General features: G+C 49.9%; 90 protein-coding genes (2 of these 90 running past the window's edge). 41 read left to right on the top strand and 49 right to left on the bottom strand.

Going from position 1 to position 115,343, the window contains the following annotated elements:
- Both ACTJJJ_RS14110 and ACTJJJ_RS14105 read right to left on the bottom strand, forming a co-directional pair.
- Nucleotides 1-45, bottom strand: partial view of a SusC/RagA family TonB-linked outer membrane protein gene (locus tag ACTJJJ_RS14110; protein ID WP_188934136.1) — the 5' end (the start) only. Its footprint begins 3,312 nt before the window's first position; 45 of the gene's 3,357 nt are visible here — the first part of the coding sequence; its start codon is at nt 43-45; the stop codon falls past the left edge of the window.
- A 284-nt stretch (nt 46-329) separates the two neighbouring features.
- On the bottom strand, nt 330-917 hold the full coding sequence (locus ACTJJJ_RS14105) for a precorrin-2 dehydrogenase/sirohydrochlorin ferrochelatase family protein (RefSeq protein ID WP_440702120.1): 588 nt from the start codon (nt 915-917) through the stop codon (nt 330-332).
- A 108-nt stretch (nt 918-1,025) separates the two neighbouring features.
- Here ACTJJJ_RS14105 and ACTJJJ_RS14100 point away from each other — a divergent pair, with 108 nt between their 5' ends.
- The gene (locus ACTJJJ_RS14100) at nt 1,026-2,972 is read left to right on the top strand and encodes an ABC-F family ATP-binding cassette domain-containing protein (protein ID WP_188934139.1); all 1,947 of its coding nucleotides are present in this window, start codon (nt 1,026-1,028) and stop codon (nt 2,970-2,972) included.
- A gap of 39 nt (nt 2,973-3,011) precedes the next feature.
- Here ACTJJJ_RS14100 and ACTJJJ_RS14095 read toward each other — a convergent pair whose 3' ends face one another.
- The gene (locus ACTJJJ_RS14095; protein WP_440702119.1) at nt 3,012-3,590 is read right to left on the bottom strand and encodes a Uma2 family endonuclease; all 579 of its coding nucleotides are present in this window, start codon (nt 3,588-3,590) and stop codon (nt 3,012-3,014) included.
- 99 nt (nt 3,591-3,689) lie between these two features.
- Here ACTJJJ_RS14095 and ACTJJJ_RS14090 point away from each other — a divergent pair, with 99 nt between their 5' ends.
- Nucleotides 3,690-4,970, top strand: a complete 1,281-nt coding sequence (locus ACTJJJ_RS14090) for a DUF5103 domain-containing protein (protein ID WP_440702118.1) — start codon at nt 3,690-3,692, stop codon at nt 4,968-4,970.
- A 12-nt stretch (nt 4,971-4,982) separates the two neighbouring features.
- Complete coding sequence (locus ACTJJJ_RS14085) at nt 4,983-5,378, top strand: hypothetical protein (RefSeq protein ID WP_188934146.1); 396 nt, start codon at nt 4,983-4,985, stop codon at nt 5,376-5,378.
- A 62-nt stretch (nt 5,379-5,440) separates the two neighbouring features.
- Here ACTJJJ_RS14085 and ychF read toward each other — a convergent pair whose 3' ends face one another.
- Nucleotides 5,441-6,541 carry a redox-regulated ATPase YchF gene (gene ychF / locus ACTJJJ_RS14080; protein WP_188934148.1) on the bottom strand — a complete coding sequence of 367 codons (1,101 nt, stop codon included), beginning with the start codon at nt 6,539-6,541 and terminating at the stop codon, nt 5,441-5,443.
- Between the two features lie 161 nt (nt 6,542-6,702).
- The gene (locus ACTJJJ_RS14075; RefSeq protein WP_188934150.1) at nt 6,703-7,050 is read right to left on the bottom strand and encodes a DUF3276 family protein; all 348 of its coding nucleotides are present in this window, start codon (nt 7,048-7,050) and stop codon (nt 6,703-6,705) included.
- A gap of 269 nt (nt 7,051-7,319) precedes the next feature.
- On the opposite strand from ACTJJJ_RS14075, the gene ACTJJJ_RS14070 reads away from it, so the two are divergent.
- Entirely contained in the window at nt 7,320-7,745 is a 426-nt protein-coding gene (locus ACTJJJ_RS14070) for a septal ring lytic transglycosylase RlpA family protein (protein ID WP_426293037.1), read from the top strand.
- Between the two features lie 7 nt (nt 7,746-7,752).
- Nucleotides 7,753-8,667 carry a DUF58 domain-containing protein gene (locus ACTJJJ_RS14065; protein ID WP_188934154.1) on the top strand — a complete coding sequence of 305 codons (915 nt, stop codon included), beginning with the start codon at nt 7,753-7,755 and terminating at the stop codon, nt 8,665-8,667.
- 26 nt (nt 8,668-8,693) lie between these two features.
- On the opposite strand, the gene radA is transcribed toward ACTJJJ_RS14065, so the two are convergent.
- Nucleotides 8,694-10,067: a DNA repair protein RadA gene (radA, locus tag ACTJJJ_RS14060; RefSeq protein ID WP_188934156.1), complete on the bottom strand. Its 1,374-nt coding sequence runs from the start codon at nt 10,065-10,067 to the stop codon at nt 8,694-8,696.
- Between the two features lie 165 nt (nt 10,068-10,232).
- On the opposite strand from radA, the gene ACTJJJ_RS14055 reads away from it, so the two are divergent.
- Nucleotides 10,233-10,946, top strand: a complete 714-nt coding sequence (locus ACTJJJ_RS14055) for a porin family protein (protein ID WP_188934158.1) — start codon at nt 10,233-10,235, stop codon at nt 10,944-10,946.
- 112 nt (nt 10,947-11,058) lie between these two features.
- Here the strand turns inward: ACTJJJ_RS14055 and ACTJJJ_RS14050 are convergent, their stop codons facing one another.
- The gene (locus ACTJJJ_RS14050) at nt 11,059-11,376 is read right to left on the bottom strand and encodes a LytR/AlgR family response regulator transcription factor (protein ID WP_188934160.1); all 318 of its coding nucleotides are present in this window, start codon (nt 11,374-11,376) and stop codon (nt 11,059-11,061) included.
- A 430-nt stretch (nt 11,377-11,806) separates the two neighbouring features.
- Between ACTJJJ_RS14050 and pheS the strand changes: the two genes are divergently transcribed.
- Nucleotides 11,807-12,847, top strand: coding sequence for a phenylalanine--tRNA ligase subunit alpha (pheS, locus tag ACTJJJ_RS14045; protein ID WP_426293036.1), 1,041 nt, complete (start codon nt 11,807-11,809; stop codon nt 12,845-12,847).
- A 70-nt stretch (nt 12,848-12,917) separates the two neighbouring features.
- Here pheS and ACTJJJ_RS14040 read toward each other — a convergent pair whose 3' ends face one another.
- Together ACTJJJ_RS14040 and ACTJJJ_RS14035 are read right to left on the bottom strand one after the other, a co-directional pair.
- Nucleotides 12,918-13,649 carry an esterase family protein gene (locus tag ACTJJJ_RS14040; protein ID WP_188934164.1) on the bottom strand — a complete coding sequence of 244 codons (732 nt, stop codon included), beginning with the start codon at nt 13,647-13,649 and terminating at the stop codon, nt 12,918-12,920.
- 108 nt (nt 13,650-13,757) lie between these two features.
- Complete coding sequence (locus ACTJJJ_RS14035; RefSeq protein WP_188934166.1) at nt 13,758-15,188, bottom strand: circularly permuted type 2 ATP-grasp protein; 1,431 nt, start codon at nt 15,186-15,188, stop codon at nt 13,758-13,760.
- 326 nt (nt 15,189-15,514) lie between these two features.
- Between ACTJJJ_RS14035 and ACTJJJ_RS14030 the strand changes: the two genes are divergently transcribed.
- The 3 genes from ACTJJJ_RS14030 (at nt 15,515) to ACTJJJ_RS14020 (ending at nt 20,154) form a co-directional block, all read left to right on the top strand.
- Complete coding sequence (locus tag ACTJJJ_RS14030) at nt 15,515-17,062, top strand: DUF5723 family protein (RefSeq protein WP_440702117.1); 1,548 nt, start codon at nt 15,515-15,517, stop codon at nt 17,060-17,062.
- Between the two features lie 62 nt (nt 17,063-17,124).
- Nucleotides 17,125-17,520, top strand: a complete 396-nt coding sequence (msrB, locus tag ACTJJJ_RS14025) for a peptide-methionine (R)-S-oxide reductase MsrB (RefSeq protein WP_188934170.1) — start codon at nt 17,125-17,127, stop codon at nt 17,518-17,520.
- Between the two features lie 81 nt (nt 17,521-17,601).
- The gene (locus tag ACTJJJ_RS14020) at nt 17,602-20,154 is read left to right on the top strand and encodes a penicillin-binding protein 1A (protein ID WP_188934172.1); all 2,553 of its coding nucleotides are present in this window, start codon (nt 17,602-17,604) and stop codon (nt 20,152-20,154) included.
- Nucleotides 20,155-20,312: 158 nt separating this feature from the next.
- Here ACTJJJ_RS14020 and ACTJJJ_RS14015 read toward each other — a convergent pair whose 3' ends face one another.
- Complete coding sequence (locus ACTJJJ_RS14015) at nt 20,313-22,088, bottom strand: ABC transporter ATP-binding protein (RefSeq protein WP_188934174.1); 1,776 nt, start codon at nt 22,086-22,088, stop codon at nt 20,313-20,315.
- 145 nt (nt 22,089-22,233) lie between these two features.
- On the opposite strand from ACTJJJ_RS14015, the gene ACTJJJ_RS14010 reads away from it, so the two are divergent.
- The 17 genes from ACTJJJ_RS14010 (at nt 22,234) to ACTJJJ_RS13930 (ending at nt 38,650) form a co-directional block, all read left to right on the top strand.
- Nucleotides 22,234-22,788: a DUF4126 domain-containing protein gene (locus ACTJJJ_RS14010; protein ID WP_426293035.1), complete on the top strand. Its 555-nt coding sequence runs from the start codon at nt 22,234-22,236 to the stop codon at nt 22,786-22,788.
- A gap of 3 nt (nt 22,789-22,791) precedes the next feature.
- Nucleotides 22,792-23,730, top strand: coding sequence for a helix-turn-helix domain-containing protein (locus tag ACTJJJ_RS14005; RefSeq protein ID WP_440702116.1), 939 nt, complete (start codon nt 22,792-22,794; stop codon nt 23,728-23,730).
- Nucleotides 23,731-23,822: 92 nt separating this feature from the next.
- A complete protein-coding gene (locus ACTJJJ_RS14000) occupies nt 23,823-25,205 on the top strand; it encodes a glycosyl hydrolase (RefSeq protein WP_440702115.1) in 1,383 nt (460 codons plus the stop codon).
- 139 nt (nt 25,206-25,344) lie between these two features.
- Nucleotides 25,345-26,169, top strand: coding sequence for a sugar phosphate isomerase/epimerase family protein (locus ACTJJJ_RS13995; protein ID WP_426293032.1), 825 nt, complete (start codon nt 25,345-25,347; stop codon nt 26,167-26,169).
- A 6-nt stretch (nt 26,170-26,175) separates the two neighbouring features.
- The gene (locus ACTJJJ_RS13990; protein ID WP_188934185.1) at nt 26,176-27,321 is read left to right on the top strand and encodes a Gfo/Idh/MocA family protein; all 1,146 of its coding nucleotides are present in this window, start codon (nt 26,176-26,178) and stop codon (nt 27,319-27,321) included.
- Complete coding sequence (locus tag ACTJJJ_RS13985; protein WP_188934187.1) at nt 27,318-28,088, top strand: 3-ketoacyl-ACP reductase; 771 nt, start codon at nt 27,318-27,320, stop codon at nt 28,086-28,088. The genes ACTJJJ_RS13990 and ACTJJJ_RS13985 overlap by 4 nt, the downstream gene beginning before the upstream one ends.
- A 25-nt stretch (nt 28,089-28,113) precedes the next feature.
- Nucleotides 28,114-29,358 carry an MFS transporter gene (locus tag ACTJJJ_RS13980; RefSeq protein WP_188934189.1) on the top strand — a complete coding sequence of 415 codons (1,245 nt, stop codon included), beginning with the start codon at nt 28,114-28,116 and terminating at the stop codon, nt 29,356-29,358.
- Between the two features lie 288 nt (nt 29,359-29,646).
- Complete coding sequence (locus ACTJJJ_RS13975) at nt 29,647-30,027, top strand: DUF3244 domain-containing protein (RefSeq protein WP_188934191.1); 381 nt, start codon at nt 29,647-29,649, stop codon at nt 30,025-30,027.
- A gap of 210 nt (nt 30,028-30,237) precedes the next feature.
- Nucleotides 30,238-31,350 (top strand): Gfo/Idh/MocA family protein, encoded by a 1,113-nt coding sequence (locus tag ACTJJJ_RS13970; protein ID WP_188934193.1) that lies wholly within the window; start codon nt 30,238-30,240, stop codon nt 31,348-31,350.
- 161 nt (nt 31,351-31,511) lie between these two features.
- Complete coding sequence (locus ACTJJJ_RS13965; protein ID WP_426293028.1) at nt 31,512-31,844, top strand: ArsR/SmtB family transcription factor; 333 nt, start codon at nt 31,512-31,514, stop codon at nt 31,842-31,844.
- The gene (locus ACTJJJ_RS13960; protein ID WP_440702114.1) at nt 31,828-32,328 is read left to right on the top strand and encodes an SRPBCC family protein; all 501 of its coding nucleotides are present in this window, start codon (nt 31,828-31,830) and stop codon (nt 32,326-32,328) included. Before ACTJJJ_RS13965 ends, ACTJJJ_RS13960 begins: the two co-directional genes overlap by 17 nt.
- A gap of 100 nt (nt 32,329-32,428) precedes the next feature.
- Nucleotides 32,429-32,992, top strand: coding sequence for a pyridoxamine 5'-phosphate oxidase family protein (locus ACTJJJ_RS13955; protein ID WP_440702113.1), 564 nt, complete (start codon nt 32,429-32,431; stop codon nt 32,990-32,992).
- A gap of 90 nt (nt 32,993-33,082) precedes the next feature.
- Nucleotides 33,083-34,003, top strand: coding sequence for an SMP-30/gluconolactonase/LRE family protein (locus tag ACTJJJ_RS13950; protein WP_440702112.1), 921 nt, complete (start codon nt 33,083-33,085; stop codon nt 34,001-34,003).
- 168 nt (nt 34,004-34,171) lie between these two features.
- Nucleotides 34,172-36,592, top strand: a complete 2,421-nt coding sequence (locus tag ACTJJJ_RS13945; protein ID WP_426293025.1) for a TonB-dependent receptor — start codon at nt 34,172-34,174, stop codon at nt 36,590-36,592.
- Nucleotides 36,593-36,600: 8 nt separating this feature from the next.
- A complete protein-coding gene (locus ACTJJJ_RS13940) occupies nt 36,601-37,560 on the top strand; it encodes a DUF4249 domain-containing protein (RefSeq protein WP_426293024.1) in 960 nt (319 codons plus the stop codon).
- Between the two features lie 193 nt (nt 37,561-37,753).
- Nucleotides 37,754-38,167: a hypothetical protein gene (locus ACTJJJ_RS13935; RefSeq protein ID WP_188934206.1), complete on the top strand. Its 414-nt coding sequence runs from the start codon at nt 37,754-37,756 to the stop codon at nt 38,165-38,167.
- Nucleotides 38,168-38,248: 81 nt separating this feature from the next.
- On the top strand, nt 38,249-38,650 hold the full coding sequence (locus tag ACTJJJ_RS13930; RefSeq protein ID WP_426293023.1) for a DUF1398 domain-containing protein: 402 nt from the start codon (nt 38,249-38,251) through the stop codon (nt 38,648-38,650).
- On the opposite strand, the gene ACTJJJ_RS13925 is transcribed toward ACTJJJ_RS13930, so the two are convergent.
- The gene (locus ACTJJJ_RS13925; protein ID WP_440702111.1) at nt 38,647-39,666 is read right to left on the bottom strand and encodes a threonine aldolase family protein; all 1,020 of its coding nucleotides are present in this window, start codon (nt 39,664-39,666) and stop codon (nt 38,647-38,649) included. The two genes, ACTJJJ_RS13930 and ACTJJJ_RS13925, sit on opposite strands and share 4 nt — an antisense overlap.
- Nucleotides 39,667-39,783: 117 nt before the next feature.
- Here ACTJJJ_RS13925 and ACTJJJ_RS13920 point away from each other — a divergent pair, with 117 nt between their 5' ends.
- The gene (locus tag ACTJJJ_RS13920; protein ID WP_188934212.1) at nt 39,784-39,966 is read left to right on the top strand and encodes a hypothetical protein; all 183 of its coding nucleotides are present in this window, start codon (nt 39,784-39,786) and stop codon (nt 39,964-39,966) included.
- On the opposite strand, the gene ACTJJJ_RS13915 is transcribed toward ACTJJJ_RS13920, so the two are convergent.
- Both ACTJJJ_RS13915 and ACTJJJ_RS13910 read right to left on the bottom strand, forming a co-directional pair.
- Nucleotides 39,963-41,111, bottom strand: coding sequence for an FAD-dependent oxidoreductase (locus ACTJJJ_RS13915; RefSeq protein WP_188934214.1), 1,149 nt, complete (start codon nt 41,109-41,111; stop codon nt 39,963-39,965). The genes ACTJJJ_RS13920 and ACTJJJ_RS13915 overlap by 4 nt on opposite strands.
- A gap of 147 nt (nt 41,112-41,258) precedes the next feature.
- Entirely contained in the window at nt 41,259-43,574 is a 2,316-nt protein-coding gene (locus ACTJJJ_RS13910; RefSeq protein WP_440702110.1) for a GH92 family glycosyl hydrolase, read from the bottom strand.
- A 110-nt stretch (nt 43,575-43,684) separates the two neighbouring features.
- On the opposite strand from ACTJJJ_RS13910, the gene ACTJJJ_RS13905 reads away from it, so the two are divergent.
- Entirely contained in the window at nt 43,685-44,533 is an 849-nt protein-coding gene (locus ACTJJJ_RS13905; RefSeq protein ID WP_440702109.1) for an MBL fold metallo-hydrolase, read from the top strand.
- Nucleotides 44,530-45,288 carry a patatin-like phospholipase family protein gene (locus ACTJJJ_RS13900; protein WP_440702108.1) on the top strand — a complete coding sequence of 253 codons (759 nt, stop codon included), beginning with the start codon at nt 44,530-44,532 and terminating at the stop codon, nt 45,286-45,288. Before ACTJJJ_RS13905 ends, ACTJJJ_RS13900 begins: the two co-directional genes overlap by 4 nt.
- On the opposite strand, the gene ACTJJJ_RS13895 is transcribed toward ACTJJJ_RS13900, so the two are convergent.
- From ACTJJJ_RS13895 to ACTJJJ_RS13880, 4 genes are all read right to left on the bottom strand, one after another.
- The gene (locus tag ACTJJJ_RS13895; protein WP_440702650.1) at nt 45,277-46,581 is read right to left on the bottom strand and encodes a vanadium-dependent haloperoxidase; all 1,305 of its coding nucleotides are present in this window, start codon (nt 46,579-46,581) and stop codon (nt 45,277-45,279) included. The genes ACTJJJ_RS13900 and ACTJJJ_RS13895 overlap by 12 nt on opposite strands.
- 13 nt (nt 46,582-46,594) lie before the next feature.
- Entirely contained in the window at nt 46,595-49,981 is a 3,387-nt protein-coding gene (locus ACTJJJ_RS13890) for a VCBS repeat-containing protein (RefSeq protein WP_440702107.1), read from the bottom strand.
- Nucleotides 49,982-50,073: 92 nt separating this feature from the next.
- Entirely contained in the window at nt 50,074-51,948 is a 1,875-nt protein-coding gene (locus tag ACTJJJ_RS13885; RefSeq protein ID WP_440702106.1) for a RagB/SusD family nutrient uptake outer membrane protein, read from the bottom strand.
- A 12-nt stretch (nt 51,949-51,960) separates the two neighbouring features.
- Nucleotides 51,961-55,179, bottom strand: a complete 3,219-nt coding sequence (locus tag ACTJJJ_RS13880; protein WP_440702105.1) for a SusC/RagA family TonB-linked outer membrane protein — start codon at nt 55,177-55,179, stop codon at nt 51,961-51,963.
- A 512-nt stretch (nt 55,180-55,691) separates the two neighbouring features.
- Here ACTJJJ_RS13880 and ACTJJJ_RS13875 point away from each other — a divergent pair.
- Nucleotides 55,692-57,050: a vanadium-dependent haloperoxidase gene (locus ACTJJJ_RS13875; RefSeq protein ID WP_440702104.1), complete on the top strand. Its 1,359-nt coding sequence runs from the start codon at nt 55,692-55,694 to the stop codon at nt 57,048-57,050.
- On the opposite strand, the gene nadB is transcribed toward ACTJJJ_RS13875, so the two are convergent.
- From nadB to ACTJJJ_RS13845, 6 genes are all read right to left on the bottom strand, one after another.
- A complete protein-coding gene (gene nadB / locus ACTJJJ_RS13870) occupies nt 57,047-58,627 on the bottom strand; it encodes an L-aspartate oxidase (protein WP_426293015.1) in 1,581 nt (526 codons plus the stop codon). The genes ACTJJJ_RS13875 and nadB overlap by 4 nt on opposite strands.
- A 28-nt stretch (nt 58,628-58,655) precedes the next feature.
- Entirely contained in the window at nt 58,656-59,651 is a 996-nt protein-coding gene (nadA, locus tag ACTJJJ_RS13865; protein WP_426293014.1) for a quinolinate synthase NadA, read from the bottom strand.
- Nucleotides 59,652-59,806: 155 nt separating this feature from the next.
- Nucleotides 59,807-61,228 (bottom strand): inorganic phosphate transporter, encoded by a 1,422-nt coding sequence (locus ACTJJJ_RS13860; protein WP_440702103.1) that lies wholly within the window; start codon nt 61,226-61,228, stop codon nt 59,807-59,809.
- Nucleotides 61,229-61,315: 87 nt separating this feature from the next.
- Complete coding sequence (rlmN, locus tag ACTJJJ_RS13855) at nt 61,316-62,368, bottom strand: 23S rRNA (adenine(2503)-C(2))-methyltransferase RlmN (RefSeq protein ID WP_188934239.1); 1,053 nt, start codon at nt 62,366-62,368, stop codon at nt 61,316-61,318.
- A 104-nt stretch (nt 62,369-62,472) separates the two neighbouring features.
- Nucleotides 62,473-63,006, bottom strand: a complete 534-nt coding sequence (locus ACTJJJ_RS13850) for a CvpA family protein (protein ID WP_188934241.1) — start codon at nt 63,004-63,006, stop codon at nt 62,473-62,475.
- Entirely contained in the window at nt 63,003-63,452 is a 450-nt protein-coding gene (locus tag ACTJJJ_RS13845; RefSeq protein WP_188934243.1) for a GatB/YqeY domain-containing protein, read from the bottom strand. The genes ACTJJJ_RS13850 and ACTJJJ_RS13845 overlap by 4 nt, the downstream gene beginning before the upstream one ends.
- Before the next feature lie 395 nt (nt 63,453-63,847).
- Between ACTJJJ_RS13845 and ACTJJJ_RS13840 the strand changes: the two genes are divergently transcribed.
- Nucleotides 63,848-64,567, top strand: a complete 720-nt coding sequence (locus ACTJJJ_RS13840) for a pyridoxine 5'-phosphate synthase (RefSeq protein WP_188934245.1) — start codon at nt 63,848-63,850, stop codon at nt 64,565-64,567.
- A 71-nt stretch (nt 64,568-64,638) separates the two neighbouring features.
- Here the strand turns inward: ACTJJJ_RS13840 and ACTJJJ_RS13835 are convergent, their stop codons facing one another.
- Nucleotides 64,639-66,090: a Gfo/Idh/MocA family protein gene (locus tag ACTJJJ_RS13835; RefSeq protein WP_440702102.1), complete on the bottom strand. Its 1,452-nt coding sequence runs from the start codon at nt 66,088-66,090 to the stop codon at nt 64,639-64,641.
- A 64-nt stretch (nt 66,091-66,154) separates the two neighbouring features.
- Complete coding sequence (locus ACTJJJ_RS13830) at nt 66,155-66,457, bottom strand: SCP2 sterol-binding domain-containing protein (RefSeq protein ID WP_426293012.1); 303 nt, start codon at nt 66,455-66,457, stop codon at nt 66,155-66,157.
- Nucleotides 66,458-66,612: 155 nt separating this feature from the next.
- Between ACTJJJ_RS13830 and ACTJJJ_RS13825 the strand changes: the two genes are divergently transcribed.
- The 7 genes from ACTJJJ_RS13825 (at nt 66,613) to ACTJJJ_RS13795 (ending at nt 78,263) form a co-directional block, all read left to right on the top strand.
- Complete coding sequence (locus tag ACTJJJ_RS13825; protein ID WP_440702101.1) at nt 66,613-67,095, top strand: hypothetical protein; 483 nt, start codon at nt 66,613-66,615, stop codon at nt 67,093-67,095.
- Nucleotides 67,096-67,233: 138 nt separating this feature from the next.
- A complete protein-coding gene (locus ACTJJJ_RS13820; protein WP_188934251.1) occupies nt 67,234-69,351 on the top strand; it encodes a peptidylprolyl isomerase in 2,118 nt (705 codons plus the stop codon).
- Nucleotides 69,352-69,587: 236 nt separating this feature from the next.
- Complete coding sequence (gene xylA, locus ACTJJJ_RS13815) at nt 69,588-70,916, top strand: xylose isomerase (RefSeq protein ID WP_426293010.1); 1,329 nt, start codon at nt 69,588-69,590, stop codon at nt 70,914-70,916.
- Between the two features lie 121 nt (nt 70,917-71,037).
- Nucleotides 71,038-72,714 (top strand): tetratricopeptide repeat protein, encoded by a 1,677-nt coding sequence (locus tag ACTJJJ_RS13810; RefSeq protein ID WP_440702100.1) that lies wholly within the window; start codon nt 71,038-71,040, stop codon nt 72,712-72,714.
- A gap of 240 nt (nt 72,715-72,954) precedes the next feature.
- The gene (locus tag ACTJJJ_RS13805) at nt 72,955-75,708 is read left to right on the top strand and encodes a TonB-dependent receptor domain-containing protein (RefSeq protein ID WP_440702099.1); all 2,754 of its coding nucleotides are present in this window, start codon (nt 72,955-72,957) and stop codon (nt 75,706-75,708) included.
- A gap of 39 nt (nt 75,709-75,747) precedes the next feature.
- Nucleotides 75,748-77,010, top strand: a complete 1,263-nt coding sequence (locus ACTJJJ_RS13800; RefSeq protein ID WP_440702098.1) for a right-handed parallel beta-helix repeat-containing protein — start codon at nt 75,748-75,750, stop codon at nt 77,008-77,010.
- 161 nt (nt 77,011-77,171) lie between these two features.
- Nucleotides 77,172-78,263: a phytase gene (locus ACTJJJ_RS13795; RefSeq protein ID WP_440702097.1), complete on the top strand. Its 1,092-nt coding sequence runs from the start codon at nt 77,172-77,174 to the stop codon at nt 78,261-78,263.
- A gap of 104 nt (nt 78,264-78,367) precedes the next feature.
- On the opposite strand, the gene ACTJJJ_RS13790 is transcribed toward ACTJJJ_RS13795, so the two are convergent.
- The 16 genes from ACTJJJ_RS13790 to ACTJJJ_RS13715 all read right to left on the bottom strand — a co-directional run bounded on the left by ACTJJJ_RS13790 (nt 78,368) and on the right by ACTJJJ_RS13715 (nt 103,078).
- Nucleotides 78,368-79,867 carry a RagB/SusD family nutrient uptake outer membrane protein gene (locus ACTJJJ_RS13790; RefSeq protein WP_188934261.1) on the bottom strand — a complete coding sequence of 500 codons (1,500 nt, stop codon included), beginning with the start codon at nt 79,865-79,867 and terminating at the stop codon, nt 78,368-78,370.
- A gap of 27 nt (nt 79,868-79,894) precedes the next feature.
- Nucleotides 79,895-83,362, bottom strand: coding sequence for a SusC/RagA family TonB-linked outer membrane protein (locus tag ACTJJJ_RS13785; RefSeq protein ID WP_440702096.1), 3,468 nt, complete (start codon nt 83,360-83,362; stop codon nt 79,895-79,897).
- Between the two features lie 20 nt (nt 83,363-83,382).
- Complete coding sequence (locus ACTJJJ_RS13780) at nt 83,383-84,396, bottom strand: FecR family protein (protein ID WP_188934265.1); 1,014 nt, start codon at nt 84,394-84,396, stop codon at nt 83,383-83,385.
- 97 nt (nt 84,397-84,493) lie between these two features.
- Entirely contained in the window at nt 84,494-85,159 is a 666-nt protein-coding gene (locus tag ACTJJJ_RS13775; RefSeq protein WP_188934267.1) for an RNA polymerase sigma-70 factor, read from the bottom strand.
- Between the two features lie 176 nt (nt 85,160-85,335).
- Nucleotides 85,336-87,048 carry a GMC oxidoreductase gene (locus tag ACTJJJ_RS13770; protein WP_188934269.1) on the bottom strand — a complete coding sequence of 571 codons (1,713 nt, stop codon included), beginning with the start codon at nt 87,046-87,048 and terminating at the stop codon, nt 85,336-85,338.
- Between the two features lie 89 nt (nt 87,049-87,137).
- Nucleotides 87,138-87,659, bottom strand: coding sequence for a gluconate 2-dehydrogenase subunit 3 family protein (locus ACTJJJ_RS13765; RefSeq protein ID WP_440702095.1), 522 nt, complete (start codon nt 87,657-87,659; stop codon nt 87,138-87,140).
- Nucleotides 87,660-87,764: 105 nt separating this feature from the next.
- Complete coding sequence (locus ACTJJJ_RS13760; protein WP_426293001.1) at nt 87,765-89,006, bottom strand: MFS transporter; 1,242 nt, start codon at nt 89,004-89,006, stop codon at nt 87,765-87,767.
- 143 nt (nt 89,007-89,149) lie between these two features.
- Complete coding sequence (locus ACTJJJ_RS13755; RefSeq protein WP_188934273.1) at nt 89,150-89,623, bottom strand: lipocalin family protein; 474 nt, start codon at nt 89,621-89,623, stop codon at nt 89,150-89,152.
- 122 nt (nt 89,624-89,745) lie between these two features.
- A complete protein-coding gene (locus ACTJJJ_RS13750; protein ID WP_440702094.1) occupies nt 89,746-91,389 on the bottom strand; it encodes an FAD-dependent oxidoreductase in 1,644 nt (547 codons plus the stop codon).
- Between the two features lie 62 nt (nt 91,390-91,451).
- Nucleotides 91,452-93,485 carry an FAD-dependent oxidoreductase gene (locus tag ACTJJJ_RS13745; RefSeq protein ID WP_440702093.1) on the bottom strand — a complete coding sequence of 678 codons (2,034 nt, stop codon included), beginning with the start codon at nt 93,483-93,485 and terminating at the stop codon, nt 91,452-91,454.
- A 24-nt stretch (nt 93,486-93,509) separates the two neighbouring features.
- A complete protein-coding gene (locus tag ACTJJJ_RS13740; RefSeq protein WP_440702092.1) occupies nt 93,510-94,946 on the bottom strand; it encodes a RagB/SusD family nutrient uptake outer membrane protein in 1,437 nt (478 codons plus the stop codon).
- Between the two features lie 36 nt (nt 94,947-94,982).
- Nucleotides 94,983-98,318: a TonB-dependent receptor gene (locus tag ACTJJJ_RS13735; protein ID WP_440702091.1), complete on the bottom strand. Its 3,336-nt coding sequence runs from the start codon at nt 98,316-98,318 to the stop codon at nt 94,983-94,985.
- 186 nt (nt 98,319-98,504) lie between these two features.
- Nucleotides 98,505-99,629 (bottom strand): FecR family protein, encoded by a 1,125-nt coding sequence (locus tag ACTJJJ_RS13730; protein WP_440702090.1) that lies wholly within the window; start codon nt 99,627-99,629, stop codon nt 98,505-98,507.
- 116 nt (nt 99,630-99,745) lie between these two features.
- Entirely contained in the window at nt 99,746-100,345 is a 600-nt protein-coding gene (locus tag ACTJJJ_RS13725; protein WP_188934282.1) for an RNA polymerase sigma factor, read from the bottom strand.
- Between the two features lie 103 nt (nt 100,346-100,448).
- Entirely contained in the window at nt 100,449-101,462 is a 1,014-nt protein-coding gene (locus tag ACTJJJ_RS13720; RefSeq protein WP_440702089.1) for a T9SS type A sorting domain-containing protein, read from the bottom strand.
- Between the two features lie 71 nt (nt 101,463-101,533).
- Complete coding sequence (locus ACTJJJ_RS13715) at nt 101,534-103,078, bottom strand: sulfatase family protein (protein WP_440702088.1); 1,545 nt, start codon at nt 103,076-103,078, stop codon at nt 101,534-101,536.
- A gap of 173 nt (nt 103,079-103,251) precedes the next feature.
- On the opposite strand from ACTJJJ_RS13715, the gene ACTJJJ_RS13710 reads away from it, so the two are divergent.
- Together ACTJJJ_RS13710 and ACTJJJ_RS13705 are read left to right on the top strand one after the other, a co-directional pair.
- Nucleotides 103,252-103,704, top strand: coding sequence for a DUF6934 family protein (locus ACTJJJ_RS13710; protein ID WP_440702087.1), 453 nt, complete (start codon nt 103,252-103,254; stop codon nt 103,702-103,704).
- Nucleotides 103,701-103,877, top strand: coding sequence for a hypothetical protein (locus tag ACTJJJ_RS13705; RefSeq protein ID WP_440702086.1), 177 nt, complete (start codon nt 103,701-103,703; stop codon nt 103,875-103,877). The genes ACTJJJ_RS13710 and ACTJJJ_RS13705 overlap by 4 nt, the downstream gene beginning before the upstream one ends.
- Nucleotides 103,878-103,938: 61 nt before the next feature.
- Here ACTJJJ_RS13705 and ACTJJJ_RS13700 read toward each other — a convergent pair whose 3' ends face one another.
- The 8 genes from ACTJJJ_RS13700 to ACTJJJ_RS13665 all read right to left on the bottom strand — a co-directional run.
- Nucleotides 103,939-105,120, bottom strand: coding sequence for a cellulase family glycosylhydrolase (locus ACTJJJ_RS13700; RefSeq protein ID WP_440702085.1), 1,182 nt, complete (start codon nt 105,118-105,120; stop codon nt 103,939-103,941).
- 21 nt (nt 105,121-105,141) lie between these two features.
- Nucleotides 105,142-106,167, bottom strand: a complete 1,026-nt coding sequence (locus ACTJJJ_RS13695) for a family 43 glycosylhydrolase (protein WP_426292992.1) — start codon at nt 106,165-106,167, stop codon at nt 105,142-105,144.
- A 21-nt stretch (nt 106,168-106,188) separates the two neighbouring features.
- The gene (locus ACTJJJ_RS13690; RefSeq protein ID WP_440702084.1) at nt 106,189-108,264 is read right to left on the bottom strand and encodes a hypothetical protein; all 2,076 of its coding nucleotides are present in this window, start codon (nt 108,262-108,264) and stop codon (nt 106,189-106,191) included.
- Nucleotides 108,257-109,129 (bottom strand): sugar phosphate isomerase/epimerase family protein, encoded by an 873-nt coding sequence (locus tag ACTJJJ_RS13685; RefSeq protein WP_440702083.1) that lies wholly within the window; start codon nt 109,127-109,129, stop codon nt 108,257-108,259. Before ACTJJJ_RS13685 ends, ACTJJJ_RS13690 begins: the two co-directional genes overlap by 8 nt.
- Before the next feature lie 59 nt (nt 109,130-109,188).
- The gene (locus ACTJJJ_RS13680; protein WP_440702082.1) at nt 109,189-110,307 is read right to left on the bottom strand and encodes a Gfo/Idh/MocA family protein; all 1,119 of its coding nucleotides are present in this window, start codon (nt 110,305-110,307) and stop codon (nt 109,189-109,191) included.
- A gap of 99 nt (nt 110,308-110,406) precedes the next feature.
- Nucleotides 110,407-111,138: a ThuA domain-containing protein gene (locus ACTJJJ_RS13675; protein WP_440702081.1), complete on the bottom strand. Its 732-nt coding sequence runs from the start codon at nt 111,136-111,138 to the stop codon at nt 110,407-110,409.
- A gap of 73 nt (nt 111,139-111,211) precedes the next feature.
- Nucleotides 111,212-114,760, bottom strand: a complete 3,549-nt coding sequence (locus ACTJJJ_RS13670) for a PVC-type heme-binding CxxCH protein (protein WP_440702080.1) — start codon at nt 114,758-114,760, stop codon at nt 111,212-111,214.
- Between the two features lie 49 nt (nt 114,761-114,809).
- Nucleotides 114,810-115,343, bottom strand: partial view of a DUF3823 domain-containing protein gene (locus ACTJJJ_RS13665; protein ID WP_426292987.1) — the 3' portion only. Its footprint extends 168 nt past the window's final position; only the last 534 of its 702 coding nucleotides appear in the window; its start codon lies off the right edge, out of view; it ends in the stop codon at nt 114,810-114,812.

Genomic DNA, 115,343 nt, shown 5'->3' with positions numbered 1-115,343 from the left:
CGCAATAAGCCGACTCAGGCCACTGATCCGATAGAAAAGATTCATATAAATAAGTATAAGTCTAACCCCAAATAACTGTCCGTCCGCCCAAAGCGGGTTTAAAAATTAATAGATTCAATAATACGTATTATCGCACGAAAAGCGAAAACATTCCACCACTGGCGGTGACAAAATTTAAAGTGATATTGATGTGCAGAATCAAAAGAATATATTCAATACGCACAAATTACCGATACTGTGGAGATGCTCAACGTGATTTCAACAAATTATATTTCTAAAAACACTGCAAAATCGCATTTTATTGTACCGATAACGTGATTTAAGCGGCATTAGGAGGCATCTTTTTTCTTTTCAGTCAAAACCGAAGTAATTCGGTTCAGTTCGTCGACCTTGGAAGCAAAATCACCTTTCAGCATATCGCGCACCGCTTTGAGCTGCTCCATGGCCGTTTCGAGGTTGTCGGGGAGCGCTTCTCCGAGTACTTCTTTCAGTCGTTTGGCGAATGTCGGGGACATGCCGTTCGTGGAAATAGCCACTTTTAAGTTACCCTTTCTGACTACCGACGAGAGGTAAAAGTCGCATATATCCGGCGTATCCGCCACATTCGTGAGTATATGCCTGGCACGGGCTGTCTCCCAGATCCGTTTATTCTCTTGCTTGTCGTTCGTGGCGACGATCACCAGGTCCTTTTCCAGCAGGTCTTCCTCCTCAAACTTTCGTACAATTAGATTTATTCGGGAATTGGTGGATGCAATCTCAGTTATTTCCCCCCGGATTTCAGGCGACACGAGCGTTACGCGTGCAAGCGGGGAGTTGTCGAGAACAGCAGTAATTTTTTCCAAACCTACGTAGCCTCCGCCCACAATGAGCGTGTGCAGGTTTTCGAGTTTCAGGAATATCGGGAAGAGATTGTTCATTGATCAAATTTACATAAATAACCCATTCATAACTAAACCCCGAATGCCTTTATAACTATTCCAACATCACGCTTTTTCTATCTGCTTCTTTCCCCGTACCTTTGCACCATGATCGCGATTACGAACCTCAGCTATTTCCTGGGCGACCGTGCATTATACGACGGCGCCTCACTACATATCAAGCCAAAACAAAAGATTGGACTCATCGGACTGAACGGTACCGGGAAGTCTACCCTATTGCGCATGATAAACGGAGAATTCCAGCCCGACGCTGGCTCGATCTCCAAGGCTGGCGACTGCACAATCGGCTTCCTCAATCAGGATTTGCTTTCATACCAAACCGAGGATTCAATCCTTTCGGTGGCAATGCAAGCATTTGAAAGACAAAATGTTCTCCAAGTGCAAATGGATAAGATCCTGCACGACATGGAACACAATTATACCGATGAACTTGTCGATAAGCTTGCACGTGTGCAGGATGAATTCGAGGCATTGGATGGCTATTCGGTACAATCGAAGGCAGAAGCTATCCTGGAAGGTCTGGGCTTCTCGACCGCCGATCTAAACCTGCCGCTGCGCCAGTTCTCAGGAGGATGGCGGATGCGCGTAATGCTCGCGAAGTTGCTTTTGCAAAAGCCGTCGCTCTTAATGCTCGATGAGCCAACCAACCACCTGGACCTTCCATCGATTCAATGGGTGGAGAAATATACCCAGAGCTACGAAGGGGCGGTGATCGTTGTTTCCCACGACAGACAGTTCCTCGACAATACCATTGATACGACCGTGGAAGTAGCAGGCGGGAAACTGAATTACTACGCGGGTAACTATTCCTATTATCTCGAAGAAAAATCGTTGCGTAACGACATTCAGCGTGGCGCTTACGAAAACCAGCAAGCCAAGATCCGCCAGACTGAGCGCTTTATCGAGCGGTTCAAGGCGAAAGCGACCAAATCACGTCAGGTACAAAGCCGTGTAAAGGCATTGGACCGGATGGACGTCGTCGATCAGGTTATCGATGAGAATGCAAAAGTGCATTTCCGCTTCCAATTTACCACTCAGCCCGGCCGTCACGTATTCCAGCTGGAAGATGCGTCCAAAGCCTACGGTGAAAAAGTGATCCTCGACGCAACCAATGTCAGCATGGAACGCGGCGACAAGATCGCGCTGATCGGCGCTAACGGTCGCGGTAAATCAACAGTGCTCCGGATTGTGGCCGGTACCGAACCTATTGAAGGAAAAAGAAGGCTGGGACACAATGTTTCGTTTACATTCTACGCCCAGCACCAGCTCGAATCCCTCAACGTTGCGCATAATCTGATCGAGGAATTGAAATATGCCAACCCGACCAAGACCGAAACCGAACTCCGGACCGTGTTGGGATGCTTCCTGTTTACGGGTGATGATGTATTCAAGAAGATCAAGGTACTTTCAGGAGGGGAGAAATCGCGAGTTGCATTGGCTAAAGTATTGCTGTCACAGGCGAACTTCCTGCTGCTCGATGAACCTACCAACCACCTGGATATGCAATCGGTGAATATCCTGATCCAGGCGTTGCAGCAATATGAGGGCAGTTATATCGTCGTTTCCCACGACCGTTATTTTGTTGAGAACATCGCTAACAAGATCTGGTATATTGAAGACCATCAGATCAAGGAATATCCGGGTACTTATGAAGAATATGAAATTTGGGTGGAAGAGCGTGGATTGCAGTCGGCTGTAAGCGAAAAAGTACAGGTAAGCAGCGCGCCGCCGCAAAAAGGCCAGCCTGCATCTGCCAATCCAAATAAAAACAATGGCAAACCCCAATCGAACGAAGATGCTCAGAAGCTAAAAAAAGCGAGAAAGCAGATCGAAGAGCTGGAAGACACAATCAATAATCTCGAAGTAAGAAAAGTAGAGACCGAAGGCAAACTAGCCGATCCGAAGATTTACAACGATTCTGTTGCATTAGCTGAACTGAACCGGTTTTATGCCGACATCAAGCAAAAGCTGGAACAGAGCACGGATGATTGGGAGAATTTAATGCTGGAAGTAGAGGAACTTTCGGGGAAATAGAATAATGTGAAAGGGAGTGAAAAGACTCCCTTTCACATTTTACATCAAGCTTATCGTTTGCCCGTAAATGGTCGTCATTTGTAACGCGAGGCCAATATGGCCGATTTTAATAGTCCCACCAATGTCATAGGCAGCCGACGAAACAAACCACACGCCATCATCGCTTTTGCGGTAAACCTGTGCCCCTACCTGCTGGGAATCAACCAGGACATATTCTGTCAAAGATTTCAGACTTTGATATAAGTAAAACTTTTTTCCCTGATCATAACTCCCGGTACTTGGCGATAACACTTCGACAATCACGGAAGGATTGAGTAGCGTATCCAGATGATCGTCAAGAAATTCTGGCTTACCGCAAACTATTAGGAGATCTGGGTAGGTATATAAAGTGTTCTCGGGGATATGGACACGCATGTCGCTGGATAAGCTTTCACAGTTCTTCCCTTTGAGAAAACCACCTATCTCGATGGAAAGGTTCTCCTTAATCCGATTGTGATTAAATCTCGCTCCCGACATCGCAAATATCTCCCCCCGATAGTACTCGCTTTTGTGCTCGGCGGCGCGTTCCAGTTCAAGATATTCTTCTTGCGTGTACATTTTGATCGCTACTGCTGTCATCGTTTCTAATCAAAAATAGTTAATAATCTTCAAATCACCTTTTCCAAACTATATGTACCTTACCGTAAAAAGTATCGTTAGTCATTTAAAAATCCCGAAATGCGTTTAGTCATATCGATAGTCCTTTTTCTCTTTTGCACACACGCTTACGCGCAGCCGCAGGGGCTTCGCCTGGAAGATTTTATTTATCAGGACAAGATCAAAACCGTGCTTTTGTACCCGGCTCTCGACGATCCTGAAACGCCTACCCGCCTGCTTACGCCACCTATCACGCCATTAAATAACCCCGCGCCGCTGGTACTCGAATTCGACGATCTGACCGGCCAGCCCGAGGGTTATCGCGCCAAGATCATCCATTGCAATGCAGATTGGACCAAGTCCAACCTGAACGATATTGAATTCACTTACGAGTTCAATGAATATCCTGTCATTAGATACGATCAGTCGTTCAGCACGAAGGTTCCTTACACGCATTACCGTTTCGAATTGCCCAAATTGAAGCTCCCGGGCAATTATGTAATCTATGTGTTTTCCGACCGGGACAGAAAACTAATGTTCAGCCGGCGGTTTATGCATTATCAACCGCGCGTAAGCATTAGCGCGCAAGCCCGCTTTTCGCAGGGTATCGAACAGCAGTTCTCGGATCAGCAGATCGATTTCTCAGTTGATTACAAAGGTTACCAGCTCGTTGCGCCACAAACAGATCTGAAGGTGGTGATTCGTAAGAACTTCCGCTGGGACCAGGCGAAGACAAACTACAAGCCAACCAATGTGCGGCCATTTGACCAGAAGCTGGAATACACTTTTTTTGACCTTGAAAACACATTCCAGGGCGGAAACGAATTCAGGTATTTCGATAGCCGCTCGCTTACCGGCCGTGGATATGGTGTAAACGAGATCGAACGAACGGACGAGTTCACAAAGCTATTCCTCTTTCCCGATAAGCCACGGGCGCACGTCCCCTATGTGCAAATAGATGACTTTAATGGTCAGTATATTGTCGATCAGCGCGAATCGGGGCGCGGAAGTGTAGAGGCCGATTATACACCCGTGGTATTTACATTAAAAACTGAGGAAGATCCTGGCGCGATATTTTATGTAAATGGCGCTTTCAACCTCTGGCAACTCACCGACCATAACAAAATGACATATGACGCCACCGCACAGGCTTATCAGGTCGAAATGATGGTTAAGCAGGGTGTGATCAACTATAACTACACCATGGTCAGAGACAATCAGAAGCCGGATGAGTCTTACATTGAAGGAAATTTCGCCGCTACCGAAAACGACTATGACATATTGATCTATCACCGCCCGCCTGCCAGCCGGGCCGATCTGCTCGTCGGCTACCGCACCGTGGAATGGAACCGGCGGCGTTAACTACTTAACGTTATGAAATCATCAGCAAACAGCGTCTACCTCACATCGAACCTCTCGATCACCAACGACGAGAATTACATCATCGACTGCTTGGTCGATCACGATGAAATGCCTGCCAATTTCGAGGCCAGTCATGTCATCAGTTTCTATGTGCAGACAGAGCTTTGCCTGGTGCTCTATTTCCCCCAGTTAGACGACCGAGGTTTTCAGATGTATATCGTAGAAGATTTCTCACAGAATATCGACGATCTTGTCTTTCTGCGGGAGATGTTCATGCAGTTGGTCAATGAAGGGCATAATCCGGAGATTTTCAAAAAAGCACATTACAAGGTGGATAGCATTCTGCATATGGCCAAAACGCTTCGAGCGGTGATCCATAAGGACGCTCCGGATTATTATGAAGATTAATAGGTAAAAAAAACAAAGAGCGGCACATGGCCGCTCTTTGAATATCTCAATGAATTTAAAAACTATACGTTGAAACGGAAGTGCATAATATCGCCATCCGCCACGATATATTCCTTGCCTTCCACCGCCATTTTACCAGCCTCTTTTACGGCAGGTTCCGTCTTGTAATGCTCATAATCGGCAATTTTAATTACCTCAGCACGAATGAAGCCTTTTTCAAAGTCGCTGTGGATTACTCCGGCGGCTTGTGGTGCTTTCCAACCCTTCACGATCGTCCAGGCGCGAACTTCCTTCACACCCGCAGTGAAATAGGTAATGAGGTTCAAAAGTGCATAAGAAGCCTTAATCAGCTTGCTCAAACCTGATTCCGTCAATCCATATTCGCTCAGGAACATCTCGTGTTCTTCGGGATCTTCGATTTCGGAGATCTGGGATTCGATAGCCGCGCAAAGTACGATCACATCCGCACCTTCATGTTTTACAGCCTCTCTCAGTTTTTCAGAATATTCGTTTCCGGTAAGCATCGAGCCTTCGTCCACATTCGCCACATATAGCACAGGTTTTGCAGTCAGCAGTTGCAAATCGCCGATAACCGATTCCTTGGTCTCCGCATCGATTTCAACACTTCTCGCATTCTTTCCTTCTTCGAGCGTCGATTTATACTTTTTCAACCATTCCAATTCGGCCTTCGCCTTGGCGTCGCCTGCGCGAGCCCCTTTTTCCGTCTTCTGGATCTTCTTCTCGATCGATTCCAGGTCTTTCAGCTGCAACTCGGCATCGATAATTTCCTTGTCGAAAACCGGGTCTACGCGGCCTTCCACGTGCACAACGTTGTCGTCGGCAAAACAGCGTACCACGTGTACGATCGCATCCACTTCACGAATATTGGCCAAAAACTTGTTACCTAGCCCCGCCCCCTGGCTCGCGCCTTTCACCAGACCCGCGATGTCCACAAATTCAATGATCGTCGGGATCACCTTTTGAGGACTAACCAGCTTGGTAAGGGTGTCCAGGCGTTCGTCCGGAACGGTCACAACGCCCACATTGGGCTCTATGGTGCAAAAAGGGTAATTGGCAGCTTCGGCTTTGCCGGTAGAAATGGCATTAAAAAGGGTGGATTTCCCAACGTTCGGCAATCCGACAATCCCACATTGAAGACTCATATATGAATGGTAAGCAGTGAACGGCGGCCTCATACCTGCCTGGAAAGCAAAGCATGCCCGCCTGCTAAATAATAATTTTCGCAAAATTACTATTTAGCAGGTACAAAAACCAAAAGCCTTCGTAATCAATTGCGAAGGCTTCTATTCAATATCTTAATTTCTTAATCCCACTTCAGGTCCGACTCTCCTACTACGTCTACCTCGTCTGCTTTGGATTCAAACTGCGAGAAGTCAACCTCCGGCATCAACTCTGTTTTCACGTGATCAACCGCTTCTTTCAATGCCTCCACGAACTTGTCAAAGTCCTCCTTGTACAAAAACATCTTGTGTTTCTCGTACGTAAATCCGTCTCCCTGAGGGTGGCGACGGCTTTCTGTGATGGTAAGATAGTAATCGTTAGATCGCGTAGAGCGAACATCGAAGAAGTAAGTCCGTTTTCCCGCCCTGACCCTTTTGGAGTAGATTTGCTCTCTGTCTTCCACTATGTTTAGTTTTAAATAGGTTTCCAAACGCTAAAATATAAAGTTTATTGCTGCTTCCAAAAAAACCGGAACATATTAGCGATTTGCCGGTTGAGGGTTACAAGCTTAGCTGCTAACCGCGATCAAATTAACTGAAACTTTGCTGGTTTGTTTCGAACTTTTTACTAGTTTTGAAATTCGTGGGTTTTAAAATTGATCTGAAACACCAAAGGAAGATATGAGATAAGGAACTTTTACCTTATTATGTTTCACCTAATACCAGAAAAATGACTTATCGTCGAATTCTGATTCTCACCATGTTAGCGTTTGTCGCGCTGTTACCAGAAGCCATCGCTCAGGTAAAACTCGGCAAAACGGAAACCGGAAACGCCTCCTACTACTCGGCGCGGTTTCACGGCAGGAAAACCTCTTTCGGGGAAGTACATAAAAGCAGTGAATTGCTGGCCGCCCATCGGAGCTATCCGCTCAATACCATGCTAGAAGTGACGAATCTGGAAAACGACGAAAAAGTGATCGTGAGAGTCAACGACCGCGGGCCGTTTTCAAAGCACCGTGTGATCGACCTCAGTAAGGAAGCAGCCCGCCTGCTGGGCATTCTTGCCAAAGGTGTTGCCAACGTTTCGATCAGGGTTGTGGGAATGGAAGGAATGGTGCTCTTGTCACCCAACGAAGAAATCGACCCCAAATCGGGCAAAGTTATTTCCATGAGAAGTAAGCCTTGACGCAATAATGAGTGTCCGCCAACTGGATCTGGCCAAGGTCAGAGAATTCGGAAACCTGGAATTTCTTGCAAAACAGTTGGTAGAAGGTTTTATCACCGGCCTTCACAAGTCCCCGTTTCACGGCTTTTCAGTCGAATTTGCCGAACATCAACTTTACAACACCGGCGAATCCACGCGGAATATCGACTGGAAGGTTTTTGCTAAAACAGACCGGCTCTACGTAAAGCGTTACGAAGAAGAAACTAACCTGCGTTGCCATATTTTGCTCGATACGTCGTCTTCGATGTATTATCCGGAAGACAATTATGGCAAAATGACGTTCAGCGTCATGGCCGCAGCGAGTCTGACCTATTTGCTGCAACGGCAGAAAGACGCCGTGAGTCTCTGCACATTTGCTGAACAGATCGAAGTACAAACGGCGGTAAAATCCACGCCCTCGCATGTACATAAGATCATGCTCGAACTGGAACAACAGCTGCAAACCAACCGTCCGCTCCTCAAAACTTCGGTATCCGATGTCCTGCATCAGATTGCCGAAAAAATCCATAAACGGTCGCTGGTGGTCATTTTCAGCGACATGTTTGATAATCTGGAAGAAGCGGAAAAGATCTTCTCTGCATTGCAGCACTTACGGCATAACCTCCACGAGGTGCTGCTTTTCCACGTCACTGATCGTAAAACGGAGGAGAATTTCGCCTTCGAAAACCGGCCTTACGAGTTCGTCGACCTCGAAACAGGTGAAAAAATCAAAGTCCAGCCTGAACAGGTACGCGAATCTTACCAACAGTTTGTGGGCGATTTTTACCAGAAGCTGAAACTGAAATGCGGGCAATATAAGATCGACTTCATCGAAGCGGATATTGCCAAAGGCTTCGACCCTGTATTACTCGCTTATTTAGTGAAGCATTCTAAAATGCGGTAATCTTCCTGAATGCCGCATACTCAAAGCTATTGATTCAGAAAGAGTGACATAAAAAGCTCGTCGAGATGCGCCACGGGAATGATCTCGATTTTCCCACGTTTCAAATCCAGGCCTTTGCTATTGTATTTTGAGATGTAAATCTTCTTAAAACCTAGTTTTTCAGATTCGGAAATACGGTTCTCAATTCGGTTCACAGCCCTTACTTCTCCGCCCAGTCCGACTTCCGCCGCAAAACATACGGATGGAGGAATGAATTTATCCTCGTAGGAAGAAACCAGCGACGCCACTACAGCCAAATCAATCGCGGGATCTTCTACTTTCAAACCGCCGGCGACATTTAGGAAAACATCCTGCACACCCAGCCTGAAACCTCCCCTTTTTTCCAAAACAGCCAGCAACATTTGCAAGCGTTTCGCATCAAAGCCGGTACTGCTCCGCTGCGGGGTTCCGTAGGTCGCGACGCTCACCAGTGATTGTATCTCCACCAGCAATGGGCGGTTCCCCTCCATCATCGAACCAATCGCGATGCCGCTAACGGGCTCATCGCGCTGCGAGATCAGAATTTCGGAAGGATTGCTTACCTGGCGAAGGCCCGTTCCCTGCATTTCATATATACCGAGCTCAGAAGTGCTACCGAAACGGTTCTTCATGGTGCGTAAAATCCGGTAAGTATTGTGCCGGTCGCCTTCGAATTGGAGCACGGTGTCTACCATGTGTTCCAGTACTTTCGGTCCGGCCAGCGAGCCGTCTTTGGTAATATGGCCTATCAGGAACACTGGCACACCCATTTCCTTCGCGTACTTCATAAACTCGGCCGTGCATTCACGCACCTGCGACACACTGCCCGCGCCCGACTCGATGTAAGTCGACTGCATGGTTTGAATAGAATCAACAATGAGTATTTCAGGTTGAAAATCTTCTATCTGCCTGAAAATATTCTGAGTTTGGGTGTCAGTGAGGATAAAGCAATTGTCGCTTTTGGCTGTCATGCGCTCAGCCCGCATCTTGATCTGCGCCTCCGATTCCTCACCCGATACGTACAGCACCTTTTTATTTGAAAGCGTCAGCGCGATTTGCAGCATGAGGGTCGACTTTCCGATTCCCGGCTCCCCGCCGATCAGTACCAGAGAGCCTGGCACGATACCTCCACCGAGTACACGGTTCAGTTCCTCATCGAATGTGCGGATACGCGGCTCATTTTCGTAGACAATTTCGGCAATCGCCCGCGGACGACTTGCCAGATTTACCGATTTCCAGGAAACCGCTGTTTTCTTGTCGTCTTTTTCAATAACTTCCTGTACGAACGTATTCCACTCGCCGCACGACGGACATCTGCCGACCCATTTTGGCGAATTATACCCACATTCCTGACAAAAATATGCTGTTTTGGCTTTGGCCATAATAGAATAGTCTAATTTATATCCTCTTGGTGACTAACGTAATTCGGATGATATTAATCCAATATTTGCATGTTTCGGCCACAAAATCAAAAAAAATATAGGATAGGTATAGTTTTTTGCAAATTGGCGTTATTAACCTGTTTTACTTAAAAAATCATATTATCCATGGACATCCTAACAAAAGTAGCCTGTGCCTGTTTGCTCTGCATTTTCACATTCTCAAATGTGCAGGCCCAGAAAAAAGGTTTTGCGTTTGGTATCAAGGGAGGGGTGAACTTGTCGCGGCTTTCAATGGGCGATGTTTTCACGACACGCTACGATGATCAGGGAAATCCATATCTCGGATATGACGGAAAAGAGGTACGGGATAACCTGAAAGAAAGTTTCAATACCAGGACGGGCGCGGTAGGCGGCATCTGGATGCGCTTTGGTAAAACGTTGTTCATTCAACCTGAGGTACTGGTATCAACCAAAGGTGGCTCGTTCAAAATAATCCAGCATGACCAGGAAACACCGGTTGAAAAAACGATCAATGTCAAATACAGCAATATCGACGTCCCATTACTGATCGGTTTGAAAGGGGGCCCATTCCGGATTCTTGCAGGGCCGGTTACTTCGTTCCGCATCGGCGACAACCAGCGGCTGCGCGATGCGTTCAAATACTACACTTCCGATTTAAACAATGCAATGTCGCAAGCGACTTTCGGTTACCAGCTCGGCGCGGGTCTTGACCTTGGAAATTTCAGTCTGGATGTAAGAAAAGAAGGTTCCTTCACCAACCTGGCATCATTTCAGGTAAGCGGCCAGCAGGCAACAGGCGGCTCCGTGAAGCAGAAAGTAAGTTCCTGGCAGGTGACGTTGGGGTTGAAGATTTTTTAATTTTGAATGAGTGAATGACTCATCCCCCAAAAACAAAACGAGCAGCCTTCGATCGAGCGATGGCTGCTGTTTTTATGAATAACCCACTAATTTAATTCACCAAAATATCTTCTTATGCACTGATGCGAATGAGGTTGGTGTGATCCAGAAGACCGGACACCTCTTTAATTTTTCTGCGTGATACCACTACTTCTTTGCCGCATGAGAGTTTCAGCATGCGATCGTCTTCCAGACGCTCTACCACGTAGTCGGCATTCACGAGGTATGATTTATGAACGCGTAGAAATTTATCGCTTAACTGCTCTGCCAGAGATTTCAACGTTTTTGACACCAGGTACTTCTTACCGTTATTCGTATATATGAATGTATAGTTACCTTCACCTTCAAGGAAAGTGATTACGTCGGGTGTCAAGAAGATCGTTCTGCCCATTGATTGGACTGAGATATAAGAACGGCTGTCGCTGTATGATCTCTCTGACAGGTTGGGGCGAGTAAAGCTTGGAAAATTTTTCATGGTAACTACGCTGATATTGTTGTGATTTCTTGTTTCAAAATTAGCACATCGTGTAGTGTTCATGAAATACGTAAAAGTACGCATAGCAATCAAAGTGATTGATAATCAGATATTTAAATAAAGTGAGATTTGTAAAATGACGTAAGCGACCTTAGTAAAATACGTAATTTTACGTAGTACTTGAAACGTGGACTTTTATCATAAACCGTCCCTATAAACGTTTCAGCGCTATTTCATTTCTGCCCGCGAGTGAACTTTCGTTATCTTTGCAGAAATTCAGGGGCCCCCGAAAAGGGCCTCCCGCCACAATAGCGGCGGCCCAAGTCACCAATAACAACAAGCTTTTATGATTACCGAGCGGGTAAAGGAGTTAGTTTCTGAAATCGAACAGGCAGCGGTTAGCAACAAAGAACAGCTGGAAGCTTTCAGGTTAAAATATATCAGTAAAAAAGGCGCAGTAACAGAGCTTTTTGATAACCTCAAAAACATCCCTCAGGAAGACCGGCGCGCAGTTGGGCAGGAATTGAATACGCTCAAAAACCTCGCGCAAACGCGTTTCCTGGATTTTCAAACGGCACTCGAAAACTCTGCGGACAGCAACCCCGAAATGCTGATCGACCTTACTTTGCCTGTAACTCCAAACTTGCAGGGAAGCCTCCATCCGCTAACCATTGTTCGTCGGAGGATCATCGAGATCTTCGAACGCATGGGCTTCAACGTGTCTTACGGGCCAGAAATCGAGAAGGATTGGTACAATTTCAGTGCATTGAACTTCGCCGACAACCACCCGGCGCGTGAAATGCAGGATACATTCTTTATTTCCAAAAGCGAGGGCGATGTAAAAGACGACATCCTGCTGCGTACGCACACCTCCAACGTGCAGGTACGCCTGATGGAGCGCCAAAAGCCGCCGATCCGTTCCATTATGCCGGGTCGTGTGTTCCGTAACGAAGCGATTTCAGCTCGTGCGCATTGCGTTTTCCACCAGGTAGAGGGCCTTTATGTGGATAAGAACGTGAGCTTCAAAGACCTCAAGGATACATTGTATCACTTTGCGAAAGAAATGTTCGGAAAGGATTCCAGGATCCGCCTCCGTCCGTCTTACTTCCCGTTCACCGAGCCTAGCGCCGAAATCGATGTTTCCTGCTTTATCTGCGGGGGAAAAGGCTGCAATGTTTGCAAGCACACCGGCTGGGTCGAAATCGCCGGTTCAGGAATGGTAGATCCGAACGTGTTGGAAAACTGCGGCATCGACAGTGAAGAATACACCGGTTTCGCATTCGGGATGGGTATCGAGCGCATCACTATGCTGCGTTACGGCATCAACGACCTCCGCTTGTTTACAGAAAACGACGTCAGGTTCCTGCGGCAATTCGAAGGCGCGTGATTTGAAATACTTTAAAAGTAAATGCCCTGGAATGTGAGTATTTCAGGGCATTTGCTTTTAGTATATTGTATCAAAACCTGGTTTCCAGATAGTAAGGAAGCATTTTCTTCCAGGCCCACCAGTCGTGAGGGATGTCGCTTCCCCAAATATCCAGCTCATGCGGCACGTTTTTCGAAGCCAGGATCGAGGAAATGTGCCTCGAATAATCCGGCACCTCATAGGCACCGGAGCCTGTGATGAAATGGATATGGCGGCTATCGCGGTACATCTGCAAATGCCACTCCGCTTTCAAATTGGGCAGGTAATGCACCGGCGAGTTGAAATATACATTATCATCGTAATAACCGTCGGTATAAACGCTCAGGTCGTAACAGCCGCTCATCGCGATCACTCCGTGGATGTAATCGGGATGCTTGAAAAACAGGTTGGCCGCATGCAGCGCGCCGAACGAGGCACCCGCCGCAATGATCTCATTATCCGGGCTGGTGTCCTGCTTGATAAACGGCACCACCTCCTTGATCACGTAATCGTTAAACGCCTGGTGCCGGACAGCTTTGTCGTAGCCATGCATATGTGGATTCAGCCAGCTCTCGGCGTTGATACTGTTAATGCAATACACCTTCACCTTACCGGTATAAATATAAGGCTCGATGCTCTCGATCAACCCGTTCCGTTCATATTCCAGGAAATCCGATGCTGCCGTTGGGATGAGCAGCAGCGCAATTCCATAGTGCCCGTAAACGGCAATTTCCATTTCCTTGTTAAGCGCCGGACTAAACCATCCGGTTATATGGCGTTGCATTGTTTAATCATCTAAGTTACTGACTATTCCAAAAGGCAGTTCAAACAAGTTTATCAAAAAATATAAACCGTTATCATGAACAGCCTGCCAGTAACTGTTAATGATAACTTAATACAATACCCAGGTGTCTTTTCCGCCACCACCCTGCGACGAGTTCACCACCAGCGATCCCTTACGCAACGCTACGCGGGTAAGTCCACCCGGGATCACGCTAACGTCATCGCCATATAATATGTAAGGCCGGAGGTCGACGTGCCGTCCTTCGGCGTGTCCCTCGACCATGCAAGGCACCCTTGATAGTGAAATCGTTGGCTGGGCAATATAATTCCGCGGATTGTCCTTTATTTTCTGACGAAAAAGTTCGTGTTCTTCTTCGGTAGCCTTAGGGCCGATGAGCATTCCGTACCCGCCGGCTTCATTGGCTTCTTTTACAACCAGTTCTGAAATATTCTCAAGAACGTAGTTCATATCATCCTCTTCGCCGCAGATGTAGGTCTTTACGTTCGGAATAATCGCTTCTTCGCCCAGGTAATACTTGATAATGCGCGGCACATATGCGTACACCACCTTATCATCGGCCACGCCCGTCCCCGGCGCGTTGGCCAGTGCCACGCGTCCTTTTTTATACACCTCAAATATGCCGGGAATACCGATCAGCGAATCCTCCCGGAATGATTCCGGGTCCATGAAAGTATCGTCGATCCGGCGGTAAATCACATCCACGATCTGCAAGCCATTGGTTGTCCGCATTTTGACATAACCATCCGACACCACGAGGTCGCGCGCATCCACAAGTTCCACACCCATCTGCTGTGCCAGATACGAATGTTCGAAATAGGCCGAATTATAGATACCCGGTGTTAACACGGCCACAGTCGGATTAGGACGGTCGGCCAGGTGTTGCAGCATTTGCAGCAGGCGGGTCGGGTAATCGGATACCGGTCGCACACCCGTGCGGGCCAAAACGTCAGGGAAAATCTGTTTCGACAACTCCCTGTTTTCCAGCATATAAGAAACCCCCGACGGGCAACGCAGGTTATCTTCCAAAACCATGAACGTCCCGTCATCGCCTTTGATAAGGTCGGTACCGGTAATATGGCACCAGATTCCCTTCGGCGGTTTCAGGCCAATGCAAGGTTTGAGAAAGCATTTACTCGACTCGATCAGCTCGCGTGGCACCACGCCGTCATTCAATATATTCTGTTCGTTGTACACGTCGTCAATGAACATATTTAATGCCTTGATCCGCTGTTTCAGACCTTTTTCAAGCCATTCCCACTCCGCATTCGACAGCACACGAGGAATGATGTCGATAGGCATAATACGCTCGGTGCCCTCACCTTCCGAATACACATTAAAAGTGATGCCCATCGATAACAGCGCGCGCTCGGTAGCTAGCTGGCGGTTGGTAAGATCTTCGTGCGTCAGATTTTCAAATTTGTTCTTCAAATGCTCATAGCCCTGACGTATTTCTCCCTCCGGGGTAAACATTTCATCGAAAAAATTTTCTATTTGATAATTTGAAAATGAAAAATTCATACAATTCAAAATTTGAATAAGTCAATACCGATAGTTCACAGAACAATATATGGTCAATGTATGAATTACCAAAACAAATACCAACAGGCATCGACTCACCGGCTTACCCTGCACTTCCCGGAAAAAGCCAAAAAGCGCCTAATCCATTGAGGGTGACAAGTTACCAAGGAGCAACCGTTTGCGCATTTCCTCCGTATTAAAATCGTGCCGCCAAGCGTTATGGAATATTATTTACGCATTCAGTAAACAATGTTGCAAGTCAGTGCCGTTAGCATTTTATTTGTAACCTGATAAATGTCGGCCACCCCTACCGAATTACGTTCCTTATGCAAAAAAGCTGGTTATCCATATTAGGACTGGTGTGCGGATTAACCATCAACGCCCAAGCCCAGCATTTGCCGGGCACAGCCATGAGCAATTTTGCCGGAACGAACGCATTGTACCATAATCCGGCATTTGTGGCCGACAGCCGTTACAGTATCTATGTAAACCTGGTCGGCACACAATTTTACACCGCAAACAACCACGTCAAATACGAAGCACCATACTCGTTCCTGAGCCTGATTACCAACACTGTTCCTGCCAAATACCATAATGAAAGGGGCATGTTACTTTTCCCCCGCTCCTACCTGGGTGAAAAGCTGAACGGCAACAAGAAGTATCTGAACGCGGGCGGCGACACGCGCCTGCCCTCGGTTATGTTCAATATGTTCAAAGGGCGGATCGGCGTGGGAATTTCAACACGGGTTCGTTATATCCTCAACACCTCGCAGGTAACCGAGCCACTTGCCCGCCTGATCAGCAAGACCACACAGTTCAAGGATTTGCAGGAGCAGGTATATGAGCACCAATCAGGCCGGTTGCATCTGAATGGCCTTGGTGAGGTGGCATTTACGCTGGGCGGCACCGTTTTCGATGACGAAACGGATTACCTTAAAGTAGGTGTAACAATCAAAAGGCTGCTGGGCCTTTACAATGCCCACGCCATTATCGACAATTCGTCGTACGACATCCAGCCGGACGCCACCTGGGAAAACAAGCGGCAGTATATTAATGTAAACGAAATCAATGTGCGCTATGCGCTCACGCGTGACGAAGGCTTTCAGAATGTGAAACCCTCGCCCGCCTGGCTTTTCGGGGGCGCACCTCCCGGAAGTGGCTGGGGTTTCGATCTCGGGGCCGTTTACGAATACCGGCCCGACGTTCATAAGGTCACATATCGTGAAAGGGGTGAGCGCAAACGTGACGCATCGAAGAACAAATACCTGTACCGGATTGCCGTGTCCCTGACCGATATCGGCCGTGTCCATTTCAAAAACCCGGCCTACATTCTGCAACAGGAGACGCACACCACCAATAAGGAATTCCGCTACGACACCTTCCAGAAGCTCAAAGGCTCTGAGGGCATTTTCAACGCGATCAACTCATCGTTGGATGGCGGCGAACCGCTTGCGCCCAATTTCAAATCGGTATTACCGATGGCATTTCAGGCAAGTGTGGATTATAATGTAAAACCGAATGTGTATGTCAATGGACTCTGGGTGCAGAATCTGATAACGCAGGGCGCATTTGGAATGAAAGCAGAGTCCTACATCGGCGTTACGCCCCGCTACGAACACAAATGGTACGAAATATCGGTCCCACTGTCGCTCATGAACCGTTACCGTTCACCGGCTATCGGGCTCGCGGGCCGCATAGGCCCCCTCTGGGTCGGCACCGACCATCTCACAGGGCTCTTGAACATCGGTAATCCCAGAGCATTCAATTTATATTTCGGCATTTCGGGCGGATTATTCAGGAGACCGCCAGAGTCGCAGAACCAATGCTGGCCGCCACAGGATTCATGGCTTCGCCGCATTTTTTCTAAACGATAAATTTCGCTTCAACGTTATCAATGGATATGGTACGATTTCCACCATTCCAAAAAAATAAATCCATGAGAGAAGTACAAAAGACCAGGGAAGAATGGCAGCAGGAGCTTACCGGCCAGCAATGCTTCGTTCTGTTTGAGAAAGGTACAGAACGCCCTTTTTCACATCCTTATAATGACAATAAAGAAGAAGGAACCTACGTGTGCGCCGCTTGCGGGACACCCCTTTTCAGTTCCGAAGCAAAATACGATTCGGGTTCGGGCTGGCCGAGCTTCTTTATGCCGGTGGCCAAGGAAAACGTAGAAGAAATTGTGGATAAAACGCACGGCATGGTACGCACCGAAGTGGTTTGCAGAACGTGTGGCGGGCACCTCGGGCACGTTTTCAATGACGGTCCAAAACCCACAGGACTTCGTTACTGCATGAACGGAGCCGCATTGAAATTTCACAAAGCTGAATAGAATAAATCCCAGAAAAAGCCGGATCGAATCATATCTATCCGGCTTTTCTTATCTTTGACACATTACGAACCAAAACGTTTGATGGAAGTTATCCGATCGTTTTTTACCACAATCAGAACGCTGTTCCGGACATTCCGGTCGCGCCTCGCCACACTCATCAACAGGATTGCTTATAGAATTACTTCCCTTGTAACCGGCAAGCCGAAAGCCGACGAGCTCTTTCATTCCTACCGGCAGAACAAAAAGTCGCTGCGCGGCTGGTGGGAGGACAAGGTGGATGTCAATGCTACCTATTATCGACCCATTGTAACGGTCTGGAAAACCATCGTTTACGGTATCGTAGCATTTGGTCTTTATATTTTCTGTGTTGAAACAAACTTCCTCTGGCTCATGGGCAGCATGCCAAGCGTGGAAGATCTGCAAAACCCGAAAGTGGCGCAATCGTCGGAGATTTATACCGCCGACGGGGTAATGATCGGGAAATTTTACACTGAAAACAGGACACCCGTTCCCTACAAGCAAATTTCTCCTAACCTTGTAAAAGCATTGATCGCTACGGAGGACGCCCGTTTTTACAAGCATTCGGGTATCGACTACAAAGCCATGGCCAGCGTAGCCTGGGGCATCGTTACCGGCGCGACCGACCGCGGGGGTGGTAGTACCATCACCCAGCAGCTTGCAAAAAAGCTATTTAAAACCCGCAAATCCGGTGCGCGAGGCGTACTTGGCTACGTTCCAGGCCTTAGTACATTGATTTACAAAACCAAAGAATGGCTCACGGCCATCAAACTCGAAAGGAATTTCACCAAAGAGGAAATTCTGACGATGTATTTCAACACGGTGGATTACGGGAATAATACTTATGGCATCAACACGGCAGCCAAGTCGTATTTCAGCAAATCTCCGGACAGCCTCAATGTTCAGGAATCAGCCGTACTCGTTGGTTTACAAAAAGCGACTACCACCTACAATCCGATCCGGAACATGAAGCGCTCGCTCGAACGCCGCAATGTGGTGATCGATCAAATGCGCAAATATGGTTACCTGAGCGCCAAACAGGCCGACTCGATCAGTGCATTACCTATTGAACTGAAGACCAAATTCGAAACGCCTTACGACGGCAATGCCAACTATTTCAAGAATGCGGTAGTTGATTTTGTCAAAAAATGGGGTGATGAGAACGGTTACGACCTTTATACCGATGGCTTGAAAATCTACACGACCATCGACTCGCGCATGCAGGAAGATGCGGAAGAAGCCATGACGCAGAAAATGAAGCAGTTGCAACGCGTTTTCGAAGATCACTGGCGCAACCAGAACCCCTGGCGCGACGAAGACGGCAACGAGATCACCGATTTCCTCCCGAACGTCGTGAAACGTACCAGCAAATACAAGGCGCTTGCAGCCAAATTCCCGAACAGCCCTGATAGCGTGACGTATTACCTCAATAAAAAGGACACGATGACGGTATACGACTGGAAAAACAGCGGAGAAATGACTAAGTACTGGAGTTCCATGGATTCCCTCGATTACTACAAGCGCATTCTCCGCGCCGGTATGATGGCTATGAACCCGCAAACCGGGCAAATCAAAGCCTGGGTAGGCGGTCTGGACTACAATTATTTCAAATATGATGCAGTGAAGCAGGGTAAAAGACAACCCGGCTCGACATTCAAGCCCTTCGTTTACACGACCGCGATCGACGATTCGTCATTCAATATGACCCCTTGTGATGAGATCGTGGACAAGCCGTTTGAGAAAACATACGAGGAAGATGGTGAGGAGAAAATATGGAAACCCAGAAACGCGACCGGATCGTACACGTATGCACCCATGACGCTCCGCAGGGCACTGGCACAATCCATCAACTCGGTAACGGCTGAACTTACCGACCAGGTCGGTGCGGCAAATGTGGTTCGTTACGCTAAAAAAATGGGTATTACCACGCCCTTAAAGCCTGTTCCATCCATCGGTTTGGGGCCGTTCGACGTGTCGCTTTATGATATGGTGGCAGCATATGGTGTTTTTGCCAACAATGGTACTTACACCCAGCCCATCCTTGTGACAAAGATTGAGGACAGTAATGGTAAGGTGATTGAAGAATTCCAGCCCGAGCACCGTCAGGCGATCAGCGAAGAGTCGGCATTTCTGATGTTGCAGATGCTGCGCGCAGGTGTGGAAGAAGGCGGTGGTACCTCGGGAAGTATCCGATGGAGGTTCAATGTGACACTGAACGGCAATGAACTGGGAGGTAAAACAGGCACGACCTCCAACAACTCCGACGGCTGGTTCATGTGCGTCACGCGTGACCTCGTGGTGGGCGCATGGGTAGGCGGCGACGACCGTAGTATCCACTTCCGGACGACCAACCTCGGCGAAGGCGCTAAAACAGCGCTGCCACTCGTGGGCGCATTCCTGGAAAAGGTTTATAAAGACAAATCCGCCGAGCCCGGACCATTCCCGAAACCAAGCTTTAAGATATCCAAGACATACAATTGCCCTACGCGATGGGCACCAGCCGAAAGCGACTCGCTCGGCGTTGAAGGCGATAGCACGCCTGCCAAACGGAATGAAGAAGATGATTTCCTGATAGGCCCTCCACCGATTCCTTTGGATACCGGCAAGAGGAATTAAAAAAGAAGTTGCATCAAAAAGAGTAAAATCACACTTCGTCGTCACCCTGAGTGTAATCGAAGGGCAAATGCGTGATGCAAATGCCCTTCGACTGCGCTCAGGGTGACAGCTTAATCACATTTGATACAACCTCTTTTGATTTACGAGGTTCTGATGCTCTACAACGTACCAATTTTATGCACCTCCTTATATTGTATCCGGTAAAGGTTTGCATAAGCGCCATCCTTTTCAAGCAATTGCTCGTGGTTCCCTTCCTCCACGATCCGCCCTTTATCTACCACAATAATCTTATCAGCTTCCTGAATCGTCGATAACCGGTGCGCAATCACGATCGCTGTTCGGCCGTGCATCAGGTTTTCGATTGCATGCTGGATAAGCTCTTCCGTTTCGCTATCGACAGACGAGGTAGCCTCATCGAGCACGATGATCTTTGGTTCGTGCACCATTGCGCGAACGAAGGAAATGAGCTGCCGCTGACCTACCGAGAGTGTCGCGCCGCGTTCCATTACATTATAGGTGTAACCTCCCGGCAGCCGCTCAATGAAATCGTGTACGCCAACCAGTTTCGCCGCTTCGACGATTTTCTCGTGGGTAATGCTTTCGTCGCCGAGCCGGATATTGTTTTCAATCGTATCCGAGAAAAGGAAAACATCCTGCAACACCACCCCAATATGCCTGCGCAATGCATTCAGTTCGTAATCGTGCACTTCGATGCCATCGACGTAGATGTTTCCCTTGTTAATATCGTAAAAACGCGTTAACAGGTTGATAATCGAGGATTTTCCCGCCCCGGTGGCGCCCACAAAGGCGATGGTCTCACCTTCTTTTACTTTAAAATTAATATCCCTTAAAACGTATTCCTCGTCATTATAGGCAAACCACACGTTCCTGAATTCCACATTACCTTTAATGGATGCCGGTGCAAATGTGCCTTCATTGGAAGTATATTCATCGCTGTCGAGCAATTTCAGGATGCGGTCGGTGCTGACGATCCCCATCTGCAGCGTATTGAAACGGTCGGCGAGCTGTCGGATCGGACGAAAGAAGAGGTTGATAAACATCACAAACGCCGTAACCGTACCAAACGTAATCTCAGCGCCCAAAATCTGCTTTGACCCGTACCATACCACCAGCCCGGTACCTGCCGCCGCGATTACGTCCGCCACGGGGTAATAAACGGAATAGTAAAGGATAGACCGGATGTTCGCATTACGGTGTACCTTGTTAATCTCCCTGAATTTCTTATATTCAATGTCTTCGCTGCTGAAAATCTGCACGATACCCATTCCGGTAATGTGCTCTTGTACAAATGCATTAAGATTAGAAACGGCAGCGCGTACCTCGTTAAAGGAGTCCTTGATCTTCTCTTTGAAAACGTAAGTACAGAAAAGCATGAGCGGGATCATGGAAAGGCTGATGATCGAGAGCTTCCAGTCGGTGTAAAACATCACGGCGATGATCAGCACCAGTTGCAGAATGTCCCCGGCGATGGCGGCCATACCGTCGCTGAATACGTTGGAAAGTGTTTCTACGTCGGAAATAGTACGTGTCACCAGCCGGCCGATGGGCGTGTTATCAAAGAATTTGAGCCTCAAACCAATGATTTTCTGGTACAACTGCACGCGGATGTCGCGTATAATGTATTGCCCGAGCCAGCCCGACATGTACGTATTCCAAAACTGTGCGATACCCTGAAAAACGGTAACGACCAGCATGGCAACGAGCATTACGGTGAGTTGCACATAATCTCCGCTAGCGATCGGCGTGTCGATGGTATATTTGATCAGCAGGGGCATTAGTGGCGCCAGCACCGCATTGAGCAATATAATGGCTATGAGCAGGTAAAACTGCTTTTGATAAGGACGAACGAATGCATATAGACGCCTTAAGGTAGGAAGATCGAATATCTGGCCGCTTTTGGTTTCCTGGTTCACCTGGTAGCTTTTAAATTACAGTGGTTGTTCTGGATCAACAATGCAAAAGTAGAAAATGTCACAAAGCCGATAAAAATTCTGGCAAGCGGCGTATATCTTTTTCAAATACACTACATTAACGTTTTAAAGCCTGGATATAGTCAATATGGAGCTGTTTCTGAGTTTATGTTTAGGAATAGGCCTGAGCGCAAGTTGCGGTTTCAGGATATTTCTGCCGATGCTGGTCGCGAATATCGCCGCCATGAACGGGTGGATCACTCCCGGGGAACAATTCGGGTGGCTATCCTCCTGGACGGCCTTTTTCGCCTTGGGAACAGCTACATTACTCGAAATAGCGGGGTATTACATTCCATTTGTCGACAACCTGCTGGATACCGTCACTACGCCCGCAGCCGTGGTTGCCGGGACATTGCTCACCACTTCGTTCATCGAAATCGACAATCCGATGCTGCATTGGGGACTAGGGCTGATCCTTGGGGGCGGAACGGCCGGGCTTGTCCAGGCTGGTACGGGTATCCTGCGGTTACTTTCGTCTAAGACAACGGCAGGCATCGGCAATCCGGTGGTTTCGACCGTCGAGAACGTTGCGTCATTCGGGCTGTCGGGCCTTGCGGTGTTTCTGCCGGTGATTGCGTTGGTGCTGGTAGTATTGTTGGTTCTCTGGCTTTTGAAACGATTGATGAATTTGAAAAAGTCTTAATGCATGGTTTTCGTGTCTGATGCTATCCCCGTCCATTCCCTCCCAAAAACGCCCAGCCAGGTACCTGCATTAAAAATTTTCAGGTTTAAAAACAGCCTTGACGTCCAGAAGGACGGGCCTATCCAGTCGGAGCCCATATCCCTGCCCATTACCCCACTCCCGACCGACGCGCCTCACCGGCATACCTATTATGAGATCCTCTTTATTGAAGAAGGGCAGGGTTTTCACGAGATCGACTTTCATTCCTATAATATCCAGGGAGCGGGACTTCATTTCCTGACGCCGGGGCAGGTGCATTTACTCACCTTTTCAACTTCTTTCCAGGGCTATATTGTCGCGTTTTCCGAAGATTTCTATACTTTTTATAACCCCGTCAATCCCTCGCTTTCGCAGTTGCCATTCTTCCAGCCCGCGCGCAGGCAGCCTATTCTTACGCTATCCGAAAGTGACAAGCATTATTTCCACAACATCCTCGAAAACATGGTCACCGACCATTTGAATGCCGAAACAGACCAGACGCTCATTGGTCGGTATTTGGGATTGTTATTACAAAAATGTGCCTTCCTCACGCAGCACAACGCACAGTCGGCCGAGTCTTCCGCACTTTCCGTACCCGAGCTGGCAGGCCGGTTTCAGGAGTTGGTCGAAAAAAACTTCCGGCAAATGCATGAAGTGCAGCAATATGCCAGTCAGCTGTCTGTCACGCCCGATTATTTAAGCAAAATAATCAAAAAAGCCCTTGGTGTGTCGTGCCAGGAGTACATTCTCGACAAGCTGCTCCTCGAAGCCAAGCGGCTCCTCGTTTTCAGCAACCTGAGCAGCAAGGAAATCGCCTACCATATCCAGATGGACGATCCGTCCTATTTCAGCCGCATCTTCAAAAAGAAAACTGGTCTTACCCCGAACGAGTACCGCGAACATGTTCGGAAAAGTACCATTTAATAGCAAATTTGTACCTTGCTATCCCTTTTTACTGCGAATATCTTTGTATTATCCAAAATTTAAATGGCTAAATAATACTATTGATATAAGTTATGCAGATAAAATACGAACTGACGGCGGCTTCACTCCAACCCAAGATCGACCGGCTCTGGGCGCTCTCCGGCGAGAAAATCAAGCTCATCAATAAAGAGTACGACAATTCGAAAGGAACGCCCGTTTTCACCGTAAATGGCAAATATACCCTTCGCGGCTGGACGGAATGGACACAGGGTTTCCAGTATGGCGCGGAGGTTTTGCAATTCGACGCAACCGGCGACGAAAGCTACCTCGCGAGTGCCCGTAAGAACACCGTCGAGTCTATGGCTTCTCATGTGGGACATTTTGGCGTGCACGATCATGGCTTCAACAATGTGAGCACGTATGGCAATCTGCTGCGTCTGATGAACGAAGGTGTGATTCCCGAAAACGAATGGGAACGCAACTTTTACGAAATCGCGCTGAAAGTATCCGGGGCCGTACAGGCGCGCCGCTGGACAGGCATTAAGAATGGTCAGGGCTTCATTCACTCGTTCAACGGCCCACACTCGTTGTTTGTTGATACGATCCGTTCGGTAAGGGCTCTGATGGTTTCACATTTGCTCGGCCATAGCTATATGGGTGAGAATGATTTGAAAACCAGCCTGCTCGAACGTGGAACGCTACACTCGATTGCTACTGCCAATTATTCGGTTTACTACGGCGAAGGCCGCGACAGCTACGACCTTTGGGGCCGTACCGCCCATGAAAGCGTGTTCAACACCAACGACGGAAATTACCGCTGCCCCAACTCGCAGCAAGGCTTCTCGGGCTTCACCACCTGGACACGCGGCCTCGCATGGGCAATGGTAGGATTCGCCGAACAGCTCGAGTCGCTGGCCAGCTTCTCCGACGAAGAACTGGCACCGCTCGGCGGACGCGCTGAAATCGAGCGCATTTACCTGAAGGCGGCACAGGCTACCTGCGATTTTTACATTGCCAATACTGCTTCCGACGGCATTCCTTACTGGGATACTGGCGCTCCGCAAATACACAAACTGGGTGATTATACTTCCAGAGTTTCCGATCCTTACAACGAATTCGAGCCGATCGACAGCTCTGCAACGGCCATCGGCGCACAAGGATTGCTTCGCCTCGGCAAATACCTGAAAGACAAAGGACAAGCCGATGCCGGGAACCGTTACTGGCAAGCCGGTCTGACGGCCGTGGATTCGCTTTTTGCAGAGCCATACCTTTCAACTGATCCTACACACCAGGGTCTGATCCTGCATTCGATCTACCACCGTCCGAATGGCTGGGATAATGTACCCGCCGGCCAGAAGATCCCATGCGGCGAATCGAGTATGTGGGGCGATTACCATGCACGCGAACTGGCACTTTACCTGCACCGGATCAATAAGGGGTTGCCTTATTACTCGTATTTGGGCGCAGTGAAATAACGCTATTGTCAGCCTGGTGCTAGCGTTGTGTCATCCTGAGCGGAGTCGAAGGATAATTGCGACGTCGCCAAAACCCTTCGACTGTGCTCAGGGTGACATGAACGAATCGAACCAAGTCTATTCAAAACAAATTACCGAATTGGAAAACATAACACTCAACCGGTGCTGTATCCACACCATTACAACGAAGCCCTGGGGACTTTCAGAGGCGGTGGAAAACTATGCTGCCGCCGGCGTGAAAGGCATTAGCGTATGGCAGAATGCTATTGAGGGAATCGGGCCGCACCGTGCAGGCGAAATCATCCGCGGTGCCGGACTGGAAATTGTCTCTTACGTACGCGGCGGGTTTTTCCCGCATACCAGCAGCGCCGGACGTGCACAGGCGATCGACCATAACCGCAAGCTTCTCGAAGAGGCCGCAGCTTTGGGCGCGCCGATGATCGTCCTGGTATGCGGTGCATCACCCGACCAGTCGCTGGAAACATCGCGTGACCAGATTCGCGAGGGGATTGCTGCCATTCTGCCGCTGGCGGAAAAACTGGGCGTAAAACTGGCCATCGAGCCACTGCACCCGATGTATGCCGCCGACCGCTCGGCGATCAACACCATGGCGCAGGCGAATGACATGGCCGAGTATTTCAAATCACCCTTCGTGGGCGTGGCCGTGGACGTGTACCATTTGTGGTGGGATGCTGATCTGGAAAAAGAGATTGCCCGCTGCGGAGCCAATGGTAATCTGCTCGCTTACCACGTCTGCGACTGGAAGGTAAACACCCTCGATCTTTTGAACGACCGCGGTTTAATGGGTGAAGGGTGTATTGATTTGAAAAAGATCCGCGGCTGGGTGGAAGCGACGGGCTTCAACGGCTTTTGCGAGGTGGAGATCTTCTCGAATATCCATTGGGCTAAGGACCAGCATTTGTTTTTGAGTGAGATAACTGAGGCATTTCTTAAAACTGTATAAACAACAATGACAACACATACCATTGGCATTATCATGAACGGCGTAACCGGCCGTATGGGTACCAACCAGCATTTGTTACGTTCTATCAAAGCCATTATCGAGCAAGGCGGCGTTAAAATCTCTTCCGACGAGGTGATCATGCCTGACCCGATCCTCGTGGGCCGCAACGAAGCGAAACTGCAAGCGCTTTGCAAGCAATCGGGCGTGCAGAAATACACGACCGACCTCGACTCGGTCATGTCCGATCCGCATTATCAGATCTATTTCGATGCGCAGGTAACCGGCCGTCGTGCAGCTGCTGTGAAGAAGGCCATTAAAGCCGGAAAGCACATTTATTGTGAAAAACCAACCGGTACCACCACCGAAGAGGCATTGGAGCTTTACGACCTTGCTACCAAGGCTGGTTTGAAAAACGGCGTGGTACAAGATAAGCTCTGGCTACCTGGAATGGTCAAATTGAAACGATTGATGGAATCCGGTTTCTTCGGAAAGATCCTTTCGGTAAGAGGCGAGTTTGGTTACTGGGTATTCGAAGGTACGAGTATTCCTGCGCAACGCCCTTCGTGGAACTACCGCAAAGAAGACGATGGTGGTATCATCGTGGATATGCTTTGCCACTGGCGGTATGTACTGGATAACCTGTTTGGAAATGTAAAAGCCGTTTCCTGCCTGGGCGCAACGCACATTCCCGAGCGTATTGACGAAAATGGTAATACTTATAAATGTACTGCCGACGACGCCTGCTACGCCACATTCGAACTCGAAGGTGATGTAATCGCCCATTTCAACTCGTCATGGACCGTACGAGTACGCCGCGACGACCTGCTGACGCTGCAAGTTGACGGAACACACGGCTCGGCTGTTGCTGGTCTGCGCGATTGTTACATACAGCATTATGGCAATACGCCAAAACCGGTATGGAACCCCGATATCGCCCAGCCAATCCCATTCTTCGACGGCTGGTCGAAAGTGCCTGAGCAAGAGATCTACGATAATGCATTCAAGGTGCAGTGGGAGCTGTTCCTGAAACATATTGTAAAAGACGAGCCATTCCCCTGGGATTTGAAAGCCGGTGCGCGTGGTGTGCAGCTCGCCGAAAAAGGCCTCGAAAGCTGGGAAAAACGCCAATGGGTTGACGTGCAGGAGCTATGAAAAAGACCGCATTAATCACCGGTGGAAGTCGCGGCATCGGTTTTGGCATTGCCAAAGCCCTTGCCAAAGAGGGATATAACCTGGCGATCAACGGCGTCCGCGACGAAGCGGGCGCTGCCGATGCCCTCAACGAATTGCGCGAACTGGGCGCCGAAGTAGCCTATTGCCAGGGAAGTATCGCCAGCGCCGCCGATCGGGAAGCTATTGTTGAAAAAGCATATTCCGTTTTCGGACAGATCAACCTGCTCGTCAACAATGCCGGGATTGCGCCTCGCGTGCGGCTTGACCTTCTCGAAACGACCGTCGAGAATTACCAGGAAGTAATGACGACCAACCTCGAAGGCCCTTTCTTTTTTACACAGGCCATCGGCAAACGCATGGCTGCTGCGAAACAGGATAACCACGCATTTGAGGCTGCGATCATTTTCGTGACGTCCATTTCTGCGACGGTAGCCTCCATCAATCGCGGTGAATATTGTATTTCAAAAGCCGGGCTTGCCATGACTAACCTGCTTTTCGCGGTGAGAATGGCAGAATTCAATATTCCGGTTTATGAGATCCGGCCGGGTATTATTGCCACCGACATGACTTCCAAAGTACAGGAAAAATATGACAACCTGTTCCAGAGCGGCATTGCTTTACAGCCACGCTGGGGCACACCAGAGGACGTCGGCAAGGCAGTAGCGTCGCTAACGAGAGGCGACTTCCCGTACTCCACAGGCCAGGTAATAGGCGTGGACGGCGGAATGCTGATCGACAGGTTGTAATTTCTCCATCAAAAACCCTAGCCCTATGTCAACAACAACAAACAATACCCAACCTTCGCTGCTTTCGCAGTTGTTGCAAGTGCCAGTAATAGTGGCTGCATTGGGCTACCTGGTCGATATGTACGACCTCTTTTTGTTCAGTGTAGTGCGGGTACCGAGTCTCAAAGCGCTGAACGTCGCCGACGATCAGCTGCTCAACGAGGGCATCAATTTATTGAATTACCAAATGGCAGGAATGCTGATCGGCGGCGTGTTGTGGGGTGTGATAGCGGATAAAAGAGGTCGGCTTTCTGTGCTTTTCGGGTCGATAATCATGTATTCACTCGCCAATATCGGCAACGGATTTGTTACATCGCTTGATCAATATGCAATCCTTCGCTTTATTGCGGGCGTCGGCCTGGCCGGTGAGCTTGGAGCGGGGATTACGCTTGTTACCGAAGTCCTGCCGAAAGAAATACGGGGCTATGGCACCACACTGGTAGCCACATTGGGTGTTTTAGGAGCTATTTTGGCTTATTTCGTAGCCGATTTGTTTGCCTGGCGCATATCTTATTTTGTAGGAGGCGGCATGGGTTTGTTGCTTTTGGTATTGCGCTTCAATGTTTTCGAATCGGGAATGTTTAAGCACGCTAAGGAACGATCGGTTGACCGCGGTAATATTTTCATGATCCTCACAAATGGCAAGCGCCTGGGCAAGTACCTGATGGCGATCCTGGTAGGGCTACCGATTTGGTTTGTGGTGGGGATTCTCATTACTTTTTCACCCGAATTCGGGGCTGCGAAGGGTATCGAGGGGATCAATGCGGGCAAAGCGGTGATGCTGGCTTTTTCAGGGCAGGTTGGAGGAGACATCGTCAGTGGTTTACTTAGTCAGTACATGCGGAGCAGGAAGAAGGTCATCAGACTTTTTATTGTACTGTCGCTTGCAATGGTGATCGGCTATTTGCTAATTCCGATGCAGGATTTGTTCTCCTTCTACTTGCTTTGTACCTTGCTCGGATTCTGCAATGGCTACTGGACATTGTTCATTACTATTGCGGCAGAGTTGTTCGGTACGAACCTGCGGGCGACTGTGGCGACCACAGTACCCAATTTTGTGCGCGGCGCGACGATTCCGCTGGCAGCATTGTTTGTTCGTTTCAGACCCGACCTGGGCGTAGTCCAGAGTGGGTTGGTAATAGGTGTGGCAACGTCCGTAGTAGCATTGCTGGCCTTATATTTCCTTGAAGAGACATTTACAAAGGATATGGACTTTGTAGAAAAAGAATAGTTTCGGTTTTAGTTTTAGTTAAAAGCGGCCCCCACAGATGGAGGGCCGTTTTTTTTAACAGTTATTAACACTTTTCCAAGCAACACTCCCGTAACAATCTCCGTCTCTTGGTTACAAATTCAAAAATAGCCATGAGATACCGTTCAATTGCTTATGCTGGGAATCAACCACTTGTCCCACCCGAAATTCCGCTCGTGTACTTTGATTCCGAAGCTACAAGAAGCCGGTCTTACCTTTGTCGTGTTCTTAAAATAGAACAAAATTTATAGCCATAAAAATAAAACAGCCATGAAAACAACAGTTAAAACCTTCATCTGCGCATTTGCGCTTGCAGCCGCTTCTTTCACTGCCCAGGCAGCCGACAAAGGAGCACACAAAGCATCCACTTTCGGAACTGGCATTTATGCCACCAAAACCGGTAAAATCAACGTTCTCGTCGACAAAGGCAGCACTGACACCAAAACAATATTGTTGCTCAAAGACGCCGAAGGAACCGTCGTATACCGCGAAACAGTGTCGAGAGAAAACAAAAAATTCGGACGTACTTTGAACCTCGATGCCATGGAGCCCGGCAAGTACAAGCTGGACATTATCAGCGGCAACGAAGTCCAAACAAAAACTTTCGAGCTGACCGATCAAAAAGTAGAACGTATTCTGACAGTTAAGTAAGGTTCAAATACATAGTATCCGGGCGGCACCTTCCCATTGCGGGAGGTGCCGCTTTTTTGTTACGACGCATGCTGATTCTCACAAAGCTGCAAGAGCTTTCGCTAAAACAAAAATTGACACTTTCAAATAAATGAGTTACAAAATTGCAAGGAGATCAACGACATAGCTCACTTTTTGCCTTTTAATAGTCACTGAAAATCACTCTTCAATATGGATACCCGTCGAGATTTCCTGCAAAAACTGACATTAGGCGTCGGCGTAACAGCGTTGAGCGACCTCCCTGCTTCTGCGCGTGAGCTGTACTCCGGCCCGAAGGCCGACAAACAATTGCGCGTGGCATTAATGGGGTTGGGCAGCTATGCAACCCGTGTGGCCGAAGCGATGAAGGATTGCAAAATGGCAACGCTCGTGGGAGCTGTTTCGGGGACGCCCTCGAAGCTCGAAACCTGGAAGCAGAAATATAATATCCCGGAGAAAAACACTTACAATTACGAGACGGTTAGCAAAATCAAGGATAACCCGGACATCGACATTGTATACATTACCACGCCGAATTCCCTGCATCACAAGCACGTCCTGCAAATTGCCGCGGCCGGCAAGCATGTGATTTGCGAAAAACCCGTTGCCGACAATGCACAGCAAACGCGGGAAATGATCGCCGCTTGTAAAAAGGCGGGTGTAAGGTTTTATATAGGCTACCGGATGCATTTCGAGCCTCATACGCGTGAGCTTATACGTATGCGTGAGGCGGGCGAGCTCGGCAAGATCATGCATGTGAACAACTATATGGGTTTCAAATCCGGCGACCCAAACCAATGGCGGTTGAAAAAGGCCCTCGCAGGCGGCGGCGCGATGATGGACGTGGGCATTTACGCGCTTAACGGCGCCCGGTACGCCACGGGTGAGGAGCCTATCTGGGTTACTGCGCAGGAAACGAAAACCGATCCGGTGAAATTTAAGGAAGTCGACGAGACGATTATGTTCCAGCTGGGCTTCCCGAGCGGCATTGTCGCGAGCTGTGGAACCACTTATGCATTCAATAACTACGAGCGGCTATATGTCGTTGGTGAAAAAGGATTTGTAGAGTTAAGTCCTGCTTTTGGCTACGGCCCTATCAAAGGCCGTACGCATCTCGGCCCGATGAACCAGCCCGTAGTCACGCATCAGACACTTCAAATGGACGGCATTGCCGATATCATCCTCAACAACAAGCCCGATCCGAATGTGACCGGAGAGGAAGGATTGAAGGACATGATCGTTGTCGACGCGGTGTATGAATCTATCCGCAAAGGCGGGGCGAAGATTATGCTGGCTGGGAAATAGCACCGACATCGTCGTAGACTGCCCAAAATCCTCACTACCAAAAATCAACACTTTACTGGAAACGCAATAAAGCCCTGAAAAAAATTTCAGGGCTTTATTGCGCAACCGATTAATTGCACATATATTTGCAATCGATCGATTGCGCAATTAATCAGAATGAAATGAGACGAGATGTTTTTCAGGCCATTGCAGACCCTACAAGAAGGGATATCATTGGCCTCATCGCAAAAAAACCGATGACCCCCAATGCAGTGGCGGAGTCCTTCGGTGTGAGCCGTCAGGCGATTTCGAAGCATATGCAAATCCTGCTCGAATGTGGCCTGCTCGGTATCAATCCGCAGGGACGTGAACGCTATTACACGGTGCAGCCCAAAAAGCTGGCGGAAGTGGCCGACTGGATCGACCCGTTCCGCAAAATGTGGGAAGGCCGGTTTGAGAAACTGGACGACATTATCAACACTTTAAAAAACGAACAACATGGCAACGAAAAATGAAACCAAAATCATTGCAGAAGAAGGCAAACAGGAGCTATTTATCATCCGCGAATTCGAAGCATCGCGCGAGATCGTCTTCCGCGCATTCAGCGAAGAGGATTTGCTCACACAATGGGCAGGGGGGCCAAACGATATGACGGTGCGTTATGAGAAATTCGAACCCTACGCAGGCGGCTCCTACCGTTTCATCAACACAATTCCCGGCAATGCAATGGAATTCGCATTCCACGGCGTATGCCACGAGCATACGGCACCGGAGCGGATCATTCAGACATTTGAATTTGAAGGCCTGCCTGAAAAAGGCCACGTAATACTGGAAACGTCCCGCTTTGAAGACCTACCCGGCGGTCGGTCACGTCTCACCGTTCAGTCTGTATTCCAGTCCGTTGCCGACCGCGACGGGATGGTGCAGGCAGGAATGGAACGCGGGGTAGTGGATTCGTATACGCGGCTTGATGAACTACTGGAAAAAGTGGCTGTCTAATACCGAAATGAGTATCGATAAAAGGCAACTGGCAATGACCGGTTGCCTTTTAAGTCGTATTACCCTATTATTACACACAACATTTCCAAACCATCCAGCCATGAAAGACTACCCGCAATCCGTCCGGAGAAAAGACCGGCAAGAGACCGACACTTCTTTCCTCCACGAAATACTCGACAATGCCGTTTCCTGCTCGATTGCCATTGAAAAAGAGGGTTATCCTTTGATCCACGTCGCGTTTTATCATTTCGACGCGGCCAATAATGATATCATCTTCCATTTTTCCAAGCACGGACACGCAGGCGATGAAATTACCGATGGCAAAAAAGCGAGCATTTCAATATACAAATATGGGAGACTCTACACCGCTGCCAAAGCCGTTGATTTTGGTTGCGAATATCAAAGCGTGATCATTTACGGCACAATCAGGATTATCGAGGGGGAGCAAGAAAGAATGCAAGCGATGAGCGATTTCTTCGATCGCTATTTTGCGCACATTCCCGACAGCAGTTACGAGGTATTCACCGCTGCACAGAGCAAGCCTATCCACGTGGCTAAGCTCCGAATCGAACAATGGTTTGGCAAAGAACACGCGTTGCCTGCAATTGCAACAGACGCATTTTTCCCTGCTTTCCCATCAGTAATGCAACCCCGCGAAGCGTAACACCTTCGACTTTCAAAACAGTAAAGCAGCCCCCTATTCCGACTTTAATACACTGACCCGGTTCGAACCAACGCCGGGCACGGTATTACCATGCAAAAATCTAAAATCATTATTCCGGTGCTGGCTGGCATTGCCGCGCTGTTTTACCCCGTTTTACTATCTGCACAAATCATGGATTCGAAATCAATTGTCGCGCCGGGAGCGCAGGTCGAGAAGCTGGGTGATGGATACAAATTTACCGAAGGACCGGTACCTGATAAGGACGGCAATGTGTTTTTCACCGATCAGCCCAACAATAAGATCATCCGCTGGGACGCCGAAACGGGCGCTTTCAGTACGTTTTCCGACAAAGCAGGCCGCGCCAACGGCATGTATTTCGACAAAAAAGGGAACCTTATAGCATGCTCTGACGAGGATAATCAGGTTTGGTCATTTGACAAGAAAGGCAATCCGACAGTACTTGTGAAGGACTACGAAGGCAAGCTGCTCAACGGCCCCAACGACCTCTGGATTGACGCCAAAGGCGGCATTTACCTCACCGACCCCCTCTACAAACGCGACTACTGGAAACGGGACCCCGCCATGCAGCAGGATGGTCAGCATGTTTACTACCTCAGTCCCGACCGCAAAAAATTCACCCGGGTTGATGAAAAGTTGAAAAAACCCAATGGCATTATAGGCACCCCGGACGGTAAGAAACTCTACGTAGCCGACATCGGTGACAGCAAAACGTATGTTTACGATATTCAAAAAGATGGCACACTGACCAACCGGCAACTATTCGTTCCCAAAGGTTCCGACGGGATGATCCTCGACGAAGAGGGCAATCTGTACATCACCGGCGATGGTGTCACGGTTTTTGATAAAACAGGTACGCAAATCGCGCATTTTCCGGTGCATAAAGGATGGACGGCTAATGTCTGCTTTGGCGGCAAAAACCGCGACATGCTGTTTATCACTGCTGAAACAGCGGTGTATGGCTTAAAAATGCGGGTAAAAGGCGTAAAGTAACCTTACAGAACTCCTGCAATGGCGGAATTTCCCGATTGAAAGGGAAACTCCGCCATTCTTTTTAATCTGCTGCAACGGTTTGAGTGTATATGTCGTCATGGTCAAATACAATATTCCATACTAGATTACCAGTAGGCTCGTTACTCAAACTAACCCGTACTTTCTTCTATGCGACTGACTTTTACGGCTTTTCTCTTCCTTTCCCACATTATTTCTTTTGCTCAGAATCGCGTTACTATCAGTGGTTTTGTGAGGGAAAAAGGCAGCCAGGAGCAGCTTCCGGGAGTGAATGTGTATATCGATAACACCCCATACGGCGCAGTGACGAATACCTACGGTTTTTACTCCCTCACATTGCCGGCATCTGATTCCGCAACTGTCTCATTCTCCTTTGTAGGTTATGAAAAACAGCTGAAACGAGTGTCGCTCCGGAACAATACCGAACTGAATATTTTTCTTCCCGCCATTACACAACTCGAAGAAGTGGTTGTGTCGGCCCGCAAGCAGGACGATTATGTGAGCCGGACGGTGCAAATGAGCAAAGTCGAAATCCCGATCCAGCAGTTGAAGAAAATACCGGCATTCTTCGGCGAGAAGGACGTATTGCGGGTCTTACAGCTTATGCCGGGCGTGCAAAAGGGTACCGAAGGGCAAACGGGCTTGTATGTACGCGGGGGCGGACCCGACCAGAACCTCATTATCCTCGACGACGCGGTGGTTTACAATGCCAATCACCTCTTTGGCTTTTTCTCGATCTTCAATTCTGACGCGCTTAGGAGTGTGGAATTGACCAAAGGCGGCTTTCCGGCCCGATATGGTGGCAGGCTGTCGTCGGTATTGGAAATGAATATGAAGGAAGGCAGCAAAGAGAAACTGCATGGCGAGGGCGGAATAGGCCTGATCTCCTCGCGGTTAACGCTCGAAGGGCCTATTTCGAAGGGAAAATCTTCTTTCCTGATTTCCGGCCGGCGCACATACATCGATTTTCTCGCAAAGCCGCTGATCGCCCGGCAGCAGCGGGGCGCCGACAGTCAGGTGAAGCCCGGTTATTACTTTTATGATCTGAATGCCAAGATGAATTACGACCTTGGCAGTAAAGACAAATTGTACATCAGCGGCTATTTCGGCCGCGACAAGTTCCACGCCAACGAAAAAAGCAGCACTTCCGAAACCCGGGCCGGCCTCGACTGGGGCAATGCAACGGCTACCGTTCGCTGGAACCATGTATTGAACCAGAAACTGTTTGTCAATACCTCCTTCATTTTCAGTAATTTCAAATTTGGAGTTTCCAGTTATTCCAAAGATTTGAATAGTGATGGTTCCCTGGACGACGAGTTCAGTCTTGAATACGATTCGAGGATCCGCGATCTCGGCGTGAAAACGGATTTTGATTTTTACCCTTCGGCAAAGCACGCGGTGAAATTCGGTGGGCAGGCCACTTTTCACAAATTTGTCCCATCGGCGCTTGCAATCTCCGGTTCATTTATCACTAATCCGATTGAACGATCGGTGAAGCCGGTTTACTCGCTCGAATCGGGGCTTTATATCGAAGATACCTGGCAGGCCTTAGATGCATTGAAGATCAATGCAGGGCTAAGGGTAAGCACATTTCAGACCGAGGTTAAAACTTACGTACGACCCGAGCCGCGCATTTCGGCTGCATTACGCCTGGCAGAGAACCTTTCGTTCAAGGCATCTTACGCGCGCATGAACCAATATGTGCATTTGCTTTCAAATACCGGCCTCGGCCTTCCAACCGACCTTTGGGTCCCTACTACCGCACGCGTAGCGCCTCAGCAATCCGAACAAGTGGCGGCGGGCTTTGCGAAAGACTTTGAACGCCCGGCGCTCACGGTTACGCTCGAAGGTTATTATAAAAAAATGAACAACATCCTGAACTACAAGGAAGGCTCGTCTTTCCTGAGTATCAACGGCGAGAATGCGAACGAGCTCAGCTGGGAAGATAATGTTACCGCGGGTAAGGGATGGTCGTATGGGGGTGAGTTTCTGGTTCAAAAGAAAACCGGACGATTCTCCGGCTGGATTGGTTACACATTGTCGTGGACCTATTGGAAATTCCCCGAACTGAATTTCGGCAAAACGTTCTTCCCGCGTTACGACCGCCGTCACGATCTTTCTGTGGTGGGAATCTATGAGCTGAGCAAAAGAATTACGGTGTCGGCCACATGGGTGTATGGCACCGGCAATGCATTGACACTCCCCGTGTCGAGCTATCGCGCGGCGACCGACAACTTCTTAACCCGCCTTACTTCCGACGGCAAGCCTGCGATCAACTGGTTCGGCCCGACAGTCAGCGAATATGGCCAGAAAAACAGCTACCGCGCCGAGCCGTTCCACAGGATGGATGTCGCCATTCAATTCCACAAAAAGAAAAAGCGGCATGAGCGTACCTGGGAGTTCGGCGTCTACAATGCCTATAACCGCAGGAATCCGTTTTTCTACAATATCGACGAGGAAATCATCATTCTTCCCAATGTAATGCCTGCTACACCGGTTCCCAAATACACGTTGAAGCGCTATTCGCTGTTTCCGGTACTGCCCTATTTCAGCTATAACTTTAAATTCTAAAAGCGGCTATGCTTCCCAGATATATCATTTTACTGTCTCTGACATTCCTGCTGGCAGCATGCGAATCGCTTGTGACGGATGTCGATCAGGCCAACCTACCCCAAGTGGAATCGAAATTGGTGGTGCAATGCTTTATTTCTCCGCAAGCCGCCCGCATCAATGTGGTCGTAACGGAATCCATTCCGCTGTTTACCGAGCCGGATCTGAAAGGCGGTGTAATCCCAAATGCAGTCGTGAAACTATCCGACGGAGCGCGGGAAATCGTCATTCCGTTCGACACAACCAACCAGCTCTACTCGATCGATAAATCGGCCCTCAGCATTTCACCGGGGAAAACCTATTTTCTTTCGGTAACGAATGGTGTGCGATCGGTAAGCGCAAGCTGCACGGTTCCGGCAAGCGCGGTGGTTCCGAAAACCTATGAAATCGACACCGCTTCTTCCGGCGATATTTCGGCTCGGGATACTTCACTAACCGTTAAATACACCTGGAACGACATTGCCGGGCAGGCCAACTATTATCGGGTGCGCGCATCGCTCGACCTGGAATATAGCGTGCCGGAAGGCGTTACTTCCAATCAGGGACAACTCATAGAAAAAAGGGTCCGTAACCGGTTCAATTTCAACTGGGACGACGCGATCGGCAGAAACGATTTCCGCAACGACATAAACCTGGACGGGACTGATTTCAATTCACCCATCGGCCGGGTAAAACTGCCAAAGCCGCTTAGTTACACTGGCAGCGACGGCACGGTGTACCTCTCCTTTCCTAAAAGCAAGATCATATCAGTCACGATGGAAGTGTACAATACCGACGAACATTATTTCAAATACCATCGCTCGGTACAAACGCGGGGCGATTCGGATAACCCATTCGTAGAACCGTCGCTGATCTACACCAATATCGAGGGTGGTTTGGGATGTTTCGGGTCGTACAACTCGGGGCAGTTGATTTATCGTCCCAAATAATCCCGGTTAATTTCTATTCACGTTCTACAAATTCTGGCATATTGAGGTCAAAGTACCTCAATATGTACATCGCCGATTTGCCTTTTCCTGGCGAAAAACGACTGTACAGCAAGGCATACTTTTTTCCCGGATGATGATCAAACCGCTATCAATTGTTCAATCAATCAGATCGTCAATCTTAAAATAAAATATTATGGACTTGCAAGGATCAGACCAGGACAAGGTTAAGAAACCGCATCCTTCCAATAAAAACATGAGTGAGCCCGATACACTCATCGAAACGCTTGAAGATTTGCAGGAGCAAGGCTATACCTATGATTTTAACCTCACAGCCCATGCCCTGGAAATACATCAGGACGACGGCATTTGCCTTACGTTGTCACCCGAAGATTTCGACATTGTACAGGTTTACCGGTTCGAAGGGATGACCAACCCGTCGGATATGTCGATTTTATACGCCATCGAGTCGAAAGACGGATTGAAAGGAACACTTGTGAGCAGCTATGGTGTGTATGCCGACGCGATGTCCAATGAAATGATCAAAAAACTGGATACGCGTAGCTCACTGATCGTCCATCATCCCGAAGATGACGATATGGCCCATTGATTTTCCTGATATGATTAACCTTAGATAAATGTTGCTTTGGCGATCGGCAAAGCAACATTTTTGATAAAAAGCGAACTGACCATGGAAATGATCGAACTGACCGAAGAACTTATTGAATCAGCCGAGCAACGGGCTGCCGGCCAGCCATACCCGCAATTTGTCAAGAACCTGAAAGCCCTCGGGGTTGACAACTATGAGGTGAAGGTAAAGAACCGTAAACGTACTTATACGTCCGTTCAGGGCGACAAGCTGATCATAGCCGGCGATTTGCCAGAATTTGAATGCGCAGAAACATTTGAGCTGGAAGAGGTGAAGGCGGCCATCAAACGCACCCAGGATGGCATTACCGACTACCCCACTTTCCTACGCGAGATCGGCGCTGCGGGCATACACACATACGTAGCCGACCTCACAGGCATGAAAGTGATTTACCAGGGACCAAATTCCGAATACGAGTATGAGGAATTGATCCCTGATGTTTAAAAGTTGTTCAGCCTGCCGCTCAACATTTCGAGCTGATCGTCGGTAAAATCGAGGTGCGTTACAAATCTGACCAGCCCCTTGCCGAACGTCACAGCCAGAATTCCGGCCTCGGCAAGGCGGCTTACATATTCTTTTTCTGTAATTCCGTCGTTTAGCCGGATGATGACAATGTTGGTATCGACAGGAAAGATCTCGGCCACCTCGGGCCTTGCAGCAAACAGCTGCCCTATTGCTCTGGCTCGGCTGTGATCTTCCTTCAACCGATCAATGTTGTGATCGAGTGCATAAATGCCTGCTGCGGCCAGAAACCCCGCCTGCCGCCAGCCACCGCCCATTACCTTACGGAAACGGCGCGCCTCACGAACCATTTCATGCGTTCCCAGAAGCAACGAACCCACAGGACAGCCCAGGCCTTTGGAGAGACAAATGCTGATGCTGTCAAATACCTGCCCGTATTGAACCGGCGTCTCGCCCGTTTCGACCAGTGCATTAAAAAGCCTCGCGCCATCCAGGTGCAACGGAATGTTACGTTCCCGGCAAACATCGCGGATCGCTTCGATTTCCTTCAAATCATAGTAGCACCCGCCACCTTTGTTCATAGTGTTTTCGAGCGAAATTAGCCTCGTAACGGTCGAGTGGACGTCGTTCTCCGGACTGATCGCTTCGCTGACCTGCTGCGCCGTGAGTCTTCCGCGGTCGCCGTCGAGGAGCTTCACGGAAGAAAATGCGTTCAGCATAATGCCCCCGCCTTCGTACAGGTAAATGTGCGAATGTTTGTCGCAGATCACGTCACTACCCGGACGGGTGTGGACGCGGATGGCCAGTTGGTTCGTCATGGTGCCGGAAGGGCAAAAGAGTGCATCTTCCATTCCGAAGAGTCTCGCAGCCTTTTCCTGCAATGCATTCACGGTCGGGTCGTCACCAAAAACATCGTCGCCTACTTCCGCGCTCCACATGGCTTCCTGCATTTCCTGAGTGGGCCTGGTAATGGTGTCGCTGCGGAGGTCTATTTTCATTTCAAAAACATTCATGGGGTATTCGTTGCAATTTCGCGCCAAATTAATGCTTAAAGCTGATTTCCGGGCAGGCATTGCTTACTTTAAACGGGTATATTGCAGGCAAAATCATGCAATATGGAATTCCAGGAATATCTGAAATCAAAAAAAATAGATGCGGAAGCGTTCAGGAAAGGCGATGTTTTGCGCTACCAGGAATGGAGCACGCTTTTTGAAACCATGCATCCGGAAAGTTTCACAGGCCATAAAAAATTCCTGATCAACGAGATCCGCCGGCGTTATCTTCTCAAAGAGGATTAACCTCGCATTTCCTCCATCAGTTTCATCAATATCCCGACGGTCTTCTCGGTTTGCTCCTTGCTCGGTGTCGTGTCCCAATTGCCTACGATCCCATTGCTGCCGATGTAAATACCGTCTTTCCGGGCAATGAAATTGGCACCTTGCGTATACAGCTTGTAATTCACGTCACCTTGGGGAATAAGGCAGGAAAGCTGGCCGGAAACAGGCGTCAGTTCGCTGTCGTTGAATACCGGTTTTGCACCCAGTCCCATACAATTCACGACCACTTTTTCGGGCAGCGCGTCGATATCTTCCAGCTTTTTGATCTCGTGGATTTTCACCTTTCCTCCGAACATCGTGAAATCCTGCAACTGGTGGCGCAAATAGGTCGGAATATTAAACATGATATTGGTCCTGCGTGTCACGTGGTCAGCTTTGAAAGGGTGTTCCTTCTTTTCCAGCCGCACGCGTTCCGGTAACAGACCATGTATTTCAAAATCCTCACCGCCTGCACCCGGTGTATAAACAGGTGCCTCTCTGAAAACGCCATATTCCTCTGCCCAGCTGGCAATATCATTCATTCCCAACAAAAATTGAAACCGGCGGAATGAGAACCGCGTCGCTTCTTCCCATATCGCCTCGAACCCGGGCTTCACGATTTTTTTATCACAAACCCTCGACGCCGGCGACCAGGTGCCGGTCGCAAGGTTGCTCGTCACATTCGGCGGCACGTCTTTGGTGTAAATGGTCACCTCACAGCCGCTTTCCTGCAACAGCCGGGCCGTCGCTATCCCTACCGTCCCACAGCCCAGCACGGCAACTTTCTGCTCGCCCGTAGCCAGTACATTCTTGCGCGCAATGTTGCCCGTGCCCCACGACAACGACCAGCCGCTGCCGCCATGGCCATAGTTGTGGACGATCGTCTTGTTTCCGATCTGCTCCACATCCAGCCGAGGCCCCGAGGCACGGAATGGCCGTAAACCGACCGTTTCTTTGACAATACGGTCCATCGAAAGGCGTAATTTGGGGATTTGATGGTAACCCCGGCTGATGTGAAAATGTTTGTCGGGATACCTCAACTCGGCTCTTGGCGCACAGGAGGTTGCAACGGCACCTAATGCGAAGCTGGCCGGAATGGCCTTTTCAAAGAAATTTCTGCGGTTCATTCGGTTGGGAGTGAATAGTAATGGAATTACGGAATTTAGCCACCAACCGCTGCGAATGCAAATTTTATATCGTTGTATTGAAAACTATCAAAACATTCTTTCCTGAAACATATTTTTCTCCATCCCGACACCGCTCTTAAATGCAAGTCAGTTTTTGGAGAGTGAAAAAGGAATATCCGCTTCTTGCGTGCCCCACTGCTTATTAGGTTTATCCCCCATTTGCAGCACCAGCGTTCCGCCTTTCAGAAGTTCGCCATGGGTAATGTAGGTCCTGGTGAAAGGCTTGCCATTTAACGTCGCCGATTGAATGTATCGCGCATTGTCGGAAACGCCTTTTGCCTTTACGGTAAATTTGCGGTTCTTGCCCGTTTCTATTGAAATTTCTTCAAAAACCGGGCTTCCGAGCACATATTGGTCTGTTCCCGGTGCTACGGGGTAAAAGCCCATCATACTGAAAGCCAGCCAGGCCGACATTTGCCCTCCGTCCTCGTTGCCGCTCAGCCCTCCAACACTCGTATCATATTCACTTCTGATGATTGTCCGCGCCCACTGCTGTGTCTTCCAGGGCTGCCCGGCAAATGCATAGAGATACGCAATCTGGTGATTAGGTTCGTTGCCATGCCAGTAATGCCCCTGGTCGAACAGCGTGTCGAGCTTGGCGATGAAACGGCTTTTGCCTCCCATGATTTTTTGGAGCCCCGCAACATCCTGCGGCACAAACCAGGTGTATTGCGCGGGGGAGCCTTCGGTAATGAAGCTGGCACGTTTAGCAAACGGGTCAAAATTGGCAATCCAGCGGCCGTCGGCATACCGTCCACGCGCATAACCTGTCGACGGGTCGATCACATGCCGGTAATTGAGCGCCCGGTTGCGCAGCTGATCCGCATCTTCCTTTTTGCCCAGGCTAGTCGCCAGGGTCGATAAGCAAAAATCATCGTACGCGTATTCGAGCGTGCGCGACACCTGCTCGCGCTTGTGAAATGCCTGCCAAACGCTGTCTTCCAGCGGCACGTAACCATATTGCAGGTAGGATCTCAATGCCCGGCGTCCCTGCCCTGCTTCATAGCTTTTGGCATTGGTATTCACTTCGAATGCATTTTTACGGAGGAAGTTGTAGGCGCTGTTTACATCGAAATTCCGGACATTCTTTGTATAAGCATCTGCGATCACCGACAATGCGTGGTCGCCCACCATCGCCGCCGTATAGTGGTTCCAGCAGGGGAAAATCGGCATCCACCCTCCCTGTTCGGCCTTTTTCACGAGTGATTGCATCATATCGCCCGCACGTTTGGGTTCAAGCAATATTTCCAGCGGCATTGCGGCCCGGAAGCTATCCCACATACTGAAATCGCAATAATATTCGAAACCTTCGGCTTTTTGGAGCGGGGTACCGCCTGCAAACGAGGGATAGCTGCCGTCGACATCCGAAAAGAGCCTTGGTGAAAGTTTAGTCCTGTATAATGCACTGTAAAAAAGCGCCTTATCATTTTCACTACCAATAGCCGCTACTTTCCCCAAAGCCTCATTCCACGCATCGTGCGACGCTTTGCGGACAGCTTCGAATGTTTTCGTACCTAATTCTTTTTCAAGATTCGCGCGTGCACCCTCAATGCTCGTGAATGACGTGCCTATGCGGACCGTTATCACCTGTTTCTCGTCACCGAACCCCACATACGCTCCGAGCCTTTCCCGGTTGCCTTTGCCGGTAAGTATCCTTCCCATTGGTGTAATGGTATCGCCCAACCACACACCCGACTGCATAAATTTCTGATCGAATTTCATCACAAAATACCCGCTGATACCGGCCGGCTGGCCCGCTCCCTGGTAAATACGGTGTACGGGGTTATAACCCACTATCTCCCCTCGCTCCCGGAGCACCTCCACAAAACCTTCCCCTTCGTCGCTATTGGGCTCTACTATGATGAATGACTCCTCCCCGCTCCCGAACTTGAAGCGCATGATCGCCGTCCGCGCCAGTGCAGTTACCTCCGCATGGATCTGATGATCCTGCAACCACACCCCATAATAATCGGGCGTACTTTCCTCTTTGTCGTGACTGAACACGCTGGCTCTTTTTTGGGGATCGGTAGTGAGCTCGCCCGACAGCGGCATCACGGTGATGGAGCCATAATCCTGTACGCACGAGCCATTGAGCCAATGCGTGCCGCGAAACCCCTGAAATTTATTATCGTTGTAGTAAAACGGCGCAATGCATTTGGTTTCTGTCGCGCGCGTTTGGGGCGTCCACTGGGTCATGCCATTGGGCACGCCCACAGCAGGGATGGTTTGTCCTTTCAGCTCGCTTCCTGCCTCGCTGTGTGCTTTGGCGCTTTCCGTTGCCGACGGGGCGGTACCGATCATCGTGGCCACGTAGTCGACGGGCTTTTTTTGTGCACAGGATTGATTATCAACAAAAAACGTCGACAATAGCATTAAACTGACTGGAAGGAACGGTACGCGCATGATTAGGCTTGTTATGTATTGAGGGCGGAAGATCGAAAAAATAATGGTATGTTAGGTCGATAGAATGTTGATATTCCACTGATTTAGACGATTAAAATCTCAAAAACCCTATGAAAATCCATATCATCGACACCGGTTTTTTCAAGCTCGATGGCGGGGCGATGTTCGGCGTGGTCCCAAAAGTGCTTTGGAATAAACACAATCCTGCCGATGACAAAAATCTGTGCTCCTGGGCTATGCGATGCCTGCTGATTGAGGATGGTGCAAAACTAATACTGGTCGACACCGGAATGGGTAACAAACAGGACGACAAATTCTTCGGTTATTACGACCTCCACGGCAACGCGACTTTGCATTCCTCCATCGCCGAAAAAGGTTTCAGCCCTGCGGACGTTACCGACGTGCTGCTAACCCACCTGCATTTCGATCACGTCGGTGGCGCCGTACAGTTCAGCCGCGACGGCTCCCGTCTCGAACCGACCTTCGCAAACGCCACCTACTGGTCGAACGAAGCGCATTGGAAGTGGGCTACCAATCCTAACCCGCGTGAGAAAGCATCGTTTTTAAAGGAAAATATACTTCCCTTGCAGGAATCGGGGCAACTACAATTTATTCAGAACGGTCAGTCGCCGTTTGAAAACATCAACCTCATCAACGTCGACGGGCATACCGAGCAAATGATGCTGCCGGTGATTCAATACAAAAACCAGAAGATCATTTACTGCGCCGACCTCTTTCCTTCGTCCTATCACGTCCCCATTCCGTGGATCATGAGTTATGACATGCGGCCGCTGCAAACGATGGAAGAAAAGCAGAGCGTTCTCCGACAAGCCGTAGATGAGGAATGTATATTGCTTTTCGAGCATGATCCTGTTTATGAGGCTGCATTGGTGGAAAATACGGAGAAGGGAATCAGGATTCGGGAGCGGGGAATGTTGGGGGATTTTGTTCAGCCATGAAAACAGCACTAATCCTCTCAGGCGGGGGCGCGCGGGGGATCGCGCATGTGGGCGTGGCGCAGGCATTGTGGGAGCGTGGCATACGGCCCGATGTGATCAGCGCTACGAGCTCAGGGGCATTTGTGGGAGCATTGCTGGCCCACGGTTACGACCCGTCTGAGATTCTCAAAATCATTCGCGACACTAGTTTTTACCCATATTTGAGGTTTGGGATCGGCGCTAATGGCTTGCTGCACATGCGGAAAATGGAAGATGTTTTCCGCAAATTCATTCCAGAAAACACATTCGAATCGCTCAAAACACCGCTGGTGGTGACTGCTACCGACATTGTTTCGGGAGAAGAAGTACGTTTCCGCAGCGGAGAATTGGCATTGCCCGTCCTAGCGTCATGCTGCATTCCCGGGCTTTTCAGTCCGATGCATTATAATGGCTACGACCTGGTCGACGGAGGTGTTTTGAACAACCTGCCCGTCGAACCGGTGCTCGACGAGGCCGATTACCTTATCGGCAGCCATTGCAACCCCTTCAATCTGGATAAACCGCTCAAACGGACCACCGAGATCGTCTACCGCAGCCTTATTCTGGCGATGCATACTAAAACCAGGGCCCGCTTAGCGAAATGCAACTTGCAGATAGAGCCGCCTGCATTGAGCCGGTTCAGCATTTTCGACTTCCGGAAGGCCGATCAGTTGTTTGAGGTGGGTTACAGATTTACAAAGACGCTGCTTAATGGGTCGCAAATGCTACTTTCCTGACGCCACCGCTTTGGTTTCAAGCTTCTTAACCACCCATTCTCCAACTTGCTTCCCTTGCTTCTGCCCGTTCTCGATCGCGTCCATGAAGTGAATACCACCGTAAAACCGCGACATGCCGGATTCTTCTGACGCCGCCAGGAACGATTTGAACGGGCGGGCTTTGAGATTGAAGCGCTCCTCGACGGTGTCGGTATAAGCAAAATCATCCCCGAAATAATGGGTAAGGATAACCGCAGCCGCTGTCGATATAACCGAGTGACCGCTGAGGTATTCGGGAAATGGCGGGGTTTGCAGGAATGGCTTCCAGGTTGGGTCGATATACTTACGGATGGCCGTTTCGGGGCGGAGGCGGTTGCTGCGGTATTTCTCGTCCCAGCAAGTCATAAAGCCGTCCATAAGCCCGATCGCCACCGAAGCGTTGATCAGCATGGTTTTAGAAAAATCGGTTTTTGCTTTCCGGCAGGCAATGTCCGTAATTCCCATCCAATGCGCACCCGGAGAGATTTTCTTCATCCCTACCAATAAATGGCCTTTGTTTTCCAACGCAAACGGATTACAATCCCAGAAGGCGGCGATCGTACGATGCTCCTGCGCTTTTTGATCGTTGTCGTAATTGAGCTTCATCAGTTTGTAAAACTCCGAATCTTTTGCTTCCGAGAAGGCGATCGGGGGCGCCGGGCGGAACTGTGAGGCCGAATCCAGTGTAAATGGACGCACCGTTTTGAAATAGGGTTCTACCGGCGGAAAATAACCCGGAGGTGTCGGATACCACGTTCCCGGGCCGCCGTGCGGCTCATACCTGGGAAAGTTGCTGATCTTGTTGTAACGGTCGCCTTTGGCATACTTCAAAATCTGCTTACTTACTGCCAACGCATACTCCTGCGAGCCGGCTATTACCTCGTCTGTAAACCCGATTTTCTTGCAGGAATCTATCAGGCTTTGCTGGTATTTTTTGAGCAGCATACCGCCCGAAGGCTGCATTTTTTTCGCCGTTTCCAGCATTGCCAAGGCGGAAGCGAGCTGGTAGGAATATTCCTCCACTTTCGGCTTTTCGATTTCCGGAAAATCGTTCAGCACGCCGTGCATGGTGGGATATGCCTTGTCGCTCCGAGCAACCACTTCATAGCCCGCCAGACAGGCATAAGCGTAAAACCTGGCTCCCAGCGGCGGGTTCGTGACGTCATGCACCATTACGTCGGTCATTTGCAACGTTACCTGCCCTATCACAGTCGGATCGATCTCCTTTTTAGATTCACTTTTCTTGCAGGCCGTCCACATGACGGCCAACAGCAATACGAGGAGAAGGTTATTGAACTTTGCCAATTTGATATGCTTTTACTTCCTGTTGATTAATTCCGAACAACAACTTATTTCCAAGCGGCAGTACACTTCTCACATCGCCTTTCAGCCCAAAGCCTGATTTATCCTGATGTACGTATTCGAACTGCCCTTTCCCATTTCCTTGCAATAGAATACCATAATTGGCATCGTATTTCCCGAAGCGAAGCCGGGCCTTGCTGACATTACCGCAAAGGAGCAAATCCTTTTTACCATCTGCGTTGTAATCGAGCGAAGTAATGGTGTAAACCGGCGATACCTGAACTTGCAACGGCAATGCCTTCTCTGCAAATTTGCCGTTCCCTGCTCTTTCGAAATAGGCCGTTTTCAAATAGGTCGCTTTCAGCTCTTTCGCTCCTTCTAGTTCTTCTTTTGTAAAAATTTCTTTCACCGTCAGGTCCGCGTAACTTTTATAGTCTTGAAAACGGGTACGCATAATGCTCATCTGATCCAGCATTTCGTCGCGGGTTACGTACGGGTAGCTTTTTCCCTGAATATAGAAGCTCATGATCGGGTCAACGGAGCCATTGTCGTCGAAATCCTTATAAACCATTTCTACCGGCTCGGCATCGCTGGCTTTGCATTGGGTGTTGGTACCCATGTTGCCAATCACCAGGTCGTCCTTACCGTCGCCATTCAGGTCTTCGACGAGGATTTTGTTCCACCAACCATTGTAAGATTTGTCAAAATAGTCGGTGGTTTTGTTTTCGAGTTTACCATTCGTATTGACAAACACAGTAACCGGCATCCATTCCCCTACCACGATCAGATCGGCTTTTTTGTCGCCGTTCAAATCCGTCCACGCAGCATCGGTAACAAGGCCAATGCGTTCCAGTTCTTTCGACAATGCTGCCGTCTGGTCAGTGAATTTACCCTTTCCATCATTAATGAGCACATAGCTGCGCGGCGTTTCAGGATAGCGGCCTGGTATCACGCGACCGCCTACGAAAAGGTCGGGCTTGCCATCTCCATTGATGTCTGTCGCACGTACACAGCTCGCGCTCGTAAGCATTGCAGGCAACGCGTTGGTACTTTTGGTAAAGTTGCCTTTGCCGTCGTTGACATACAGCCGGCTTTGCAGCAAGGGATCTTCGGGCATAAAGCTCGCGTAACCGCCGCTGGCAACGAAGATATCCTGCGTGCCATCGCCATCCGCGTCGAAAAACAATGCATCCGTATCTTCACTTTGTTTATCCGCTTCAAACGCAGGCACCGGTTTCAAACTGAACGTCCCGCCTTTTTGCTGAATGTACAATCTGGCTACTTCACCTGACGTACCGCCGATAAACACATCCTCCAAGCCATCGCCATTCACATCGCCTTTTCTCATACACGGATTCGTGAAGGAAATCGGGTTGATCAGCAGCGGCTGGCGTTTGAAATCATTCAGCTTCACCGCAGGGCTCTTGAATGTAATCGGTGAAGCTATTTGTGCAAACAACGGCGTGACAGCTTTGTCAGCTTTCGCCTTCTCCTTAGCATTTGCCTCGGAGAGCGCCAGCGTTGCATTCGTTTTGGGGTTAATAACCTTTTCCTGCTTGCCATTGAGCCAGGTTACCACCAATGAATCGATAGAGCTTTCTTTACCCAATCCGAAATGCAGCACCGGCGACACACTCGACTGGTAACCGCGTGTCGGCATTTGTTCGAGGTATTGTTGCTGCCCCTTCTGATAAATCGTCACCTTCGCACCAATCCCGAGCGTGTTTTGGCCGGCTCCGGTGAGTTTCACTTTGAGGTAATTGTTTTTCAAATGCTTATCGCCATCGTTCTGGTAAATAAATGCAGGCTTGTTGATGTTGTTGACAACGAGGTCGAGGTCGCCATCGTTATCAAGATCGGCGTAGGCTGCGCCGCCGGAGTTAGAGATCTCACCCAGGCCCCAGCTGTCGGCTACGTTGGTAAATGTCAGGTCTTTCTTATTTTGAAAAAGGTAGTTCTTCATATTGGAAGAAGGCATTTGGTACACGAGTTGCAGCACGTCTTCCCGTTTTACCTGTCCTTCGATGCGTTTCAAATGGTCGCCCATAAACTTCACAAAATCCATATTCGTGAAGTCGCGCAGGTTACCGTTTGTGATGAAAAGGTCTTTCCAGCCGTCGTTATCATAGTCGGCAAATAGCGACGCCCAGCTCCAATCGGTATTGGAAACCCCCGAAAGCTGGCCGATTTCGGAGAATACAGGTTGTTTTGTACCCTTGCCCAAGCCTTCGTTCAGTTGCAGCATATTGCGCATATACTGGTGATGGAAACCCATTTTGACGTTGAAATCAAACAATTCGTAGTTATCCAGGCCCGTCAGCAGCTTTTGGCGACGGTTATCTTCCGGAAGCATATCGAGCGTGAAAATATCGGGCAGGCCGTCGTTATTGAAATCGGCGATGTCGTTGCCCATCGAGGAATGCGACGTGTGGCCGATGCTGGCATCGAGCGCGTCGGTAAAGGTGCCGTTGCCATTATTGATATATAAAAAATCGGGAACGGAGTAATCGTTGGAAATATACATATCCTGCCAGCCGTCCTGGTTAACGTCGGCAATGCCGATACCGAGGCCGTAGGTCAGTTGCGAGCTGTGAATGCCCGCTTTCTTCGTAATATCTGTAAAATGTGGTGCGCCGTTTTGCGGGTCGTTGCGGAAAAGCCTCACGCCGGTAACCGGGTCTTCTTTTTTCAGGATATCCGCCGTACTTGCCTCGTCGAGGATCGGGAGGGCTTTCGGGTTATGGTTGAGCAGGAACATATCGAGGTCCCCATCTTTGTCAAAATCGAAAAATGCCGCTTGTGTGCTGTTGCTTAAAACGCCCAGACCGTATTGCTCCGCCATTTCTTCAAATTGCGGCACCCCCTGGGCATTGTTTCCTTTGTTGATGAATAACTGGTCTTTCAGGCTCTCGGGCGAAACCGCACCGGAGTAGCAAACATAAATATCCAGTTTACCATCTCCATTTACATCCGCCATGGTGACGCCTGTCTTCCACGGGCGCTCACGCCCTCCTACCTGCGCAATGCCGGTGATGTCCTCGAATACCATCTTACCCTTGTTCAGGTAAAGCTTGTTGGGCACCATGTTGCCGGTGAAGTAAATATCGTCGAGTCCGTCGCTATTCAGATCGCCTACCGCTACTCCCCCGCCGTTATAGAAGTATTCATACATCAGCACATTGGTGTTTAACCCCTCGGTCAATGTATTGGAGAAATCTACTTTTGTTTGTTCGGGGCTCAGCAACGTAAAGAGTTTGGGGCCCTCAGGGCCTTTCTTTTCTTCTTTGGAATCGGAGGATTTGTCACAACCGGAAAGTACCAGTCCAGCGATCAGAACAATGCTGCCTGCTTTCCAGGGCCATATTTGCTTCATGACAGGAATGAAGAGTTTTGAAGGAGTAAAAAAAGAAACTATGCCTTGTAAGCCAAGGCATAGTTTCAGTAAAATTAGTCAATAAAATATAACTATTTATCGTAACCCGGGTTTTGTACCAGTTTTGCGTTACGGTTGATTTCGTCGCGGCTAAACGGACGGAAATACATCTTATCGACCCACGTACGGTTTTCGTGCGATTTCTCTTCTACCGGAGTATAAGTATAATCGTAAACCGTTGGATCATAGTGATATGGCTCCTTCATTGATTTACCTGGCTTGAATTTACCGATTACGTTGATGTATTGCAACGAACGGCCCAATGTGGTCGGAGCGATCATCCAGCGACGTGCATCGTGGTAACGCTGTTCCTCGTAAGCCATTTCAATGCGCTTCTCGTGACGATAAGCCTCCTTCAAAGCAGCACCTGAAACTTTCAATGCAGGCATACCCGCACGGAAGCGGATCTTGTTCAGCCATTCCAATGCAACAGCTTCTTCGCCTACTTCAATGCTCGCCTCAATGTAGTTGAACACGTTTTCAGTCACACGCATGAACGGCCATGGGATGTTCTGGCGATCGGTGTTGTCGTACAACGACGGGTTCGGATCGATGAACTTACGCATGTAGTAACCGGTACGGCTTCCGTTCCAGTCTTCGATAGAACTGCTGCGGGTATCCAATCCTTTGCGGTTGATCACCGCACCTTTGTCGTCCAGAAGGTCATAAGCACCGGTCTGAATCTGGTTAGCAGGGTCTTTCGCATCCGAAGGACGTGGTTTCCAGGTAGCACCGTCGTACATTACCGTTGCATAGAAACGTGGGTCACGATTTGTGTACGGGCTTGCTTTGTGGGCAGGGTTAGTCCATGAGAACGAAGTACCGTCCATCATTTCGTAATCATCTACAAGCGTTCCGATCGGCGTGTTACCAGCCCAGTTGTGGTAGCCGTTAGGGCCATTGTTCAAACCGGTCTGACGTGCACCTTCGTTCTGGCTTGGTGTGAAATAGCGTCCAAAAATAATTTCGCTCGCAGTTGCATCCAGGGATTTGTCACCACTGGCACCAGCCATCGAAATGGAAATGTAGTTCAGGCGACCTTGTTCCGGAGTTACGGGAGCTGTCAGGTTCAGTTTATAACCGCTACCACCTGCATCCAAAGCAGCTTTTGCAGCAGCCTGAGCAGCCGTCCAGCGTGCTTTGCGATCACCCGAAGTGTAGCCCAGGAATTCAGGGTTCGCGAAAGCTGCAATGACAGGTGATTTGGCTTTCGCAGTCGGCATATCGTGCAAATCACTTGCTGCGTACAACAATACCCGTGATTTCAATGCAAGTGCGGCAGCTTTCGATGCACGCCCCTTTACCAGTGCTTTGCCATCCAGCAACAATGCTGCGCTATCGGCGTCGCTTACGATCTGCTTCACACATTCATCGTAAGTATTCCGCGCAACGGAATAGTCTTCGTTCAATGCATAAACTTTGGTGATCACAGGCACAGAACCGTAGTAACGCACCAACTGCTGATAGTAGTAAGCGCGCATAAAATACGCCTCACCTTTCAGACGCGCCTTCAGGGTTTCGTCCGTGAAAGTCGCCTTCGCGAGGTTAGCGATGGCGATGTTAGAGGCGCGGATGTACTGGTACATCTGGCTCCAACCGTAAGTTGCGTCCACCCATCCAAGGTTGGAAGGGCTCAAACTTCCTTCGTTCACCGTGTTAATGTTACGGCCTGTGTGGGTAAATACCGCTTCGTCGGTAAGGGAAGCAAGCATTTGCTCGCTGAAACCGCCCTGCTGCAAACCGGCGTAAATACCCGTCACAAAACCTTCTGACAATGCACCGTCTCCCCACACCTGGTCGCCCGCGATTTCGGTAGGTGGCGTTACATCGAGGAAATCAGTATCGCATGATGACAAGCCTCCCGCCATCAGTGCAGCAACCAATAAAAATTTATATGTCAATTTCATATTTCTGATTCGTTAAAATGCTAGACGTACACCTGCGCTGATAACTCTGGATTGCGGATAGTACTGACCACTGTTGGTAGTCGCCTCCGGATCCCAAACCTTGATTTTGTCGAAAGTCAACAGGTTCAGTCCGTTCACATAGATTCTCAGGTTGCTCAAACCGATTTTCGAACCGATTTCCGATGGCAGGTTGTAACCCAGTTCGATGTTTTTCAAACGCAGGTAGTTGTTGCTTTTCAGGAAGTAGTTGTTGATACCCGCCTGACCTGTGTTGGTGTAGTAACGGTTGTTACGGTTGGTCAAACGTGGGTATTTGTCGGTTGGATTGTCGATTGTCCAGCGGTGATCGAAGTCATATTTCAGGTAGTTACCGATATCACCCGATTCTGTCAAACCTACGATCTGCAAGCCGCCCAGCGTTCCCTGGAACAACATCGCCAAATCGAATTGTTTGTAACCCAGGTTGATCGAAGCACCACCTGTGAACCATGGACGAGATACTTTCTCGGTACGGATACGGTCATCGGCACTGATTTTGCCGTCGCCGTTCACATCCTTGAACTTCATGTCGCCTGGACGCAGGTTACCTGTGATCGGGCCGTAATCGAGTGTTTTAGCATCGATTTCTTCCTGGCTTCTGAACACACCGTCGAATTGATATACAAGGAATGATCCGTAAGGCATGCCGGTAGAGCGCTGATAAGAAGGAGCTCCCGGAACTTCATCCCAGTACTTGATTTTGTTTTTGGCATAACCACCATTAACGCTCACGGAGTAGGTAAAGTCGCCTGCATTGCCGTCATAGCTCAGCTTGAACTCCCATCCTTTGTTTTGCAGTTTACCCAGGTTTTGGGGAGGAAGCTTGCCATCGATACCCGCAGTAGAAGGCGTTGAACCTGTTTTCGGGATCAGCGTTTTTGAACGGTTGTTAACGAAGTAGTCGAACTCGAATGCCAGCTTGTCGTTGAACAACGTACCCTCGATACCGAAGTTAGAGTTGTTGGCAACCTCCCAGGTAAAGCTTGGGTTAGCAACGCGGGTTTCAAGCAACGTTTTCACAACCTGATCATTGATGATGTAGGTTCCGAAGCCCATGGTCGACAGGTATTGGTACTCAGCCAGTACGTCGCTTCCGAGGTTGTAAGGCTCAGCCCCCATTTGTCCCCACGATCCACGTAGCTTCACGTTATTCACGTAACGCGAGATGTTGTTTTTCCAGAAGCCTTCTTCTGAAATACGCCATCCTGCCGATACACCCGGGAAGAAACCGAAACGGCCATCTTTAGGGAATACGTAGGAACCATCCACACGCCACAGGAATTCAGCGAGGTATTTCTCTTTGAAGTTGTAACCTGCACGACCGAAGTAGCTCAAACGCGCTCTTTTGTACAAATCGAAGTTACCTAGATCCTGCTCTGGTGTACCACCCGCGAAAAGCTGGTCAACAACCGGAGAAATGAAGTAACGACGGAATGCATAGAAACCATCCGCATCCACTTTCTCACGCTGGATACCACCCATCACGTTGAAGTTGTGCCCGTCGATCGATTTTTCGTAAGAAACCTGACCGGTCAGCTGAACCGACAATTCCTGGGAAGCACTTTCTCTCAGACGTGGGTCTTTGAATGTAGAACGTACAGTTCCAGTCAGGAATGGTGTTTTACCATCGGCTTCAAAGGTTTTCTTATCCCAGAAATACAATGTCCAGGGTGTTTCGAAGTTTTTCTGACGGCGCAGCTGCTTGTCAATCGCAGCCATTGCGTTGATTTTCAAGCCTGGTACACCTGGCACCTGGATTTCCAGACCTCCGTTGGTTTGGATGTAGTCTCTCTTGTCGTTGTTATAACCTGTTGTGTTGGTTGTGATAACCGCCGGGTTCTGACCGTTCTCGATATCAGGACCCGGACGTCCGTCCGGCCAGATTGCGATTTCGGTTGGCTTACCGCGCATCAACATACGGAAGATCGCGCCAGCACCGTTACCACCACTTGGGAAGTGACGGAACTCTTCACGCAAAGTCACACCCAGGTTAGCAGTTACATACTTGTTGATTTTCGTGTCGAGGTTCAAACGCATATCATACTGTTTGTAACCTGTTGCCGAATTCACATAGTAGCCATCCTGGTTGATGTGTCCGATCGAAGCCAGATACTTCACGTTTTCGCTACCACCTGTCAATTGCAGGTTGTGACGTTGCTGCGGTGCCCATTTACGGATCACTGAGCCATACCAGTCGGTATTCGGGTGCAACAAAGGATCTGAACCGTCACGGAATTTCTTCATATCGTCCGGAGTGAACACAGCGTTTACCACGTTTCCGTTGTCAGTTCTGGTATATGAACCGTTCGTGTTGAAGCCTTGCAATGCGCCTTGCCATTGTCCTACCGGCAAGTTATCATAGATCTGCAATTCGTTACGGATCGTAGCGTACTCAGCAGCATTTGACATTTCAGGCGTACGCGTAGGCTGCGATACCCCCAGGTTCATATCATACGAAATCTGTGGTTTACCCGATTTACCGCGTTTGGTCGTAATGAGGATTACCCCGTTACCTGCACGTGATCCGTAAATTGCCGCAGCCGCATCTTTCAGTACCGAAATACTTTCGATATCGGCAGGGTTGATACGGTCGAGACCACCTGAACGGTTAGGAACACCGTCCACAACGATCAGCGCGTTACTGTTACCCAATGAGTTGGTACCGCGAATACGAATAGCTGAACCATCATAGCCAGGCTCACCGCTTGATTGTACCGCCGAAATACCAGGCAGACGACCACCCAATGTGTTGGACAAGTTAGCAGCAGGTGCTTTTTGAAGTTCTGCACCTTTCACCGCTGTTACCGAACCGGTCAGGGTAGCTTTTTTGGCAGTACCATAACCCACGACAACCACTTCTTCAAGTGCTTTGGTGTCGGCGAGCAAGGTTACATCGATGATGCTTTTACCACCAACGGAAACCTCTTGTGTCAGGTATCCGATAAAAGAGTAGACCAGTGTGCCGTTTCTTTCCGCGTTCACTGTATAAAGCCCCTCATTATCCGTTACTGTGCCTGCGGTGGTTCCTTTCACGACAACGCTAACGCCAGGCAGCGGTTGTCCCTGTTCATCTTTGATCTTACCCTTGATGGTATTCTGGGCGAATGCGCCCACGACCGTCACCAGGGCCAGACAAAGAGAAAAAACACTTCGTGATACAGCACGAGGCGTCCATCCAGTAGAAAATCTCATAGATTAAAAGTTAGATTAAAATTTATTGTAGTAAGAATGTTTGCTTAACCGTATAAGCACGGAACGTAGAGTCGGACTATGATTTTCATTCCGAAAATCTGTCGCGGCGGATGAATTAAAGTGTAGCTAGGAGAAGTCTCTACATAGTGTAATTTTAGTGATTAGGGTGAGTAATTTTCATCGACCAGAGTTCAGGCACTCAAACAGTGTATATGTTACACAATCTCATCTGGATACTCCTGACGTTTACTTGAGAAGTATCCGTGGGGCGTGTTACACTCGTTTGATTGTACAAAAAGATATTATTTTTTTTACAAAAAAAAGGTTTCCCGGTTAATGAATATGCATTCTTAAAAAATAACAATAAATAGTAGCATGAATCAAACATTTCTTATGATTTGGTTATATATAAGTTACAATTAATCATTCTTTTGTACAGAATTATCACCAAATTCCTATTTCTTGCTATATTCGTAAAGCAGTTCAGTTACAAAACTCCCCATCGAAATCGAATGAATTTCCGTTTACTCTCCCTGTTATTTCTCTGCTTCTTATACGGGTGTAAAAAAGAGTCTTTGCCCGAAGAGTACAATATGAAGGCAGCCGATCCGAAGCTCTTCCACGAGACGGCTACACACCTTACCGATGTGATCATCCACGATATTTTCAAGCCGCCGGTCGCCAGCCGCATATATGGATACTCGTTCCTTGCTGCGTATGAGGCGCTTGCACCTGGCAATCGGGAGTACCAGTCACTTGGAAACCAGCTTGTTAAATTCAACTCTCCACCAAAACCTGACACAGCGCTGGCATATTGCTTTCCCCTTGCGAGCATTAAGGCATTTATGGTGGTAGGCAGGACTCTCACATTCTCCGGAAACATGTGGGACAGCTATGAAAAGGGGCTTCTCAAACAATTTCAGGCAATGGGGATTCCCGAAGAGGTGTATGAACGCTCCATCGCATACGGCGATACGGTAGCCAAGCATGTACTGGCATATTCGGCCAAAGATCACTATAAAGAAATACGCGGGTACCGCTATACGGTGACCAACAAACCAGGGACCTGGGTCCCTACCCCACCTGCCTACGCCGACGCGTGCGAACCCATGTGGAATACCGTCAGAACCTTTGCGATGGATTCGGTGACGCAGTTCCGCTGTCCGCCGCCCGCAAAATACGACCTGGCCAAAAACAGCAAATTTATGCAGCTCGCAATGGAGGTTTACAATACCGGCAACAACCTCACCGACGACCAGAAAGCGACTGCCTACTTCTGGGACGACAATGCATTTGTGACCAATGTAGTAGGGCATGCTATGTTTGCCAATAAAAAAATGACCCCGGCCGGTCACTGGATGGCGATCGTACGAACCGTAGCGTTGGACAAAAAACTGGACCTGATGCAATCGGTAGAAGCATATACGCTGGGAGCCCTGTCGATCTACGACGCATTCATTGCCTGCTGGGATGAAAAATACCGCACAGTCCGCATCCGGCCCGAAACCGTCATCAACAGTAACTGGGACCCCAATTGGCGCCCGTTCTTGGAAACTCCTGCGTTCCCGGAGTATGTCAGCGGGCATAGCTCCATTTCAGCTGCCTGCGGCGTAGTACTGACGCATTTGATAGGGAATAATGTAGCTTTTACCGACTCGACCGAGAAAAAATACGGACATGGCGTCAAATCGTTCAAATCTTTCGAAGAGGCCTATTGGGATGCTTCCATCAGTCGTGTATACGGTGGGATTCACTACCGCGACGGCGTCGAGGAAGGAACGCACCTGGGCCAGAAAGTCGGGGAGAATATATGGAAGCGGGCCATCACCCGCCGCAGCCGGAACATGCTCGCCGAAAACCCGAAGCCCTAGGCGTGTACGTGATCGGCGTTATAATGCAGCCCGATGTTCTCGCGTCGGGCCATTGCCATTTTAATGATCAGATAAGAAACCGAAATCATATTGCGCAGCTCACATATTGCTACCGACACCTTGGATTCGCGGTATAAATCTTCATGCTCCTGATGCAGAAGTTCGAGTCGGTCGTATGCGCGTTTCAGACGGCGATCGGTGCGCACGATGCCCACGTAGTTGGACATGATGCTATTGAGCTCGCGGGTCATTTCTGTCACAAGCACCTGCTCCTCCGGATGCGTAGTGCCTGAGTCGTCCCATTCAGGAATATTCTGTGGGACAACCGCATTTTCAAAATTGGCAACCGTGCTTTCATAGGCCCGGTGCCCGAAGACAACGGCTTCCAGCAGGGAATTGGATGCTAGCCGGTTTGACCCGTGCAGGCCGGTGCATGCACACTCTCCCACCGCATACAAAAATTCGATATTGGTCTTCCCCCATTCATTCACGCGCACGCCTCCGCACATGTAATGCTGCGCAGGGACGACGGGAATCATGTCTTTACGCACATCCACGCCCTGGTGCAGACAGTACTCGGTGATATTCGGGAAATGTTCTACAAATTTATCGTAATCGCAATGCCGGACATCGAGGTAGACGTGATCGACCCCGTTTTTCTTCATTTCCGAGTCGATCGCACGGGCTACGATATCGCGCGGGGCGAGCGACAGCCGGCTGTCATAGTTTTCCATGAATGTGCTTCCATCAGCTCTTTTTAGCACCCCTCCGAAACCACGCACCGCTTCTGATATAAGGAACGAAGGTTTCTCGCCGGGTTGGTGGAAGCTCGTGGGATGGAACTGGATAAATTCCATGTTATCACAAATGCCTTTGGCCCGGTAGGCCATCGCAATTCCGTCGCCGGTAGCGATGGTAGGATTGGTGGTGCTTTGGTAGATATTGCCGATGCCACCCGTTGCGAGCAAGGTGGTTTTGGCCAAAAACTTCTCCACTTCTCCTGTCCGGCGGTTCAAGACATAGGAGCCGAAGCATTTGATATCTTCCCGATAGCGGTATACGGTTTCGCCCAGATGGTGCTGGGTAATAAGTTCCACCGCGTAGTAATGCGTAAAAATCTGGATGCATTTATGGCGGTTCACCTCTTCCAGCAAAGCCCGCTCGATTTCCGCTCCTGTAATGTCCTTGAAATGCAGGATCCGGTGATCGGAATGCCCGCCTTCCTTCGCCAGATCATATTCGCCTCCCTTTTCTTTATCAAAACGAGTCCCGTAGTCGATCAGCTCCTGAATCCGTTCGGGCGCTTCGCGTACCACGATCTCGACGATATTCCTTTTATTAACTTCATCCCCCGCATCCATTGTATCCTGAATATGCTTTTCGAACGAGTCGGACTCCGCCCAAACGACCGCAATACCTCCCTGGGCATATTTGGTGTTCGTTTCATCGGCCTGAACCTTGGTGATCACGGCGATGGAAACTTCCTCTTTCAATTTGTCGAAATGGCGGGCTAATTTGGCTGCGTAGCTAAGTCCGGCAATTCCCGAACCGATAATCAGAAAATCAAACTGGGGCATAATTTCAGGAATAGGGTTAAATCGGGAATCAGATGCCTTTGCTCAGTTCCAGCATGCGCGCTACGGATTCATAAGCTTTGAGGCGGATATCCTCTGGAACAAAGATCTCCGGCTGCTCGTAGTAAAGCGCATTATAGACCTTTTCGAGGGTATTCATTTTCATATAAGGACATTCCGAGCATGCGCAGGTATTGTTATCGGAGCCGGGAGCCGGGATCAGCTTTTTATCGGGCACCGATTGCTTCATTTTGTGCAAAATACCTGCCTCGGTAGCTACGATAAATTTATCATGACTCGATTCCTTCACGAATTTCAACAAACCGGTTGTCGAGCTCACATAATCGGCCTGCTTCAAAATATCTTCCTTGCATTCCGGATGAGCGATCAGCAGCGCGTCGGGGTTTTCCGCACGAAGCTGTGCGAGTTTCTCACGTGAAATATCGATATGCACAATACAGGCACCATCCCAGAGCACCATATCACGGCCGGTTTTGTGTGCCACATAGCGCCCCAGGTTCGCATCCGGTGCGAATATGATCTTCTGATCTTTTGGCAGACTTTCTACAATCTGCAATGCATTTGAAGAAGTGCAGACAATGTCGGTCAATGCCTTGATCTCCGCCGAGCAGTTGATATAACTGATGACAATATGATCGGGATATTGCGCTTTGAAAGCGGCAAACTTATCGGCAGGCGCCGAGTCTGCCAGCGAGCATCCTGCATTCAGATCGGGAATTACTACCTTTTTATTGGGGCTGAGGATCTTGGCCGTTTCTCCCATGAAGTGCACGCCGCAGAAAACGATCATGTCGGCTTCGGTAGCGGCCGCCTGTTGCGAAAGCCCGAGGCTGTCGCCGATATAGTCGGCCAGATCCTGGATTTCCGCGTCCACGTAATAATGCGCGAGAATTACCGCATTCTTTTCTTTTTTCAGGCGGTTGATCTCCGCAACCAGATCGATATCTTCCGCGATCGCCTCCGTCACATAACCGTAGCGGTTAACCTGCGCTTCAATTGTAGTCATTATGGTGAATAATTGGCTTTTATTTAATACTAAAATCCATGCCGAATTTACGATATTAAACCAATGAAAAGCAAAGAAAGTGCAGCCGGTGCATTAAAACGAAAGCCGCCGGGAACGGTCCCGACGGCTTTTTGATACCTGTATGAATGAATATCCTATAACACCCACCGGAAAAAAGCGTACAGCGTACCCGAAAGCAACATGGTCACGGGCAATGTCAGTACCCACGCAATCACGATGTTACGGATTGTACCGCCTTGCAGGTTTTTCACCCCTTTGCTGGCCACCATCGAACCCGCGATACCCGACGAAAGCACGTGCGTGGTACTTACAGGCAGGCCCAGGTAAGACGATACGCCGATCGTACTAGCCGCGACAAGCTCGGCCGAAGCACCTTGTGCGTAGGTCAAATGCTGCTTACCAATTTTTTCACCGATCGTCACTACAATCCGCTTCCAGCCTACCATCGTTCCGAGTCCGAGAGAAAGTGAAATCATCAGGATTACCCAATCGGGGGCATAATCCGTATATCTTCTGATGCCGTGTTCGCTGCCCGATTGTTTCTTCAATAATGCAAAGTCGGTTGAATTCAGGTTAGCCTGACCGTTGTCGAGGATCGTTTTGATATTGCGGCTGATGAGCAATAGGGAGCGGCGCGCTTCCATACGTTCTTCTTTCGGAAGGCGGTGTTCAGGTAACGGATGATTTATCTGCACCTGCAAACGTGTTAGCTCCCCCTTTATGGTGTGCAAATGCTCACGGTCCGAAATCGAAAGACGCGTCGAATCGATACGGTTCACCGCTTGCTCGATACCGATCAGATCGGCCTTCATTTCAATAGGATCTTTGGAATTATCTAATGCAAAATGTGCAGGAACAATACCAATCAGGATCAGCATGACAAGCCCTACGCCCTTTTGCCCGTCGTTGGAGCCGTGGAAGAAACTCACCAATGTACAAGTAATAATCAGGATGGCGCGGATCCAGATCGGCGGCGCCTCGTTTTTCTTAGGTTCGCTGAATACAATCTCGCGGAGAGGCTTGGACAACGACCTTCTCAAAATAAACATAATAATGATCGCCATGGCGAAACCGAAGATCGGGGAGCTCAGGAGTGACATGAACAACTCTTGTGCTTTCGACCAGTTGACGCCGGTCCCCTGGGTATTTTCAGGCATTAATGTAAATGCAAGACCCACGCCGAGGATCGAGCCGATGAGCGTATGGGAGCTAGAACTCGGCAAGCCGAAATACCAGGTGCCCAGGTTCCAGATGATAGCGCTGAAAAGTAATGCGAAGACCATCGCGGCGCTGTGATAGACGTTCTGATCAATCAAAAGCTCCACGGGAAGCAGGTTCACAATCCCCATGGCCACGGCAATCCCACCAAAGAATACGCCGCAAAAGTTCATGAAACCCGACCATACCACCGCCACATTCGGTTTCAGGGAATTGGTATAAATAACCGTCGCTACCGCATTGGCGGTATCGTGAAAACCGTTGACAAATTCGAATGCGCAGGCCGCTAAAATACTAAATGCGAGGAGGATGAAAATGTCGGTTTCAAGACCAAACATAAAAGAAGTTGATAGGTTGAATTATTGACGCAAAACTACTTATAAACGACCGACCCAATGTTAAGAAATTGTTAAGTCAGACTTACCTCAGTTTGTTTCTTTGTTAGCCAACTGCCCGCAAGCAGCATCGATATCCTTGCCCCGGCTCCTTCTCACGTGCACCGAAACCCCTCTATCTTCCAGGAAAGCGGCAAATTTATCCAACCGGTCGGCCTCAGTATTCTTAAAATCTGCCTCTGCGATCGGGTTATATTCAATGATGTTCACACGGGCCGGAACGCGTTTGGTAAACTCCCAAAGCTCTTTGGCATCCTGCAAAGTGTCGTTGAAATTGTTGAAAACAATATATTCGAAAGTAATGCGGTTGCCCGTCTTCTTATAGAAATAGTTCAATGCCTCGGCCAGGTTGTCGAGCGAGTTCGACTCGTTGATCGGCATAATCTGGTTGCGTTTCTCGTCATTGGCCGCATGGAGCGACAATGCCAGTCTGAACCGCACCTCGTCGTCACCCAGCTTTTTGATCATCTTCGCAATCCCAGCCGTGGAAACGGTGATGCGTTTGGGTGACATATTCAGTCCTTCCGGCGAAGTAATGTATTCAATGGACTGGAGCACATTGGCGTAGTTCAGCAATGGCTCTCCCATTCCCATATATACAATGTTGGTCAACGGCGCATTGAACGTCTTTTCGGCCTGCTGTGCAATCGCCACCACCTGATCATAGATTTCCCCGGCTTCGAGGTTACGCTTACGGTCCATATAACCCGTCGCGCAGAACTTGCATGTGAGCGAGCACCCTACCTGGCTGCTCACGCAGGCGGTCATGCGGTCGGCGGCGGGGATGAGCACGCCCTCCACGAGGTTACCATCGAAAAGTTTGAATGCGGATTTGATCGTGCCGTCGTTGCTGTGCTGCTTTTTGGCAACATCGAGCGAGTGGATCACGAAATGCTCGTTCATCAGCTGGCGTGTGGCCAGCGAGAGGTTCGTCATTTCATCGAATGAATGGGCCGATTTTTTCCAGATCCATTCATATATCTGTTTTGCCCTGAAAGCCTTTTCCCCGTGTTCGGTCATCCAGGTTTTGATCTGGCCGACGTTGAGTTTACGGATGTCCTGCTTTTGCTCTGTTGTAGTCATTTTAATCTGTCATCTGTCAAACACACAGGGCATTCAACTGTAATTTTCTGCAAAGGTACTGAAAGTCAATAATGAATGCTTAACCGACGCGGAAATTTGAAAGTTCAATCTTCAAGGTAATCGCGCTTCCAGTCGCGGATAATGTCGGTGCCCTGGGGCATCAGCGACAATCCCTTGGTAATTACCGTGGGAGCTACCGGCACAACCAGCGGGTACAGGTAAGTATCGTCCGTGCGGTGCGCGGGGATCTTCACGCCGATCGCGTCCACCAGCCAGAAAAACACGCTGATACCGAAAACCCACGTAAAAACGCCCACCATCGCACCCGCAAAACTATCGAACGTACCCAGAATAGAGTACCGCAGCGACCGCCGGATGGTGTAGCCGAATTGATTCAGAAGAAAAATAGTAGGAAAGAAAATCGCCGAAAAACCCACATAAGGCAGGATTTTCCGTGCGACGCCCTCGCTGAAATAGGGCGTGAGGATCTCCATCCCCAAGCCCAGGAATTTGAAACCCAAAACCATGGCTACTACCATACCCAGAATCCCGATAATCTCGATCAGCAGGCCTTTGCGGTAACCATGTAATGCGCCCCATAACAGGGGAAGAAGGATGAGAACATCCAGTAATTTCATGCGAGCAATGCCTTAACCAGCGTGGAAACGACCCGGCCGTCGGCCTGGCCGGCAAGTTCTTTGGTAGCTACGCCCATTACCTTGCCCATATCCGATGGTCCGGCGGCACCTACCCGGGCGATGATTTCCTGCAATTTGGCTTTCACTTCGTCCTCGGTCAACTGCTTTGGCAGGAATTGCTCGATCACGGCCAATTCTGCTTCTTCCTTTTCCAAAAGGTCGGCGCGGCCTTGCGTCTTGTAAATATCTGCCGATTCTCGGCGTTGCTTGGCAGCTTTGGTGAGCAGTTTCAGTTCGTCGTCGACAGAAAGCTCGCCGCTGGCGCCGCCTTTGGTTTCTTCCAACAAGATCAACGACTTAATCGCGCGCAAAGCACGTAATGTATCCTGATCCTTGGCACGCATCGCGTCTTTGATACCGGATTCAACTTGGGATTTTAGTGACATCGTTACTTTAATTTTGAATGATTGAATGATCGACCGGGTCGCCGGAGCGATGACTGAGTATTTAGTCTGGTATCATCATTCGGTCATTTGTTGTTTTTTATATTGATTAAGGCTAAAATTTAGCTTTGAAGGTGTTTTTAAACACTCGAATGCTAAATTTGTAACAGACCGGCAAAGTTAGTAATTCACTTGAAAACTCATCTCAAAGAATCAAAACTCACACTTCGCTCCGGCGATCCGGCCACACACCAATGACCTTCTGACCATACCTGGCTTTTTAAATTCATAAATTCACATATTAGCTAAGCACACATTCAATCATCGCGCCGGCGACCCGGTCAGTCATTCAATCATTCAATCATTCAGTCATTCAATCATTCAATCATTAAATTCCCATGACCCGTCTTAGCGTCAACATCAACAAGATCGCCACCCTTCGCAATTCCCGTGGCGGTGACAATCCTAATGTATTGAAAGTAGCGCTGGACTGCGAGCGGTTCGGGGCGCAAGGCATAACCGTACACCCCCGGCCCGACGAGCGACACATTCGTTACCAGGATGTGTACGACCTCCGCGAACTGGTTACCACCGAGTTCAATATCGAAGGCAACCCGTCGGAAAAAAAATTCGTGGAGCTGGTTCTGGCCAACAAGCCGGATCAGGTAACGCTCGTTCCGGACGCATTGGGCGCTATCACTTCCAATGCAGGCTGGGATACCATCACCCACCGTTCCATTCTGACAGACCTGATAGGCACATTCAAATCGGCCGGAATCCGTGTGTCTGTTTTCGTCGATCCGGATGAAAGAATGGTGGAAGGTGCAAAAATCTGCGGCGCCGATCGCGTGGAGCTCTATACCGAGCCCTTTGCAGCCGGTTATTTTGAAAACCGCCAGAAAGCTGTGCTGCCATTTGTAAAAGCTGCTGAAAAAGCCCGCGAAGTAGGTTTAGGCTTAAATGCCGGCCACGACCTTAGCCTCGACAACCTGCATTTCCTCAAACAAAGTATTCCCTGGATGGACGAAGTTTCCATTGGGCACGCTTTGATCTGCGATGCATTATATATAGGACTGGAAAATACGATCCAGATGTATCTGCGGGAATTGGAGTTGTAATGCGTTTTGCCACCCTGAGCGGACGGGGCCGCCCGCTCAGGGTGGCAATGCCGTTTCCACACAAAAATCACCTACCACCCCGTCCGATACTCCCTCTTCACAAACCGGTTTGCCACATCAAAGTTGGTAATCTTCATATTAGCGCCATCCCACATCAAGCGTTGGCGACCAGGGAATGTGAAACCTTTACCATCCGCTTTGGCTTCGCGGTGCAGGTAGGAACGCACGGCCAGGTTACCCATGAGCACAATCTCCGTCAATGGCCCCGACTGGTCGAATGACGAGCTGGTATAAGTCCCGTAACCTTTTTTACAAGCCTGAACGAATTGCTGCTGATGCCCTTCCCAGCCGCCCGACACCAATGCACGGGGCTTAGTAGCGATCCGGACGTTCGCAAATTTCTTCTCAGGCCATAGTCTGGGATTTTCCCCGAACATTTCCGCACTGATAATGCCTTTTGTACCAATAAACAATATCCCTCCATCAACACTGCCAAAAACAGTATTGTAGTCACAGCCGTCAGGGAGCTGCGGACGCATTCCGCCGTCATACCAGTTCAGGTTGATTTCTTTGCCCGGTGTTTTGGAAGGGAATTTTAAATGGATATTGGCCGAAGGCGGCGCCACGTCATCGAAAAATGCCTGCTGGAAGAAATCAGCATAAACGGAGCCGACGCTGCATTCCACGGACGTCGGGTAACCGAGCTTCAATGCGCGGAAAGGCACGTCGAGGAAATGGCAGCCCATATCGCCCAATGCGCCGGTGCCGAAGTCCCAGTAGCCGCGCCAGCGGAACGGCATGTAGGCTTCGTGATAATCTCTTTTTGGTGCGGCACCAAGCCACAAATCCCAGTCGACGCCGGCAGGAACCGGTTGCGACTCTCCCTTGTCTTTCGGCGATTTCACGCCCTGCGGCCAAACGGGCCTGTCGGTCCATACCTCGATCGTATGCACATCGCCGATCGCACCCGACTGCACGAGCGCTTCGGTATTGCGGGTACCATCGCTGCTGCTGCCCTGGTTGCCCATTTGGGTTACCACCTTGTATTTTTTGGCGGCTTCGGTAAGCATCCGGGCTTCCCAAATGTCTTTGGTCAAAGGCTTTTCAACATAAACATGCTTCCCGAGCTCCATCGCGGCAATCGCGACAGGGTAATGCATGTGATCGGGCGTGGTGACGATGACGGCATCGAATGTCTTCGCCTCTTTCTCGAACATCTTGCGGTAATCCTTATAATAAGGGGCGTTGGGGAATTGCTTGCGGTACTTTTCGGATTGGCGGTCGTCGACATCGCAAAGCGCGACGATATTTTCGGTACCATTATTAAATGCCTGCTTGATATTGAAGTCGGCTTTACCGCCGCAACCGACGGCCGCGATGTTGAGCTTGTCGCTCGGAGGGACGAAGCCCCGCCCCAGCACGTGGCGTGGGACGATCATGATACCGCCCGCGGCCAATGCGCTGGCTTTTATAAAATTCCTTCTTTTAGTAGCAATTCCGGATACCTTTTCCTGATTGTCCATGCTCGTGTGATCGTTTGTTGAAAACAGATGGTATCGAAGAAAAGGCACCCGGCTTGAAAGCCTACTATCGGCGTCCGAAGGTTTCTGCGATCTTCATGGCAACGCCCATATCGCCATCTATTTTCAACTTACCGGTCATGAGGGCCATCATCGCGTTGAGATCGCCGTCAATGAGCTTCAACGCATTTTTCACCGAAACTTCGAAAGTACAATCGGCTTCACCATCGGTGTTGGAAACGCTGTTGGGCACGGATTTTCCATCGACAAACAGGACTCCTTCGTCGGTTACAAATTTGGCTGTGGCATCCAGTCCGCTTTCGGTTCCCAGGATATTTGCAATGCGTTCAGTCAGAATTTGAAGGCTCATAGGTACTGTTTGTTAGAAAGTTTGAGTTTTAATTGGATTAAAAAATGACAAATGTAGGCCGACAGGAAGAATATTCAAATGCCTTTGGTGTTTTCACTGAAAACGACAAATTTTACATCCTTCATCAGAAAACCTGCTGATCTGTATCCAACTGAATGAGTGCACCTGTGAATCGTCCCACGTTCCTTACCGTTTTGTGTTTCCTTACTTTTATGAGTGCCGTTTCGGGTCTTTGGACCCAGTCCGAAAGGCTCTGGAACCCGGGCATAACTGCCGATAAAACCCGCGAAACGTTTGAGGCTGTCCGTGAAAACCTGGAACACCAGGGCAATACCGCCGAAGCCAAGACGATGGACAAGATGTTTGAAGCGGTCATCGAGCAGACTACGGCTGAGAATATCAAGACCGGCGCCATTATCATGCTCATTTTCGAATCCCTTTCGCTTTACGCGGCCTATCTGATGTGGAACCTTCAACGGAGGGGTTTTTACCTGTATCTGGGCGGCATGGCCGTCGCATTTGCTGCGCCGTTACTGATGATCGGCGGCTGGATGGGCGTCATTACCGCCATGGCCGGAGTATTTTTCAGTATTTTTATGGCGATCCTCTACGCTTTCAATCTGAAACACATGCATTAAAGCTTAAAAACCGCTCTCTTGCTCATTCCGGTCCGTCGCGCAACGTCCGGATGTTGCCAATAATTGCAAATAGGAATGTAAGCTCTTGCATTCCATCAAGAAAACTTTTTATTTTGCGCACTAATTTGAATCGAGAAAATGGCTTTAATTAACAAAATCAGAGAAAAATCCGGGATAGCTGTCACGGTTATCGCTATCAGTTTAATTCTTTTTATGGTTGGAGGCGATTTGCTGGGCCCTAATTCCCTCTTGGGCGGCAACGACAACCAAACAGTGGGAGAGATTGCCGGGAAAGAAATTAATATCAAAGATTTTCAAAGCCGGGTGGATGGGTTTCGTCAAAACTACGAAGCACAGTCGGGCCGCAGCCTGAACGAAGGCGAGCTGGCTTCTTTGAGGGATCAGGCCTGGAATCAGTTCGTGGTGGATATTGCTTACAAAAAGCAGTACGACAAACTGGGACTGGCGGTAACTGACGAAGAACTCTACGATATGGTACAGGGCAACCACATCAGCCCATCAATTCTGCAAGCATTTTCAGACCCTACTACCGGCCGTTTCGACAAGAACGCGGTGATCAATTACCTGAAAAATCTCAAAACACTTCCTTTGGAACAACAAAAATCCTGGGAGAATTTTGAGAAAAGCCTTCGCGAAGAGCGTACCCGTGCGAAATATGAAAATATGCTTCGCCTATCGACGTACATTCCGAAAGCACAATCTGAAAAAGAGTACGTAGCGCAAAATACCAAAGCCAATCTCCGCTACCTGTATGTACCCTATTTCTCGGTTGTAGATACTACCGTTAAAGTAACCGACGCACAGCTCGAAGAATACCTGAGCGCGCACAAGAAAGAATATAAAGGAACAGACACCCGCTCTATCGAGTACGTAACGTTCCCGGTTCAGCCTGCGAAAGACGACAGCGCAGCCTTGTATACCGAGATCAAAGAACTTGCACGCGGCCTTGCCACGGCACAAAGCGACTCTGCATTTGCCGCGATGAACAGCGATATCCCGACGCCGATCAACCAGTCGTACGCTACCATGAGCGACCAGTTGAAAGAAGCGGTGAAGACATTTGTACCAGGTGGTGTTTACGGACCTTACCGCGAAGGAAATACCTATTATATCTACAAATACGGCGGAACCCGTTCCGATACCGTTGCTTCTGCCAAAGCAAGCCACATCCTGATCCGTGCTGAAAACCAGTCGGACTCAGCGAAAACGGCTGCACGTGTGAAAGCGGAAGGCATCCTTGCGCAGATTAAAGCAGGTGCTAACTTCGAAGCATTGGCTGCAACGTCCAGCGCTGATCCCGGTTCGGCACAACGCGGCGGTGACCTGGGTTACTTCCAGAACAACGGCGCAATGGTGAAGCCATTTGAAGAAGCTGTGTTCTCGGCAAGTGCTCCCGGCCTGATCCCACATCTGGTAGAAAGCCAGTTTGGTTTCCACATTATCAAGGTTACTGCCCCTAAATCAAATACACTGTACCGCATTGCGACAATTGGCAAGACCATTGCTCCAAGCCAGGCTACACGTGACGAAGCATACAGAAGAGCCGACGAATTTGCGAATGCTGTGAAAAGCCGCGAGCAGTTCGAAGAAGCTGTTAAGAAAAACAAAGCCCTTGTCCTTGCCAATGCAAACCGCATTCCTGAGTCTGCTACGAACATCAACGCGATCCAGAATGCACGCGATATCGTAAGATGGGCGTTCAAAACCGACACCAAGCCTTCGAATGTGTCGCCGGTATTCGAAACCGAAGAGCAATATGTGGTGGCTGTTCTGACAGGCAAATCGGATGCCAAAGATGTAAAAGTGGACGATTTCCGCGACGAACTGACGACTAAAGTACGCAACCAGATCAAGGCTGAGCAGATTACTGCGAAGTTGAAAGGTGCGACCGGATCACTCGAAGACATCGCGAAAAAATACGGTGCTGGTGCATTGGTTGAATCGGCCAACGACATTTCACTGGCAACAGGCTTCCTGACCAGCGCAGGTTTCGATCCTATCGCGCTTGGAAAAGCATTCGGTTTGAAAGCCGGGCAGAAATCGGGCGTATTCACAGGAGAAAACGGCGTATTCATTATGGAACTGGTTAATAAAACCGATGCTCCTAAAATCGCCGACTTCACGCAGTACAAAACACAGCTGACCCAATCTCTGGAAAGCCGCATGTCGTACCTGGTGAACGAAGCCATTCGCGAGAACGCGAAAATCGAAGATCACCGCGCGAAATTCTTCTGATCAGATCGATTAAAAATTTCATTTTAAGAGGAGCAGAAATTAAATCTGCTCCTCTTTTTTGTGGGTGCTGCAAATTTTTCAGAAAAAAGTGATAGTATTGCAGTATGAAATGTCAATTCTACACTTATTAAATTATTAAGGTAGAAAGGAGGATGGAGGAATGGGAGGATGCTGTTCTCCCCGGATTGCATCAGCCGGTTTGTTAAAGCATTAGAAAAACGATTAACTACATTAAAATGAGCATTCTACTCGGAGAACAGGAGTATTTTAAGGGTATCGGAAAGATCTCTTTCGAAGGCCCGGAAAGCGACAACCCACTGGCTTACCGCTGGTATGACGAAAACCGCGTTATCGCCGGCAAAACAATGAAGGAGCACCTGCGCTTTGCGGTGGCTTACTGGCATACATTCTGCGGTGCTGGTCTGGACCCATTTGGCGGACCAACGCTTTTCTACCCATGGGACAAAAAACCTGACGCGGTAGACCGTGCAAAAGACAAGGCTGATGCGGCATTCGAATTCATTACCAAGCTGGGCCTGCCTTACTACTGCTTCCACGATGTAGACGTGGTGGATTACGCCGACGATGTGCGTACCAACGAAAAGCGCCTGCAAGCTTTGACAGCCTATTTGGGTGAAAAGCAAAAAGCTTCCGGTGTGAAACTCCTTTGGGGAACTGCTAACCTTTTCAGTCACCACCGCTATATGAACGGCGCTTCCACCAACCCTGACTTCGACGTGGTTGCTCACGCTGGTGCTCAGGTAAAAATGGCTTTGGACGCTACCATCGCATTGGGCGGCGAAAACTACGTGTTCTGGGGAGGTCGCGAAGGCTATATGAGCCTTTTGAATACCGATATGAAACGCGAGCAGGAGCACTTCGCACAGATGCTGAAAATATCCGTAGCCTATGCCCGTGCAAATGGTTTCAAAGGTAAATTCTTCATCGAACCGAAACCTTGCGAGCCTACCAAGCACCAATATGACTACGACGCAGCAACCGTGATCGGTTTCCTTCGTCAGCACGATTTGTTGGCCGATTTCAGCCTGAACCTTGAAGTAAACCACGCTACATTGGCGGGTCACACGTTCGAGCACGAATTGCAGGTAGCCGCCGACGCAGGTATCCTGGGGTCGATCGACGCCAACCGTGGCGATTACCAGAACGGCTGGGACACCGACCAGTTCCCGAACGACATCGCCGAATGGACCCGCGCATTGATCGTGATCCTGAATGCAGGCGGATTGCAGGGTGGTGGTATCAACTTCGACGCGAAACGTCGTCGCAACTCAACCGATGTAGATGATGTATTCCACGCACACATCGGCGGTATCGACACGGTTGCCCGTGCATTGGTGATAGCCGACAAGATCATTCAAAACGGGGACTACGACAAGATCCGCAAGAACCGCTACGCAAGCTTCGATAGCGGCAAAGGTGCAGATTTCGAAAAAGGTGCCCTGAAACTGGAAGACCTTTTCGATCTGGCTGCTACCAAAGGCGAGCCTGCGACGACTTCCGGCAAACAGGAATACCTGGAAAACCTGATCAACCGGTTCATCTGAGACTAACACTCATGTTACCTCAATATTAATTTTCAAAAGCCATTGATGTATTTCAATGGCTTTTGGCATTCATGCAGGTACACCGCCGTAAATTGCATGAAATTAACCAGCGCTTTCTGCCATGCAAACCGGCCGCGCCAAGAAGCATTCGCCCCCTCCTATCCTGCCCCGTATTATCCTGCTTTTGTTCTGGATAACCGCGATATCCTGCACGTTTGTTAAAAACGCATTTGCTCAAACCGGTTTCAGGGCGCCCGACTATAACGTTTATGCAGGTCCTCGAAATCCGGATTCGTTACTGATTGGTTTGAAGGCAAGCTACCATGCCGCCGTGAGAAAAAATAACGAGATGGAAGCCGCGGGTTACTTGCAGCAAATCGGCAGGCTGCTTTTCATCTCGGGGCATTACCCGCAGTCGCTCGACTATCTGCTTCAAGCCGAGAAGTTATTCCGCACCCGCGACCAGCAAAAGATGCTGGCCGGGAACCTGAATATGCTGGGAGAGCTCTATTACCGGACCCGCAGGCCCCAACTGGCCCGGAAGCAGTATGATGAGGCATTGATCATCTATCAAAAACTCAAACAAGAATCAGGTAAGGCGGAAATTTACGGGCGGATTGGCCATCTTTACGAAAAGCGGGAAATGTATGACAGCGCGTTCTATTTCCAGCACAAGGCCCTGCAATCCTACCAGCTCGACCGCCAAACCGACGGCGCCGCGAAGATTTACGAGAACATTGGCAGCATTTACGAAGACCTCGAAAAATACGACTCCGCCTATTTTTATTTCAACAAAGCCTACACGCTCAACACGCAGACGCGTAACACCCGTGCGCAGGTGGAGGTGGTCAACAACCTGGGCGATGTACTTCGTAAAACCGGCCGGTTCCGAGAAGGATTGGCTTATAGTGTGCAAAGTTTGAAACTCGCCCAAACCAGCGGCGAGCGTTACCTGATTTCGAGCGCGTATAATGATATTGCCAAAGCCTATAACCTCCTCGCCCGCAACGACAGCGCATTTCACTACCTCACGCTGAGCCGCAGCCTGCTCAATGATATTTACTCCGAAGAAAGCAACAAGCAGCTCGCTTTGCTGCAAACGCTGTATGAAATTGAGAAGAAGGACAATGAAATTGAACAACTGACCCAGGCCCGGCGCATCGACACGCTGATTTCCATTGCTACGGGCATTGTAGTCATATTGGTTATCGCAGTAGCTGTATTGATTATCAGCCGGCAACGCCTTAAAATCCGGAACGAACAAAAGCTCCGCGCCCAGCACAAGCAGGTGTACGAGGCGCAAAACCAGTTGATGGAAGTTGAATTAAAGAACAAGAAACTGGAAGAAGAGCACCTTAAACAACAGCTCGAAACCAAAACACAGGAGTTGAGCAGCTATACCCTGCACGTGATCCGCAAAAACCAGCTCCTGGAAGACCTCCGAACAAAGCTAGACGAGATGATCAAAGACGACAAGCGCGACCAGCGGAAGCAGATCAAAGCGCTGTCAGAACAGATCGGCGAGGGCTTGCAGGACGACCAGCATTGGGAAGAATTCCGGGGCATATTCGAGCAGGTGCACCAGTCGTTTTTTGACCGGCTCCAACAGCAAACCGGCCCACTTACCGCCAACGACCTGCGACTGATTGCATTGATCAAAATGAACCTTACTTCTACCGACATCGCCACGCTCCTAGGCATTTCGCAGGACAGCCTGCGCGTGATCCGCCACCGCCTGCGCAAGAAACTGAACCTCGCCGCAGGGGACAATCTTTCGGCCTATATTCAGTCAATATAGCCGGTTAACGATTTCTTAACAGTGCGGTAATGCAATCATAATGCCATTAATATTGGACTCAAATACCTGATTATTAATACATTATGATAAATTTCTCGCACTTGTTGCCTTGATGTAACGCCCCGAAACGCACTGTTGCCCTTTTGTTAACGGGGCTGATTTGGATCGCTGATATTGTTCTGCACACCTTCGCATCGTCAACCGGAACGACCGCCGGCACTTACTCAGACTTTTGATGCGATGATCCGTTACTACTTCCATATCCTTCCAATCCTTTTTACCATCACCAGCTATGCCGGGACGCTTAAAGGCAAGCTGCTTGAAGCATCCACCGGCGAGCCCGCATTGGGTGTGGTGATCTCCGTTGAAGGCACCAACCTGCATGATATTTCAGGGCTTGATGGTTCGTTCTCCATTTCCAATCTCCAAAAAGGTTCTTACCGGCTCAGCATCCGGCATATTTCCTATGCACCGATGCAAAAGGAATTTGCGATCGACGGCAATGAAACAGTGCGGCTGGATTTAACACTCGAAGCTGCGGAGAGCCTTAAACTCGACGAAGTGGCCATCACCGGCAAGCGCGATGGCGCGAGCGACAACACCGCCCGCCTCATGGAGCGCAATGCGATCCAGGTCATGAATATCGTTTCCGGCAAAACCATCCAGATTTCCCCTGACCTCACCGTTGCAAACGTGATTCAGCGTATTTCCGGCATTTCCATCGAACGCAACAGCAATGGTGACGGCCAATACGCGATCTTGCGCGGTATGGACAAACGCTACAATTATACCCTTGTGAATGGGGTAAAGATCCCAAGCCCGGATAACAAATACCGCTATGTGCCGCTGGATATTTTTCCCTCAGACCTTCTCGACCGGCTTGAAGTTTACAAGGCCCTGACACCTGCCATGGAAGGCGACGCGATCGGCGGAGCCGTGAATATGGTGATGAAAGACGCGCCGGACCAGTTTACTTTCTCGGCAAACGTCTCGACCGGCTATAACGAGCTGTTTATGGACCGGAAATTCATGGGTTACGAATTTCGGAGCATCCAGTCGAAATCCCCTTACGAGCGGAATGGCAACCAGTACAATGCAACCCCAGCCGATTTTTCGACGGCGGCTGTTAATTACAAGCTCAAAACACCCGCTCCCAACCTGCTGGGAAGCATTGCGGTCGGGAACCGCTTTTTAAAAGACAAGCTGGGTGTCCTGCTCGCCGGAAGCTACCAAAACACCCACCGCGGCAGCAACAGTCTCTTTTTCGATTCGGAGACCGTCGATACCCTGCGCGGCGAAGCACTCACCAAAATGAGCGAGCGGAAATATTCGGAGCAGCAGATCCGGTATGGTTTGCATTCTAAAATAGATTACCGGGTGAATGAGAGGCATAAAATCCAGTTCTACAATGCGTTCATGAACCTCACGAATGTACAGGTACGGGATGTAAAATCCACCCAACTGACCATCGGTGGCTACGATCCGGTGGCGGGCAATGCGACACTCAGCTATTCAACCCGCTCCCGGCTGACCAGACAGCAGATATTCAACAGCACATTACAAGGCAAGCACCAGCTGGCCGATGCGCTCGCATTGCAATGGTCGGCGGTGTATTCCAAAGCCATCAATGAGGTTCCCGACAATGTTACCGTGCCGCTAACCGGCATAATGCAGCATTTTCAGGAGAGAAAAACAACCGTAGGCGATGCATCGCGCCGGTGGGAGCACAACTCCGACCGTGACCTGTCGGGCTACCTGAATTTAACCTACAACACAACCATAGGCGCAACACAAGTAGAATGGACTGCCGGCGGCTTGTTCCGCGACAAATCCCGCTCCAACTTTTACAACAACTACCAACTCCGTCCTGCCGACCCGTTTGCGGAATACGGAAAGGATTTCACCGATTATACACAGATCCGCTGGACGATCCAGAACCCGCGCGGATCGGTAGGGAGTGCATTGACCTACGATGCGAGCGAACAGATCAAATCGGGTTTTCTACAATTTAAAGCTGAAACAAAAAACCTGGAAATGCTCGGTGGCGTGCGTGCGGAGAACACCAACCAGGGTTATTCGATGCTCTTCCCGATCGGTGAAGACCGGCCGAATGGCAACCAGAAATACACGGATATTCTTCCAAGCCTGCATTTGAAATACAAACCCGAGGAACATATTAACCTGCGGGCCTCGTACTTCCGTTCGATCAACCGCCCGGGTTTCTTCGAAATCGTACCCTACCGCATTGTAAACGAAGAGTACCAGGAACGTGGCAATCCCGGCCTGAAACGCGCAGTTGCCGACAATATCGATCTGCGCTACGAGCTCTTTCCACGCGTTTCGGAGCAGTTTATGGTGGGTGTTTTTTACAAAATGATCAAAGACCCGATTGAATATACCCTCCAACGCGACGCTGTGCGCGGACAGGACATTTATTACTCGCCGGGCAATTTCGGGAATGCCAGGAACTACGGGCTGGAAATCGATTATATCAAATATGTGAAGCAGTTCGGGATCAAGGTCAACTATACCTACACGCATTCGCGCATTACCACGCCCAAATCCAAGCGCATACGCAACGAGAGCGGCGACCTGGAAACGATCAACGTTGAGCAAACGCGGCCGCTTTACGGACAATCGGCGCATGTGGCCAACCTTTCGATACTCTATAAAAGCCAGAAAAACGGCATCGACGCGCAGCTGGCGGGCGGCTACACAGGCGACCGGATCAATACCGTTTCGCAGTTTATCGACAATGACCTTTGGCAGAAAGGCTTCGTTCAAATGGATGCTTCCATTGAAAAGACATTCCGTAATGGCCTCGGTGTGTTCCTGAAAGCCAATAATCTCCTCGACACGCCGATGGAAGTTTTCATGAAGAATACCAGCGCTTCCAATGCCAATATCCCGAATCAAGACCTGCCCGGTAAGACGCTCATCCGCCGCGACCGTTACCAGCGCTCCTACCTGCTCGGCGCACGATACAAGTTTTAATCAGTCATCAAAATTTTAAATCTCATGAACCAATCCAAAATGAAACAGCTATTCATGCTTTCTGCGCTTGCCGCATTCCTGATCACCGGTTGCAGCGACGACAAATCGGAGCTCACTCCTATCGACAACAAGCCGACCGAAGAATCGGTATCCGGAGAAGTTTCCGGCACCTGGACCAAAGGCAATACCTACAAAGTGACCGGCCACATTCAAATCCCGGAAGGCAAATCGCTCACCATTGAAGAAGGCGTGACGGTACTTTTCAGCGACTCGGTGATCAAGCCGGAAGTGGTGGTAAAAGGCAACCTGTACAGCCTCGGAACTGCCGCAGCGCCCGTGAAATTCACCGTGCCCGATGCATGGAAAACCACTGGAAACCTCTTCGGCAACCTTTGGGGCGGACTAATCGCCGCTCCCACTTCGGCCGAATTCGTCATGAGCAACACTATCCTCGAATACGGTGGTGCGGTAACGACCGACGAATCTCCATCCGTTAAAGCAAAATTGTACAAAGCACTTCCCGGTGAGCACGTGCCGGTTATTTATTATTCCAATATCAGTGGCAAGCTGGTGGTTGTGAACAGCACTATCCGCAATTTTAATGAAGACGGTTTTTATATCGAGGGTGGAAAGGTGATCATCGCCAACAATACCTTCAATACGACTGGCGTATCGGGCGGCGACGCGATCAATATTAAATCGGGTGTGCAGGCCGATGTCGCTTTCAATGTGGTGTACAGCCCCAATACCAACGCATTGAAACTCTCGAACTCGGGTGATCGCACGCCGCAGGCCTATGTCGTGGGTTATAATAACACAATCATTAATGCAGGTTGGAGAAGACCTACTACCAAAGGCGGTTCAATATGGCTGGAAAAAGGTGTTCGCGCTGATCTTTATAACAACCTGCTTGCCAACGACCGCTTTGGAATCAAGAAAGAGAATGTAGATAAGTCGGTGGACAACCGTTCGGTGATTAACAACACGTTGTATTATGGTGCAACCGAAGAAGGCGTAAAGCAATTCCAGCCGTCGGTAGAAATTCTGAAAGGCTCGAATGACCTCATTTCGGTGAAAGTAGGCGATAATGATCCTAAATTCGTGAACTACCCATTGACCACCGACAACAAAAACGCCACTTTCAACAGCGCGTGGGACTTCCACTTGCAAGCCGGTTCACCTGCTCTCGGCAAAGGAAAAACCAGTTTCACCCGCCTCTACGCAGAAGGCCTCGTCATCAACGGTGTAACCTACAAATCCCCCGCTCCTGCCGACTACATCGGGGCTTTGGGAACCAAGTAATTTCATTCAGATAAGTGTACCAGGCATAACGGCATTGCCGGCCTGAGCGCGCGTGACAGTATTGTCAGCCTGAGCGAACCGGGCCGCCGGGCGGTCGAAGGCATCACGCACGATGTTTCGACTTCGCTCAACATGACATCGCGTAAATCAATTCTAAACCAGTGAAAACATTCTTTCTCCCGGCCATCGGCCTGGCCGTATCACTTGTGGCCTGCCAATCCAACAACAGCACGCCGATCCAATCCGCCAAGGCCGACACTATCAGCTCGATCATCCAGCCGGTTTTCATCACCGACACGGTTGCGCATGATACCGACGACCCCGCGATCTGGATCAACCCTGCCGACGCGGCCCAAAGCCTGATTATAGGCACAGATAAAGACCAGGACGGCGGCTTGTACGTCTTCGACCTGCAAGGCAAGATACAACGTGACAAAAGCGTAACCGGCCTCAAACGCCCGGATAATGTGGATATTGAATACGGCCTGAGCCTTAGCGGAAAGCCTACGGATATTGCCGTTACCACCGAGCGCTTCACCCACAAGCTCCGCATTTACAGCGTGCCTGATATGAAACCCATCGACAACGGCGGCATAGAGGTTTTTGTAGGAGAAACAGGCGAAAATGTGCGTGATTTGATGGGTATCGCTCTTTACAAAAACAAATCAGGCAAAATTTACGCTATTGTGGGCCGCAAATCGGGACCCACCGATGGGACTTACCTTTGGCAATACCGGCTGGAAGACGACGGAAAGGGCCAGGTCAAAGCATCGCTCGTCCGTAAATTCGGGAAATACAGTGGTTTGAAAGAGATCGAAGCCATCGCCGTCGACGACCAGCTGGGCTATGTGTATTATTCCGATGAAGGCAGTGGCGTCCGCAAATACTATGCCGATCCTGAAAAAGGTAATGAAGAACTGGCGCTGTTCGCCACGACGGGTTTTACAGAAGACCATGAAGGCATTTCCATTTACCATCTTACCGACAGCACCGGCTACATCCTCGTTTCGGACCAGGGCGCCAACAGTTTCCAGATCTTTCCGAGGGAAGGGACATCCGGCAAACCCAACGAACATCCATTGTTAAGAAAAGTAACCGTCAAAGCCAGTCACAGCGACGGCTCCGACGTCGCTTCCCTTCCCCTCAATGCTCAATTCCGCAACGGCCTGTTCGTAGCCATGAGCGACGATAAGACCTTCCACCTCTACCGCTGGGAAGATATTGCGGGAAAGGATTTGAAATCAATTAAATAACCCAAAATACCTATCATGCAAATAGGCCGCCGGAAATCTCCGGCGGCCTATCTTGTTTACTATCTACTATTAAACTAACTGAGTTTAATGGTTAACCTGTTCTGCTAATATCCTTTGTTCTGATCCAGATTTGTATTATTCCGTATTTCGGCCGTTGGAATAGGGAACAGCAATTCGCGCTCCGTCAACGTAGGTCCGTAAGAGAACTTGTGCCCCACGTAGTTATCAAACTTCTTGGTGGTAACATTGTACGCCTTACGTAGACGCGCCATATCGAACCAGGTGATGTTCTCGAAGCACAGCTCATGCCAGCGTTCTGCCCACACCGCCTCGCGGAATGTGTCTTTGGTAAGACCGGCGAGCGCAGGCAGCTCCGCACGGGTACGGATCGCGTTCACCGCCTCATAAGCTTTGGCAGAGGGGCCTCCAACCTCATTGGACGCTTCCGCGTACATCAGAAGTACATCGGCATAACGGATCACCGGCCAGTTGAGATCGCTGTTCGCGCTGCTGGTTTGGGCTACGTTATCAAAGTGTTTGTAAATAAAATAACCTCCAAGATCCACCACCTTGTTACGATCGCTTTCATTGGTGAATTTGGTGAAAAAGAATTGCTTCTCCTTTGCCCGCAAATCGCCCGCTTCGAAAGACTTCACAAAATCGCCCGTCGCGTAAATACCGCCTGTTTCATCGGAATAGGCAGAGATATTTTTGTTATAAGGGATAATGGAAACCTGCCAGTTGGAAGGGATCAGCTGGGTTTTGTACTGGATCATGAAGATATTCTCTTCAATGTTCTTCTTGGCCGGGTTATGCAGGTCGTCGTAGGTGGTAAACAATTTGAATGCCTTCGAATCGATCACTTCCTCTGCTTTCTTAGCGGCCAGATCATAATACGCAGCGCCTTTTTGCAACGGATACCCTGCCATGGTGAGATACACCTTCGCCAACAGCGATTTTACAGCCCCGAGCGTCACCTTACCACTGTTTTCGGTCATCGGAAGCCCGGATGCCTCCGCTGCTTTCAAATCCTCCACGATCTGGTTGTAAACCGCCTCCGGCGTGGCCGCTGCGGGACGCAATTGATCGGATTGCAGGTTAACCGGCGCCGTCACAAGCGGGATGTTTCCGAACATCTGCACGAGCTGAAAGTAATAGAATGCACGGAGGAAATAAGCCTCACCAAGCACCTTCTTCATTTCGGCAGCATCCATGGTAATGCCGGGGATCTTCGCAAGCGACAGGTTAGCACCGGCAATACCTTTGTAATATTGGGTCCAGTACGTTTGCCCGTAGCCATTATCGGAAGTATTCCGGAGATCTTTGATAAAATAGCTGTTCACTGCCTGGCCAAGGTCGGTACCGGCCAAACCAGTCCCGAATTCGGGCATCATCCACGCACCGCCGCCGAAACCGCTGTTCATAGGCTCGCGCAAAGGCGTATAGATTGCATTTACGGAGCTGCGTGCGTGCGCAGGCTGGGTGAAATAGTTCTCTTCGGTAAAGTTACTGGGATCCGACTCTTCCAGGAAGTCGGAACATCCCGTCGCCCCAAATAAGCTCAGCATAGCGAGCAAGCCGATTTTCTTTGATATGATTGTCATTGTTACTTTCGGTAAGAGTCAATATTGTTATAAACCGATGTTCAGGCCGAGCATGAATACTCTTGGCTTCGGATAGTCATACAAACCAAATCCCTGGTCGAAAGGCGATCCGGAGTTCGAAACCTCAGGGTCGTAACCTTTGTATTTGGTTGTTACAAAGAAGTTCTGAACGGATGCATAAGCCCTCAAACGTTCCAGTTTCATTTTCGATGCGATGTGCGACGGGAACACATAAGCCAGCAACAGGTTCCGGCCACGGATAAACGATGCGTCAGTTACCTTGTGGCTGTCGTTGTTGGTCGTGTAGTAAGCATTGATCGGGCGGATCTGCGCGATTGTTGTGTTCTGGTTGGTTTCTGTCCAGGCATTCAACACGGTTTTATAGCTGTTCGCGATACCCTGGCGATCCTCAGCCGAGTGGATACTTCTGTCGAGCACGTCGTTGCCGTACATGTATTGCAAATCAACCGTCAATGACCATTGTTTGATGTTGAATGTGTTGAGGAATGTACCGAAGCCATCAGGAATACCTTTACCAATGATTGTACGGTCGTTATCGTTGATCGTGCCGTCGTTGTTCAGGTCTTTGTACTTCACGTCACCAGGCAGCATATTGTATTTTTTCGCCTGCTCAGCCTCAGCTGTTGACCAGATACCTTCGTGTACCCGTCCGAACATTGAACCCACCGGCTCGCCTACACGGATTACCGTAGCCCCCGAGAAGATATCGCTACCACCCGACAGCGCCAGTACCTTGTTTTTGTTTACCGAAATATTGAATGTAGTGCTCCAAGAGAAATCACCCGCTTTGATATTGGTAGAGTTGACCGCAAACTCGAAGCCTTTGTTTTCCATGCTGCCAATATTGGTAAAGATACTTGCATAGCCGCTGCTCAAAGGAAGCGGTGCATCCAGCAACATCTCGTTCACTTTCCTGCGATACAGGTCCAATTCGAAGCTGACACGGTTCTGGAACAAGCCCAGCTCTATACCCAAATCCACCTGTTGTGTTTTCTCCCATTGCAGGTTGGAGTTCGACATCCGGCCTACACCGATACCGATGTTACGGGTTCCTCCGAAGATCACATCAGAGCTTGCCAAACCTGCAAGCGCGCGGTAGGCGGGAATTTCCGAGTTACCGGTAGCACCGTAGCTCGCACGGATTTTCAGGTTGGAAATCGAATTTGAATTTTTCAGGAATTCTTCTTCGTTCACACGCCATGCCAACGCCGCGGAAGGAAAGAACGCGTACCGGTTGGCATCCCCGAATTTCGACGAGCCATCAAGACGGCCTGTGAATGTAACCAGGTACTTGTTCATCAGGCTGTAATTGATCCTCGCGAAGTAGGAGTTCAGACCGTAAGCCGTTGCGGCCGAGCTGGGCGCGAGCGCCGTTGCTCCTGCGCCGAGGTTGTTATATTGGAAATAAGTGTCCGTAAAAACCTGGCTGCGGGCTACGTTATCGAAACGATCCACGTGCTGCCACGACAAACCGAGCATCGCGTTAATCGAATGGATCTTGCCAAAGTCTTTGAAGTAGGTGAGGTAATTCTCAAACTGCCATGAATTGTACCGGCTACTGCTCACCGACGCGTCGCCATTACTGGAAATGTATTGAAGTCCGGCTGCTGCGAAGTAATCATTACGCTGGTTGATCACGTTCGCGCCTACGGTAGAACGTAATTCCAGCCCGTCGGCAAGGCGGATGTTGGCATACATATTACCCAACATGGTTTGTGTTTTCAGGAAATAGAGGCGTTCGGCCACCACGCGGAGCGGACTGTCGCCACCTTCCATTCCTGGGTAATCGCGGTTACTGGCCCATTTGCCGTCGGGATATTTTACCGGGATGATCGGCAATGCTTCCAGCACCTGGCGCATAGCTGTAATACCCCCGCCGCCAAGTTGATCAATTTGCTTCTCGTTCTGGTCGGTGTAGCCCAGCGTACCGCCTACTTTCAGCCAGCTTTTGATTTGTGAATCAAATACAAAACGGCCCGCGAAACGTTTCTGCCACGAATCCTTGATAATACCGTCCTCATTACGATAGTTGAGGAATGCTCCGAAGCTGCCCTTTTCGTTACCCCCTGTGAAACCAAGCTGATGGTTTTGGGTAAATGCCTTTTGGAAAGTCTCTTTCTGCCAATCGGTGTCGTACAATGGGTTGCCGTTCGAGTCAAAAAGCAACGGGTTAGTCCGTTTCAGCTTGGGATCGGTGTATTTGGTTCCGGTTGCCCAACCTACGGGGTCATATTTGGCCGCATTGGCGTAAATGGTTTCCTCCACCTGCAAAAATTCTTTCGAATTCAAAACAGGCAGTTTTTTGGGGGCTATACCAATACTGAAATCCGTGTCATAGGTAACTTTTCCGCCCCCGGCTGTGCCGCGTTTGGTCGTAACAAGGATAACCCCGTTGGCACCACGCGCGCCGTAGATCGCCGTGGAAGACGCATCTTTCAGGACTTCGATGGATGCAATGTCGTTCGGGTTCAGATAATCGATCGGCGTACTACCGTTTGCCAGTTCTACGGCATTCAGGATTACCCCATCGATCACGTAAAGGGGATTGTTGGAAACACTGATAGAGCTGGCTCCTCGAATGCGGATATTGGCACGACCACCCGGACGGCCTGAGTTCGACGATACGTTCACCCCGGTAATGCGCCCGGAAAGTCCCTGGTTCAGCGAAGAAGCCGGGCGTTCCTGCAATACATCGGCCTTGATCGTACCGACTGCGCCTGTAAGGTCAGATTTCTTAACCGTACCATAGCCCACTACCACCACCTCTTCCAGTGCATTTTCATCCGGCCCCAGATTTACCGTCAGCGCCGATTGGTTTCCCACCGCCACCTCCTGCGATTTGTAGCCTACAAAACTAAAAACCAGTACGGGCTGACCGCCATCCGGAATTTCCAGACTGAAATCACCGGCCGCGCCGGTGGAAGTACCGCGTTGGGTACCTTTCAGGACCACGCTCACGCCCGGGAGCGAAGCTCCTTTTTCGTCCGAGACAGTCCCTTTGATCGTCCTGTCAACGGCCGCCTGGGTTACCAGTGCCGGTGCGGTCAGGTTTTCCTGGATCATCTGCCCCTCCGGCAGCGCCATCGCCTCGTCCTTGCTTTCCCTCACCGGCGTCGCTTCCTTTGATTTGCTTTCCGTAATGACGAATGTGTTTTTTCTTGTCTTTTTATATTTCAGACCGTTCTGCCGCAACAGCACATCGAGGTTTTTCTCGATCGGCTGGTTAAAATCCAGGTTGCTGGAAGCGACATTCACAGAGCCTACCAGGCGGTCTTCGAAAATGATTTCTACCCCATAGTGTCTCTGAAGATCCAGCAAAACATTCTTGAGCTTCATTTCCTGACCTAGCGAAGTATGCTGCTTGGCCGGCATCGACGCAAATGCAATGACCTGTGAATGCACGATCCGCGAGGATTGCGTCATCAACACAATCCCGATCGCCACCCATTGCTTGGCTGATAGCGTTAGATTCATAATCAAATGGTTTGGAATAATTAATTGTTCGTTAAAAGGATGCTAGCGCCGTTTTGCTCGACCCTGAGGTCAAGCACTTCCGAAATCGTCTTCAAAAGTTCTTCCGCGTTTTTGGTCTTAAAATTGCCCGTAATTGATCGCTGGGCGATACTGGAATCAGAGAGGTTTACCTTCTGGCCGAAATTCTCCTCGATCATCGCGATTATTTCTTTGACAGGTGTCGCGTTGAACACATAACGTTGCTCAGTCCATGGAGCGAAAGTTTTGATATCCTGCTTTCTTTCCAGCTGTACCGCGCCCTCGTGATCGAGAAAGGCAAGGTCGCCCGGCTCCATCATGACCTCGCGACGCTGGTTGTTCTGCGAATAATCGATCCGCACGCTGCCGGATTTCAGTGCTACTTTGGTGCCCCTCGGCCGCGCAAAGACGGAGAATGTAGTACCCAGCACTTCCACCTGGAATTTTTTCGATGTTTTGACCACAAATCGTTTGTGATCAATGGTATGGCTTACCGAAAACTCCGCCTCACCTTCCAGTGCCACTTCGCGCACATCGCCCCAGAAACCGAGCCTGGGTACTTTCAGCTTGGAATTGGAATTCAATGCTACGCGGCTTCCGTCTTCGAGGTACACGTCAGTAGTTTGGCCGTAGGCTGTCTGGTACGACTTGTATTGTATCGGCTCACGAAACCACCATCCGCAGCTCACCAGCAATGTTACCGATGCTGCCACCATCCAAAACCGGTTGCTCCGTTGCCAAAGCCAGGAAGGAGCACGCTCTTCCTCCCCTTCCTCCTTCCTCCAATCTCCCTCATATTCCATCGCCGAGTTCAGCCGGAGAAGCAGATTTTCAAGCGCAGCGTCCTGATCGGGAATAAATTGAGGTGATTTGGTTTCATATTCCAGCAGCCACCGATGGAACGTTTCGGCATTCTCCTTCTGCACGATCCATTCCTCCACCAGCTGCCTTTCGAGCGGATTCGAGCGCCCGCTCAGGTACTCGAAAAGCGTATATTTCGATATAGTTTTTTCCATTTTCGTTCGGTTTACACGTTGACAACACCCGTTGCAGCGGGTCTTCCGGCGGGGTTTTCAGGCCAGGCTTTCCAGGCCGGGCTTCCCAGACGGGGTATTAGAGGATATTCAAAATGGCAAGGCAGAGCGAGATCATCCATTCGCCATGCAAAGCGGAACGGAGATGCTTCAAGGCCTTGGAGATATGTACTTCAACGGTTTTGGGCGATATATGAAGCTCGTCGGCTATTTCATGGTATTTTTTGTTCTCGAAACGGCTTAGTAGAAACACCTTCTGGCACTGCATAGGGAGCCGCGCGATCACCTCGTTTACTTTCAGGAAAAGGTTATTGTAATGAATTTCCGCGTCAGGCTGCTGATGGTATGTAGAAATCGAATGCTCCTCGTTCATTTCAAGACTGTCCATCTTACCGAACTCTCTGCGCATATACGTATAGCATTCGTTTCGCACTGAGCGGAATAGATAACTCGTGTAGGATGTCGTGATGTTCTCGTAAGCTTTCGTGCGGTAAAATTGGAAGAACACTTCGCTCACCAGGTCTTCGGCGATCTGTTTGGAATAGACAAAACGCACTGCGTGGCTGCAAAGCGGGTTATAATACCGCTTGAACAGCAGTTCCAGTCCCTTCCCCGGATTCTGCTCGAAAGCCGATTTGAGGAATGTTGCAGAATCTATTTCACTCACGGGGGCCTTGCCTTCGTGTGCAGGGGACACAAACGGCCCAGGGCGCTTCGTTTCCGGGTTAAGCAAAGGATCGTGCATTGAGTATCTGTTCGTATGTAATAATTAAAAGACTTTTTTGTATTTAAAATCCCTTACCCTTGATTTAAAAAAACTAAAACTTTTTTTAATTATATCCTAAACCAAATATCCAGGGACGAAAAAAAGCCGCTACCCCGTGGGATAGCGGCCATTAGCTTCAAAAAGGCAATAAATGGTTACAAATTCTTCGCTTTGCTTTGCTTCACAGCGTAATCCACCGCACGGGCAGAAAGGGCCATGTAGGTAAGCGACGGATTCTGGGTAGACGTCGAGGTCATACAGGCGCCGTCGGTCACGAATACGTTCTTGCAATGGTGCAACTGGTTCCATTTGTTGAGCAGCGACGTCTTAGGGTCCTTGCCCATGCGCGCACCGCCCATTTCGTGGATGTCATTGCCCGGATTGCGGTGGTTATCGTGCGTTCTCACATTGGCAAAGCCCGCTTTGGTAAACATCTCGCTCACCTGCTCCATATAATCCTTGATCATCTTCTCGTCGTTATCGTCGTAATCGACGGAGATTCTCATTTTAGGCATTCCAAACGGATCCTTTTCGGTTTTATCGAGCGCCACGTAATTGCTTTCTTTCGGGATCGTCTCGCCCATCATGTGCGAACCTACGCTCCAATTACCGTATTTGGTTTCGTGCAAACCGGCTTTGAGCGATTCGCCGAGGCCGTTGCGGTCATTGTAAGTATTGCGGTTCGCACCGAAACCGGCAGCATAACCACGCAAAAAGTCGGTTTCCTGCTTGTACACATTGCGGAAACGAGGAATGTAACCGCTATTGGGACGTTTTCCATCGGTCGTCGAATCGAGGAAGCCCTCGTATTCGCCCGAAACCGTTGCGCGGTAGTTGTGGAATGCCACGTACTTGCCCAGCAGGCCGCTATCATTGCCCAATCCGTTCGGGAAGCGGCTGGATACCGAGTTCAGCAATACCAGGTTCGAGTTCAGTGCAGCTGCATTCAGGAAGATAATGTCGGCGTAAAATTCGATCATCTGCTTCGTATTCGCGTCGATCACGCGCACGCCAGAGGCTTTTTGCTTCTTGTCGTCGTAGATGATCGAATGCACTACCGAATGCGGACGGAGCGTCATATTGCCTGTTTTCATCGCCCAGGGAATGGTGGATGCATTGCTGCTGAAATACCCTCCGAACGGACACCCGCGCTCGCACATCACACGGTGCTGGCATTTGGCACGGCCCTGATCGAGGTGGATCTGCTGCGGCTCGGTAATATGGGCTGCGCGACCGATGATAATGTGGCGGTCTTTATATTGTTTCGAAACCTGCTCTTTGAAATACTTCTCCACACAGTTCAAATCGTGCGGGGGCAGGAACTCACCATCGGGCAATGCGTCGATACCGTCCTTGTTGCCAGTGATACCCGCAAACTTCTCCACGTGACTATACCAGGGCGCCAGGTCGTCGTACCCGATCGGCCATTCCACGGCGAATTGATCACGTGCCGGGCCTTCAAAATCGTATTTGCTCCAACGCTGCGTCTGCCGCGCCCATAGCAGCGACTTTCCGCCCACCTGGTAACCTCTCAGCCAGTCGAAAGGCTTCTCCTGAATGTAGGGATGCTCGTTATCCTTCGCAAAAAAGTGCATCGACGATTCCTTGAAGTTGTAGCAACGTGCCGCAATAGGATTAGCGTCGGCGATTTCCTTGGTAAGCCGCTCACGGTGCTCAAACTCCCACGGCATCATGTTCGTCGTAGGGTAGTCCTTGATATGCTGTACATCGCGCCCGCGTTCCAGCACGAGGGTTTTCAGGCCTTTTTCGGTCAGCTCCTTCGCCGACCAGCCGCCGCTAATCCCCGAGCCGATCACAATGGCATCGTAGGTACGGGCTTTTTTACTATCAATATTAAAATTTGCCATAGTCTATTTTGTGGGAGGAAAGGGAGGAAACGGAGGAAGGGGAAGAAAGGGGGAAAACTTCCCTCTCCTCCCTTTCTTCCTTCCTCCATCTAACCTTTTTTAACAGGTACACACCCATGGTAACGGGCGGGGATCATTTCGTAGTGGGTAATGTTGGTCATCACGTATTCGGACGTCATGTAGCCCTGGATTGTAAGGTTTTTGACCATGCTGAAAAAGCCCTTATGTACCGCGTCGCTGCCTTTCTCGATTTCCGACAGGATTTGCAGACGCTGCTCCTTGCTCGCATCCGTAAACGACTTGCCGAAACGCTGAATGCTCTGCTCGTCGATATTTGAAACGCCGCTTGCGAGGCTTGCCTGCGCTTTGGCGTCGTAGCAATCCTTCACCATTTTCTGAACAAAATCACCTACCCCCAATTCCCCCGCGCCCGGAGTGTCGGTTTTGGGGATAATGGTTTCGACGATCATCGTAAGATTTTTGGATTGGTCCGCCGAGAGCAACCTTCCTTTCGCCACTGCACTCTTGTTCCAACCGGATGCCCAGGAAGGCAAACCCGCCATGGCGCCCATGGCTACGGCCATGCTTTTTAGCGCTACGCGTCTCTCCATCTTCATTTATGTTTAAAACGTTGTTACTGTAATTTTGTCAAGGATTGTCATTTATTGAAATTTATGAGAAAGTTCTCCTCTCTCTGACTATTCTTGACCAACCCGTCACTCTTCCAGAAAGTCGAGATCGCGGCCGTGCGTTTCGGGGATCGTCAGGATGCAGAAAATACCGATCGCAAAACAGATCACCCCTACCAGTGCACCAGCCTGAATAACGGTGAAAGAACCTTTAAAAATAGCAAATAATGTAGTCATTCCCACTACCGTTCCCCTTACCATGTTGGGAACGGTGGTGGCAGCCGTGGCGCGCAGGTTGGTACCGAATTGTTCCGCGCCGATGGTCACGAACATGGCCCAGTAACCGATCCCGAAGCCCAGCAACGTGGCAACGGTGTAGAAAAGCGAGACCGATTTGATGCCCGCAAAGAGGTATACCAGGCTGCATATCAATGTAAATAGCATGAGGTAGAAGACCGCCTTCTTGCGCGATTCGAGCCAGTGACTGATGAAACCGCTGCAAAGGTCGCCTACCGAAAGGCCAACGTAGCACCACATAATGGAAAGCCCTGGTTTGATGGGCTCGTCGATTCCCAATGCTTTTCCGAATTCATTGCTGAATGTGGCGAGAATACCGATCACAAACCACGTCGGGAGCCCGATACCAATGCATTTGAGATACCTGCTAAGCCTGTCTTTGTTATTGAACAACGCAAAAAAGTTGCCTTTCTCGACATGCTTTTGGTCTTTGATATCCTTGAAAATACCCGACTCAAAAACACCGATCCGAAGCAAAAGCAACGAAATCCCCAGCCCGCCGCCGATGAAATAGGCATAGCGCCAATCGAAAAACTCTACCGTAAAATAGGCCACAACAGCACCCAGTAAACCAATACCCGCGACCAGCGAAGTACCAATGGCGCGCAGATGTTTGGGAAGTATCTCCGACACCAGCGTAATACCCGCGCCCAGCTCACCGGCCAGACCGATACCCGCAACGAAGCGAAGCAGTTTATAAACCGTAACGTCCTGCACAAAACCGCAGGCGATATTGGCAAGCGAATACGTGATAATAGAGCCAAAAAGTACGGAAAGACGCCCCTTTTTGTCCCCCAGCACACCCCAGAGTATCCCGCCGATGAGCAGCCCGGTCATTTGCCAGTTCAGAATGCTGGCGCCGGTAACGGAAATATCTGCCTCGGAAAGGCCCAATGCTGCCAGACTCGGCAGGCGGACGATCCCGAAAAGGAGCAAATCATAAATATCTACAAAGTAACCAAGGGCAGCGACAATTACGGGAGCACTGAAAAGGTAGGAAGCGTCTGAGCGCGTTGCTGTGACGGTTGACATTTGTTTTTGTATGGGTTTCATCGGAATAACTTGCAATATTATGCAAATAGCCGGACATAAGCCCGGCTATTCGTTGGTAAATTAATAAAATTTAAAGAGAAAGTTTTGTTTGAATCATACTGACTTTCTCTTGCTTCCATTGTCTAACTCTTCTTGAATACGATGGTAATTTTGTATTTGACGCCGTCCTCTTCCTCCGTGCTCGACCATTTCATTTCGTTCGCGCCGGTTTCAAGGTCGAACTCAGTAACATCAGAGCCTTCGGTGAGCACTATTTTCTTGTCTTTAACTGCCCATTTCGATGCGTCGTCGACAACATCGGCCTGGTCCAGAATGTCGTCGCAGCCGATGGGCACTTTGGCGCCCACTGTGCCGTTGCTTTTGAAAGTAAGCTCGGTTTCCGACAAACATTTCTTCCCGGTAAGCGCCTCGAAGTATGCAAGCACGTCGGTAATGCCGTTTTGTGCCGGATCGACGTTCATCGCCTTAATTTTCCAGGTGCCTTCCACGGCATTGCCGGAGGGCGTTTCGGGAGTCGGGTCGTCGGAATCTTTGCTACACGCCAGCATCGCTGCCGCGAACACAAATAGCATCAGGTAATTTGCCAGATTTTTCATGGATGGAGTTTTCATGGTTGCCTATTTTTTTGATTAATAAGCACGAAATTAAACTGCCATTTTTCCAGCCGGGCATATTACCGAGTGACCGGTAGGTCGACTGAGTGACCGGTTGCCCCGTCTCAGAGTTCCAGCTTTTGCTTGTCTTTCAGCAACTGCTCTTTCAGTTTACCATAATCCACATCCTGCACCGCCACCTTGCCGTCGATCGCCTGTACCGCAGCGGTTGCCGCGCTCTGCCCGAGGATCATGAACACCGGCTCCATCCGGATAGAACCATAGGCAATATGCGACGCCGAAACGCACACGGGCACCAGCAAGTTTTCACATTCGGCCTTTTTGGGGATAATAGAGCCATATGAAATACCATAAGGTGTTTTTGGATGCACGCCAATGTCTCCCTCATTCTGCACGAAACCGTCTTCCTTCACGTAGCGCTGCGCATTGTGCGCGTCGAGCGAGTAGGAACCCATTCCAACCGATTGTTCAACAGCTTTTTTGCCTAATGTTTCATTTTCGGTCATCACGCTCTTGCCCAGCATACGGCGGGCTTCCCGGACGTATATTTGATGCGGCCAACCGCCATTATCTTTGAATTCGTCTTTGGGCAAACCCCATTCCCCTACCTTGGCGCGGACGTCAGCAGGTACTGCGGCGTCGTTAGCAAGGAAATACATCAGCCCTTTTTGGTACAACTCGTGTTCCTTAATGATCTGCTTACGGCGCTCATAAGTAGCATCGGGATAGTCGTAGTTCTGGCCGATGAAGTCGGTGCTGAACGGACCATGGTTGTTGGTGTCGGTTTTACGGTTGGGAATGGGGTCGTATTTGTCGAACGTTTCGGTCCAGCCAGCCTTGTACACGCGTGCGAGCAGCGCGTATTTACCCGGGTCGTAACCAGCCGGTTTCGCGAAAGGAATGCGGTTGTCGGGGTGCGACGACAGGCACATACGGAAGCAATAGGCCTGGATTTTGTGATCTCCCTCCCCATTTTTGCCGATTTTCTCCGCTGTCACATAAGGCAGCAAGCCGCTTTTGGGATCGCCTTCCACTTTATAAGGACTGATGTTCTTCGCGAAATAATGTCTGTGCTGGAATACACCCGCCTGAATGCCGTTCCATTCTTCATTATAAACACTATTGGCTTCGCGGCCTACGTGGTACTTCACGCCGGCAGCGGCCATCAAATCGCCTTCGTAAGTGGCGTCGATGAACATTTTGCCTTTGAAAGTCTTGCCGCTTAAAGTTTTAAAAGAGGTAATGAGGCCGTTGCTCTTCTGCACACCGCTTTTGCCGCGGTCGAGCCATTCGCCGCGGTAGATTTTGATATTGTTTTCTTTCACAAAATCCTCAAAAACCTGCTCGGCCACGTGCGGCTCGAAGATCCACATCGTGCGCTCGGCGCCGTCCATAGCCACGGTGCCCTGACCTTTGTTACCGTATTCTTCTTTTTTCTGCCAATGCCAGCCTTCGGGTTTATCGTAATGCAGGTAAACGCGGTGGTAAAACTCGCGCGCAAGGCCACCGATCACCGATTTGTTGCCGGTATCGGTAAAGCCCAGCCCACCGGAGGAAAGCCCTCCCAAATGCTTGTCGGGTGAGACAACGAGCACTGTTTTGCCGGATTTAACGACCTGCACCGCGGCCGTGACCGCCGCACAAGTGCCGCCGTATACAATCACGTCCGCTTCGTACGACTGCGCTAATGCAGCCCGCGTCGTGACCTGTGAAATGAGGAATGCAATCAGTAAGAGTAATTTTTTCATTAAATGTCTGATTTGGAATTTGAAATGGGTTGACGGCTGACCATGGCCGCCCGACTACCGAATTATTTTGATTCTGGCACAAATAGTACGGCGTCGGCGGCAACGGCTCCCGAGGCTCCTTCCGATGAGATATTCACGGAAGATGTATTGCCTTTGGGCAAGTTGAACTTGCCTACATGGTACCATTCGCCGGAAGTTTGGCCTTCTACCACAATGTCTTTTTCAAGCACTGAAATCGCTTTGACTTCGCTTCCGGCTTTCACAGAGAGCTTAATTTCCGAAGCTGGTTTGGCTACTTTCGGGAAGTAAGCGTATATCTGATAATTCCCCGCAGCAGCTATTTCAGGTGTAAATGTCACCGAGCCGCCTTTCTTATCGCTTTCAGAAGTAGCCAGAAACGATGGGCCATAACCTCCTTTTTTGACCGGCTCCCAGCTTCCTTTGACGGAAACGTGCTTGCTATCTTCATTATCTACGAGAATTTCAGGCGTTCTGCCGTTCACGAGCGGATCGGTTTTCAGTTTCGCCTGCAATTTGGCAACGTCGATCTGCTGCACGCTCTTCTTCGAATCGATCGCCATCACGGCCGCAATCGCCGACGACTGGGCGAGCACCATGAACACTGGCTCCATGCGGATTGAGCCATAGGCGATGTGCGTGGCAGAAAGGCAAACGGGTACCAGCAGGTTGGTACATTCCTTCTCCTTAGGCACCAGCGAACGGTACGCGATCGGGTAAGGTCCGGAGGCGCTTACCTCCACATTCCCCTCATTTTTGGCCATTCCATTCACAACAATGCGCTGAATATTGTGCGAATCCATTTGGTAAGCCGCCATACCCACACCATCCGTTACCACTTCCTTCAAGTCGCAGTGGGCCTGGGTCATCACGTAGCTTCCGACCATTCTCCTGGCCTCGCGTATATAAAGTTGTGGCGACCAGTTGCCGGTTTCCACGTACTCATCTTTGGGATACCCCCATTTCAGCATTGCCTCTCGAAGCTCCGCAGGTACGCGCGCGTCGTGCCCGAAGAAATAAAGCAACCCTTTGGTGTACGCTTCATGCGCTTTGACGATCTCCCCGCGCTTTTTGTAATCGGCATCGGGGTAATCATGGTTCATGCCGATCATGTCCGTAGAGAAGCCGTTGCGGTTGTTGATATCCGTTTTGCTGTTCGGCATCTTACTCCATATAAAGTAGTCGTTCAGCGTTTTGCGTTGTGGCTGTTTGGCAATAAGCCGGGCAAGCAGTTCATAGCGAACGGGATCATAGTCCGCCGGCTGGGTAATAGGCACCATATTGGCCGGGTCCGACGTGAGGCAAATGCGATAGTTATAGGCCTGCACCTTCTTGTCGCCCGTGCCGTTCGGTTCCAGTTTGGACGGTGAAACACCCCACAACAGGCCGCTTTCTGGTTTTCCCTCAGTTTTGTAGGGATCGATACCATCGGGAAGCTGGTGGCCGTGCATTAGCTGCACGCCATTGATCGTCTCGTTGTACGCGCTATTCGCTTCACGGCCCACCATATAGGAAACGCCCGCTTTCGCCATCAGGTCACCTTCGTAGGTGCAGTCGAGGAAAACCTTCGCTGAAACGGTCTGATTGGTTTTAGTATCAGGTTTAATACTGTTTTCCAAAACGATGGATTTGATCTCCGCTCCCGATTTACTGGCACTGATCACCCTGCTTTGGTAAACCACTTTGATACCCGCTTCATCCAGGTATTGCTGCAAATACTGCTTCGCCACACGCGGCTCGAATGTCCATTGCTCGAATTTGCCATAATGCTTGCCAATGCGACGGTAGAAGTCACGGGAAAGGCCGGTAATGGCATATTTGTTACCAATATCCGTGTAGCCGAGGCCGCCGGAGGTCATGCCGCCCAAATGCCCGCCCGGCTCGATGAGCATCACTGTTTTACCCATTTTCTTCGCCGTATATGCCGCGATTACGCCGGCAGAGGTGGCGCCATAAATGCATATATCCACCTGCGCGGCCGCCGCTTCTGTTCTCGGGGAACCGCTTTGGAAGCGGAACCCAGAAAATAGGAATGCAGCGAAACAGGCCAAATGCGTTATTGCTATCCTTTTTCTCATTGTTTTTAAATGATTATGAAATGCTTAGTAACCTGGATTCTGGTCTTTGGCAGTAATTGCCTTGTTATACAAAATCTCGGAATTCGGGATCGGCCATAGCATGTGCTTTTCGGCTACCACGATATTCTTTACTTCCAGAATGCGCTGTTTGGCTATCCCAAGGCGTTTCAGGTCGTTCCAACGCTTGCCTTCGTACATGGTTTCATAGCCCCGCTCCTGCACCACCTTGTCGATAAAGGTTTGCAATGTGAAATCAGCGAGTTTGAAATCGACCGTTGATACAGCATCCGCTGGCTTGCCGTAGGCGCGGCGGTGTACTTTGTTCAAGCTTTCAAGGGCTTCCGCCGTGGGTTTCCCGTTCGCGCGGGCGTCGGCTTCGGCGTGGAAAAGGAGCAAGTCGGCATAGCGGTACCACGGGTAGTCGTTACCTGCGCCGCCGGTTGCCAACGGATCGCGGTATTTGCGGAACAACATAGAAGTAGTACCAAGGCCAATATCCACATTATAAAGGATATGGTTTTTACGCAAATCCTTGAAATCCCAGTTTTTGATCACAGAATTGGAAACCGAATCGGTATACTGGGCGTACACACCGCCCGGGCCGTAGTAATTGTACTGACCGATTTTGCGGTGGGCATAACTCACCAGCCCGAAACCCTGCTGACGCGAGTATTTGAAATAGAAAATCTCCTCGCTCGTATTCACAACCTCCGGACCATAGATCTTCTGAAAATCCTCGGAAGTGGATACCGCCACCAGCGAATACTTTTTGGAATCAATCACTTCCTTCGCCTTCGCGCTCGATGGCTGCCATTGTGCGAGGTACATATAAACTTCCGAAAGCAGCGTTTTAGCAGCCCATTTGGTAGGGCGGCCTATTTCCGACGGGTTATCCGGCAGCCCGCTTTCAGCCACCAATGCATCCGCAACGATCAGTTTGTACACATCATCGACGCTCGACCTTGGAATGTCGGGCTCGGTCATATTCTCTTCCGTGCGCAACGGCACGCCCGCCCAGTTGCGCACGAGCGCGAAGTAAATGAGCGCACGCATATATTTGGCTTCCGCCACAAATGAAGCCTTTTCCGCATCCGTCATGCCCGTTCCTTTCGGCACATTGGCGATGACCAGATTCGCATTCCGGATCGACTGGTAGAAGTTGTCCCAGATCGTCGCGACGCGGTTGATGTTCGTATTATCCAGCCCCTGATACAAGCTCACAGGCGTCTGGGTACCTCTCGAATTACCATAATCGGCCAACCCTTCCAGCTGGGCAGGATAGTTGGTCGACAATGCAGGGTCCGTTCGCATCGGGCCGTAGATGGCGTTAACCGCAGCCTTGGCTTCCGCGGCGGTATTATAAAAATTCTCGGAGGCAAGCGACTTTGGTTTTTCTTCGAGAATATCCGAGCAAGCCATGCAAACCGCCGCCAAAAACAAACTGGTGAATATCTTTTTCATAATGATGATTTCTTTAACCGGTGATTAAACTGACCCTTAAAACCCAATTCTGAGCCCTACCGTGGTGGTTTTGGCAACAGGGTAAACGTAGTGGTCTACGCCCTGCACAATCGAATTGCCGCCTCCGTAAGAGTTGACCTCCGGATCGTACCACGAGTATTTGGTCAATGTGATCAGGTTCTGACCGCTCACATACAGTTGCCCGTATTTCATCCATTTGATATGCAGCTTGGCTACCGGCAGATTGTAGCTCAGCTGAATGTTTTTGAAGCGGAGATACGAGCCATCCTCCACAAAACGGTTCGACATTTGCGCCTGTGAGGAGGTTTTGATGATCGGGTATTTGGCGTTGGTGTTCTGCGGCGTCCAGTGGTTGAGGTACACTTCGCGTGGCATATTGAGCGCCTGCCCGTAGTCGTAACCTTGTCCCTGTGCACTGAGGTTAAAGATGTCGTTCCCCTGCGATCCCTGGACGAAGAATGTCAGTTCAAAGTTTTTGAATGACATATTCGAGTTGAAACCGTAGGTAAACTTGGGGTTCGGGTTACCGATGATCCGCTTGTCTCCGGCGTCGCGGCTGCCGCTGTTATTGTAATCTTCGTAGGCGATGAAACCCTTTTCGTCATACCCTTTTTCCACATAACCATAGAACGACCCGAGCGGGTAACCTTCACGAAGGATATTTACATTATCGTTCACAGCCGCACCGATTGTCTGCCCCAGGATGTCATTTCCGCCATAGAGCTTCATAACTTTGTTTCTGTTAATGGACAAATTGGTCGACACATTCCACTTAAATGCGCCTTCCAGCACAGTCGCATTCACACCGAATTCGAAGCCCTTGTTTTGAATTTTTCCGATATTCTGAATGGTAAATGTGTATCCGAGCGATGACGGCAGCGCCACGTTATTCAACAAGTCGCGGGTGTTTTTGATATAATAATCGGCCGTGACATTGACGCGGTTATTCCAAAGCCCGAGGTCGATACCGAAGTCAGTCTGGGCTGTGGTCTCCCATTTCAAAGATCCCGCGAGCCGGGTTCCGGGCGCATAGGAAGTCATGAATGCATCGCCAAACACGACCTGCCCCGAAGCAAGCTGGTTCAATGTAAAGTAGGGCTGAATGGACGTGTTACCCGTTTCTCCATATCCAACCCGGAGTTTCAAATCAGAGATAAAAGGAATGTTTTTGATAAATTCTTCCTCAGACATACGCCATGCAAGCGCTCCCGACGGAAAAAAGCCCCATTTCTGCCCGGCGCTGTACCGCGACGACCCGTCCGCACGAAAGCTGGCCGTTGCCAATATTTTGCTGTTAAAAGTGTAGTTAACACGCGCCAAGTAGGAAAGCAATGACCATTTCAAGTAGGAAGTGCTTGGTACTGTTTGCGTGGCAGCCGCACCGATATCGTAAGTTTCCTGATTATCGCTTATAAAACCGCTGCCGGAGGCATTCAGCGAATTGGAAGTATAATCCTGGTAAGTGAAACCTGCCACGGCCGAAACGCTGTGCTTGCCAAAGCCTTTGAGATAGCTCACGGTATTTTCACTCAAAAGACTTGTCACGCGTTGCGTACCCACCGCTGCGGTGCCTTTCGAGTTTACAAACTTGGTGGTCGTGTAAGTATCGGTACGGTCATCGGTGCTTTCGATACCGGCCATTGTTTTGATCACCAGACCTTTAACCGGCTCAAATGTAATGGCGCCGTTGGTCAGCACTTTGTTGGACCGGATTACGTCCGAATACTGATAGAGATAATTCAACGGGTTGGTAATCACATTGGAGCCCCAGGCATAAGCCTCTGCCAGTTTCGAATAGCTACCATCGGGAAGCGTGGAAGGGATGGTAGGGTAGCCGGAGAGCATAGCCGACATGAGCGTTCCGCCGCGGTTTCCTCTTTCGGAATTCTTACGGTCGGAATCGATGCGGCTTAGCAGGGAGCTGAGGTCGAATTTGAATTTCTTGCCGATGTCCGAGCTGAGGTTTATGCGCAATGCATTGCGCACATAGTCACTGCCGATTACGATCCCGTCCTGGCTGAAATTACTGGCTGCTACCGAGAAACGGGTCTTTTCGTTACCGCCGCTCACCGTCAGCGCATGGTTTTGAACGGGTGCTTTTTGGAACACCAAATCCTGCCAATCCGTACCTTTCCCGAATCCTGCGATCTGGTCGGGCGTGAAATGCGGTGCCAGTCCGTCGTTGGCCGCCTGCTCATTGTAAAAGTTGGCATATTCGGTGGCATTCATCAAATCCAGCTTTTTACGGATGGTTTGCACGCCGTAATAACCGTCATAGTCTACGCTCACGCGACCAGCCTTGCCTTTTTTAGTAGAAATGAGCACCACGCCATTAGCCCCGCGCGAACCGTAAATAGCAGTTGCCGAAGCATCTTTTAAAACTTCAATCGATTCAATATCAGCATTATTCAGCAATGTCGGATTACCTGAATAGGGAAAACCGTCCACTACATACAAAGGCTCGTTGCTACCCTGGATGGAGTTCGTGCCCCGCACACGCACGCTGATAGAGCTGCCCGGAGCACCCGTATTCTGCGACACATACACACCCGCCGCGCGCCCCGCGAGCGATTGCACGAGGTTGGTAGCCGGGTAGGCATTTAGTTCCGATGATTTGATGGAAGCAACCGAGCCGGTAAGGTCGGTTTTCTTGATCTGGCCATAACCGATCACGACAATTTCCTGCAATGATTTGTCTTCCAGAACCATGCTGACCGTCAGTTCCGTCTGGCTTCCGAGTACTATTTCCTGCGATTTATAACCTACAAAACTGAAAACCAGTACCGAATTAGGCGCGCTCGTTTCGGGAAGTTCGAGCTGAAAATTCCCCTCGGGGTTGGTGGTCGTTCCAGTTTGTGTTCCTTTCAGGACAATACTCACCCCGGGTAGCCCCGTATTCGAATCGCCATCGAGCACTTTGCCTGAAACCGCCCGTTTAGGTGCATTAGCCGGTAATGGCTGCGCGGCCGGCGCATCGGGCGAGGTAGTTTCTATTCTTCTGAGGATGATGATCTTGCCCGATACTTCGTAATCGAGCCCTAGCGGCGTCAGAATATGGTCGAGCGCCTCGTAAAGGGGTTTGTCTTTGAGGGAAACAGTCACTTTCCGGGCCGATTTGATCAGTTTGGAACTGAAAACAAACCGTACGTCCACCTGCTTTTCCACCTGGCTGAGTACCTTCTTCACTTCACTGCCGTTCGCTGTCACCGACACTTTCTGGCTTAGAAGGGATTGCGCACTACCTTCACGTGCATAACCCGCGACGATAAACACCAAGGCAAGCATGAGTTGAGTAGCTGTCATTCGCATGGTCCACAGTAATACCCTACGGTACTTTAAAGGTTTTTTCATAGATTTGATTGTTTTGTAGAATGAGAAATTTGGCAAAACGCTCCCTGCCTCCTTCGGGAGGAAAATGGCGACCAACCTGTCAGGGAATTTTCGGAGCCGGTGATGCGGGAACATTGCCGGCTCTTCTTTTGGGGTAAACTTTCTGTTTCTTCTGTTCTGTTTTAAAGGGTTACGTGATTGTTCTTGTTAATTCCGGCATCCTTTGCTGTGGATGATCACCTGGCCGTCGACGATCTCGTAACTGGATTCTACGGCCTTGCAAATAATGTTGAGCTTGTCGTGCAGTGTCTGGTTGTCGAGGTGTGCCGTGAGCGGGCAATCTTTCAATAATGCCTCGTCATAAATAATATCGATCCCATAGGCCCTGGCGATGGTATTGAAAACGTCGCTGGCAGGTGTATCTTCAAATTCGAACTGGGGTATTTCGGCTTTGGAAACTACCATTTCAGGTTTTTCGACCAACGTTTTCACCATTTTGACCTCGTTGCGGGCGTAGATGATCTTCTGGTTCGGGGTAAGCACTACTCCCTGCAACTGCTTGTCGGCCACTTTCTCTTTCAAATGCGGGTCCGACTGAGCAAATACGGCCACTTTTCCGGTTTTCACCTCTACGGTCACTTCCCGGGAATCGCCATAAGCTTTAATGCGAAAACTGGTACCCAAAACTTTCGTAACCAATCCATTGGCGTACACGAGAAACGGGTGGTCAGTATCTTTGGCGATGTCGAAAAACGCTTCTCCTTCCAAAAAAACTTCCCGCCGCTCTCCGTCGAACCGTTCGGGGTAGCGAATGCGGCCTTTCGGCGCGAGGCTGATCTTACTGCCGTCCGCTAATGCAATCTCAATAGTTTGGGAACTCGAATTGATTTTTTCCGTTAATGCGTCGCTATGCTCGATCATGCCGTTCTGCTGCCCGAGCTGCGGTTTTTCATCCGGCCTGATCGTCACAGAATACACCGCCCAGCCCAACAACACGATCAATGCCACAGAAGCCGCAAACTGCATCCAGGGAATGGAAAATGCCGGTATCAACCGACGCGAAGTCCGGGCGGACTCGTCACCGGCTTCGGTAATGCGGCCAAGCGTCTGTTTCACGACCTGATTAATTTCCGCATCGCCGATCTCAGGCTCGTGCAGACGCAGGGAAAGCACAATGGCCTTGGCTTGCTCCACTTTTTCGAGCATTTCGGGATTGGCATCAATCCAGTCGTCCCAAAGCGCATCGGTTTCAGGGGTGGGCGACAATGTCCATTGGCGAAAGAAATCGTCCCAGACAAAGTCTTCAACAGAAAAATCGTTGTAGCGGTCCATACCAGTTCATTGTGTCTAAATGTGTATAGACAAGGTCGGGCGCCAGATACCAACAATTTTTAAATTATTTCTTCAAAAAAGAATAAAAACAGATAAGGCAGCTGTTGATCCGCGGATTAGAATAGAAAATGCAGTAGAAAAAATATAAGAAATTCCGCTTTCCAATGTGCTTTCAGATGCCGGATTGCAATTTGGAGCAGGTTAGAAACCGTCTGCGGCGACACGGCCATCACCTCGGCGATCTGGTCCCGGCTGAGCTCCTGGAAAAATTTGAGATATACCACTTCCTTTTGCCGCCGGGGCAATGCGTTCAGCAATTTCTGCAATTGGAGCGTTCGGGTGTTAGTCGCTTCGTTGCGGATGTAGTCGTCTTCCACTGAAAATTCGATCTCGAAATAATCGTCCTCGTCCTGCAATGCCTCCCCGCCTACCCATGTACGCGAGGATACCTGGCGGTGCATCAGCCGCCGGAGCGACGCCATCAGATAGGGCTTCACAGCCGCGTCGGGACTAAGGTTATCTCTCTTTTCCCACAATATCATAAAGAGGTCCTGAATACTGTCCTTTACGAGTTCGCGGTCTTTGGAAAACTTGCTTCCGTAGCGGAAAAGCAGGCGAAAATTATCGGACATCAGCTTTTCGAACGCGCGCACCTCCCCCGCCAGGAAATCCTGCCAGAGCACGCGATCTTCCGGAAAAGAGGACTTTGAATTCATAACTTGTTGAAAGGGACGACTAAATAAGTCAAACTTAACCGCAAACTCAATTTATTTTACAAGATTAGTTTAATTGAATCAGGTTATCGTCCTATCGCAACTATTACTCGATCATCACTTTAAGTGCCTGGTTTTTACCATTCTGACTTTGAAATTGCAAAATGTAAATACCGGAGGCGGGTGGGCTCAGCGGTTTCAGGCTTAATTTATCCGGGCCTTCGGTTACCGTTTTTAAAGGCAGCACCTTCCCATTTATGCCAATCAGACGAATTGAGGCCGCATTTACCCCTTTGGCCGAAAGTGTGATATGATCTCTCCTGGCCGGATTGGGAGCGATGAATGTATGATGCGCAATCGGTCCCGGTTTCCCGTTATCAATCGATATTCCATCGATACGAACCTTGCCCACGCCATTTCGGAAGCGTATTTCGAAATTCGAAAGTTTGGTTTCGGAATAGGGCGATGTGCCGGGATAGGCTTTCGTGTTTCGCGAGATGGGTTCGTCGTTTACCCAAAGATCGTAGGTGCCAGGCCGCGCGGTTTCTTCGGCGGAAGCGGCATTGACATGATATACGAAAGGTTTCCCCGAGTTATTCAGGGCCCAGGTGAGTGTAACCTGCTTTTTCTCGGGATAAGTTTTGCTAACCTGCCGCGTTTCCAGATCCTTGATATTGAAGCCATCTTCCAGAAAGTTCACCGAGCATTTGGCAAACATCAGCCCATTGCCGGGAAATGAATTGTTGACAGGATTGAAATCTTCGCCGACGTAAAAATACAACGCATTCAATGCCGGAGCCTGAATGCCCTCTACACTGAATGTGATCCGAACGATCAGCGTTTCGGGGTTGGGACTGAATGGCGTGGCTCGCATAGCACGTATAATCCCCCCCGTTGCCGAATCCAGCCGGCTGCGGGTGAGCTCCATGTAGCCTTTGTGGAATTTGTGGTAGGACAGCGCCGGAGCGGTAAGAATGACGTGGCTGAACTGACCGGTATCAGGCTGTGGGTTGATCAGGCCCGTAGTTTGGTTGAAATCCTGATGGAAGTAGATGGTTTGGGCGCTGCCGGCTATTGATGCCAGCAGCGCGAATACGGAGGTAAAGTATTTTTTTAGCATAAACCGGTTAGGAGTTTATGCATTTAGACGTTGAAGGTTTGAAATGGTAACAGGTTGTAGAAGTAAATTTTTCAATGGCTCCTTCCAGCCTCCCGAACTTTTTCAAGCTCCGCGGCCATAGCCTTCACTTTCGCGGGATACTTGTCGGCCACATTGTTTTTCTCCCCAATATCCTTACTCAAATCATACAACTGAGGTTTCGGATTAGCCCCCGTCTCGATATTCGTAAGCTCGGCAACCGCCTTACCTTCACGCGGCTCGATGTACTTCCAATTTCCCTGGGTAATAGAAAGTGCCCCACCCTGCTTGATCAACCAGCTACGTCCCGTCTGGCTTTTGCCCAACATGGCATCCATTACGTTAAAGCTATCGACAGCCTCCTCGCTTTCCGTTTTCTGCTGAAAAAAATGCGCGAACGAAGCCATCATATCGATCTGGCAGATCAACGCATCCGAAACCGTACCCGGCTTGATCGCCTGTGGCCAGCGCGCGAGCCAGGGCACGCGGGTACCACCCTCGAATGCGCTGTACTTGCCTCCACGCAGCGGGCCAGCCGCGCTGTGGCCTTTCGCCAGTTCTACGGCACGGTCGGCATAGCCATCGTCCAGTACCGGACCATTGTCGCTTGAAAAGATGATCAGCGTGTTATCTGCGATTTTAAGTTCGTCGAGTTTCTTCAAAATCTCGCCTACAGTCCAGTCCATTTGCAGGATCACATCACCTCGCAGTCCCATTTTGCTTTTGCCTTTAAATTGCGTGCTCGGCATTCGTGGAACGTGAATGTCGTTGAGCGAAAAATAGAGAAAAAACGGGCTTTTGCGGTTGTCTTCAATGAATTGTTCGGCCTTGCTTAGGAATACGTGTGCGACTTCTTCGTCGGTCCAGCGGGCCTGCTTACCGCCCGTCATCCAGCCGATCCGACCGATACCGTTCACAATAGTATTATTATGTCCATGATTTGGCGAAGCGGGCAATTTCAACAATTCAGGATTTTCGAGACCTGTCGGCTCACTGCCGATCTTTTTGGAATAATCAACCTCAATAGGGTCGGTCGGATCGAGGTCCTGCACGTCGTGGTTTTCAACAAAAACCGTCGGAACGCGGTCCGAGGTTGCGGGAAAGAAGAACGCATAATCAAAGCCCACTTCATTCGGGCCTTTGGTAATGGGCTTATTCCAATTGATTTGTCTGTTGGTTTCGCCCAGGCCAAGATGCCACTTGCCGACCGAGGCGGTTTTATAGCCTGCATTCTGAAAGATCGTCGGTAATGTCAGCTGGTTGGTCGGGATGATCAGCGAAGCATCGCCGGGAAGCACGCCCGTACCCTTTTGCCGCCAGGGATATTTGCCCGTCATGAGCGCGAAGCGCGAGGGCGTACACGTGGCCGAGCTCGCATGCGCGTTCGTGAAGCGGATGCCTTCCTTCGCAATGCGGTCAAGGTTAGGCGTACTGATTTTGGTAGCGCCATATGCACTGAGGTCGCCGTAACCGACATCGTCGGCGTAGATAAAAATGACATTGGGTTTGGATTGCTTTTTCTGCGCGTTTACCGCAAGCGGCAAAAGCATGACCGCCGCCAGTAGCCACGACGTCATCCGGGAATGTGTTAATTTCATAAGATGGGGTTAAGAATTCAGGCCGTGAAGATATTCATTCGGAACGATTCCGCCGGTTGAAAAGCGAAAGTTTACCCTTGCCGGCGTTTTCGAAAATAAAGTAACCGCCTGATAAACGGATTTGGAGAGGGCCTGGCGAAAAGTGTAATGTTGTGATATTACACCACTATGTTATGGATCAATTGTATTACAACGTCAACGAACTAATGGAAGGTCTGCGATTTGAATACCTCAGTACCGGGCAAAAAATCATTCGCAAAGCTATCGTATTTCATGAAACTAGAATTCCGTTTTTGTATTCGCTTACGCTTGGAGATATTGATGCCGATGGCAAACTATCAACAGAAAGTCGAAGCAATAACGGTGACATGGCCAAGAACCTGGCAACCGTTTATAGAACAGTAGAACAATTCCTAATCAACAATCCGAGAGCATTGATTATTTTTAGTGGTAACACAACATCAAAAACCAGACTATATCAAATCGCAATTGCCAAATATCTGGACCATTTTTTAGATAGATATCTGATTTGGGGAATTCGTTGTGACAACGACCAACGAGAGACATTCCAATTGAACCAGGCTTACCAAGGATTTTTTATAACCAACAAAGTTTTATCGTCATGAGCAACCGTGATATCAAAATCGCAAAAAAGAAAGCCAGAGTAACCCGGGGAAAATCCGAAATGATTGGTGAATATGCCACTATCGAGGAGCTTGTTAAAGCAAAGGAGGCGGAATTAAAAAAGGTGATACCAGAACTCGACCTTCCAGTTCTCTTACAGCGCATAGGCAAATGAAAAACGCTCTGCCTGCAATCAAGCGAACAGAGCGTTTCTAGCTACGGTTCAGACATGAATCTTACTTTGCAGCAGTCAACTTCTTAATCAAATCAACCTCAGCCTGCTTGTAAGGCGTTCCGTCTTTTCTGAAAATATCGTGGAACCACAAGTCCGGCTCTTTGGTATAGGTCTTTTTCCAGCTGTCCCAGGGGTAAATGGTTTGTGATTTACCGTCCACAAGGCCCCAGTTAATGGCACCTACATTGTATTTTTTGGCAACCGGGAGCGAACCTTCAAAAAAGCTGCCGTTCCCGCGCGACATGTACTCGGTACAGATCATCGGGCGGTCGTATTGCTGCAACCACTTGATGCGCTTCTCAAATTCCTGCGCGTTTTCGTAATTGTGGAATGTAATGACGTCCGATTGGTCGATTTGTGCTTTTTCGATCGGTTTCAAAGTCTGCGGAGTCGACCAGTCGCCAGCCCATACACCCGATGAGAGCGGCTGCGAAGGGTTCACCGAACGTGCCCATTCGAAAGATTTTACCATAAGCGGCAACACGTAATCCACTTTGTTGGGCAGTTCCACTTTACCATACGAGCTGTTGTTGGTGTTATCAGGCTCGTTCCAGATATCCCACATCAACACCCGGTCGTCGTTCGCGAATGCGGCAACGGTGCCTTTCACATATCTTTCCAGACGCGGGTATTGCGTGCTGTCCTTCAATGCATCGAAACCCGGGTTTTGTACCCAGCCCGAGTTGTGAACACCTGGTTTAGGATCGCGCTGCTTGCCCAGTTTCGGGAACGGGTCCCAGCAAGAATCAAACAGCACCAGCACAGGTTTGATATTGTGTTTTTTGGTAATGTTCAGGAATGTGTCAAGCCGTTTGATAAATCCTGCGGAATCCTGCTGATAGAGCAGGTCGTGCAGGTACACACGCATGGTGTTCATGCCAATGTTCTGTGCCCAGCCAAGTTCCTTATCAATGGTAGCAGTGTCGAAAGATTCCGCCTGGAACATTTCGAGCTGGTTGATGGCAGTACTAGGCAGGAAATCGGCGCCTACAAGCCAGCCTTGTTTGGCATACCATTCCTTGGCTTGCTCTTTGGCCCATATTTCGCGGCCGGCGTCCCGGCGACCGGCGGCGGTTTGCTCCTGTGCTGGGGCTTCTTCTCTCTTCTCGTCTGCTTTCTTGGCGCAGTTCTGCAACATGAGGCAGGCCGCAAAAGCCCAGATCGTCGTTTTTAACAATTTCATCAGGTATAAGAATTGGTTTTGTTATTTAAAAAGAGGTGCAGGCCGATTTTCTAAGCTTGGCTCCGCATTGGAAATTTCAGGCCAGCCATTTTTCCAGGTCAGTTTGTCCAGCATCAGTACCCTACGATTGGCACCAGTGGATACCCTTGGCTGAGCTTTACTAATGGCATGATAAAGCAGCCAGTCATTGCCGGCATCGTCGGTTACCCATCTTGCATTGTGCCCCGGACCCGCATATTGATCGTTGCCGTGGAGCAGAATGGTACCCGTACCGCGTTCCTTCAAGTCTTTCCCTTCCTGGTCCAGAAATGGGCCAAAAATACTTTTGGAACGCCCTACCCGGATATGATATTTGCTATTCTCGAATTCACAACAGCTTTCCTTCGAACCAAAAAAATAGTAGTACTCGCCTTTTTTCTGGATCATTACGGCCTCGAAATCACCCGCCGCCACTTTAAATTTCCTGGAAAGGTCAGGTACCGATTTGCCGTCGGCCGACAATTCCACCCCATAAGTACCCTGCGTAGGCTTATCGCTAAAACTGCCCCAGAAAACATACTTTTTACCGTCAGCTTCGAGATAAAACGGGTCAATCGAATTTGGAACTTCTACATCCGCACTATTGAACAGTTTCCCCTGATCCATAAACGGGCCTGTTGGCGAATCTGCAATCGCGAGTCCCACACCCGGATTGACATCGCCCCAAGTCGAATAGGCGTAGTACATGAGGTACTTGCCATTCACTTTTACCACATCCGGTGCCCAGATACCCCCTTTTTCCTTCCAGGCAGGCTTTGCAACAAATGCTTCTTTGACATAGTCCCAATGCACAAGGTCTTTGGACCGGACAATCGGAATCAGACGGGAACCGTTGCCATCGCCCCAATCGTCCTGCGTACCATAGGCGTAAAACCAGCCGTCGTCCGCCTTCACGACCGTCGGATCGGCCAGAATGGGTTCAAAAACCGGGTTCTTGTACTCCTTATCGCCAGGCCCGGGGCCGGTCAGCAAAAAGGAAATAAGTAGTGATAAGAGTGGTCTGATCATTTCAGATTTGGTTTAATATCGTTATTCCAGCCAGATAATCTGGGTAAATGCGCCATTGGCCGCCACATCCCAGAATTCTACCCTTAGCCATTTCCGGCCTTTCAGGTTTTGGGTAAATTTAAAGCTCTTCTGACCGAATGCCTGTGTGTCGTTCAAATTAATCATGTCGTGAAAAACTTCTTTGCCATCGCCTGAAATCACCTCGGCACGGTTAAGCGGGAAAGTCCATTTGGCATCCAGGCTGATCTCTACATTCCCTTTCGCGTCCGGCTTAGCCGTTTCGCCTACCACGGCATTGTTTACTCTAAATGCCGGAATCAGCACCTCTCCCGTCGTCACGAAAAACTTCCCTTTCCGCATGGCGTCGAGTACAGGCTGCCAGCCGTCTTCGAAGCGCGGAAGCTGGTCGAGTTGGAGGTAATTGACATTTAAATGGCCATACAATTCGTAATTAGGCTCAATGCGGAAAAGATCCGCTTCGGCCAGCACATTCTTTTTGTAACCCCAGTTCGCCATATCGTCCATCAGGTCGAGCATGCGTTTGCCCAATTTCGGTTGCGACAAATCGGCCGGCATTGCTTTCCACGCCGCGCCGAGAAAACGATCGGATTTGAAGAATGCCTCGTCCTTATGCTTGTCGGGGAAGCCGGTGGAGCCTTTCGTGCGCGCGTGTGCCGTCCACGCGAGGCCGTTTTCCATTTCCAGTAATTTCAGCATTTCGTCTTTGTTACCGATGCGGTAGACTTTGCCATATTCCGGATGGTCTTCCACAAAAGGCTGATCCTTTTCTCTCGACATGAGCCAGTACACCGGTTTTGGAAAGATATTCATCCAGTGCCCTCCGAAAAAATTGTTCGGCTCCTCGCCCGGCAGTAACAGGAAATTTCCTCCCGAAAGTCGTGCGCATTCCGCGAACATCATTTTCAGCTCGGGCCAGCGCTTAGCCTCCGGTCCGCGTGGGCTACCCGGCCCGTGGAACTCGGCCAAATGCACAATGTTTACACCCGTATTCCTGAATGCTTTTACAAAACCAGGCATATCCGGCAAAGGCTTACGCGTGAGCACATCGTCCACATGCTCCTGATGGAAATGGCTGGACATCGTGTAGTAGCCTGGAAGCGGCTCGTATTTGTCCGAATGCGTAAATGCCTTCACATTTTCCAGCACTTTACCATCCTTCTCCCGGCTTAGCAAGCAGAAGAAATTGTACCGTTGCTGCGTTCCCGGCGGTGCGTTGAACCACGGCACCCAGCGACGGTCGCCGAGCAAATCATGACGAATGCCGATCCCAAAACCCGGAAGCAGATTGCGGTAATTCTCGCCATACCAGATGTGTTCAAGGTTATAGCAATTATCCAGCGGATAAAAATACTGGTGTGGTGCCGGGAAAACGGCCAGGTTGCCTTCCTTACCCTGCCCGATGATCGTCCGGTATTTCACGGCCATCATTTCAACGGTGTCCATTTTGGCAACCGCCACATTCCGCATGTAATCCTCTGTATCGGCCCAGAAAAGCTTCTTCCAGGGCGTGTCGCGGGATGTTAGGCCGATATCGTAAATCACAGCCAGCGAATCGACGTTCGTCGACATTACCGCGGCCACATTCATCAACGGGCTGCCATTGTATAATGTAAATTGAATGGAACCGGAGAACGGGCCGGCTTTGGCACCGTTGACGGTAATTTCGGTCCGCGAGCCGCTACTGACCACTTTTACGTCCGTTTTTTCGAGCTTAACGGCATAGCTCTGGTATTTCTGGTAAGCTGTTTTATCGAAGAAAATATTCCAGCCATTTTGCGAAACAAGGTCGCGCTTGCCTACGGTGAGGATAACGGCCGGATCGAGGTTGCGGGCGATGGTGTATTGTTTTTCTTTGGTACCAACGCCCAAGCTGCCGATCAGCGGGTTTGTTTTGTTCAAATCAATGGAAACCTTTGCGGTCTCCGCATTGCCAGCGGGCCATTCGATACTCAGCATAGCTTCGCCGACGGTCGCCTGGACGCCGCTTTTCTTGTCAAAACCTTTTAAATCTACGAGAACCTGTGCTTGCAGGTTTACCGCAGCCATTGACAAGAAAAAAAACAGGATCTTACGCATTGACGATGGAATGTGTTGGAACAAAAAGTTTCTTGTAAAAAGCGAGCCCTTCTTCGGCCAGCTCATCGGCGCTGTTGGCCAAGGGTCGCCAGATGCAGGCTGCACGCGCGAGTTCTTTGGAGGGTTGTCCGAAGGTTTCGATCACTACCGCGCCGTCGTAGCCAATATCGGCAAGCGCTCCCTGAATGCCATGCCACTCCAAATGGCCGGTGCCTGGCGTGCCGCGGTCGCTTTCGTTCCCTTGTACATGACAAAGCAGATCTTTCCCGATTTTCCTGATCGAAGCCGGAATATCTTTTTCCTCAATATTCGAATGAAAAGTATCCAGCACGATTTTCAGGTTTCGATTTCCTACTTCTTCCAAAATGGACAATGCCTGATCGACGGTGTTGATCATGTCGGTTTCGAAGCGATTCAAAGGCTCCAAACCCAGCGTTACCCCGCAATCGCCTGCGATTTGGCTTACTTCTTTTAAAATATCCACACACCACGCCCGCTCCTGTTTTTTCTGTTCTTCCGAAACAATGCGCGTCTTGCCGACGGCCGAATATACCGGCCCGCCAAATACGGGACTGTCCATTTGCTGAGCAATGCGGATGCAGTCGATAATGTACTGCTTTCCGATCTCACGGAATGCGGGATTGGTACTGGAAATGTCCCGTTCCGGCCCGAATGCACCGCTGATGGTGATTTTCAGGTCGAGGTCGCGGGCGGCGTCCTTGATGAGTTTCCAGTCGATAATGCGGGTATCTTCCACGGCTATTTCTACAATGTCATAACCCATGTTTTTAACCTTGCTGAGCAGGTCGATATTGGCAGTCGAAAACGGGGATACCCAGATAAATGTGCTGGCTCCGAATAACATAAGGGTTCAGGTTTAGCCAAAAGCCAGGTTTTGAGGCCTGGCTTTTTATTTAAAGTTAATTATTCATCAAAACTCGGCACGTCCACACGAATCCCGCCCTTCATGGCCGACTCATGCGCACAAATACCCGCGCAGGTGTAGTTAGCGGCCAAAGCCGCGTCCACCGCCGAATCGCGGCCTTCAACAATCGCCGCCACGAATTCCTGCACCAAATGCGGGTGCGAGCCGCCGTGACCAGCACCTTGGAGAAACGAGACGTGGTTCGGGTCGTCGATCTTCTCGCGTTTGGTAAAATGTTTGATAGGTTCGATCAGGAGCTCATCCGTATCCGGCACATTGATGCGCGACGCGTTTTCGCCGCCATCGAACACCACATGCTCCTCGTCCTGTAACTGCTCCCATTCGAACGACATTTTGGTGCCATACACATCGTAGCTCTCGCGGTACTGGCGCACCACATCGAAGAGCGAGCGGGTCGCTTCGGCCACCACGTTGCTACCACGCAATGTAAATGTGGCTGTTTCAACGGCAAATGGTGATCCATAGCGGCTGGCGAGGTCGTCGCTCAACCGGCCCGAGCCGTGACAAACTACCGTTTCAGCAATGGTATTGTTGATTTTCAAAAGCGGGGAAATGGCGTGGGTACCATTCAGCATCGGCGGGTAGCCTTTCCAATATTCGCCCCAGCCTTCCATGCTCATATCCTGGATGTGCGAGCCGCGCACGAACTGAATGCGGCCGAGCTGGCCGGTTTGCGCGAGGTTCAATCCATAGAGGAATTCGCGGGTATAAAGCGCCGTTTCCATCATCATATATACTTTGCCCGAGCGGCGTTTGGCCTCCACAATCGCTTTGCAATCCTCGACGGTCATCGCCATCGGGATCGTGCAGGCGGTGTGCTTGTTGGCATTGAGGGACGCCAGGGTCATGCGTGCGTGGTCGGGCACGGGCGTTACCACGTGTATCGCGTCCACGTCGTCGCGCTTGGGAACGTCTTCGAAATGCTCGAAAACCAGGTTAGGGTCGAGATTGAACTTGGCAGTCAGCTCATCGCGGGTTTGTTTGCTGCGGGTACAGATCCCCACCGCCTTGATGTTCGGGTGGCTTTGATAGATGGGGATAAACTCCTTCCCGAAACCCATACCCACGATAACTACTGTGATTTGCTTGTCGCTCATTGCTGTTTTGTTTAAAGGCCCCAGGCTGAAGCCTGGGGTTAAGAAATGGATTGATTTGTTTCTTTTTGAGCCTGCGGCGCCGGGTTCCTCCTCACGTGCTCAGTGGCCGGCCGCCCATTCTACGGCATTGCGCAGGATGGTTTGGTATGGCTCGATGGTATGTGACTTGGCATCATGCCCTAATGCGATCCCGACTATCCTTCCTTTTGGATATTTCACAATAAAAATGCTTGGGAAAACTTTGTCGGAAGTTTCAGCCTTGGCCGTCGCGAGCACTTCAATGGGCGTTCCGGCTGCATCGGGTTTGAAATAATACAGCTCATCGTCCAGCTTGAAGCTTGTTGGAACGCCTTTCGTTACCGGGTGTTTCTGCGTAATGGTTACCTCGAACAGCCCATATTTATCATGGCCTTTGGAGCCACCACCTACCAACTTCTGGTTGTATTCCGGCCAGTCGGCCCAGTTGTACCAAAGCGCGGGATGCGCCAGTACCAGGCCATTACCGGCATCCACAAATGCAAAAATGGCTTTGCGGGTGGCTTCGTCGGCAATGGGCTGGTTGTTGCTCAGGTAAAGCACGTCGATGTCTTTCAGCTTCGCCAGGATAGTCGACGGATCGCTGGTGTATTCCACCGTCGCGAGGCCACCTTTCCGGAGTGTTTGTACATCTTCCTGTTTGTACCACCGGTCAAAATCGTGGGAGGCGCCGCCGCCTACGAGCAACACGCGGATCGCCTTTTTCTTTCCGGGGCTTTCCGCCATTGCATTACTGGAAATCATGGCTAACAGAAGCAATAATGCGGCAATGGTTTTCAAGGTTGAACGGGCCATTTCGAGTCTATGTGTTAAAATTTATGAGTTTTAAATTTATGAGCGGCGGGTCGCAGCGGTTCAAAATCACTGATCACTTCGTCACGCGCAGGATGCCGTTCATGCCGCGCCAGTGGCCGGGGAATGTGCACACATACGGATAATCGCCCGGCTCGTTTGGCACAGTGAATTCCAGCGTAATGGTTTCACCCGAATTGACCAATCTTGTCGAAAACAGTACTTCCGGGATTTTCGGAACATATTGCATTTCAGCGGCTTTCGGATTAGTGAGAAGTTCGTCCGCGGCCTTACCTACTTTCTGCAACGTACCTGGTTTGACGATCAGCAAGTTATGCTGCATTCCGTCCGGGTTTTCAAGGTTAATCACCGCTTTCTGCCCTGCCTTCGCGGTAATCAGCTTTTTGTCATATTGCATGATCTCCTTTTCGACTTTCAGCTCGATTACGGTGGCACTGGAAGCGCCCGTTTTCGAAACCGATTTGGCAGAAGTAGCAGCATTACTGCCGCCCTCGTTCGGTCGGTTCAGTTCGAGGGATGCTTTTTGAAAATTACCCACAAACCCGAACCGGCCTTCATAATCCCCTATCCTGTCTTCACCTTCCATATCCTCGCCGGAGCGCACCGAATTGCTTAGCGGTGCATTGAAGAGCATGTGCGCTTTGCCCGTCGCAGCTTCTTTTCCGTCGATTTCAATGCGCATGTTACCGCCTTGCGTAAGACTTGCTACTACATCAAACTTGTCGGGCAATGTGCCGGTGGTGGTCGCCTGGCTCAGCATTCCATGTTGTTTTACGGCCATGATCAGCTTTCCATCCTGAATGTACAATGCATAGCCGCCGTCCTTTCCGCCCTGCCCTGCGATGAAGCCTTGCAATGCACGATCGCGGCCTTTGGTAATGGTAGCGCGGATGGTGATTTCCTTGCCTGAAACATCCGGAGGGAATTGCAGCGTGTTCCTTCGTCCTAATGGATAAACCTCCCTGTTCAATGCCTCAGTAACTTGCGCAGTCAATGCGGATGGCTGCGATAGCTTGCCTGCTGCTGCCAGGAAGCCTTTTTCGTGTTGAATGGCCGCGGCAAGAATGGCCCGTGAAAGCCATGGATCTTTGGCATTCTGCTTGTCGAGGGATGCCTGGTAAATGGCGGCGCCTGCTTTTTCGGAGGACGGCAGCTCCGCTATGGCTACAAATACGCCCAGCCGGGTATTCAGGTTGGCATCCATCATGCTTTTTTCGAGTATTTCGAAACTCTGCTCCTGCTTCGGCAGCACACTTGCCGCCGCTTTGCGCACACCCGCTGCCGGGTGGCTCAGCGCTTTGCTTACCACTTGCAACGCCTCCGTATTCGACCCATCCAATACGCCGAGGCCATGCAATGTCCATAATGCATGTACAGCGGGGCTGTTCAATCCAATTTCATCGACTTTTGGATTATTAATGATCTTGTACAAATCCGGCAGCACCGATAGCTTCTTCGATTCCACGAGCAAGCGTTGCGCGGTCATTCGCCAGAACATATTGTCGTTTTCCAATGCGGCCACCAATCCCGGCAGATCATCTTTGGAGAGTTTTATTGTCGGCGATTCTTGGCCGTTTTTATAGACAATCCTGTAAATACGGCCATGGTTCAAATCGCGCATAGGGCTGCTGAATGCATTGCCGGGGCCGTGCGGCTGTTCTTCGAACGGCATGATGAATTTCGAAGGTGATTGCGCCGGCACGAAAACATTGTGCTGGATGATGAAGTTGTACCAGTCGGCCACCCAAACCGCGCCGTCGGGACCTACCTCTGCTTGCACGGGCCCGAACCATTCGTCGGAACTGGCCATGAAGTTCCAGCCGTCTTTTTCCTTGAAACCGGCACCATCCGGTTCGAGATTAGCCTTGTGTACCAAACGGATCGTCGGCTCGGCGACGAACGCAGTGCGGTTCCAGTATTCTTTCGGATAATTTCTGGCTGTGTAAAAATGGTGGCCTGCCGCGGAAGTGAAACCTCCTACCACGTCGACCTGGCGAAGGTTAGGCGTAACGGCGTGCGCATCATAATGCCCGTCGATTTTCTGAATGGCTTGCACCGAAGGTTGCTCTTCGCCTAATGTGCGTTGCATTAATCTCCCCGGCATCGAAAAGAATGCGCTGTGCGTGTTGTTGGCAGTTGACAGGAATACGTTGTTATCCTCTGTAAAGCCCAGCCCCCAGGTGTTGTTGCTGCTACTCCCGAGGTATTCAAACTCTTTCCCATCCGGCTTGAAATGATAAAGGCCCTGTGAGAAGCTCATCTTCTTGCCGTCGATGGTTCCATTGAATGCGGAAAAGCCCAGAACGCCCCAGATTTTGTTATCAAAACCATATTGGAGATTCGACGGCCCCGCGTGGGTGTCGTTCTTGCCCCAGCCGGTCATGATTACCTCGCGCGCGTCGGCCACGTCGTCGCCGTTGGTGTCTTTCAGGAACACAAAATCCGGTGCCATGGATACGATCACGCCGCCATTGGAAAATACCATGCTGGTAGGAATGTTCAGCTTGTCGGCGAAGACGGTAAACTTATCGGCCTTGCCGTCGCCATTAGTATCCTCACAAATTTTAATACGGTCGTTGGAAGCACCGTCGGTTTCCTTGAATGTGTTGGGATAATCGACTGATTCCACTACCCAGAGCCGCCCGCGCTCGTCCCACGACATCGCGATCGGGTTGGTAATGTCGGGTTCGGAGGCAAAAAGTTGTATTTCAAAATCAGGTGGGATCTGCGTCAGCTTGTTGGATTCGGCCGGCGAAAGCGATTCCTGCATTTTAGGCACCACGTGCCGTTTGGTGTAATGCGAAATAGTGTCGGAGTTGTAAATGTCCACCTCTGGCAGGTTTAACGCCGCGATTTGTGCTTGTACCTGGTCGCCGATGGCCCACAAGACCCCGTTTCTGACGAGGTCGAGGAAGCCTTTGTTTGTCCAGGTACTGTCCTCGTGGCCGTAGGCAGTGTAAAACACGCGGCCTTTGCCCTCGTTGCGCACCCACGTGTAAGGCTCGTGCACGTCGCCATCCACGCGCTCGCCCAGGACGGTTTTGTCGGGGTTCAGGTTTTTATGGACGTAAGTTTCATCCCAGGTCTGAAAGGCGGTAATGCCTTTCATGACCTGGTGTTCCGGTTTTAGAATAGTATTTTTAAATGAATCCGTTTTATGGGAGGCGAACTGGCCGCCTATTGTTTTGATATACCAGGAAGAATTCCTGAAACAGCCGGAAGCCGAATGGATCGGGATGAGGCCCTTTCCACCTTCCACGAACGCTTTCATCGCGCTTTCTTGCGAGGGCGAAAGCGAATCGTGGTTGGCGTAGATGATCAGTCCGTCGTATTTAGCCAGGTTTTCTGGATTAATATCGTTGGGATCGGTCGTGTACGACATATTAACGCCGCTTTTGAACAGCTTGATCGACAGCCAGGGCGCATACTTGCCCGAATCGTGGTGCTTGCTGTTGTGCCCCAGGAACAATACTTCGGCCCTGCGGCCTTTGGAAGCGCCGGCCTTAACAGCGGCCGGCGTCCGGGAGGCCGGCCCCGCTGGCTTACTCTTTGCACATGCCAGCGCGATAAGCCCGACAAGCAGGAGTGCAATGTAATTCCTCATTCAAATTGGTTTTAAAGAAAAGTTTCGGTTTTAGTATTAGAATCAATCCTTACAAATTGACTTTCTGGACCGGCGAGAAAACCATGTCCTCTACATCTTTGATCTTCACACCTACCCTGGCAAACACGTAGTTCTGGGCGGGTGAAAGCGCAGGTACAGTAGCTGTGAGGTTGATCGCGTTCAGGTCTTTGATGTCGGCTCCGGGCACGTCGGTCACTGCCACATTCGTAGCCCGTGCCACGAAATCGGTTTTATTTACATATAATGAGACCCTTTCGATGTCTTTGCCCTCGGCACCGGTCAGGATTTTTTCGAGTTTAAGCGAAACATTCACCTTGCTCTCGCCGCCCGAAAACTGCGGCGTGCGGATCATGTAGTAAGGCATTACTTCCACGTCAAGTGCCTGGTTGCCTGCGAGCTTCACAAAAACCGTGTCCTTGGCAGCGGCGTCTTTCACAATGGTTTTGAACGGCCCGCGGTTCTTGGGAAAAACCAGTTTATAGCTTCCGTCAAACAAAAGAGCCGAATAGGAACCGTCCTGCGAAATGGGTGCGTCGATGGCCGCCAGCTTACCAAAACCCGG

The organism is Dyadobacter sp. 22481, from assembly GCF_052044875.1.
In the GTDB taxonomy this organism is placed as follows: Bacteria; Bacteroidota; Bacteroidia; order Cytophagales; family Spirosomataceae; genus Dyadobacter; species Dyadobacter endophyticus.
This window is presented reverse-complemented; position numbering and strand designations above follow the sequence as displayed.

Bases quoted from the DNA above. Each gene is read 5' to 3' on its own strand.
- ACTJJJ_RS14010 (WP_426293035.1), top strand. From the start codon at position 22,234: ATGGAGCTGTTTCTGAGTTTATGTTTAGGAATAGGCCTGAGCGCAAGT.
- ACTJJJ_RS13985 (WP_188934187.1), top strand. From the start codon at position 27,318: ATGAAAAAGACCGCATTAATCACCGGTGGAAGTCGCGGCATCGGTTTT.
- ACTJJJ_RS13890 (WP_440702107.1), bottom strand. From the start codon at position 49,981: ATGAAGCAAATATGGCCCTGGAAAGCAGGCAGCATTGTTCTGATCGCT.
- ACTJJJ_RS13670 (WP_440702080.1), bottom strand. From the start codon at position 114,760: ATGAGGAATTACATTGCACTCCTGCTTGTCGGGCTTATCGCGCTGGCA.
- ACTJJJ_RS13885 (WP_440702106.1), bottom strand. From the start codon at position 51,948: ATGAAATTGACATATAAATTTTTATTGGTTGCTGCACTGATGGCGGGA.
- ACTJJJ_RS13925 (WP_440702111.1), bottom strand. From the start codon at position 39,666: ATGAAAATAGACCTCCGCAGCGACACCATTACCAGGCCCACTCAGGAA.
- ACTJJJ_RS14035 (WP_188934166.1), bottom strand. From the start codon at position 15,188: ATGAATTTTTCATTTTCAAATTATCAAATAGAAAATTTTTTCGATGAA.
- ACTJJJ_RS13875 (WP_440702104.1), top strand. From the start codon at position 55,692: ATGAATTTCCGTTTACTCTCCCTGTTATTTCTCTGCTTCTTATACGGG.
- ACTJJJ_RS13705 (WP_440702086.1), top strand. From the start codon at position 103,701: ATGAGCAACCGTGATATCAAAATCGCAAAAAAGAAAGCCAGAGTAACC.
- pheS (WP_426293036.1), top strand. From the start codon at position 11,807: ATGATTACCGAGCGGGTAAAGGAGTTAGTTTCTGAAATCGAACAGGCA.
- ACTJJJ_RS13810 (WP_440702100.1), top strand. From the start codon at position 71,038: ATGCAAACCGGCCGCGCCAAGAAGCATTCGCCCCCTCCTATCCTGCCC.
- ACTJJJ_RS13860 (WP_440702103.1), bottom strand. From the start codon at position 61,228: ATGTTTGGTCTTGAAACCGACATTTTCATCCTCCTCGCATTTAGTATT.
- ACTJJJ_RS13675 (WP_440702081.1), bottom strand. From the start codon at position 111,138: ATGGCCCGTTCAACCTTGAAAACCATTGCCGCATTATTGCTTCTGTTA.
- ACTJJJ_RS14065 (WP_188934154.1), top strand. From the start codon at position 7,753: ATGAGTGTCCGCCAACTGGATCTGGCCAAGGTCAGAGAATTCGGAAAC.
- ACTJJJ_RS14095 (WP_440702119.1), bottom strand. From the start codon at position 3,590: ATGACAGCAGTAGCGATCAAAATGTACACGCAAGAAGAATATCTTGAA.
- ACTJJJ_RS13935 (WP_188934206.1), top strand. From the start codon at position 37,754: ATGGACTTGCAAGGATCAGACCAGGACAAGGTTAAGAAACCGCATCCT.
- ACTJJJ_RS13700 (WP_440702085.1), bottom strand. From the start codon at position 105,120: ATGAAATTGTTAAAAACGACGATCTGGGCTTTTGCGGCCTGCCTCATG.
- ACTJJJ_RS13725 (WP_188934282.1), bottom strand. From the start codon at position 100,345: ATGAATTCAAAGTCCTCTTTTCCGGAAGATCGCGTGCTCTGGCAGGAT.
- ACTJJJ_RS13775 (WP_188934267.1), bottom strand. From the start codon at position 85,159: ATGCACGATCCTTTGCTTAACCCGGAAACGAAGCGCCCTGGGCCGTTT.
- ACTJJJ_RS14085 (WP_188934146.1), top strand. From the start codon at position 4,983: ATGAAATCATCAGCAAACAGCGTCTACCTCACATCGAACCTCTCGATC.
- ACTJJJ_RS13780 (WP_188934265.1), bottom strand. From the start codon at position 84,396: ATGGAAAAAACTATATCGAAATATACGCTTTTCGAGTACCTGAGCGGG.
- ACTJJJ_RS13850 (WP_188934241.1), bottom strand. From the start codon at position 63,006: ATGAAATTACTGGATGTTCTCATCCTTCTTCCCCTGTTATGGGGCGCA.
- ACTJJJ_RS13820 (WP_188934251.1), top strand. From the start codon at position 67,234: ATGGCTTTAATTAACAAAATCAGAGAAAAATCCGGGATAGCTGTCACG.
- ACTJJJ_RS14055 (WP_188934158.1), top strand. From the start codon at position 10,233: ATGGACATCCTAACAAAAGTAGCCTGTGCCTGTTTGCTCTGCATTTTC.
- ACTJJJ_RS13735 (WP_440702091.1), bottom strand. From the start codon at position 98,318: ATGAAAAAACCTTTAAAGTACCGTAGGGTATTACTGTGGACCATGCGA.
- ACTJJJ_RS13845 (WP_188934243.1), bottom strand. From the start codon at position 63,452: ATGTCACTAAAATCCCAAGTTGAATCCGGTATCAAAGACGCGATGCGT.
- ACTJJJ_RS13960 (WP_440702114.1), top strand. From the start codon at position 31,828: ATGGCAACGAAAAATGAAACCAAAATCATTGCAGAAGAAGGCAAACAG.
- ACTJJJ_RS13880 (WP_440702105.1), bottom strand. From the start codon at position 55,179: ATGAGATTTTCTACTGGATGGACGCCTCGTGCTGTATCACGAAGTGTT.
- ACTJJJ_RS14050 (WP_188934160.1), bottom strand. From the start codon at position 11,376: ATGGGCAGAACGATCTTCTTGACACCCGACGTAATCACTTTCCTTGAA.
- ACTJJJ_RS14100 (WP_188934139.1), top strand. From the start codon at position 1,026: ATGATCGCGATTACGAACCTCAGCTATTTCCTGGGCGACCGTGCATTA.
- ACTJJJ_RS14030 (WP_440702117.1), top strand. From the start codon at position 15,515: ATGCAAAAAAGCTGGTTATCCATATTAGGACTGGTGTGCGGATTAACC.
- ACTJJJ_RS13790 (WP_188934261.1), bottom strand. From the start codon at position 79,867: ATGACAATCATATCAAAGAAAATCGGCTTGCTCGCTATGCTGAGCTTA.
- ACTJJJ_RS13730 (WP_440702090.1), bottom strand. From the start codon at position 99,629: ATGGACCGCTACAACGATTTTTCTGTTGAAGACTTTGTCTGGGACGAT.
- ACTJJJ_RS13805 (WP_440702099.1), top strand. From the start codon at position 72,955: ATGATCCGTTACTACTTCCATATCCTTCCAATCCTTTTTACCATCACC.
- ACTJJJ_RS14005 (WP_440702116.1), top strand. From the start codon at position 22,792: ATGGTTTTCGTGTCTGATGCTATCCCCGTCCATTCCCTCCCAAAAACG.
- ACTJJJ_RS14105 (WP_440702120.1), bottom strand. From the start codon at position 917: ATGAACAATCTCTTCCCGATATTCCTGAAACTCGAAAACCTGCACACG.
- ACTJJJ_RS13710 (WP_440702087.1), top strand. From the start codon at position 103,252: ATGGATCAATTGTATTACAACGTCAACGAACTAATGGAAGGTCTGCGA.
- ACTJJJ_RS13755 (WP_188934273.1), bottom strand. From the start codon at position 89,623: ATGAAAAATCTGGCAAATTACCTGATGCTATTTGTGTTCGCGGCAGCG.
- ACTJJJ_RS13720 (WP_440702089.1), bottom strand. From the start codon at position 101,462: ATGCTAAAAAAATACTTTACCTCCGTATTCGCGCTGCTGGCATCAATA.
- ACTJJJ_RS13950 (WP_440702112.1), top strand. From the start codon at position 33,083: ATGCAAAAATCTAAAATCATTATTCCGGTGCTGGCTGGCATTGCCGCG.
- ACTJJJ_RS13685 (WP_440702083.1), bottom strand. From the start codon at position 109,129: ATGTTATTCGGAGCCAGCACATTTATCTGGGTATCCCCGTTTTCGACT.
- ACTJJJ_RS13695 (WP_426292992.1), bottom strand. From the start codon at position 106,167: ATGATCAGACCACTCTTATCACTACTTATTTCCTTTTTGCTGACCGGC.
- ACTJJJ_RS13900 (WP_440702108.1), top strand. From the start codon at position 44,530: ATGAAAACAGCACTAATCCTCTCAGGCGGGGGCGCGCGGGGGATCGCG.
- ACTJJJ_RS13920 (WP_188934212.1), top strand. From the start codon at position 39,784: ATGGAATTCCAGGAATATCTGAAATCAAAAAAAATAGATGCGGAAGCG.
- ACTJJJ_RS13905 (WP_440702109.1), top strand. From the start codon at position 43,685: ATGAAAATCCATATCATCGACACCGGTTTTTTCAAGCTCGATGGCGGG.
- ACTJJJ_RS13830 (WP_426293012.1), bottom strand. From the start codon at position 66,457: ATGAGCCTTCAAATTCTGACTGAACGCATTGCAAATATCCTGGGAACC.
- ACTJJJ_RS13680 (WP_440702082.1), bottom strand. From the start codon at position 110,307: ATGAGCGACAAGCAAATCACAGTAGTTATCGTGGGTATGGGTTTCGGG.
- ACTJJJ_RS13965 (WP_426293028.1), top strand. From the start codon at position 31,512: ATGAGACGAGATGTTTTTCAGGCCATTGCAGACCCTACAAGAAGGGAT.
- ychF (WP_188934148.1), bottom strand. From the start codon at position 6,541: ATGAGTCTTCAATGTGGGATTGTCGGATTGCCGAACGTTGGGAAATCC.
- radA (WP_188934156.1), bottom strand. From the start codon at position 10,067: ATGGCCAAAGCCAAAACAGCATATTTTTGTCAGGAATGTGGGTATAAT.
- ACTJJJ_RS14070 (WP_426293037.1), top strand. From the start codon at position 7,320: ATGTTAGCGTTTGTCGCGCTGTTACCAGAAGCCATCGCTCAGGTAAAA.
- ACTJJJ_RS13835 (WP_440702102.1), bottom strand. From the start codon at position 66,090: ATGGACAATCAGGAAAAGGTATCCGGAATTGCTACTAAAAGAAGGAAT.
- nadA (WP_426293014.1), bottom strand. From the start codon at position 59,651: ATGACTACAATTGAAGCGCAGGTTAACCGCTACGGTTATGTGACGGAG.
- ACTJJJ_RS13825 (WP_440702101.1), top strand. From the start codon at position 66,613: ATGAGTGCACCTGTGAATCGTCCCACGTTCCTTACCGTTTTGTGTTTC.
- ACTJJJ_RS13715 (WP_440702088.1), bottom strand. From the start codon at position 103,078: ATGAAATTAACACATTCCCGGATGACGTCGTGGCTACTGGCGGCGGTC.
- ACTJJJ_RS13940 (WP_426293024.1), top strand. From the start codon at position 36,601: ATGCTTCCCAGATATATCATTTTACTGTCTCTGACATTCCTGCTGGCA.
- ACTJJJ_RS13975 (WP_188934191.1), top strand. From the start codon at position 29,647: ATGAAAACAACAGTTAAAACCTTCATCTGCGCATTTGCGCTTGCAGCC.
- ACTJJJ_RS13785 (WP_440702096.1), bottom strand. From the start codon at position 83,362: ATGAATCTAACGCTATCAGCCAAGCAATGGGTGGCGATCGGGATTGTG.
- ACTJJJ_RS14090 (WP_440702118.1), top strand. From the start codon at position 3,690: ATGCGTTTAGTCATATCGATAGTCCTTTTTCTCTTTTGCACACACGCT.
- ACTJJJ_RS13990 (WP_188934185.1), top strand. From the start codon at position 26,176: ATGACAACACATACCATTGGCATTATCATGAACGGCGTAACCGGCCGT.
- ACTJJJ_RS14000 (WP_440702115.1), top strand. From the start codon at position 23,823: ATGCAGATAAAATACGAACTGACGGCGGCTTCACTCCAACCCAAGATC.
- ACTJJJ_RS13745 (WP_440702093.1), bottom strand. From the start codon at position 93,485: ATGAGAAAAAGGATAGCAATAACGCATTTGGCCTGTTTCGCTGCATTC.
- ACTJJJ_RS14020 (WP_188934172.1), top strand. From the start codon at position 17,602: ATGGAAGTTATCCGATCGTTTTTTACCACAATCAGAACGCTGTTCCGG.
- ACTJJJ_RS13970 (WP_188934193.1), top strand. From the start codon at position 30,238: ATGGATACCCGTCGAGATTTCCTGCAAAAACTGACATTAGGCGTCGGC.
- rlmN (WP_188934239.1), bottom strand. From the start codon at position 62,368: ATGACTACAACAGAGCAAAAGCAGGACATCCGTAAACTCAACGTCGGC.
- ACTJJJ_RS13840 (WP_188934245.1), top strand. From the start codon at position 63,848: ATGACCCGTCTTAGCGTCAACATCAACAAGATCGCCACCCTTCGCAAT.
- ACTJJJ_RS14040 (WP_188934164.1), bottom strand. From the start codon at position 13,649: ATGCAACGCCATATAACCGGATGGTTTAGTCCGGCGCTTAACAAGGAA.
- ACTJJJ_RS13740 (WP_440702092.1), bottom strand. From the start codon at position 94,946: ATGAAAAAGATATTCACCAGTTTGTTTTTGGCGGCGGTTTGCATGGCT.
- ACTJJJ_RS13760 (WP_426293001.1), bottom strand. From the start codon at position 89,006: ATGTCAACCGTCACAGCAACGCGCTCAGACGCTTCCTACCTTTTCAGT.
- ACTJJJ_RS13770 (WP_188934269.1), bottom strand. From the start codon at position 87,048: ATGGCAAATTTTAATATTGATAGTAAAAAAGCCCGTACCTACGATGCC.
- ACTJJJ_RS13915 (WP_188934214.1), bottom strand. From the start codon at position 41,111: ATGAACCGCAGAAATTTCTTTGAAAAGGCCATTCCGGCCAGCTTCGCA.
- ACTJJJ_RS13910 (WP_440702110.1), bottom strand. From the start codon at position 43,574: ATGCGCGTACCGTTCCTTCCAGTCAGTTTAATGCTATTGTCGACGTTT.
- xylA (WP_426293010.1), top strand. From the start codon at position 69,588: ATGAGCATTCTACTCGGAGAACAGGAGTATTTTAAGGGTATCGGAAAG.
- msrB (WP_188934170.1), top strand. From the start codon at position 17,125: ATGAGAGAAGTACAAAAGACCAGGGAAGAATGGCAGCAGGAGCTTACC.
- ACTJJJ_RS13980 (WP_188934189.1), top strand. From the start codon at position 28,114: ATGTCAACAACAACAAACAATACCCAACCTTCGCTGCTTTCGCAGTTG.
- ACTJJJ_RS13945 (WP_426293025.1), top strand. From the start codon at position 34,172: ATGCGACTGACTTTTACGGCTTTTCTCTTCCTTTCCCACATTATTTCT.
- ACTJJJ_RS13930 (WP_426293023.1), top strand. From the start codon at position 38,249: ATGGAAATGATCGAACTGACCGAAGAACTTATTGAATCAGCCGAGCAA.
- ACTJJJ_RS13690 (WP_440702084.1), bottom strand. From the start codon at position 108,264: ATGCGTAAGATCCTGTTTTTTTTCTTGTCAATGGCTGCGGTAAACCTG.
- nadB (WP_426293015.1), bottom strand. From the start codon at position 58,627: ATGCCCCAGTTTGATTTTCTGATTATCGGTTCGGGAATTGCCGGACTT.
- ACTJJJ_RS13750 (WP_440702094.1), bottom strand. From the start codon at position 91,389: ATGAAAAAATTACTCTTACTGATTGCATTCCTCATTTCACAGGTCACG.
- ACTJJJ_RS13800 (WP_440702098.1), top strand. From the start codon at position 75,748: ATGAAACAGCTATTCATGCTTTCTGCGCTTGCCGCATTCCTGATCACC.
- ACTJJJ_RS13765 (WP_440702095.1), bottom strand. From the start codon at position 87,659: ATGGAGAGACGCGTAGCGCTAAAAAGCATGGCCGTAGCCATGGGCGCC.
- ACTJJJ_RS13955 (WP_440702113.1), top strand. From the start codon at position 32,429: ATGAAAGACTACCCGCAATCCGTCCGGAGAAAAGACCGGCAAGAGACC.